The organism is Vibrio sp. 704, from assembly GCF_033339295.1.
The window spans coordinates 100,052-185,206 of record NZ_JAWOUH010000008.1 but is presented as its reverse complement, the minus strand read 5'-3'; the positions used below and the strand labels follow the sequence as shown (position 1 = coordinate 185,206).

Genomic DNA, 85,155 nt, shown 5'->3' with positions numbered 1-85,155 from the left:
TTCTTTGTGCCTTGTTTCGCTAGTACACGACCAGCAGCCCAGCCAAGCTTAAGTACGAAGTCTGGAGTGATTGGGTATTGTCCTACTTTACCGCGCACACCGTCAGTACCAAAGTAACGTCTTTCATTCGACATAAACTTTCCTTTATTATTTTTAAATATTGTTTTTCGTCATCTCAACAACTTTCATTGCTTCGATTGTCTCTTCAAAGTCATGCACGCGAATGATCTGCGCGCCTTTCATCGCGGCAATCGTAGCACAAACAACACTTGCGTTCGTACACTCTGCTGCTGGCTTGTCTAACAGTTTGAAGATCATGGATTTACGAGACATGCCAGCCAAAATAGGTAGGCCGAATTCATGAAACTTTTCAAGATGAGCAAGCATATGATAATTGTGTTCGATTGTTTTGCCAAAGCCAAACCCAGGATCGAGAATCAGTTGAGATTTATCAATCCCTGCTGCTTCACACGCCGCGATACGTTCTTCTAGAAAAGCCGACACGTCCCCCATTAAATCATCATAATGAGGGTCAACTTGCATGGTCCTAGGCTGACCTTTCATATGCATCAGACAAATTGGAAGGTTTGCTTCTGCTGCGACTTCCAGAGCACCTGGCTCTTGCAGCGAGCGGATGTCATTGATCAAATCAGCCCCAGCATCAATTGCTTGACGCATCACTTCTGCTTTACTGGTGTCAACGGAAATCCATACATCATATTTTTCACGAATGGCTTTGATTACTGGGACAACACGCCTAAGCTCTTCTTCCAAAGACACATCCGGTGCACCAGGTCTTGTCGATTCACCACCAACATCAACAATACTTACACCAGCCTTTATCATTTTATCAACTTGAGCAAGAGCAAGTTCAATTGAGTTGTATTTACCGCCATCCGAAAAGGAATCCGGTGTCACATTTAGAATGGCCATGACATGTGGACGCGAAAGGTCCAAAGATTTGTTATTTGCTGTAATCATCATCATAAACACAAAAACCCCGAGATAACTCGGGGTTTAATATTATCGATACTCTTTATTCAGAGTCTTTCTTTTCAGGCGCTTCGTTAGAAGTTGTTTCAGAAGAGCTAGGCTGTTCTGCATCTTTCGCAGTCTCCGTTGCTTCTTCTTTAACTTCTTGCTTTGCTTGAGGCTTGTCGCTGTCTTCTGGTTTGCTTGCTGAGTTATCACTCCAGCCCGCAGGCTCACGAATTTCAGCTTTGCGCTCCATTAAGTCATCAATCTGGCGAGCATCAATGGTTTCATACTTCATCAGCGCATCTTTCATCGCATGCATGATATCCATGTTCTCTTGAAGAATCTTCTTCGCACGATCGTAGTTGCGGTCAATGATCTGACGAACTTCGTCATCAATCAACTTCGCTGTATCGTCAGACACATGTTTAGTCTGAGTTACACTACGTCCTAAGAACACTTCGCCTTCATCTTCTGCATACAGCAGAGGGCCAAGCTTTTCAGAGAAACCCCATTGAGTAACCATCTTACGAGCAATATCTGTTGCGCGCTCGATATCATTAGAAGCACCGGTTGATACTTTGTCAGCACCGTAGATAAGTTCTTCTGCTAAACGACCACCGTACAAGCTAGAAATCATTGATTCTAGGTGTTGGCGAGACATACTCACGCGGTCCTGCTCTGGAAGGTACATTGTTACACCCAACGCACGACCACGTGGAATGATAGACACTTTGTACACTGGATCGTGTTCAGGAACCAAGCGACCAACAATCGCGTGACCCGCTTCGTGGTATGCGGTTGACTCTTTAACTTCCTCAGACATCACCATTGAACGGCGCTCAGCACCCATCATGATTTTGTCTTTCGCCAGTTCAAACTCAACCATAGAAACGTTGCGCTTGTTACCGCGCGCAGCAAACAGGGCTGCTTCGTTAACTAAGTTTGCTAGGTCAGCACCAGAGAAGCCTGGAGTACCACGCGCGATGAGAGAAGGCTCTACATCACCCGCTAGAGGGACCTTACGCATGTGAACTTTTAGGATCTGTTCACGGCCACGTACATCTGGAAGACCAACTACCACTTGGCGGTCAAAACGACCAGGACGCAGTAACGCAGGGTCCAACACATCAGGACGGTTAGTCGCAGCGATAACGATAATACCTTCGTTACCTTCGAAACCATCCATCTCAACGAGCATTTGGTTTAGTGTTTGTTCACGTTCATCATGACCACCACCAACACCTGCGCCACGTTGACGACCTACCGCATCGATCTCATCGATAAAGATGATACAAGGTGCGGCTTTCTTTGCTTGTTCAAACATGTCACGCACACGAGATGCACCAACACCAACGAACATCTCTACGAAATCAGAACCAGAGATAGTAAAGAATGGTACTTTCGCCTCACCGGCAATGGCTTTCGCTAGAAGCGTTTTACCCGTACCAGGAGGACCAACCATTAGAACACCCGTTGGAATCTTACCGCCCAGTTTTTGGAAGCGGCTTGGATCGCGTAGGTAGTCCACCAGTTCTTTCACGTCTTCTTTTGCTTCGTCACAACCAGCAACGTCAGCAAAAGTTGTCTTGATTTGTTCTTCGCTCATCATTCGAGCTTTGCTCTTACCAAAAGACATGGCGCCTTTACCACCGCCGCCTTGCATTTGACGCATGAAGAAAATCCATACACCAATCAGTAAGATCATTGGGAACCAAGAGATGAAGATAGTACCAAGCAAGCTTTGCTCTTCTGGAGGCGTGCCTTGTACTTTCACGTTTTGGTTAATTAGGTCATCTAGAAGCTTTTGGTCATACACTGGCATGTAAGTGACCATTTTGGCACCGCCGCCACGACGAACAAAGCTAATTTCACCGTCTTTAAAAGTTGCTTCTTGAATCTGGCCTTGGCCAACTTCCTGTACAAACGTGGTGTAATCCACGGTTCTGCCATTGCTTTCTCCAGGGCCAAAGCTCTGGAATACCGACATCAATACGACGGCGATAACAAGCCACAGAATTAAATTTTTTGCCATGTCACTCAAGGTGTAAGCCTCTCGATAACTAATTGTAATTAAAGGTAGGGTACTACAGTTCATTAACTGTAGCTATAGTGTTAACACGCTCTCAAGAGAGCAAAATGGTTAACCTTTGTAACCAGTGGCTACGACGAAGACCTCTCGAGAGCGAGCTCGCGATGAGTCTGGTTTTCTAATTTTTACGGCTTTAAACATGTCTCGGACTTCTTTCACATACTGATCGAAGCCTTCCCCTTGGAAAACCTTTACGACAAAGCTACCATTAGGCGCTAGAACTTGTCGACACATATCTAAAGCTAATTCAACTAAATACATAGCGCGAGGTTGATCAACAGAATTGTTTCCCGCGATGTTAGGCGCCATATCAGACATTACTACGTCTACCATGGAAGGTTGGATCCTTTCTAGCAAAGCTTCCAATACTGCATCATCACGAAAGTCGCCTTGTAAAAAGCTAACGCCAGCAATCGGGTCCATAGGAAGCAAGTCACACGCGATGATCTGACCACTGTCCCCTACTATCTTAGCAGCATATTGAGACCATCCGCCCGGCGCAGCCCCCAAGTCGACGACTGTCATTCCAGGCTTTAACAATTTATCTTTCGTTTGAATCTCATCGATCTTGAAATAAGCACGTGAGCGGTAGCCTTTTTTTCGGGCTTCATTCGCGTATTTATCATCAAAGTGTTCTTTCAACCAACGACCAGAACTAGCCGAATGTTTTTGTTTACTCATTTTAATCCCAACAAGGCACAAATTGGAGCTATTGTTTTAATAGGCGCTACCTATTACTCAATAAATTATAGTCTTCAGCAATAGATGGCGTTAAAATAGCTTTTTTCAACCCTTATTTTAAAGAAAATTGGCCGCGTAATGAACCTAAGCACCAAACAAAAGCAGCACCTTAAAGGCCTAGCTCACAGTTTAAAACCTGTTGTGCTAATGGGCGCAAATGGACTTACAGAAGCCGTGCTAGCAGAAATTGAAATCGCTCTTAACCATCACGAACTTATCAAAGTAAAAGTTGCTTCGGAAGATCGTGAAACAAAACAGCTAATCATCGACGCTATCGTACGTGAGACGGGCGCTGAAAAAGTTCAGACTATTGGTAAAGTGCTTGTGCTATACCGCCAGTCTGAAGAGCGTAAAATCGAAATCCCTCGTAAGTAACTCTACTTACGTTGCTGAAGAAAAAAGGTCGCCTGAGGCGACCTTTTTGCGTTTTATCAGAGTAGTAATGCTACTCCAAACGACTTAGATATATTCTACTCGGTCAATTTCGAAGTCTTTCGCGCCACCCGGAGTTTGAATAGCAACTTCATCGCCTTCCATCTTACCAATCAGGCCACGAGCAATAGGTGAGCTCACTGAAATGCGACCTGCTTTGATATCGGCTTCGTCATCACCAACGATTTGGTACGTTTTTTCTTCTTCGGTGTCGATATCAATCAAGGTTACGGTTGAACCAAAAATAACTTTACCCGTGTTATCCATCTTCGTTACATCAATAACTTGAGCAACTGACAGTTTGTATTCAATGTCACGGATTTGTGCTTCACAAATGCCCTGCTCTTCACGAGCGGCGTGATATTCAGCATTCTCTTTTAAATCACCTAGCTCACGAGCTTCAGCAATTGCCTCTGAGATCTGAGGACGTAGTTTAAGTAGACGATCGAGTTCTGCACGTAGCTTTTGCTCGCCACGTAGTGTCATTGGAACTTTTTCCATTTTATAACCTCAAGCCCAAATGGGTCTTTGGACAAAAAAAGCCCACCCTGTCATAGGACTGGGTAGTGCGCTTAAAGATGTATTTCGTTTAGTGTAAACAAACTCCCGGACGAAATCATCTTAATTCGAAAGACAGCAAGACTATGCCTTTTCGGCATAATGATATAACTCACTTTTAGAGCGGTTCTAGGGCGAATCACCTTCTCAATTTATTGAAAAACAACACTGTTCATTACACCAAAAACCTCAAAAAAGATAAAAACTAATCAATGTCAGGCCAATGTCATTGCCAATAATTTCAATCAAAAACAGTAATTTAAATAAAAACAACGCACAATTGAACAGTGTTCATCAGTGGGATTTATATCATTTTACTAACTCATACGGAAACTTTAGCAGTAAAACATGTCCAGCGAGTTGTTAGATCAATGGCTTACAAGTGCGAACTATATCGCTCAATTAGCCAATTTTGGACCAACAACTTGTGAGAGATCACCTCTCCCCCATACAACAATGATTATGGACAGCTAACTAGGACAAATAAGATGAAAAAGACTCTAATTGCTCTTTCTGTATCTGCAGCAGCTATGGCAACTGGCGTAAACGCAGCTGAACTTTACAACCAAGACGGTACTTCTCTAGAAATGGGCGGCCGTGCTGAAGCACGTCTATCTATGAAAGATGGCGACGCTCAAGACAAATCTCGCATCCGTCTAAACTTCCTTGGTAAACAAGAAATCAATGACAACCTATACGGTGTTGGTTTCTGGGAAGGTGAATTTGAGACTGCTCAAAACGGTACTGTAGACGGCGACGACAAGAGCGATCTAGAAACTCGTCTTGCTTACGCTGGTCTTGGCGGTGCTTACGGTGAGTTCGCATACGGTAAAACTGAAGGTGCACTAGGCGTTATCACTGACTTCACAGATATCATGGCTTACCACGGTAACTCTGCAGCAGACAAACTAGCTGTATCAGACCGTACAGACAACATGATGGCTTACAAAGGCCAGTTTGAAAACCTAAGCGTAAAAGCAAGCTACCGCTTCGCTGATCGTATGGAAAACAAAAACACTGGTGAGTACTACGACAACAAACAAGACGGTTACTCTCTATCTGCAATCTACGCTCTAGCTGACACTGGTCTTGAGCTAGGTGCTGGTTACGCAGATCAAGACAAAGCTAACGAGTACATGCTAGCTGCATCTTACACAATGTCTGATCTTTACTTCGCTGGTGTATTCACTGACGGCGAGAAAATGGAAGATTCAAACAACAGTAACACAGTTGATTACACTGGTTACGAGCTAGCGGGTGCTTACACTCTAGGCCAAACAGTATTTACAACATCATACAACAATGCAGAAACTAACAACGAAACTTCTGCAAACAACTTCGCTGTTGATGCTTCTTACTACTTCAAGCCTAACTTCCGTGGTTACATTTCTTACAACTTCAACCTGATTGATGCAGGTGACAAGTTTGGTTCAACTGACACGAGCAAAACAGTTGCAACTAAGATCGATGCTGAAGACGAGCTAGCTCTAGGTCTACGTTACGACTTCTAATTCCGGTCTTTGACTAGAATATCGAATGCCCGCTTTAAGCGGGCATTTTTTATACTTCATTTTAAGCAGCGCGCCTTTCTCTCGTGTCTCATTCATGAAGACATTTGAAGCATTTCTTTAGTTACCTAGCATATTGAAAGGACTTGCGTATACTCAATCACATAACTCACCTTAGAAAGTATCATTATGCGTTTACGTTGGCCCTTGCTCATATTCTCTTCATTACTTTCTGCTTTTTCACAAGCGTACCCTCATCAAGAGGTGTTGCCTGAAGGCGCCCGCATCAGTTTAGTTGCGGAAAAACTCAGTGAAAATGCTGAGCTTGACGGTGTTCATCCTACCGAACAACTGTTCCCACCAGCGAGTACATTAAAAATCGTCACCGCATTAGCCGCAAAGCTAGAACTGGGTGATAACTTCCGGTTTCGAACCAAGCTGGAAACGTCGAACTCAGATACAGTGATTTACTTTGTCGGCGACCCAACACTCCAAACCAACGACTTAAAATCACTTCTCACTCTAGCTAAGAAAAATGGCTTAAAACGGATTAACGGTGACCTATGGCTCGATAACAGCGCATTCACTGGTTATAACCGTGCGGTGGGCTGGCCGTGGGATATCTTGGGAGTTTGCTACAGCGCTCCGGCATCGACCATCACACTCAATAACAACTGTGTACAAGCCTCTATCTATACACAAAAAGATGGTGGAACGCGGGTCTACGTACCAGAGCATCAACCTATTCGTGTCACAAGTACCGTAGAAACAGTTTCTAAAACCATTAAGAAAAGTCGTCATTGTGACTTAGGTTTAGTTGCAAATCCCGATAACAACTACAAGCTAACAGGGTGCTTGGTTGAAAGAGACAAACCATTGCCACTGAAATTTGCGGTTCAAGACCCTGAGCGTTACACCAGTCAAAGGTTGGCGGCTTTGCTCAAGGAGCTCAACATTGGGGTATCGGGAAAGATTAGGGTCGGTACGGCGCCAGAAAAGCAGCGAAAGCTCATCGCAATGCATCAATCAAAAGCCTTACCAGACATTCTCGAAGATATGCTCAAAAACTCTGACAACTTAATTGCCGACACATTAACCAAAACACTTGGCGCTAAATTTTTCGTTCAGCCAGGCAGTTTTACTAACGGGACAGAAGCGATCAAGCAGATCATTTTCGCCAACACTGGTATTGATATTCGTAATGCGCGCCTAGAAGACGGCTCAGGACTTTCGCGAAATAACCGGATCTCCGCGACCAAGATGGCTGAAATGCTGCGCTATATTTGGAAGCATGAAAACGAACTCAAATTGATTGCCATCATGCCGAAATCAGGTGAATCCGGCACATTAAAGTACCGACAAAGTATGCGAAAACTTCCAATTAAAGGACAGCTGATCGCGAAAAGTGGCTCTATCTACGGGACTTACAATATGGCTGGATATGGCTTGGATAAAAATGGTCAACCTAACACCATTTTTGTTCAGTTTGTTTCAGACTACTTCCCAGAAAAACGGGACGACAACACACCTGTCATCGCCCCGATTACACATTTTGAGCAGCTTTTTTACAATGACATTGTGAACTTTAGTCAGGCAATACCTAAGAAATAGTTCACCACGTTAAAGTAAATCCACATTCCTGAAATATCGACGATAGACGCAAGAACTGGACTCACCAATACGGCTGGGTCCAACTTGCAAGCTCGTGCAATAATTGGCAACAGCCCGCCCAATGTTGTAGAAATGGTGACTTGAATGAACAGCGCAACTGCTATTGCCAGTGCGATATCGGTCAGTTCAAAGCCTCCTGTTGATTGTCCTGCACTAAATAACATAATGCGTCCAATCATCACGATAGCAATCGCTAGCGCAATAAATAGAGCGACTCGGCTCTCTTTCCACAAAACTTCTAACCATTGGCGTTTTTTTAACTCTCCAGTAGCAAGAGCACGAATCACCAAAGTTGCTGCTTGTGTTCCTGTGTTACCACCAGCAGCTGCAATCACTGGCATGTACACTGCAAGTAAAACAAGCTGACTAAGGGTGTCCTCATACTGAGCGATGATCAAGCCTGACACTATCCCTAAAAGAGCCAGCGCAATGATCCATCCAATACGCTGTTTTACATGCCCTAAAACACTAGTTGATAAATAACCATCGGGTGTATCAACTTCAGACATATGCAGACCCAGTTGGTGAGCATAATGACGTGCGCGTTTGTCATGACCTGCTTGCTCAAGTTGAGCAATAAGACTATTCACATAGCCGACAGAGCAATGCTGTAAAATACCTACAGCCTCATCAATCGGCATAACCGTAAGCAAATGGACTTGTTGCTCTTGCTCGTACTGCAAGAATGCATTGCGAGCAGCACCAATTTCTACTTCAGAAAAGTTTGGTGTTGTTTCAATAAAAGTGTTGTTCATTACCGTCATGGCGAATCTCCCGATTGGCATTGGTAACGACCATCGACAAAGCATGAAAAGCCACTCTTGCACGCTAAAAGTCAGACAACAAATAAGATGCACAGAGAAAACCAATGCGAATGCACTGTCTATTCAGAATGTATGAAGGAAATAACGAGAAGAAAATTAGAAAAGATGCCTCACCACTTAGGTAAGGCGGAGATCGCCAATACCGAAGCGGGCTATTTCGCTCCCTTAATCTTACTCACCCAACGACTGGGAGGATGGTCGGTATTGTTCATGTAAATCTCCAATAGCGCTGCCATTATTGGCAGCGCTAGTATAGTAGCAAAGTTCATCAGGTATGGAAGTTTTACTTTGCCGTTTTTGCTAAATTTTCATACAAAAAAAGCGCCCTTCGGACGCTTTCATTTGCAGTCATTATGAATTACTGAATAGTAATACGAGCAAATTTACGTTTGCCTACTTGGAACACGTAAGTACCCGCTTCTGGAGCAAATTTGCTGTCCGCAATTTTTTCACCATCAATCTTCACAGCGCCCTGCTTAACCATGCGCATCGCATCTGACGATGATGGACATAAGCCTGCTTCTTTCAACAGATTACTCACTGGGCGACCTGCGTCAAAGTCAAACTCTGGCATTTCATCAGGAATTTGGTTCTTCGCAAAACGGTTTACGAATTCTTGCTCTGCTGCATCGGCATCGGCTTCACTGTGGAAACGAGCAATAATTTCTTTTGCTAGCAATACTTTGATGTCACGAGGGTTTTTGCCCGCTTCTACATCAGCTTTGAATTGAGCAATCTCTTCCAGAGGACGGAAAGAGAGCAGCTCGTAGTAGCTCCACATTAGGTCATCAGAAATAGACATGATTTTACCAAACATTTCGCTTGGCGCTTCGCTGATACCGATGTAGTTGTTTGCTGACTTAGACATCTTCTTCTCGCCATCAAGGCCCACTAGAAGCGGCATCATCAGTACAACCTGAGGTTTTTGACCGTGAGACTTTTGCAGTTCACGACCCATTAGAAGGTTGAACTTCTGGTCTGTACCACCTAATTCAACATCCGTTTCCATTGCTACTGAGTCCCAGCCTTGTAGAAGTGGGTACATGAACTCATGAATAGCAATTGGCTGACCACCCGCGTAACGCTTTTTAAAGTCGTCACGCTCTAGCATACGAGCAACGGTTTGGTTTGCCGCAAGGCGAATCATACCTTCTGCGCCCAGTTCAGACAGCCACTCAGAGTTAAACTGAATTTTAGTCTTTGCAGGATCGAGAATTTTGAACACTTGCTCTTTGTACGTTTCAGCGTTACGCAATACGTCTTCGCGACTTAGCGGTGGACGAGTTGTGTTTTTACCTGTTGGGTCACCAACCATTGCAGTGAAGTCACCGATTAGGAACGTCACTTCATGACCTAGTTCTTGGAACAAGCGAAGCTTATTGAAAATAACCGTATGGCCTAGGTGAATGTCAGGTGCTGTTGGATCAGCGCCCAATTTAATACGTAGAGGACGGTCTTCTTTTAGTTTTGCGATTAGCTCTTCTTCTGGAATCAGCTCTTCAACACCGCGCTTAATCTCGGCTAGTGCAGCTTCAATGCTCGCCATTCTTGTTCACTCCCACAGATTTGGCAAAAATATAATAGCTGAACATATTACTTGAATAGCGATGCATTTTGAAACACGTTAGACTAGGTAGTTGTCACTTTTTCCGTTTAATTTAGCAATCAAGTACCTCATGCATTCGATTTTTGTCCGACTTCCACTCTTGCACAAAGTATTGATCGGTTTTTTTAGTGCGCTGATTATCTTCGCGCTCTTCTTTTTACCTGATCCGCAAGACCTAGACCCGCAGCAGAGCCGATTAAAAGTTGGTCAACATTATCCTGTGCCAGTTTCCCTCGAACTCAGTGCACTAAATAGTTCATCGCCTGCGGTTCCCGCCGTGCTGCGCTGGGAGACATACAAGGTAAAAAATGGCGAGAGTGCTGCCATCTTATTTAGTCGCGTAGGGCTTTCTGCTCGTCTATTACATGAACTGGTGTCATCAGACAAAGAAGTGGAAAAACAGTTAACTCGGCTTCGACCTGGTGACCGATTGCAATTTGGTTTTGACGAAAATAACAACTTGGTGCAGCTAAGAAGAACACTAAGCGCGTTCGAGACTTTTCGTATCACATTAAAAGACGGCAAGTACGTTTCTGAAGTTGATAAAAAAGAAGTCGACTTCCAGTACAACTACGCTGAAGCCACCATCAAATCAAACTTTTGGAATGCAGGAATATCTTCTGGATTAAATGGTAACCAAATCATGGAACTGGCTGGCATATTTGGTTGGGACATCGACTTTGCTTTAGATATTCGTAAAAACGACAGCTTCCGAGTACTTTACCAAGAGGAAGTGGTAGAAGGTGAAGTAATCGGCCGTGGAAAAATCATTGCTGCGATCTTTAAAAACCAAGGCGATACCTTTACCGCAATATTGGATCAGAAAAGTGGCAAGTATTACGACGAAAATGGGCGTGCAATGAAAAAAGCATTCTTACGCGCGCCGTTGGACTTCCGTCGAGTTTCGTCTAATTTCAACCCACGCCGCTTACATCCAGTGACGGGACGCGTTCGTCCTCATAGAGGCACGGACTATGCGGCACCAGTGGGCACCCCGATTTGGGCGGCTGGTGATGGCGTTGTTCAAAAATCGTCTTACAACAAATTTAATGGTAACTACGTTTTCATTAAACATAGCAATACTTACATTACCAAGTACCTGCACTTAACCAAACGTACTGTACGAGCTGGTCAACGCGTTAAGCAAGGCCAAACCATTGGTACGCTTGGCGGAACTGGCCGTGTAACTGGCCCTCACCTGCACTATGAGTTCCTTGTGAATGGTGTCCATAAAAACCCGCGCACGGTGAATTTGCCACAATCTAAATCCCTGACAGGCAAAGCGAGACAAACTTTCATGGCAAACGCGAAAATTAGCATGGACAAGCTTGAACGCTACAGCAAACTGCTAGCAATGAAGTAAGCCAGGTATTGAAAAGGGCAGCGAAGCTGCCCTTTTTGTTTTGTCGATATCATCACGATAAAGCTTACTTTTCGGAGTGATGCTCTCTCCCGAGCATAAGCAAACACGGTGTCAGAACTAACGTTAGCAAAGTCGCAAACGCCAAACCACCCGCGACAGCGGTCGCAAGCTGAGACCACCATTGAGTGCTTGGTGCGCCAAACTCCACTTTCTGATTAACTAAGTCGATGTTCATTTCTAACACCATTGGCAATAAGCCTAATATGGTGGTCACCGTCGTAAGTAAAACGGGTCTTAAACGCTGCACACCGGTACGCAAAATAGCCTCAGATTTTTCTAAGCCACGTTTACGCATCTGATTATAAGTATCGATTAAAACAATATTATTGTTTACCACGATACCAGCCAACGCAATCACTCCAATTCCCGACATAATGATGCCAAATGGCTTTTGGAAAATAAGTAACCCAGCGAAGACACCAACGGTAGAAAACAGCACTGCACTAAGGATTAAGAAAGCTTGATAAAAGCTATTAAACTGCGTAATTAAAATCAAAGCCATGACACCAAGCGCGACAATAAAAGCATTTTGCAAGAATGCTGATGAGTTTTCCTGCTCTTCATTTTGACCCCGAATCTTATATTCAATGCCTTCCGGTAAGTCGAGCTGTTCCATTCCAGCGGCAATCTTAGGTAACTCAAGCGCCAAATTGTAACCTTCCACCATATCCGCTTTAATATTGATAACTCGATGACCGTCGACCCGACGAATAGTGTCTTGCTTATGATCTGGTTTGATTTGAGCAAAATTCGTAATCGGTACCAGACCAGCTGCCGTTTTCACTCTCAGTTGATCAAATCGACCTATGTCGCGCTTATCTTGCGGATAGCGCACCAAAATATCGACTTCTTCATCCGCATCATCGGGCAAATAATCGCCTATTTTCAAGCCGTTCGTAACAAACTGGACGGTATTCCCGACTAAAGTAGCATCCGCTGCAAAGCGAGAGGCGTCATCTCGCTGGATATCAATTTGCCAATCAATCCCTTCCTTATTAGTGGTATCACTCAAGTTGGTCAGTGCAGGATTACCATCAGCCCAATGTCGTACTTTTTTGGCTGCTTCATCTAACGCACTAACACTCAAATTTCGTGATGACACTTCAATCACGAGATCATGCTCGACAGGCGGTCCTGCGTCCGGGAATTTATACTCAAGTTCAACACCATAAAAGCGGTCTGTCGTCTCTTTTAGTTCCTCAATAATGGTTTTCACTTTGCGTCGATACTGCCAATCCACAGGCGTTATTTGAATCTGGCCAATCTCGTCCCCATTATCGCTCGATCCTGTGCGCGTGTAGACACTTTCAAACTCGTCATGACCGAGCATCACCTTCTCGATTTCGCGCATAACAACATCTTTTTCGTGAATAGACAGGTCACCATAAGAACGAACTTTAACGGTAAAAAAGGCAGGGTCCACCTCAGGGAAAAACTCTGCACCCAAGCCAGCTTTGTTGTAAGTGAAGCCGACACCTGCCGCTAGCAGTATCGCGCTGAGTAAGACTTTCCATGGATGACGAATCGCTACCGACAGAGTCTGGTAATAAAGCTTGGTAATGCCAGTCGCTTTTTCAAAGTTGCCGTTATGCAGCTCCACCATTTCTCGCTGAGCTTTCTGATTGACTACTTGAGGCTTGCCAATGATCCCACCGATGACAGGAACGAACAATAAAGCCATCATCAGCGAAGCGGCCAAGGTAGCAATTAAAGTAAGTGGTAAGTACTTCATGAACTCACCAGTTATGTCTGGCCAGAAAAGTAACGGAGCAAACGCAGCCAATGTGGTTGCTGTGGATGCGGTAATAGGCCAGGCCATTCGCTTTGCTGCATCTCGATAGGCTTCTTTACGTGGCGTTCCTTCTTGCATGCGCCGATCTGCAAACTCTGTCACCACAATGGCACCATCCACCAACATGCCTACCGCCATAATTAAAGCAAACAGTACGACGATATTGACCGTCAGCCCAAATACCGATAACACCAACAACCCAGTCAAGAACGATCCTGGAATAGAAATCCCCACGAGAAGCGCGGTCCTAACCCCCAATATGGCAATAATGACGATAACTACGAGGATAATTGCGGATAAGATATTGTTTTGTAGATCACTGAGCATCAATTTGACATCGTCGGATTGATCCCAAGTATATTTAACTTGCAAATTGTCGGGCCACTCGGCGCGCTTCTGTCCCAGAGCCAGTACTTCTTTTACCAGCTCAACCGTTTCAATGATGTTTTCCCCTGCCCGTTTTTTTACGTCCAAAACGATGGCAGATTCGCCATCTAAACGAGCAAAACTTTCAGGATCGCGAAATGCACGTCGTACTGTCGCCACATCGCCAAAAGTGATCACCTCTTTGCCATTCACCTTGATCGGTAGTTCAAGCACATCTTTCAGTGAATCAAAAACCGATGGGACTTTTACCGAAAAGCGTCCATACCCAGTATCGACAAACCCCGCAGCCACAACTCGGTTATTCAAGGCAATTAAATTATAGATGTCCGCTTGATCGAGACCGTAGCTTTCCATCAATAGCGGATCGACAACTATCTCCACGATGTCTTCGCGATCTCCTGCGATTTCAACCTCAAGAACCTGACGGAAACTTTCCAAACGATCACGTAACGTTCTGGCAATCTGAACAATGGTTCGCTCTGGTACGGTGCCATAGAGCACAACGGTCAAAACAGGCTCTTCAGATGCAAACGTGACTTCGTTTACCGTCGGCTCATCACTGTCCTCTGGTAACTTTGGCTTCGCAAGATCAACCGCATCACGCACATCTGCCATCGCTTTATCAAGATCCACTCCGACACTAAATTCCAGCGTCACCGAAGCATGACCTTCTGATGCCACAGAGGTCATCTCTTTTACGCCTTCAATTGAACGCAGCTCTTGCTCTATTGGACGAACCAATAAACGCTCGGCATCGACAGGAGAAATGCCTTGATGCCCAACAGAAACGTAGATAATAGGAATGGTAATATCAGGGCTCGATTCCTTGGGGATTGTGACGTAAGTAATGACACCTGCAATTAATATCATCACCAACAATGTCAGCATAGTGCGAGCGCGAGATAACGCAGCATCAATCAGAGTGTACATAGGTGCTCCTTACTACTCATTAGCCGCTTCAATAACTACGTCATCAACTTTATTGGCCAGTACTTGATCACCATCTCGCACAAAACCTTGTCCCAGCACGATAATGTCTACACGCTCTCCTAACCCAGAGAGCCACACACCATCATCCTCGGCCTTAACGAGTTGAATTGGAACAAACTCAACATGCTCATTACGCAGTGTCTTGACACCTAAGTTACCTTCTTCATCGAGTGCTAACATGGCAGCCGTAATCTTTACTGCCAACACTTCACTCAAAGGTAGCTGTACTTCTGCGCTCATACCAGCAGGAATTCTTGCGTCTTGATTATCAATTTCGATTTCAATTGGAAATGTATTAGTAGAAGCAGAAGAAACACGTCCAATGTAGCGCACACGACCTTGATGATGCTGTTGGTTAATGGTTCTTACGTCGGCTTCTAGGCCTTCCTTAAGGTATTGTATATGCCGTTCACTGACATCGGCTTCAATCACTAAAGTATCCAAATCAATGACCGTCGCAATAGGATCGCCAATCCCGACAAAATCACCTAACTCAACAAAGTGGTGATCTACGATGCCATCAAATGGCGCTTTAACCTCAGTATTTCTTAAAGCCGTTTGCACGTTACTCAAATTCGCACGTGCATCTACCAACGCTGCTTGCGCTGTCGCAAACGCAACCTCACCTTGCAGTCCTCGACTTTTTAGCGATTTAGCTGCATTAAACTCTTTTTCTTTAACCAACAGCATCGCCTGGGCCCGTTTAAGTTGAATGCCAAGGTCGCGCTTATCGATGTTTGCGATCACTTGTCCCTGTTTGACCGCTTGGCCTTTCTTTATGTTAAGACTGACTATTTTACCTGCAACTTCGGCGCCAAGACGCGCTTGACGATTGGGCGCTGTTCGTCCATACAATTCAATGGTTTTACTGGTAGGTTCGGCAAGAAAAGTATCAAACATCACCTTTGCAAGTGGTGTCGTGTTCGTGGATGTTGAAGAGTTAGGATGATCATCTTGTGCTTTGAGTTGGCCGATGGTTAGCCATGCAACAAGAAGTAAGACGAGGATAAGAGATACTAGCCAAGGGCGCTCGACAATTCGGCGTCCAAAAGAAAGTCCAGACATATAAAGTCCTTTTTATTATTTCTCTGCATATCTGCGAGCGTGTGCTTTACGTGACATCCTTCTACATAAAGCACAGGCAGCCATTAGCTGCCTGTTAGGTGTTAATTACACACTGAACGATGCACCACAACCACATGTTGTCGTTGCATTGGGGTTATTTACGAAGAAGCGCGCTCCTTCCAACCCTTCTGTGTAGTCAACAATACCGCCAACGAGATATTGCAGACTCATAGGGTCTACAACCAGTGTTACACCACTGTTTACGATTGTCGTATCGCCTTCGTTTACATTTTCATCAAAAGTAAAGCCGTATTGGAAGCCGCTGCAGCCGCCGCCAGTAATGTATACGCGCAGTTTCAATGCTGGGTTTTCTTCTTCAGCAATCAATGCTTTAACGCGAGATGCTGCTGCGTCAGAAAAAGATAATGGTACGTTTACTTCGCTCACGAAGACCTCTCTCACTCGTGTAATGCGTCAAGCCTGAAGCAAGACGTCAAATTTGTGCTAATTGAGACGATTATCCAATACCTGACAAACTCGTTCAAGTATTCGCCGCCGATTCTTTATAACAGATGCGGATATATAAGATTACACTGCGAAACAACACATAAATTAAGCAAAACGTTTCTAACTTGATTATAGCTAGGTACAATGCGCTCCACTTGGTCCGAGCAATCAAAAGAGGATAACCCCATGACCAAATCATCAGAGCTGTATCAAAAAGCTCAGCAAACCATCCCTGGCGGTGTCAATTCACCAGTTCGTGCATTCAACGGCGTTGGCGGCTCTCCGCTATTTATCGAACGAGCAGACGGTCCACTGATTTTTGATGCCGATGGTAAAGCGTATATTGATTACGTTGGCTCTTGGGGTCCAATGATTCTTGGCCACAACCACGCGGTTATCCGCGAAGCAGTAATTGATGCAGCGCAACGCGGTCTTAGCTTCGGTGCGCCAACAGAGCTTGAAATCGCGATGGCAGAATTAGTTTCTGAGCTTGTTCCATCAATGGAGCAAATACGCATGGTAAGTTCTGGTACTGAAGCTACGATGAGCGCGATTCGCCTTGCACGTGGCTTCACCGGTCGCGACAAGATCATGAAATTTGAAGGTTGTTACCACGGCCACGCTGACAGCTTGCTAGTAAAAGCAGGTTCTGGTGCACTAACACTAGGTCAACCAAGCTCTCCTGGCGTTCCTGCAGATTTTGCTAAGCACACGCTAACAGCAACATTCAACGACCTAGATTCTGTACGCGAGCTATTTGCTGCTAACAAAGGCGAAATTGCTTGTATCATCGTTGAGCCAGTAGCAGGCAACATGAACTGTATTCCACCAGTGGAAGGCTTCCACGAAGGGCTACGTGAAATCTGTGATCAAGAAGGCACGCTACTAATTTTTGATGAAGTAATGACAGGCTTCCGTGTTGCTCTAGGCGGCGCGCAAGCACACTACAACATCAAACCCGACCTAACGACACTGGGTAAAGTGATTGGTGGCGGTATGCCAGTAGGTGCTTTCGGTGGCCGTAAAGAAGTGATGCAATACGTTGCACCTACAGGCCCAGTTTACCAAGCTGGTACCCTTTCCGGTAACCCTGTCGCAATGGCAGCAGGCTACGCATGTTTGAACCTTCTAAAAGAAGAAGGCAACGAAAAGCGCCTAGCTTCTAAAACGAAACAACTTGCTGAAGGTTTTAAGTCTCTAGCAGAAAAACACGGTATTCCGCTAGTTGTTAACCAAGTGGGCGGTATGTTCGGCTTCTTCTTCACTGACCAAGAAAAAGTAACTTGCTACGAAGACGTAACGAAGTGCGATGTAGAACGCTTCAAGCGTTTCTTCCACTTAATGCTAAAACACGGTGTCTACCTTGCGCCATCTGCGTTTGAAGCGAGCTTTACTTCACTCGCTCATGGTTCAAAAGAGATTGATGCCACACTAGAAGCTGCTGACCGCTGTTTTGCTGTTCTTGCAGAAGAAGCGAAGTAATCGCTAAAAACGGCGATAACGCATTTAGAAAAGGACCGTAACGGTCCTTTTTTATTGCCAATTCAAAATAACCAATATCGCTAATACCCCAACGACAATGCCAAACCACGGTATTCGCTTAGCTTTTTTCTCGGTTTGACACTTTTTATCACCGTTGCAACAACCCATAGCTCATCTCTTGATTGATAACCGACTGATTTGTAGTCATTATAGCAAGGTACATCGCCCTGCTCTAATTCGGCATTGTCATAAGCTTGAAAGAGTTAAGAGTGCAAAGTAATAAAGGTTACATGCCATCATTGAAGGCATAAACCGTAAACGTCACCTGTAAGTTGGACTAATACCATGCCAAATAATGTAAAAATAACGTCGAGTCACCGAGTACTAATGGTTGCTTTACTCGCCGCTGCTTTTGCTTGCTACTTATTGGTTGAGCCATATATCAATTCAATTGTGATGGCTTTTATCATTTCTTTGCTCATGTTTCCGATACACGAATGGTTTGAGCAGAAAATTCCCAAGCACCCCAATATGGCGGCACTGCTGTCATGTGTCGTCTTGACGTTTATTATTGTTATCCCGCTTTTATTTGTGTTTGCCGCCATTGTTCAGCAAGGCTCTGTTTTCTCACAAAATACATATAATTGGGTTACCAATGGTGGCATCCAAGATATATTCCAACATCCTTTCGTTATCAAAGGCTTATCGATTGTTAATGAGTACTTACCTTTTGATAAAATCGAGCCCAAAGCCATTGCTGAGAAAATTGGTCAATTTGCCACATCGTTTGGCTCTAACTTAGTCGCTATCAGCGCAAAGATTTTAGGAGACGCAACCAACTTCCTAATGAACTTCTTCCTAATGCTGTTTGTGCTGTTTTTTCTGCTTCGTGACCACGACAAAATTATCTCTGCGATTCGTCATATCCTGCCACTCTCACGTAGCCAAGAAGACCGCATATTGACAGAGATAGAGCAAGTTTCTAAATCAGCCGTAATGGGCTCATTCATGACAGCGATTGCTCAAGGTCTGGCTGGCGGTATCGGTATGTGGCTCGCCGGCTTCCCTGGGTTATTTTGGGGAACAATGATGGGCTTTGCATCATTCATTCCAGTGGTAGGAACCGCACTAATCTGGATTCCTGCAGCAGCGTACTTGTTCTTAACAGGCGATATGACTTGGGCTATCTTCTTGACGGTGTGGAGTGTAGTTGTCGTTGGCTCTATAGATAACCTATTGCGTCCGTTGCTAATGCAAGGCAGCGCCGGCATGAATACCCTTATGATTTTCTTCTCATTACTGGGTGGTCTGCATCTGTTTGGTTTGATTGGTCTTATCTACGGCCCACTTATTTTTGCCGTGACCATGGTACTGTTTAATATCTACGAGGAAGAATTCAAAGACTTCCTTAACCAACAAGACAACAGCTAGTCACCGCTTAATCACTTCAAGCTTGGGGCAGATTGTGCGAAAATCTGCCCCAAATTATTTCTGATGAACCAAATTTATGTCTGCTTATATCGCTCCTAGCCAAATAGCTCAGCGCCAACTTGAATACTTCAACGGAAAACACGTTTTAGTCGCTGGTGAAGTTGAAGACCTATTTCCTCTTGAGTTAGTGGCTCATTGTGAGTCTGTTGAAGTGTTTACTTCCAACTATAGCTACTACCGCCAAATTCAAACCTCTGACAAAGTGAAAAGTCATTTTGGCTCTGTGTTTGATGTTGAAACAAAAGCAGACATGGTCCTTTTATACTGGCCAAAAGCAAAAGCCGAAGCAGAATACTTGCTGGCGATGTTGATGGCGAAACTGGGCATTAACACCGAAATCGTCATCGTTGGTGAAAACCGCTCCGGCATCAAGAGCATCGAGAAGATGTTCCAAGAATACGGCCCTGTGAACAAGTACGACTCTGCTCGTCGCTGCTCATTTTACTGGGGTAATTGCCTCAATGAACCAAAACCTTTCAACCAAGCAGATTGGTTTAAGTCTTACACTGTTACACTCGGTGAGCAGTCGCTAGCGGTTAAGAGCCTACCTGGCGTATTCAGCCATGGCGAGTTCGACTTAGGTAGCCGATTGCTGCTTGAAGCCTTACCTAAGCTGTCGGGCAAAGTGCTCGACTTTGGTTGTGGTGCAGGTGTACTCGGTGCGTTTATGGCGAAAGCGAATCCAGAGATCGCGATTGAGATGTGTGACATTAATGCTTATGCGATCACTTCTAGCCAAGCCACATTAGAAGCGAATGGTTTATCCGGACGCGTATTTGCATCAGATATATACTCGGATACCGCAAAAGACTACCGCTTTATCGTCAGCAACCCGCCATTCCACAGTGGTCTAGACACAAATTACAACGCAGCGGAAACCTTGTTGGGTCAGGCACCACAATATTTAACCAAAGACGGCGAAATGGTGATTGTCGCGAATAGTTTCTTAAAATACCCACCAATTATCGAGCGGGCGTTTAATAATTGCGAGACGCTAAATAAGACCAATAAATTTTCTATCTACTACGCGAAAAAATCATAACTTCCCCCCGCGCGGGCACAAACCTGCGCGATTTTTTCTCATAAATTCAACACTCATAAGAAAAACTGCGTCACCCTGCACGCTTTACAACTAACTTTCTTGTCAAAGAAAAAAAACTCGTTAATTTTGTTAATTCTATCTAGTTGAACATCTTATCCGTTTTTAACGAGAACCTCGGCAGCGAAGTATGTTTTAGAACTGCCCATTATGAGTTGTAATCTTATCCATGTTTAAATTCTACAAAAAACAGAAATTTAAGCGCCTTCAGAGTACACTGATGACCGCATTTCTGGTGCTCAGTATCACACCTCTTACCATTACTGCGATCTTTTTCTTGCAGTCCCACAGTAAAGATCTGCAAGAACAAAGCACCTCGCACTTACTGTCTGTTCGAGATACAAAACAGCAGCAAATCATCGACTACTTTGAGGCACGAGAAACCGAAGTCATGGGCTTTGTGCGCTCAGAGTTGGCTTACGCCAGTGGTGGCCGATTCTACGGTCTCGTCAATGCTTTTAGTCGTTTAGGCAATGATATTGAAGAGTCTCGTAAAAACGCCCAACAGCGCTACATCGAGGGCAGCGGAGACCAAATCAAAACCTCAACGTTACCCGAGTCATCCAACTATGTAGGAAGTGAACGTTACCGGCTTTTACATAAACGCTATCATTGGGCCTACTTAGAGCTCCTCAAGCGCTCTGATTTTAATGACATTTTGCTGGTCGACATCAATGGTAACGTCACCTACTCGATCAACAAAGACGATAACTACGGAACGAACTTGTTATCAGGCCCCTACAAAGACTCGGCACTTGGCAAAACTTTCAAGCGTCTCGCCGATGATGTGACTGAACGTCGAAAAGTAAACGAAGACTACACTCCTGTGATTGTGTCTGACTTCGAGCTGGAAGGGGGGAAATCAGTCGCTTGGCTAGGTGCACCAATTGTTCAGCAAGGTTATCTACACAGCTATGCCATGTTCCGCTTGCCAAATAATGGCATCACTAAGTTAGCCGCAGACGCCAACCGAGAGTCATCAATTAACACCTTGCTGGTTGGAAATGATCACCAACCTCGCACAATTAACACGAAACAAGACGATATTAAGAACAGTTTAGAAGTGATCGATAAAGCACTCTCTGGTGCATTTGGTGTCGGCACTTACACAAACGGTTTAGGTGAAGAGATCATCGCGGCTTATGCACCGATTGAAACTCGTGGTGTGATTTGGGCGCTCGTCGTACAGTTACCAGAAAACGAAGCTTTCGCTCGTATCCATCAACTCGAAAAACTATTCGTTATCGCTATGTTGATCGCCATTATCCTTGTGGTGATCGCTTCTCACTATTTATCAAACTTTATCACTTCTCCGTTGCTGAAATTGACTTGGGTTGCCGAAAAGGTCTCTGCAGGTGATCTTGATGACACGTCTTTTAATACTGTTCGTAAAGATGAAATTGGTCGGCTTGCGTTAAGCTTTGAACGAATGCAACGCTCTATTCGAGAGAAGATTCAAACCATTAAGAAGCAAAATGAAGAACTAGAAAGCAACATACAGATCATTCAAAAACAGAATGAAGAACTGCAATTGGCCGATAAATTAAAAGATGAATTCTTAGCCACGACTTCTCATGAACTTCGTACACCGTTACACGGCATGGTCGGGATTGCTGAAACCTTAGCGTCCGGCGCCAATGGCGCGATCCCCGCTAGCCAGAAATATCAGCTTGATATCATCATTAAAAGTGGTCAGCGTCTCGCTAATCTAGTCGATGACTTGTTGGATTATCATAAAATGCGTTATGGAAGCATGGATATCCAGAAATCAGCAGTGAGTTTGGGCAGTGCAACACGATTGGTTTTAGAGCTTTCTAGCCATTTACTTGGAAGTAAAACCATCCGCATCATCAACCAAGTCCCAGCGGATTTAAAAGCAGTGTCAGCTGACCCGCAACGCCTTGAACAAGTGCTATATAACCTGATTGGCAATGCGATTAAATACACCTCAGAAGGTAAAATTGTTATCTCCGCTAATGTGGTAGATGATCATGTACGCGTACAAGTCGTGGATACTGGACAAGGAATTCCCGCAGAACAACTTGAGCATATTTTTGAACCACTTATCCAAGCAGGGCAAGACGCGAGCCGTTATCGTCAAGGTGCAGGGCTTGGGCTCTCCATTAGCCGGCAATTGATCGAATTAATGGGAGGCTCGTTATACGTCAGTAGCCAACCAATGGTCGGAACTACCTTCAGTTTCACTTTACCGCTCGCCAGTGAAGAAGAAATCCAAGCAACCCAGACTCTAGCTGCGCACGGGCACTTCCAAATTCCTGAAGTTAATGTAGAGAACCGCGAAGACTTATCACTTCCAGAGAACCCAGACGGCCCGTTACTGTATGTTGCTGACGATGAACCAGTAAACTTACGCGTGCTTGAAAGCTTTTTACGTTTAGAGGGCTATCGTGTGCGTACCGTCTCCGATGGGCCAGAAACGTTAGCACTCGTCGAGCAAGAGAAGCCGGAACTTCTGTTATTGGATATCATGATGCCAGGCATGAGCGGCTACCAAGTTTGTAGTGAACTACGTGAAACCTATGATCATGCCGAGTTGCCAATCATTATGCTCACCGCACTCAGTCAAACAGAAGATCGTGTAAGAGGTTTTGAAGCAGGAGCCAACGACTATTTATCGAAACCATTTAATAAACAAGAGTTGGCGGCACGTATCCAAGCGCATTTAACGGCAAGTAAAGCAGAAATGCGCCATATGGAAAACAAAGTGCTAGAGTCTGAACTTAGACAGCGAGCAGTCGTTGAAGCAAGCTTACTTGAGACTCAAGGTCGTCTGTTGGAACAGCTAGAATCGGCTCCTGAAGCTATCATCTGTCTACGTGAAGACAAGCGTATTCGCTTTGCTAACGAAGCTGCTTGTAAGCTATTCAAGCGCAGCTTAGAACAGCTAAAGCGCTCATCTGCTGATGAGCTGATTGCCCCTAAATATCTAACCGTCAAACAACCTCATTACTGTGGCAAGATTGATATCTATATTGAAGATATTCGTCAGAACATCGAAGCAGACATTCTTAAGCTCCCTGAAGGTTCAGGGTTAGATATCATGTACATCTTTAATGTCGGCGGTGGAGCCAGTGCCGCTCGCATACATAATCTAGAAACCGCCGTAGAAGTGCTTTCAAGTTATGCATTTGATGGTGACAAAGACCAATTACAAAAGCTAAAAGAGCTTGGCGGAGAATTTACGCGCCTTGCAGACAAAGCGCTCGGTAATAAAAAAGACAAGCAAGAACTTATGCGAGAAGTTCTAGTAGACGCAATGACACATGCTTTAGAGTATTGGGAATCTGTAACGGGTGAAAGTAAGTTCGCATTTGCAGAGCAAAGTGGCTTGTGGCGCGTTTATCTAGACCGTAGTACTTTGCAAACACGCACTTTAGATAAATACATGCGTATAGAAACATTACCCAAAACACCACGTTGGAGAACGGTGCTAAGCTCGATAGAGTTCATTCTCGAACACTGCAAAGAACAGAGCCCCGAGAGAGCATACATAGAAGCACAACGAGATAAACTACAGCGACTATTGACCAGCTAATATTTATCAAAAAACTAGCCCAGCGTGCATGCTGGGCTTTTTTGTTATTCGAGTATTCCCTTCCTAGAGATAAAAGAGACCGCCTCTTCCTACCCCGTTAACATATTTCCAATAACGAACATTTGGTTAGACAACGCTATCTATTGTTGGTCTTCAAAACGTACGACCTTATCCATTTAACTTGTCTTAACTAGGTAAGTTCGAGCAACCGAAAAACTTCATTCATACAATAAAAAAAGGACAACAAACGGAAGAAAACTGTCGATAAAAAAGGCCATTTTTCAGATAACAAGCGGATTTTGACGAACTATTGATAGAGATTGCGAACTTAATCACAACAGAACGGCAGATTAATTTTTAGCTGATTAATTAACACCATTTCTGCATGTGAGCGAGATCTCCGAACCTAGAAACCAAGCAAGAAACGTATATTTAAAAAGGACCAACAGGTTAGTAATCACCAACATTCATTATTAACAAGGATATAAACTGCGACGCATATCAACGTTTATTTTTTGGCCCAATGCTGGTTAAAATTAGCCAAAATAACGTTTATAACGGAGAGCTCAGAGATTTTAACGTTTTTAACGGGAATCAAGTTTGATTATTTTATGGATAAGGTGTTTTCTTACTCCTGCCTAAGGCCTACAGGCCACTCTTGGCGAAACTCAATGTTGTAATGAGTAAGGCATGTACAAGAGGTAGGTCTTAGAGAGTGTTTATCAATTGATGACATTCAATTCCATTTAGTGAAATGAAAGCAAATAGTAAGGAACAGCTATGCTTGCCAATATTAAAAAAACAGCACTAGCAACAGCAATTATTGCAACGGCTACTACAGGTTTTGCATCGGTAGCTACTGCGGCTGAACGCAGTGAACTGACTATCCACCCTAAAGAGTTTACAACTTTCGTTCGTAACTTTAACCCTTTCTTGGGTGCAACTAACCTGCACACAACAACCGACTTTATTTACGAGCCGCTCGTTGTTTTTAACGAAATGCACGGTAATACGCCTGTATTTCGTCTAGCAGAAAACTTTACCATGGCTGATGACCTGATGAGCGTAACCTTCGATATCCGTAAGGGCGTAAAATGGTCTGATGGCAAAGCGTTTACCGCTGATGATGTTGTTTACTCTTTCAACCTAGTTAAAGAGAAGCCAGAGCTAGACCAATCTGGTATCAACTCTTGGGTGACTGGCGTAGAAAAAGTTAACGACTACCAAGTTAAATTCCGTCTAAGCGAAGCAAACTCAAACGTTCCTTACGAAATTGCGAAAGTACCCGTCGTACCTAAGCACGTATGGAGCAAAGTAAAAGATCCAGCAACATTCACAAACGAAAATCCAGTAGGCAGTGGTCCATTTACCGAAATCGACACTTTCACACCGCAGCTATATATCCAGTGTGAGAACCCGAATTATTGGGATGCAGACAACCTAGATGTAGACTGTCTGCGTGTGCCGCAAATCGCGAACAACGACCAATTCTTGGGCAAAATCGTTAACGGCGAAATGGACTGGACGTCTTCATTCGTACCAGACATCGACCGTACGTACGCTGCAGCAAGTCCGAATCACCACTACTGGTACCCACCAGCGGGTACTCAAGCATTTGTAGTGAACTTCAAAAACCCAGACGCTGCGAAAAACGAAGCGCTAACTAACGTTGACTTCCGTCGTGCGTTCTCTATGGCGCTAGACCGTCAAACTATTATTGATATCGCTTTCTACGGCGGCGGTACAGTGAACGACTTCGCATCTGGCCTTGGCTACGCATTCGAAGCTTGGTCTGATGAAGAGACGCACAACAAGTACAAAGGCTACAACACATACAACGCGGAAGGTGCGAAAAAGCTTCTAGCTAAAGCTGGCTTCAAAGATGTAAACAAAGATGGCTTTGTGGATACACCATCTGGCAAGTCTTTCGAGCTTCTAATTCAATCACCAAACGGTTGGACTGACTTCAACAACACAGTACAACTAGCCGTTGAGCAACTAGCAGAAGTGGGCATTAAAGCTCGTGCTCGTACACCGGACTTCTCGGTATACAACCAAGCAATGCTAGAAGGTACTTACGACGTTGCTTACACCAACTACTTCCACGGTGCAGATCCACACTTGTACTGGGATAGTGGCTACAACTCGAAGCTACAAGCTGGTGACGGCATGCCTCGCTTTGCAATGCACTTCTACAAGAACGATAAGCTAGACGGTCTTCTTAACAGCTTCTACAAGACAGCAGATAAGCAAGAACAGCTAGAGATCGCTCATGGCATTCAGAAGATCATTGCTCAGGACCAAGTAACTATTCCTGTGCTATCTGGCGCGTACATGTACCAATACAACACAACTCGCTTCACTGGTTGGTGGAACGAAGAAAACCCTAAGGGCCGTCCAAACATTTGGGCAGGTATCCCAGAGCGTCTACTTCACGTACTGGACCTAAAACCAGTTAAATAAGTAGAAGTTCATTTCAAGCGGCATACATCCCGTGTGCCGCCTATAAAAATCCCTTGTTAACGAAACCAATATGTGGCGCTCGTCGTCAGGGGATTTTTCGCTCTAAATTTCGCTAGGAGCGACCTGAAACCAGAAACAGGGAAAAAATCTGGGTGAGTAAGGTGTGAGTTATGGGTTATTTTTTAAGACGTTTGTCGTTCTATCTTGTCGCGCTCTTAGTTGCAGCGACGTTAAACTTTATTATTCCGCGAGCAATGCCTGGTGACCCAGTTACCATGATGTTTGCTAATGCTTCAGTACAGGTGACTCCAGAACGAATCGCAGCAATGAAAGAACTGCTCGGTTTCGTTGATGGGCCAATTTACATTCAGTACTTCTCGTACATTAAAAACATTCTAAGTTGGGAATTGGGCACCTCAATCCAGTTCTACCCACTTTCAGTTAATTCTTTACTAGGTAGTGCATTTGGCTGGTCACTATTTCTAGCTGGTACTGCGGTTGTACTTTCTTTCTCCATCGCTTCTGTCCTTGGTATTTTTGCCGCCTGGAAGCGCGGTAGTAAGTACGATGCATTCGTAACGCCTGGCACATTGATCATTCAAGCTATTCCACAAATGGTTATCGCAATGTTAGCGCTGTTTACCTTTGCGATTGGCCTGAAATGGTTCCCATCTGGCTATGCTTACACGCCAGGTACTATTCCTGATTGGACAAGCTGGGAGTTCATCAAGAACGTGGGTTACCACGCTGTACTACCTCTATTCTGTGCAACCATCGTTCAAATTGGTGGCTTCCTAGTTAACATGCGTAACAACATGATCAACCTTCTCGCCGAAGACTACATCACGATGGCTAAAGGTAAAGGGCTGAGTGAAAACCGCGTCGTCTTTAATTACGCCGCACGTAACGCACTACTTCCAAGTGTTACCGCACTGTCTATGTCTTTGGGTATGGCCATTGGTGGTCAATTGATCATCGAGATGATTTTCAACTACCCAGGTTTAGGCACCGTGCTACTTAACGCAATTCACGCTCGTGACTACCAAGTACTTCAAGGTCAGTTAATTATCATGACGATGTTCATGCTGTGCTTCAACTTAATGGCTGACATGCTGTACATGATTCTAGACCCTCGCCTACGTACGGGAGGCAAATAATCATGAAAGAACTATTCAAACTTATTTTAGGTAACGCATTCGCTCGAATCGGTCTTGGTATTGTTACCGTATTCGTATTCGTTGCGATCGCCGCTCCTTTACTTACAAAGCATGCGCCAGACAAGCGAACCGGTAACCCACACGAATACCCAAGCTTTGTTGTAAAACAGGCACAAAACAATCCTGATGGTTGGGTCGCTAAAAACCTAGCAGACGATCGTCGTACGCTGATTATGTCTAAAAAGGCCGACCACGTATTAGGTACTAGCCGAATGGGTCGCGATATCTGGTCGCAAGTGGCTTACGGTGCACGAGTATCACTGGGTGTAGGCTTTGGCGCTGGCATCATCGTGTGCTTCTTAGCAACAGTCATTGGTATATCGGCAGGTTACTTCGGCGGCAAAGTGGATGACGTATTGAGTGCCGCGATGAACATCATGTTAGTAATTCCGCAGTATCCATTGCTATTCGTGTTGGCGGCCTTTATCGGTGAAGCAGGCCCACTCACCATTGCCTTGATTATCGCTGGTACTTCTTGGGCATGGGGTGCACGTGTTGTCCGCTCTCAAACTATGGCACTACGCGAGAAAGAGTTCGTTAAAGCTGCCGAAGTATTGGGAGAGTCTTCATTCCGCATCATCTTCGTTGAGATTTTACCAAACCTTATCCCAATTGTCGGTGCGAGCTTCATTGGCTCAGTAATGCTGGCGATCAACACTGAAGCGGTCATTTCGTTCCTAGGTTTGGGTGATGCCAACACGATCAGTTGGGGCATCATGCTTTACAACGTGCAAACCTCATCAGCCATGCTGATTGGCGCATGGTGGGAAGTACTAGCACCTTGTATTGCCCTAACACTACTGGTTACTGGTCTTGCTCTGTTGAACTTTGCCGTTGACGAAATTGCGAACCCTCAACTTCGTTCTCACAAAGGCATGAAACGCTGGAAAAAACTAGCTGCAAAAGACAAGAAAGAACGTGAGCCTGAACTGGCACCACAAAATGCACTATGGAGCGGAGATAAATAATCATGACTGCACCACTAATTTCCATCCGTAACCTATGCGTAGACTACATCACAGACGCGGGCGATGTCCGCGCCTGTAACAACGTGAGCTTCGACATTGCACCAGGTGAAGTATTCGGTCTGGCTGGTGAATCTGGCTGTGGTAAATCCACTGTTGCCTTCTCACTAATGCGCCTTCATAAGCCGCCAGCGTTTATCACAGGTGGTGAGGTTATCTTCAACGGTGAAGATATCCTTCAGTACAGCGATGATCGCATGCAAGCGTTCCGCTGGAGTGAAATGTCGATGGTATTCCAGAGTGCGATGAACGCTTTGAACCCTGTTCTAACCATGGAAGAGCAGTTCTGTGACGTCATCATGCGTCATACCAATATGACTCGCGCTCAAGCAAAAACACGCGCTGAAGGTCTGCTGGAAATCGTTGATATCCACCCTAGCCGATTGAGTGATTACCCGCACCAGTTCTCTGGTGGTATGCGTCAACGTCTAGTAATCGCAATCGCTTTGGCTCTGAACCCAAAAATGATCATCATGGACGAACCGACTACCGCATTGGATGTAGTGGTTCAACGTGAAATTCTACAAAAAATTTACGCGCTTAAAGAAGAGTTTGGTTTCTCAATTCTATTCATCACACATGACTTGTCATTGATGGTCGAGTTCTCGGATCGTATCGGCATCATGTACTCAGGTGAGTTGATTGAAGTCGCGCCTTCTAAGCAAATTCTGGAAAGTCCTTACCACCCTTACACCAAAGGTTTGGGTAGCTCTTTCCCTCCACTAACTGGACCAAAGACCAAATTGACTGGTATTCCAGGTAACCCGTTGAACTTGCTAGAAGTTCCACAAGGCTGCCGCTTCCAAGCTCGTTGCGATCGCGTACATGAAGCATGTACACGTGTACCAACCCAATTACGTCAAATTGAACCAGGTCGCCTCTCAAATTGCCATTTGTACGGCGACACCATTGCTCAAGCTAAGGTTTAACAACAAAAAAACGCTAGCTAAGAACAAAAATTACACTGGAGAGAATTATGAGCAAACAATTCGGCGAACTGCTGATTGAGGGTAAAAATGTCGTTAAGGACTTCCCTTTAAACAGTAACTCAATCAAACAATCTAAGATGCGCGCAATCAACGACGTCTCTTTCAAAATGTACAAGAGCCGCGGCTTGTCAGTGGTAGGTGAATCTGGTTCAGGTAAGTCTACTACTGCAAAAATGATTGCAAAAATGTACGCACCAACCGATGGCATCATTGAATACAAAGGTCGTGATATCCAAGACATCACCTCTCGTCACGATTTAATGACCTACCGTGAAGGTGTACAAATGGTGTGGCAAGACCCATTCGGCTCGCTAAACCCAACACACAACATTTTCCACCATATTGCGCGCCCGCTGCTGATTCATAAGAAAGTAGCACCGGGCAACAAGAAAGAACTGGAAGAGCGTGTGTACGACCTACTTGAACAAGTTGGTCTTATTCCACCAAAAGAAACGGCGCAAAAGTTCCCGCACCAGCTATCTGGCGGTCAGCGTCAACGTGTAAACCTAGCTCGTAACATCGCAGTTGGTGCAGAAGTGGTATTGGCGGATGAGCCAACATCGATGCTCGATGTATCAATCCGTGCCGGTGTTCTGAACTTGATGGAAGAGATGAAGTTCGAGAAACAAATGTCTCTGCTTTACATCACTCACGACATCGCAACAGCGCGTTACATTGCTGAAGATCTCGCGGTCATGTACGTAGGTCACATGGTTGAATGGGGCGATACTGAAGAAATCATTCACGATCCTCAACACCCATATACGCAACTGTTGGTATCTGCGGTTCCAGATCCATCGAAGTCTATTCACGAGAAACTGAAAGGCAACAAAGGGGAAATCCCACTTTGGACACCAGAATCTGTCGGCTGTCCATTTGCTGGACGTTGTGTACACGCTACCGACAAATGTCGCGAACGACTACCGGGCGTCACTCAACTGTCCGACAACCACTTTGTCCGCTGTTACTTATTTGAAGATTAATCATAACGAGGGTCAGGTTCAGCCTGGCCCATTCCTGTTTTTATCGTTTCCCGGAGACATTGAATGCTGCTACTGACTAACCACATTGGTTATGAACGTCTGGGCCCAAAGAAAGCCATTATCCAGACCGAACAACCACACTTGTCTTCTTACACTGCTCAATTGATTTGTGCCACTAGCGAGCAAACCGTGGCAACTTTTGCGGTTGAAGAACAAGGTAAAGTGGCGAACTGGCATCAGGGCTATTTCTACCTCATCGACTTTTCCTCTTTCACAACGTCAGGTGACTATTTCTTGCAAGTAGAAGATACGCGCTCTTCCTCTTTCATCGTTGGCGAACACATTCTGTTGGATCAAACTTTGTCAGATGTGATCCACTACTTCAAATCGCAACGTTGCGGCGGGATCTTCGATCAACAAGATCGACAACTTCCAGTACTAAACTCCAATAAAAAGGTTGATGTACACGGCGGCTGGTACGACGCATCAGGAGACGTTAGCAAGTATTTAAGTCACCTTTCATACGCGAATTATTTGAATCCTCAACAAACCCCAATGGTGGTTTGGAACATCCTAAAAGGGGTTTCATTGCTTGAAGGAAGCGAAGACATTGCAGCTTTCACACGTACACGTCTGATTGAAGAAGCCCTGTTCGGTGCAGACTTTCTTGTGCGTATGCAAAACGAAAAAGGCTTTTTCTACATGACGGTCTTTGACAAGTGGAGCAAAGATACTGCGCAACGCGAGATTTGCGCGTACGAAACTCAACTTGGTCACAAATTTGACGACTATCAAGCAGGCTTTCGACAAGGTGGCGGTGTCGCCATTGCAGCGCTAGCGGCAGCATCGCGTTTAAGTGTTCACGGTGAATACGATCAACAAAAATACCGCAACGCTGCCGAAAATGGTTACTGGCACTTAAAAGAGCACAATACGCAGTACCTCAATGATGGGGAAGAAAACATTATCGACGAATACTGTGCGCTACTGGCTTGTGTAGAACTGTTTAAAGCAACCAAAGAAACTCGCTACTTGGAAGAGAGCCGTTTGTGGGCGCAACGTTTAGTTGCACGCCAAATGAGCGACGAGCAGATTCAACACTTTTGGTCAGCAAACCAAGACGGCAGCCGTCCATATTTTCACGCAGCCGAAGCTGGTCTACCAGTTATTGCCCTATGCGAATATCTATCAATTGAAGACGACTCAGCACGAGCGGAATCGGTAAAACGTATCGTCAACCTAGCGTGTGAGTTTGAGATCACAATATCGAATAAAGTGATCAACCCATTCGGTTACCCTCGCCAATATGTTAAAGGCGTAAATGAGTCAAAACGCGAGGCATTTTTTGTCGCACACAACAATGAATCTGGCTATTGGTGGCAAGGCGAGAATGCTCGACTGGGCTCACTCGCGACCATGGCGTACCTTGCTCAACCGCATATAGCGTCGCAAGAAGTACAGCAACAACTTTCTGTGTTTGCTCAAGATGCATTGAACTGGATTGTAGGCTTAAACCCATACGACATGTGCATGCTAGATGGCCATGGTCGTAACAACCCTGATTACCTCCCTCAATATGGTTTCTTCAACGCAAAAGGTGGCGTGTGTAACGGAATCACTGGCGGCTTTGAAGACGAGGAAGACATTGCATTTAACCCACCAGCACAAAAAGAAGACGTGTTACAAAACTGGCGCTGGGGCGAACAGTGGATCCCGCATGGCGCTTGGTACTTACTCGCGATAATGAGTCAAGCTCAGCATGTTTCTCAGTTGGCGACCTCTAAAAATATGAAGGAAGAATAATCATGGGAATGTATTTTGTCGGTATCGATGGTGGCGGCACGTCATGTCGAGCCAGGATTAAAGATTCACAAGGTAATTTTCTTGGCGAGGCCAAAAGCGGCAGTGCCAACATCATGCTAGGTGCTGAAATAGCAATGGCTTCGATTCTTGAATCCATCACTTCGGCTACCGAGCAAGGCGGTCTGACACAACAAGATTTCGCGTCGATGCACGTCGGCTTAGCCCTTGCTGGCGCAGAGCACAAAGCATCTTGGCAAGCCTTCATGTCTCTTCCTCATCCATTTGCCAGTATGACTCTGAATACCGATGCCTACGGTGCGTGCGTTGGTGCGCACAATGGCGAAGATGGCGCAATCATGATTGCGGGAACCGGTTCTTGTGGCATCTACCTTAACGGATTGGAGCAACACGTTGTCGGTGGTCGTGAGTTCCCTATTTCGGATCAAGGTGGCGGCGCAGTGATGGGGCTACGCCTAGTTCAGCAAGTTTTGTTAGCTGAAGATGGCATCAGAGAAAAAACGCCCCTAGCACAACACGTTATGACGCATTTCGAAAATGAGGTCGACAACGTGGTGGCGTGGTCAAAACAGGCGCTTCCTCGTGATTATGGGCAGTTTTCTCCGGCTATTTTCCAACATGCGGAACAAGGCGATGCACTGGCCATTGAAATGCTGAAGCAAACCGCAGCGGATATAGAAATGTTTCTCGTGGCATTAAACAAGCGCGGCGCAACACGTATTTGTTTAATGGGCAGCATAGCTGAACGCATTGTACGTTGGCTTTCACCACCAGTTCAGCAATGGATTGTTGAGCCACAGTTTGACGCGATTGAAGGCGCAATTATGTTTGCTGGCAAACCAGAACATAACCTTTACTCGCTCAGTGCGGCGTAGGAGTAGATATGGAATATCGTGTTGATCTCGTAGTCCTTTCTGAGCAGAAACAAAACTGCCGCTTTGGCCTCACCTTTCATAACTTGAGCGACCAAGACCTAAACAGCTGGAGCTTAACTTTCGCTTTCGATCGTTACATTCTTCCAGACAGCGTTTCAAATGGTCAACTGACTCAAATTGGTAGTTTTTGCACACTTAAACCAGAAGGGGTGGTACTGGCTGCCAACCATCACTATTACTGTGAATTCAGTATTGGTTCGAACCCATTCCGTTATTACTCGGATGGCTTTAACGAAGCGATGATCAACTTTGTCGTTGATGGAAACCCACAGCGCGCACAAGTGGATGTCACGCCTATCGTATTAGCTTCACCATACCGTGAACGCAGTGAGATTCCGGCAAGTTTAACCCATGCACAGCCCTTGCTGCCAAAACCAAACCATATTGAGGTCAGCGATCACTATTTTAGCTTTGATCATCATGCTGGCGTCGCGGTTTATTCAAGCCTGGCCAATTCAGCTAAAGAATGGCTACTTGAAGAGCTTAAGCGCATTCACCAATTTGAGTTCGCATCAGACAATGGCAGTCAGATCATCTTCAAAGGCAACCCAACCTTGGATGAAGGCGCTTACAAACTGAAAGTAGCCGAAGAGTCAATCAAAATTGAAGCAGGATCTTCGTCTGGTTTTACCCATGCTTGTGCAACGTTATTACAACTAGTCAAAGTTGGCGATCAACCTAACTCAATGGAAGTAGTTTGCTGTTCAATCAAGGACAGGCCACGCTTTCGTTACCGCGGTATGATGCTCGATTGTGCTCGTCATTTTCACTCCGTTGAGCAAGTCAAACGCTTGATCAACCAACTGGCTCATTACAAGTTCAATACGTTCCATTGGCATCTTACCGACGATGAGGGTTGGCGAATTGAAATCAAATCACTGCCTCAACTGACCGATATTGGTGCTTGGCGCGGATTGGATGAGATCAATGAACCACAGTACACGCACTTTGATGAACGTTACGGCGGCTTCTACACGCAAGAAGACATCAAAGACGTTATCGAATTTGCATCGCAACGCGGCATCACCATCATTCCTGAAATTGATGTACCTGGTCATTGCCGAGCCGCCATCAAGTCGTTACCACACCTATTGGTAGAAGCGGAAGATACCACCGAATACCGCAGTATTCAGCATTACAACGACAACGTCATTAACCCTGCTCTGCCGGGGAGTTATGAATTTATCGACAAAGTGCTAGAAGAAGTCTCTGCACTTTTTCCTGCGCCTTACGTTCATATTGGTGCCGACGAAGTACCTAACGGCGTATGGTCAAAAAGCCCAGCATGCCAAGCACTAATGGAACAACTGGGTTACAGCGACTACAAAGATTTGCAAGGACACTTCTTACGTTATGCCGAAGACAAACTTCGTAAATTGGGCAAACGCATGCTGGGCTGGGAAGAAGCTCAACACGGCGACAAAGTCAGTAAAGATACGGTGATCTACTCATGGCTAAGCGAAGAAGCGGCCTTGAACTGTGCTCGCCAAGGCTTTGATGTGGTGCTGCAACCAGCACAAACCACTTACCTAGATATGACCCAAGACTACGCACCTGAAGAACCGGGCGTGGACTGGGCAAACCCACTGCCACTAGAAAAAGCTTACAACTACGAGCCGCTCGCTGAAGTGCCTGCTGACGACCCAATACGTAAGCGCATTTGGGGCATTCAAACAGCATTATGGTGCGAAATTATCAATAACCAACCTCGCATGGACTACATGATCTTCCCTCGTTTAACTGCAATGGCAGAAGCATGTTGGACAGACAAACAACACCGAGATTGGACCGACTATTTATCACGCTTGAAAGGCCATCTACCTCTGCTTGATTTGCAGGGAGTGAATTACCGTAAACCGTGGAAGTAATACAAAACTGATGTCGAAACATCACGCTTGAAGAGTTTTTAAATTTTGGCTGCTGATGCAGCTTCGTAAAAAGGAAAGACACAAATGAAATACGGCTATTTCGATAACGAGAATCGCGAATACGTCATCACTCGCCCTGACGTACCAGCACCATGGACCAACTACCTAGGTACTGAGAAGTTCTGTACGGTTATCTCGCACAACGCGGGTGGCTACTCGTTCTACAACTCTCCAGAATACAACCGTGTTACTAAATTCCGTCCAAATGCGACATTCGATCGCCCAGGACACTACGTTTACTTGCGTGATGATGAGACAGGTGATTACTGGTCAATCTCTTGGCAACCAGTTGCGAAGAGCCTAGACGAAGCAAACTACGAAGTTCGTCACGGCTTGTCTTACTCTAAGTTCAAATGTGAATACAGCGGTATTACCGCAACAAAAACTCTGTTCGTGCCAAAAGGCGAAGACGCTGAAATCTGGGATGTAGTGATTAAAAACACCTCTGACAAACCACGTACGATCAGTGCATTCTCATTTGTTGAGTTCTCATTCAGCCACATTCAATCTGATAACCAAAATCATCAGATGTCTCTGTACTCGGCAGGTACGGCTTACAACGAAGGCGTGATCGAGTACGACCTGTACTACAACACCAACGATTTCGAAGGCTTCTACTACCTAGCTTCAACATTTGCCCCAGATTCATACGACGGCCAACGTGACAGCTTCCTAGGCCTATACCGTGACGAAGCAAACCCGTTAGCGGTAGAACAAGGTAAGTGTTTCAATACAGCGCAAACTTGTTACAACCACTGTGGCTCTTTGCATAAGCAATTTACTATTCAGCCGGGTGAAGAAGTTCGCTTTGCTTACATTCTCGGTATCGGTAAAGGCAACGGAGAGCGTCTGCGTGCTAAGTACCAAGACCTTGCAGAAGTCGACAACGCATTTGCGGGTATCAAAGCACACTGGGATGAGCGTTGTGGCAAGTTCCAAGTGAAATCACCAAACGAAGGTCTAGATACCATGATCAACGCTTGGACGTTATACCAAGCGGAAACGTGTGTGGTGTGGTCTCGCTTTGCTTCATTCATCGAGGTGGGAGGCCGTACTGGTCTTGGTTACCGCGATACAGCGCAAGATGCAATCTCAGTTCCTCACGCTAACCCAGCAATGACGCGCAAACGTATCGTTGACCTACTGCGCGGCCAAGTAAAAGCGGGCTACGGTCTACACCTATTCGATCCAGATTGGTTTGATCCAGAAAAAGCGGATGTTAAACCATCTAAATCTCCAACCGTAGTTCCAACACCTTCTGATGAAGACAAAATTCACGGCATCGAAGACACCTGTTCTGATGATCACCTATGGCTAGTTCCAACCATCTGTAAGTACGTGATGGAAACCGGTGAGCACAGCTTCTTCGACGAAGTGATCCCTTACGCCGACGGTGGCGATGCAACGGTTTATGACCACATGAAAGCCGCGCTAGACTTCTCGGCTGAATACGTAGGTCAAACCGGTATCTGTAAAGGTCTGCGTGCAGACTGGAACGACTGTCTGAACCTAGGTGGCGGCGAATCTTCAATGGTGTCGTTCCTACATTTCTGGGCACTGCAGGAGTTCATCGACCTAGCGAAATACCTAGGTAAGGAAGCCGACGTTGAAAAATACACCGAGATGGCAGCAAACGTGCGTGAAGCGTGTGAAACACACCTTTGGGACGAAGAAGGCGGCTGGTATATCCGTGGTCTAACGAAAAACGGCGAAAAGATCGGTACAGCGCAACAAAAAGAAGGTCGTGTACACCTAGAGTCAAACACACTTGCGGTACTTTCTGGTGCGGTATCTCAAGAGCGCGGCGAAAAAGCGATGGACGCTGTCGATGAGAACCTATTCTCTGAATACGGCCTCCACCTAAACTCACCATCTTTTGCAACACCGAATGATGATATCGGCTTCGTAACTCGTGTTTACCAAGGCGTAAAAGAGAACGGTGCGATATTCTCGCATCCAAACCCATGGGCTTGGGTAGCTGAAGCGAAACTGGGTCGTGGTGATCGTGCAATGAAGTTCTACGATGCGCTAAACCCATACAACCAGAACGACATCATCGAAAAACGTATCGCAGAACCGTACTCCTATGTGCAGTTCATCATGGGTCGTGACCACCAAGACCACGGTCGTGCAAACCACCCATGGTTAACAGGTACATCTGGCTGGGCTTACTTCGCTGTTACCAACTTTATCCTTGGTGTGCGTACAGGCTTCGATGGCCTAACTATCGATCCATGTATCCCAACGAACTGGCCTGGTTTCGAAGTGACTCGTCAATGGCTAGGTGCAACGTACAACATCAAAGTCGTTAACCCAGACTTAGTAAGCAAAGGCGTTAAGTCGATTACTGTGAACGGTGAAGCAGTGAATGGTGCCTCTGTACCAGTTCAAGCGGAAGGTTCAGTAAACGAAGTTATCGTTACTCTAGGTTAATCATCTTTTGAGGGAGAGCTTTTCCCCTTTTGATTTATCCGATGCACTTGAGTTTGATGTGTGCATCGGTTCGCTAGCAAAGATTTAAGAGGCGGTGGGATGCCGCTCTTATCGAGGATCGAATCATGATCAAATTTGGTACAGGCGGTTGGCGTGCATTTATCGGTGAGGAGTTCACCAAAGATAATGTACGTTTGGTCGCTCAAGCAGTTGCAAACATCACGAATAACGAATCGGTTGCTGATCGCGGTTTTGTGATTGGCTATGACCGTCGTTTTCTTTCCGATAAAGCAGGTCGTTGGTTCGCTGAAGTTCTAGCAGCAAACGGCATTGTGGTTAGCTTTATCGACAAATTTGTCCCAACACCTATCGTAATGTTTAAAGCGAAAGAAATGGGCTGCGCATACTCGGCATGTATTACCGCATCACACAACCCTGCCGATTACAACGGCATTAAAGTCTTCATTGAAGGCGGTCGTGACGCAGATGAAATCATCACCCAAAAAATCGAATCACAAATAGACGCGCTCACTGCGCACGATGTAAAAAGCGTCGACTTTGAACAAGCGGTTGAAGATAAGCTGATTGAAATCATCAATCCGATGAACGAATTCGTTGACTCAATCATCGACTTTATCGACATCGAAGCGATCAAGAAGGCGAATTTACGTGTTTTGATCGACCCAATGTTTGGTGTCGCGAAAAACGCACTGCAAACCGTATTAATCAACGGCCGCTGTGACGTTGATGTGATTAACGATGGCAAAAACCCAGATTTCGGTGGGTTAATGCCTTCGCCAAGCGCTGCAACACTCTACCGTTTGATGCACCTAGTGAAAGAGCAAGGTTACGATATTGGCATCGGTACTGATGGCGATGCGGACCGTCTTGGTATTATCGACGAAAAAGGTAACTTCATTCATCCAAATGAAGTGCTACTGCTGCTTTACTACTACCTACTTGAATACAAAGGCTGGAAAGGCTCCGTGGTACGTAACATCGCAACCACCCACCTTCTCGATAAAGTCGCCGAAGATCATGGCGAGAAATGCTTTGAGGTTCCTGTAGGCTTTAAGCACATCAGCTCCCAAATGGAAGCGGATGACTCACTGATTGGCGGGGAAAGCTCTGGTGGCCTAACCATTCGCGGCCACATCAAAGGTAAAGACGGCGTATTCGCATCAAGCCTATTGGTAGAAATGATTTCAGTAACCGGCAAGAAGCTGTCTGAGTTGCTGGATGAAATCTACGGCAAGTACGGCTATGCCTACATGGCAGAAGGCGATTGCAAGTTCAAACCAGCGCAAAAAGACGTACTGTTCAACAAGATTTATGTTGAAAAGCAGTTGCCTGAGTTCGAGTTTGAAATCGAAAAAGTCAGCTATGAAGATGGTGCGAAAGTCTACTTCAAGAACGGCGGTTGGATCATCGCTCGCTTCTCTGGCACTGAGCCACTGCTACGAATTTTTGCAGAGATGCAAGATAAGGACACTGCGGAACGTGTTCTTCAACAGTTTAAAGACTTCTTGTCTTTATAACTGAACCTTGTGCCCGCTTCGAGCACTATGATGAGAGTCAACGCTGTCTGAAAAGGCGCTCATCAACAGGAGAAGAGCACTTGCCCGGCTCCACAGCCGGGCTTTTTTATTGTATGTTGGGAAGTCGTAAACGAGATAGAAAAGATACTCAGGAGCGTTAAGCAAATGCCAGGACGCCTTGCGTTTCAATTTTCACCGCGACGGACTCACCTATATTTAATGCTTGCGAAGCTGTAGCTAACAAACGGTCACCATTCGCGTTAATCACATAACGGCAGTGATCACCCATAAAATGCTGTTCCAATACGGTTACCGAACTATCTTCATCGGATTGAATTTGCACATGCTGCGGTCTTAGCAGTAAAGAGCACTCCGCCTGTACTGGAATATCTTGTTGAGCCGTGGCTTCAACCACGCCCAAGTGGGTTTCATATTCTGAATTCGAAACCCGTTTAGCAGCAAGGTAACTGCCACCACCTAAGAAATCAGCGACAAATTTACTTGAAGGCTGGTAGTAAAGCTCAGATGCTGTGCCATATTGCTCGATGACTCCATTGTTCATCACTGCCATTTTATCGGCGAAAGCAAAAGCCTCTTCACGGCTATGCGTAACAAAAATGGCAGTCACACCTTGGGCCTTAAAAATCTTACGGATCTCACTTATCAACTCATGGCGAACTTGCGTATCAATATTAGAAAACGGTTCATCAAGTAACAATAAGTCTGGGCTGTAAGCTAATGAGCGAGCAATCGCAACACGCTGCTGCTGTCCACCAGACAATTGATGAGGATAACGATCGCCATAACCTTGAAGATGCACGAGTTCTAACATCTCTTGAACTTTGGCATTTTTCTCTTTTGTCGAGCACTGCTTTAAGCCAAAGGCAATGTTTTGCTCCACCGTCAAGTGAGGAAAAAGTGCGTAATCTTGGAAAATCATCCCGATATTACGCTGTTCTGGCGGCAACCAGTTTTCCCCATCATCAATTGTGACGCAATTTAGACTCATTTCGCCTGACGTTAACGGCAATAATCCCGCAACGGCCTTTAATAGTGTTGTTTTCCCACAGCCACTGGCTCCTAGCAAACAGACAATCTGCCCTTGTTCTACCTCAAGAGACAATGATTCGAGTACAGTTTGATCGTCATATTGGCACGTTAGGTTTTTAATTGATAATGCACAGCTCATCAGTGATTTTGCTCCAGTGAACGGTTAACAACAACAAGCGGGATCAACCCAACAAGAACCAACAGAACCGCTGGCAAAGCGGCCAATTCTAAATGCTCATCCGAGGCGAAGTTATAAACGTATGTGGCTAGTGTTTCAAAGTTAAACGGACGAAGTAACAAAGCCGCATTAAGCTCTTTCATCGACTCGATAAACACTAATAAAGCCGCAATCAGTGCACCGCGCTTAACCAGCGGAAAGTGCACGCGCCACAGCATGGCATTGGGCTTACAACCCATAGTGCGCGATGCCATATCTAACGACGGAGAAATTTTATTTAAATTACTTTCGATACTACCAATCGCTACCGCGGAAAAGCGCACAACCATGGCAAATACTAGTGCGAACATGGAACCAGAAAAGATAAGTCCCGGCCTTCCCCACTCCATGGCTTTAGCAACATCGTTGACACGATGATCCATAAACAGCACAGCGACCATCACACCGATGGCTAGTACCGTTCCTGGTACTGCATAGCCCATAGAAGAAAGACGCATAAATGCCAAGCTTTCTCGTTTACCACTGACTCGATGGGTAAAGTTAACGATCAGTGCGACAGCAACACCAATAATCGCAGCAATAACAGACACAACTAAGCTATTCCATGCGTATTCACGAAACTCTGAGGTCCAACTCTGCGCAAAATAAGTGATCGCATAATCAATCAGCTGTAGTAGCGGCAAAATAAAAGCGACTGAAACCAAGCCCCAACACCAAACCAGTGCGGTCCACTTTTTCCAGCCCGTCAACTCGTAACGAAAATCTTCGTGACTGTTAAATTGGCTTTGAAAAAGCTTTTGTTTACGGCGGCTGTATCGTTCGGCACTAAGAAGCAGTACTACAATGACGAGCATCATGGCAGAAATCTTGGCTGCCGCATTAAGATTAGAGTACCCCAACCAAGTATCGTAGACCGCTGTGGTTAACGTATTCACCGCGAAGTAACTTACCGTACCAAAGTCACCGATGGTCTCCATTGCGACCAATGATAAACCTACTGCGATAGAGGGTCTTACTAACGGCATCGAGATGCGCCAAAAGCTTTCCCATGGAGAGCACTTGAGCAAACGCGCGCTTTGCAATAAAGAGACATTTTGCTCCATAAACGCAGCCCGGCACAATAAATACACGTAAGGATACAACACCAAAGCCAACACAAAGGTCGCACCAGGCAACGTACGAATGTCAGGGAACCAATACTCGCCAGGTCCCCATCCGGTTACATCACGCAAAAAGATCTGAATCGGGCCTGCAAAATCAAACCAATCAGTAAAAATATAACCAATGATATAACCTGGCATTGCAAGAGGTAGCACCAATGCCCACTGCAACCATTTTTCGGTCGGCAGTTTACACATGGCCATTATCCAAGCGCTTGGAATACCAAGAATTAAGGACAGCACCATTACGCCAACAGTTAGCGCAACCGTGTTAAAAATATAAGTCGGCATGACCGTTGCCATTAAATGAGCAAACAAATCATCCGTTTCACCAATTGCGGTGTAGAAGATCGCTAAGATCGGCAAAACCAGTAGCAGAGTTATTACCCCACTACTGGTTTGCCATAAAGAGTGTTTATCTTTCATCGCCTAATTACTGCAAGGCTGTATGAAATACAAATGCTGTTGCAAATACATCTCATATCCTTTAATCAAATGGGGGTACTGTTATACCCCCACAAGGAATTAAAGGTCAAATTTCACTTCATCTAATAGCTTAATTGCCGCTTCGTGGTTGGCTGCAATATCGTCTAGAGAAAGCTTGTCTGCTTTAAAGTCACCCCAAGATTCCACAAGCTCAGAACGCTTCACGCCTTCTTTAACTGGGTACTCGTAGTTAACTTCTGCGTACATTTGCTGCGCTTTGTCACCCGTTAGGAATTCCATTAGCTTCACAGCATTGTCTTTGTTTGGAGAGTACTTAGCCATCGCCATACCAGAGATATTCACGTGAGTGCCTGTAGTCTCTTGGTTAGGGAAGTTGATGTAAACTGCATCAGCCCAAGCTTTTTGCTCTTTGTCGTTAACCATTTTACCTAGGTAGTAGCTGTTACCTAGAGAAACATCACATAGGCCTTCTTTGATCGCTTTAACTTGTGCACGATCGTTGCCTTGTGGTTTGCGAGCAAGGTTTGCTTTCACGCCTTCTAACCACTCTTTGGTTTCTGCTTCGCCATTGTGAGCAATCATTGCTGAAACTAGAGAAACGTTGTACGGGTGCTTACCGCTACGAGTACAAATTTTACCTTTGAACTCTGGCTTAGCTAAGTCTGCGTAGTTGAAATCTGCGCCTAGTTTACCTACGCGATCACGTGATGAATAAACGCTACGAGAACGTAGAGTTAGAGCAAACCACTCATTCTCTTTATCTTGGTATTGAGCAGGTACGTTTTCTTCAATGATTTTGCTATCGACTTTCTGAACTAAACCTTTGTTTGTCAGTTCAGCTAGACGGCTGATGTCTGTCGTAAGAATAACGTCAGCAGGGCTGTACTCACCTTCTTGAGCTAGCTTTTCTGCTAAGCCTTTTTTAGCAAATTTTACGTTTACTTTGATACCAGTTTCTTTAGTGAACTCATTGAACATAGGTTCAACTAGGAAAGGTTGACGGTAAGAGTAGACGTTCACTTCTTCAGCAGCCATTGCTGTTGGAGCTAGAGTAGCGCAAGTTAGTGCTGAAAGAGTTAGCAGTTTTTTCATTGTTTAATCCTTTACCATGCTAATGATAACGTTTATCAGTTGCGTTATTATATGTATGTTCAATAAGAAGACAATGACGAATATTAAAAAACCTGCTCATCGGAGCAGGTTTTATTGTGTTAAGTGTGTAACCATTTATTACAAGCTAATGATTATTTCACCGTAACAAACTCTGGGTAAGCACCAACACCACAATCATGCATGTCCATACCTTCCATTTCTTCATCTTCTGTAACGCGAATCCCAACGGTCGCTTTCAAGATTGCCCACACAACTAGGCTAGCACCAAATACCCAAGCAAAGATAACTACGGCACCTAAAAGCTGTGCACCAAACGTTGCATCACCGTTGCTCAGTGGCACTACCATTAGGCCGAAGAAACCACACACACCGTGAACTGAGATAGCACCTACTGGATCGTCAATTTTAAGTTTATCTAGAGCAATGATACTGAATACTACTAGTGCACCCGACACCGCACCAATCGCAACCGCGTACAGTGGTGATGGCGATAGAGGGTCTGCAGTGATGGCAACCAAGCCAGCTAGCGCGCCATTGAGGATCATCGTTAAATCGGCTTTACCCCAAGTAGTTTTACAAACGAATAGCGCCGCAATTGCACCAGCAGCCGCTGCTGCGTTAGTGTTTAGAAAGATCTGACCTACCGCTGTAGCATTCTCAAAATCTGAAACCATCAACTGAGAACCACCGTTAAATCCAAACCAGCCAAACCAAAGGATAAAAGTACCCAACGTTGCCAAAGGCATGTTAGAACCTGGAATCGGATAGATTTCACCATTTTTACCGTACTTACCCTTACGCGCGCCAAGCAGTAACACACCAGCAAGAGCAGCAGAAGCACCTGCCATATGTACGATACCAGACCCCGCAAAGTCACTAAATCCAGCTTCTGCTAGGAAGCCTCCACCCCATGTCCAGTAACCTTCCATTGGATAGATAAACGCAGTTAAAATCGCAGAGAAAATCAAGAAAGACCAAAGCTTCATGCGCTCAGCTACCGCACCAGAAACGACGGACATAGCAGTTGCAACGAAGACAACTTGGAAGAAGAAGTCAGACTCTAAAGAGTGGTCGGCCCCTTCACCTTGAGTACCAATTAGCGTACCAAATGAAGGTAACCAGCCTCCTTCTCCATTATCGACATACATGATGTTATAACCGACAATCAGAAACATCGTGCATGCGATGGCGTACAAACAGATGTTCTTCGTAAGAATTTCTGTTGTGTTTTTAGAGCGCACAAGGCCAGCCTCTAGCATCGCAAAGCCTGCTGCCATCCACATTACCAACGCACCGGAAATGAGGAAGAAAAAGGTGTCAAGTGCGTAACGTAACTCGGTTACTGTTGTTGTTAATTCCATAATAAGTATCTCCAATCCTTTGAATTCTTAAAGTGCTTCTGCGTCCATTTCGCCAGTTCGGATACGCACCGCTTGGTTCAGATCGTAAACAAAAATTTTACCGTCGCCGATTTTTCCGGTTTGCGCAGCTTTTGTAATTGCTTCAACAACGCGATCTACATTGTCTGCGTGAGTCGCGATTTCAATTTTCACCTTTGGTAGAAAATCGACTTGATACTCTGCACCGCGATACAATTCCGTGTGACCTTTTTGACGACCGAACCCTTTAACTTCTGATACTGTCATCCCTTCGATACCGACATCAGCCAATGCTTCTCGTACATCGTCTAATTTAAACGGCTTAATAATGGCATTGATTATTTTCATTGAGTTATCTCCGAAGCTTTCATCCTGAAACACTTCTTATAATCCAATCTACGTGCCAAGTTTTTAAGTTATTGAATAATAAAAACTAACCTCAATTTACATATCTATAAACAAAAAGGGCGCACCATATCGGTGCGCCCTTTTCACAAATTTAAAGCAACGGCAGAGAAGTTACCCAAAACTGTGCATTAAATGTTCAAAAAGTCTTTCCACTGTTCGATAAGTGCCATGAAATCCTCTATCCCACAACTTGCTGTACTTTCTGCATTGTAGAAGTCGAACTCACTTTCCATCTCGACATCATATTCATGGGCTAATGCGTTTTCTTGTACAAGAACTTCGTCGCCCTGAATCATCAAGCTAATTTCCGTGCCTGTTAGGTTATGCTCCTGAGAAGGCGCTAAAAATGACCGCTCAATTAGCTTTTCAACCTGTGCAGTCTTCATCGGATCTTTGCCAATTTCTTCTTGCAACCAGCGCCCTACAATCTCATGTCCCATGCTACATTTTACGTAGTACTCGCCCATCAACGTGTTACGAATGAATTCAAATTCCACCGAGATTGCCTCTTTCGTATCAATTTGGTGCGAGTATAGCGAATTGCTCCCATAAAAAAAGCACCTCATGTGAGGTGCTTTTGAATTGTGCATTTCTGATTATGCCGGTTCTTGGAAGATCACTTCGTCCGCTTTCTTGGTGTATTGATCCATTTTATGGAAGTTCAAGTAGCGGTACGTATCCGTTGCCGTAGCGTCGATTTGCTTCGCGTATTCTAGGTATTCTTCTTTGGTTGGAATCTTACCTAGAATTGCACCTACTGCAGCTAGCTCAGCTGACGACAGGTAAACATTCGCACCAGTACCCAGACGGTTCGGGAAGTTACGCGTTGAAGTCGACATTACTGTTGATTTATCTGCAACACGCGCTTGGTTACCCATACAAAGTGAACACCCTGGCGTTTCAATACGCACCCCTGCACGTCCGAAGATACCGTAGTAGCCTTCTTCAATCAGTTGGTCTTTATCCATTTTTGTTGGTGGCGCTACCCAAAGGCGCGTTGCTAACTGGCCATTGAACTTATCAAGCAATTTACCTGCTGCGCGGAAGTGACCGATGTTCGTCATACAAGAACCGATGAACACTTCATCAATCGCTGTGCCTTGTACTTCAGACAACAAACGAGCGTCATCTGGATCATTCGGTGCACATAGTACTGGCTCATTGATTTCAGCCATATCGATTTCAATCACATGTGCGTATTCAGCGTCTTTATCTGCTTGCATCAGCTCAGGGTTTGCTAGCCACTCTTGCATTGCAGTAATGCGGCGCTCGATAGTACGGCGATCACCGTAACCTTCAGAGATCATCCACTTCAGCATCACGATGTTAGAGTTTAAGTACTCTTCGATCGACTCTTGAGACAATTTCACAGTACAACCTGCCGCCGAACGCTCTGCAGATGCATCAGAAAGCTCAAATGCTTGCTCAACCGTTAGCGTTTCTAAGCCTTCAATCTCAAGGATACGGCCAGAAAATTCGTTGATCTTGCCCGCTTTTTCTACCGTTAGTAGCCCTTGCTGAATCGCGTAGTAAGGGATGGCATGAACAAGATCACGCAGTGTAATACCCGGTTGCATTTCACCTTTAAAACGAACCAAGATTGACTCTGGCATGTCTAGCGGCATAACGCCTGTCGCAGCTGCAAAGGCAACCAAGCCCGAGCCAGCTGGGAATGAAATACCCAGAGGGAAACGAGTATGTGAGTCACCACCCGTACCGACAGTATCCGGTAGTAGCATACGGTTCAGCCATGAGTGGATAATACCGTCACCAGGACGAAGAGATACACCACCGCGGTTCATAATAAAGTCCGGAAGTGTATGGTGAGTGTTAACGTCTACTGGTTTTGGATAAGCCGATGTGTGACAGAAAGACTGCATGACAAGATCAGCAGAGAAGCCGAGACACGCCAAGTCTTTAAGTTCATCACGAGTCATAGGGCCAGTAGTATCTTGCGAGCCTACTGTCGTCATCTTCGGCTCACAGTAGGTTCCAGGACGGATGCCTTCTACGCCACATGCTTTACCAACCATTTTCTGTGCAAGCGTGTAACCCTTGCCAGAATCTGCGATTTCACCAGGTTTACGGAATACATCCGAAGGCTCAAGACCTAGCGATTGACGCGCTTTGTCTGTCAAACCACGACCGATGATCAATGGGATACGACCACCAGCACGAACTTCATCAATCAGTACTTCTGTTTTTAGCGAGAACTCAGCTAGAACCTCACCAGTTTCGTGGTTGCAAACTTTACCTTCATATGGGTAAACATCGATAACATCGCCCATGTTGAGCTTAGTTACGTCAACTTCGATTGGTAGTGCGCCAGCATCTTCCATTGTGTTAAAGAAGATAGGGGCAATTTTGCCACCAAGCACATACCCACCAGCTCGTTTGTTTGGAACGTAAGGGATATCATCACCCATAAACCAAAGCACTGAGTTTGTTGCCGATTTACGTGAAGAGCCAGTACCAACAACATCACCAACGTAAACCAATTGATGACCTTTGTCTTTTAACTCTTCAATTTGCTTGATCGGGCCAATAGTACCCGGTTGATCAGGGTTTATTCCTTCACGCTCGTTTTTAAGCATCGCCAGTGCGTGTACTGGAATATCAGGGCGAGACCAAGCGTCAGGTGCAGGTGAAAGGTCATCCGTGTTCGTTTCACCTGTTACTTTAAATACGGTTAGAGTGACTTTTTCTTCAAGCTTAGGCTTAGAAAGGAACCACTCAGCATCAGCCCATGATTGAAGTACTTTCTGTGCATGCGCATTGCCAGCTTTCGCTTTCTCTTCTACGTCATAGAAAGCATCAAACATCAGCAGCGTATGAGACAGCGCTTTTACTGCGATCTCTGCCAGTGCTTCATCATCCAATAGCTCAACTAGCGGTTCGATGTTGTAACCACCTTGCATAGTGCCTAGCAGTTCAGCCGCTTTTTCACGACTCACTAATGGTGATTTAACTTCACCTTTTGCTACTGCTGTTAGGAAACCCGCTTTTACATAAGCAGCTTCATCAACACCTGGAGGGATACGGTTTTCAAGTAGGTCAAGAATGACTTCTTCTTCACCTTGCGGGGGATTTTTCAGAAGTTCTACAAGTCCAGCAACTTGTTCTGCGTCTAGCGGTTTAGGAACAACTCCTTCAGCAGCACGCTCTTCGACGTGTTTACGGTAGGCTTCAAGCACGACTTTTTCCTCTCATTGCGGTTCCTCCTCTATTATTACTATTGTTAAAGTAAAGGAGTGAACATCCTTGGAAACTTGGCTCTCCATTGCCCTTGTTTTCATTCAATTATGATTGAGAAACAGCGCCGTAGAGGCCAAACTGTGGGCAAAATAATAGCAAATTTAACCTTAAATTAAAATCTTATCATTTTGACCAACATAGCAACTTACGACTAAAGTTCTGCTAATTTTGACCAAATATGCCAAGTTTTTGCTTTCTCATACCCGGTTAATTAAACGATGTTCCTACGATCAAATACACAGCATCCAAATCTTGCTCGGTACGACCGTATGCCAACATTATTGGTCCTATTGGTGAGTCAACACCAAAGAAGATGGAACCAGCATTGTAAAGCGGCGCTTCGTTTAGTTTCAGATCATTATCAGACCAAACACCGCCATATTCGACCGATGCGCCCAGGTAGACTGGAGCTTCAAACAATCCGAAATCATTATCAAACCACTTATATCGGTACACCAAACTGCTGAAAAATAAGTTCTGTCCGATCAGGCTATTTCTTGGGATTCCCGATAGGCTTAAGAAGCCGCCCAACTCTCTGGGATCAAGCGGTAAAGATGAGTTTTTACTCTCTACAAAACTATATTCAGCATGTCCGACTAAAGTATGACGCTGATGACTCACTGCACCTTTAAATCGTGCAGAGATTTCATAAACGGTATCTTCAATAATTTTGTCAGTTTCTAAAAGGCTAACGCCCTGAGGACTTTGATCATGAGACACTAAATATTCGAGATCGACTAAAAGCCCACGAGTCGGAAATGCGAAATCATCAAGTGTGTCTAGGCGATAATTGGCAAACAGACCACGACGTTCAAAATCCAATTTACCAGCAGAAGCCAAAGTAGAAAGCTCAATATCTCCGGTAGAGTAGCGAGCGCCAAATCGAAGTTCTTGCCACAATGTGGGTTGGATACCTATCGCTAACTCTGTTGTAAAATCATCGTAAGTGACCGGAAAAAAGTCATTTACTGACTCTAAATCTGGTGCTTGAGGCTCTGTTAAAGGTAAGTTTCGGCTCTCACTGCCATAGGAAATTCGCCCCGATACAAAAAGTTCTTGGCTAGATAAAACAGGGGAATACAACTCAGCTTCAATCAGCTTATCCGTGCCCATTTCTACGTTGAACGCCAACTCCGCGCCATGAGAGTTCAAGTTGGTAAAGTTGGTCGATATTCCTATGCCGTACTGGCTATCTGTATCGAAGTCATCTTCAAGAAAAAATCGGAAGTTGAGATAATTAGGCCCCCACGACTTCTCGTTAACATCAAAAACCAACAATGTCTCACCATCCACCTCTTCAAAGTGATAAGTGATGAGCTCGAACCGATCTAACGCGTAGAGGTTTTCAACGGCTTTCTCAATTTCGGCCGTTGAAATACGACGTCCGGTTTCTAATTCAATACGATTCGTCAACAACACATCGCTGTAGTGCGTGTTATTAACAATCACTATGTCATCAACCACACGCTGATCGCCATAAATCAAAGTTTTACGAACTTCTTGTTTGCGATCGATGTATTTTTGATAGTCCGCGTTGGACAAGCGTAACTCTTTCAGCTTGTCTTTTAATTGCTTGGTAATATCGTACCCAGCTTGAAAAGCCCAAGGCATTTTGTCGAACTCGACGGTTTCCATGGTGCCCACATTGGGACGAATATAGATATCTTGAGGTTCAAGCTCGTCCACTTGCTGTTGTGTACTACGACGAACGAGATAGTTAGAGAGTTGGTCCGCGACAGTAAACAGCCCCGTAAATTCATCTTCGGTTTTGTAATCGGTGCTAATATCGACGGCAATAACGACATCAGCCCCCATGGCGCGAGCCACATCGACAGGCATGTTATTGACGACGCCGCCATCAACAAGCATATGGCCATTGAGCTTATAAGGAGGAAGCGCTCCTGGTACAGACATGCTAGCCATCATTGCATCAACAAGGTAACCATTGCCCAGTACGACTTCTTCTAGGGCAAGAATATCTGTCGCAACAGAACGATAGGGAATGGCAAGATCATCAAAAGAATCGAATCGCCCTAAGTTCCCTGTAGTCTCACGCAATACTCGCAACATGTTCTGGCCTTGCACCACACCCGTTGGTGCTCGTACCTCACCGAATCTTAAGCCGAGGTCGGTATTAATTTGATAGCGGTCTTCATACTCTTTGTCACGAACTCTACGTTGGCTACGGTCAACACGATCTCGATAACCGCTGCCCCAATCGACGGTGTAGATAAAACTCTCGATTTCATCAGCACTCATCCCCGTGGCATAAAGCCCACCCACATAGGCGCCCATACTGGTACCGGTCACAATATCCACAGGAATCTGCATTTCTTCCAATGCTTTTAAAACTCCAATGTGTGCCGCCCCTTTCGCTCCGCCACCAGCGAGCACAACCGCCACCTTTGGTCGAGGTTCCAAGTCATCCGTTTTTGTTAGAGAGTTTGCGAGGGAAACAGAAGGAGTGATCATCAAAAAGGTACTAACCCAAAGCGCAAAGTTGCGAACCGATGGGCTTGATAACAGCTTTTTGAACATTCACTTCTTCCTTTATTGAATATCTGATCAAGTAGGGCGTGCTAGCAGTACTGTACTAACACGCCCTAATATGTACTAAGAATTAATCAGATAAACAAGCTAATGTTGTTGATTTGGCGATGCTACCAATCAAATATGCTATTTAACCAGTTTGATTTCTTCTCACACTGTTGCTTTATCTGACCGGTTTTATCCCAAACCGGCAGTTTGTAATCACTACGGCAGTTCATTTCTAAACCTCCATCAGATGTAGGCTTGAACCCTAATGTGGTGATTTCTCTTGGCCATGGGAGCTCTAAACGCTCAGGAATACGCTGCTTCAAGTACTCTGCGTATACTCGTAATGCACCACTCGACCCCGTTAGATTCACGGGTTTATTATCGTCGCGGCCTAGCCAAATTGTCGTCACCTCACGACCATCAACACCGACAAACCAACTATCGCGGTTATCATTACTGGTACCCGTTTTTCCTGCCAATGCAGCCCAACCAAACTGGCTTTGTAAGAAGCGGCCAGTGCCTTGAGCAACCCCTTGTTTCATCGCGTAGGTCGTTAGCCATGCTGCTTGTTCATCCACGGCTCTTGATGAACGAGGCAAGGATTGATACAGCACATTACCTTCCATATCCATGACTGAGCGCAGAGCGGTCAGTTTTGCACGCTTACCTGAATTCGTCAGAGTCTGATACATCTGTGCGACTTCGAATGGCGTCAAAGAAAACGAACCCAAAAACATCGAAGGCACTGGGCGAATTTCGTCTTTGTTCACGCCCAAACGCTCTAAAGTATTGGAGACTTCAGGAATGCCAAGTGCCATACCTAAGCGCACGGTTGGTACGTTAAGTGATTTCGCTAAAGCAATGTAAAGTGGCACATCACCACGATATTTTCTATCGTAGTTGCGCGGCGTCCACACGTTACCTTTACTGCTCTTCAGACTTAACGGCGTGTCGTGTAGCGTCGTGCCTAGGTTGTATTTATCCGGTTGTTCTAGAGCCGTTAAGTAAATCGCTGGTTTCACTAAAGAACCAATCGGACGACTGGCATTGAGCGCGCGGTTAAAGCCTTCATAACCGACACGTTTACCACCTACCATCGCACGGATTTCACCACTATGGCGATCAACGGCCACAGCTGCGGCTTCTAACTCTTTACCACCCCGTTTAGCTAGTTCTGGGATCTTTTTCGCGATAGCTTGTTCCATTTTGCTTTGCGATACTGGGTCCAGAGACGTAAATACGCGCAGTCCGGTCTCTGCCTTAAATCGCTCCCCAACTTTTTCTTTTAATTCAATACTCAATTGTTGGAAATAAGCTGGCTGACGGCTCGCAATACGTGGCTTGCTTTGCGTATCGAGTGGACGACTTACAGCTTGTTCATACTGCTCTGAAGTCAACATGTTTTGCTGCATTAACAGGCGCAGAACGAGATCACGACGCTCTTTCGTTCTCTCAGGGTAACGAATTGGGTTGTAGTAAGACGGTCCTTTTACCATCCCAACTAACATCGCCAATTGATCGATTCGCAACTCCTGAATTGGCTGCCCAAAATAATAACGCGACGCCAAGCCAAACCCGTGGATCGCTTCACCTCCACTTTGACCTAGGTACACTTCGTTTAGGTAGGCTTCTAAGATACGATCTTTGCTGTAACGGTAATCCAAAATTAGCGCGATATACGCTTCTCGAACTTTACGCCACAGTGTTTTATCACGAGTCAAAAACAGGTTTTTTGCCAATTGCTGAGTCAGCGTACTACCACCTTGAACAGTACGACCCGCCTTAATGTTCGCAACCAATGCACGTGCAATCGCGAGCGGTGACACCCCGTCATGTTGATAAAAATCCCGGTCTTCGGTCGCAAGCAGTGCATCCACCAAAATTTCAGGGAACTGATCACGACGTAAGAAAAGGCGCTGTTCATCACGGTCTTTCTCCAGCATGCCCAACATCTTCGGTTCTAGGCGCAAGTAACCAAGGTCTCCTCGAGATTCTAAAGACTGAATACGTTGCAAGCCGGAATCAGAGAAATGCAGCATAATGTGACGATCCGGCTCGGGACCATCGGCAAACTCGAATGGACGACGAATCAATTCAATCCGAGTGGAAGAAGAGGAATATTCGCCTGGGTAACGAGGTTGACTCACTTTACGGTAATTCAACACATCTAGCTCGTTGCGCAGTTCTTGGATGGTGATATTCTCACCAGGGCTTAGATTCAAGATACGGGCATAAACCACCGTTGGCAGCTCAAACAGCTGACCTTCAAAGCGTTCTTTCACCACACTATCTAAGTAAATCCCAACAAACAGCAAAACAGCGGCAAGTGCAACGCCAGCTTTCCAGCTAAACGACCACAGAACTTTCAACCACGAACGTTTCTCGTTAGTCGGCTTTTTACTCGGCGTACGTCGAGTCTGTTTTGCGGTTCCTTTATTGGTTGTACTTTTCTTCGCTGGCGCTTTTTTCGCGCTAGGCTTCTTGCTGTCAGTCATTATTCAATTGTCTTTTTGTTTTCGTTGTTGCTACATGATTGGCAGGATCATCTGGCCAAACGTGTTTTGGGTAGCGCCCTTTCATCTCTTTTTGAACGTCTTTGTAGCTTCCGTTCCAGAAAGCCGCCAAGTCCGACGTTACTTGCAATGGACGTTGTGCCGGTGAAAGCAGTTCAAGCACCAAACGCTTGCGGCCAAGAGCTACCGTTGGGGAACCACTCTCCCCAAATACTTCTTGCATACGCACCGATAATATCGGCTCGTGGCCATATTGGTAACGGATACGCTTCTTTGAACCTGTGGGTAGTTGGTAATGCTCAGGTAACCATTCATCCAGTTGTTGATTGAGTGGCCAACCTAATAGAGCATTAAGCGCTTCGACCAAGTTTATCTTGCTCAGGTCTTTAACCGAGCTGACAGACGTCATGTATGGTTCTAACCACTCCTCTAATGAATCCAGCAAACTGGCTTCATCAAACACTGGCCATGACTGCTCAGGTAACCATTCCACCGCACAACGAATCCGAGCCAACAAGCTCTCCGCTGCCGGTGTCCAGTTTAGACTCTGTAAGCCCTGGCGGCGGACATACGTGAGTAAAGCTTGTGTCATTTTTTCTTTGCCCGGGCTTGGCAACGGCTCGCGTTCAACGACCAGCAGACCGAGTTTTGTTTGTCGCTCAGCTATTAGACGGCCTCTTTTTTCATCCCAGTCCACTACTTCTTCAGACGAAAATAGCGTATCAAAGGTCGTTCGCAATATATTGACATCCAATTCACATGCCGAATGAATTTGACTTGAATTAGAATGAGAACGCATTAAGTCAACGGCAACCAAATACTCACAGCCACCTAGCATGTCTTCCTGATGACATTCTGCACCATGACCATTAGCCAAAGTAAATCGCCCAAATTGATTTGTGCGCTGCTGCGCAATGCGATCTGGAAATGCCAAACTTAACACCAGCGGTAATGCATCTTCATCCACGCCTTTCAGGTCAAATACCGTATCCAATTTGTACGCCAGAGATTGAGCACGCTTGAACAACATCGACTTTTTTGGATGAGTACCAACAAGCCAACGATGCAAGCTATGAGCGATATTGGTAACATTTCTCTCTGGCTCTTCAATCAGTGCGACCGCCGCCAAAGCAGCATTTAACATCTTATCACTGTAAGATAGCGCTTTAATTAGCATCGCAGCCGCACGAGGCTCAACGCCTAGTTCATGCGCCTGTTTTCCTTCGGACGTTAATTGCCCTTTTTCCGTCAGTAGTCCCAATGACACCAATAGCTGCTTCGCTTGTTCCAATGACGCATTAGCGGGAACATCAAGCCACTTTAGATCGTGGATATCACCCGTTCCCCAAAAGGCAAGCTCCATAACTAAACTAGCCAAATCGGAATGCAAAATTTCGGGTAGGGGAACCAGCGGTTGCTGCTTGAACTGGCTTTCAGAATAAAGACGAACACAAATGCCCTCTTCTATTCGTCCCGCTCGTCCTGCACGCTGAATCGCTGAAGACTGTACAATGCGTGTTTGCTCTAAGCGTGTTAAACCGTTTTTCAAATCAAAGCGGGCAATACGCTCTAACCCAGAATCAACCACGAGGCGAATGCCTTCAATCGTTAGTGAAGTTTCTGCAATGTTGGTCGCTAGAACGACTTTACGCTTACCTTGTTCTGCTGGCGTAATCGCTTTTTGTTGATCTGCAAAACTCAGTTGACCATAAAGTGGGCATATGTCGATATCATCCGCTAAATGAGACAACCGCTCTTCAACTTGTTTTATGGCACCAACACCCGGCAGGAAAGCCAACAAAGATCCGGACTCTTTGTTCATAAGACTTTCTATTGTTTTTGCCATACTCGTAGGTAAATGCTCGTTCACACCTAACGGCTGGTAGCGCATTGCCACATCAAAGCTGCGCCCTTCAGATTCAATGTAACTGGCTTCCGGCAACAACGATTGTAATGCTTGTTGGTCAAGCGTTGCCGACATTACCACCAGCTTGAGATCGTCTCGCAATGCCTCTTGAACTTCTAAACTGAATGCCAAAGCGGTATCGGCATGAATGCTGCGTTCATGAAACTCATCAAAGATCAGTAGATCAACCCCATCCAGTTCAGGGTCAGTTTGGATCATCCTGGTCATGATCCCTTCGGTCACGATCTCCAGCTGCGTTGCAGAACTTACCTTTGCCTCGCCACGAACTCGATAACCCACGCGTTGACCAACTTGTTCTCCCAATTGCTCAGCAAGATAACGGGCAATGTTACGCGCCGCGAGTCGTCTTGGCTCAAGCATGATGATTTTTCCAGCAACCGAATGATTTAAGAGTAACTGCAAAGGGAAGTAAGTCGACTTACCGGCACCAGGCGCCGCTTTTAAGATCACTTGATGTTGATTTTTGACCGCCGTCAGCAACTCAGGCATCACGGCTTCAATCGGCAATTGTGACAAAGAAAATACCTTATGGTGTAATGGTGGCTACATTGTACATAAAAAATTTTTTGTCTAAATAAGCAAATGCATTTCACACCCGCTTTAGAGTCCGCCACTCTACTCAAACGTTATAAACGCTTTCTTGCCGATATCGAGCTCGATACTGGTGAAATCCGTACAATCCACTGCGCAAATACAGGTGCAATGACGGGTTGTGCTACGCCCGGAAACAAGGTTTGGTTTTCTACTTCCGACAACCCGAAACGAAAATACCCCAATAGTTGGGAGTTGAGTGAAACCGAACAAGGCCACCGTATTTGTATCAATACCGCGCGCGCCAATCAATTAGCCGTAGAGGCTATTGAAAATAATGTCATTTCAGAGCTTTGTGGTTATGACACACTTCAAACTGAGGTGAAATACGGCAATGAAAATAGCCGAATTGATATCTTGCTCAGCGCAGACGACAAGCCAAAGTGCTATATAGAAGTGAAAAGCGTCACTCTTCTTGATGAGACCGACTCTACTGGACAAGGATACTTCCCAGATGCGGTCACGACTCGGGGACAAAAACACCTGAGAGAGCTCACAGAAATGGCACAAAATGGAAGTAGAGCCATACTTTTATTCACTGTTTTACATTCAGGTATTGAAAAAGTATCCGCGGCGCACCATATAGACGCGAAATATTCACTATTACTCAAACAAGCACAAGACGCTGGAGTGGAAGTTCTCTGCTACAAAGCTGAACTGAGCGATACTGGAATGAAGCTGATTTCCGCTATTGATTTTATCAATTAAGAGAAAAAATGATGTCGTCTTCACATTGACGATAACTTTGCGATTCAGTATTTGCTTGCACCGCCTCTTTTTGCTATAGATACCCGCCTTAAATTGACTGCGTAGCAGTTGACTAGGTGTAAGTAGGAGATGCTGTATGCCAGAATCAAAGAAGAAAACGATAGGCATCCTAGCCATTGCCGGCGTGGAGCCATATCAGGAAAAACCTGGTGAAGAGTACATGTCACCAGAGCAGGTTGAACACTTTACGAAAATCTTAACAGCTTGGCGCGACCAGCTAAGAGCTGAAGTGGATCGTACTGTTCACCACATGCAGGACGAAGCAGCAAACTTCCCAGATCCAGTTGACCGCGCCTCTCAAGAGGAAGAGTTCAGCCTAGAACTGCGTAACCGTGACCGCGAACGCCGTTTGATCAAGAAGATTGAAAAGACTTTGGATAAAATCAAAGAAGACGATTTTGGCTTCTGTGAGTCTTGTGGCGTAGAGATTGGCGTTCGCCGTCTTGAAGCACGTCCAACCGCTGACCTTTGTATTGACTGTAAAACACTTGCAGAAATCAAAGAGAAGCAAATGCAAGGTTAATCACCCAGCATTATGATTGTTGAAGGGAGCTCAGGCTCCCTTTTTGTTTTGGCTATCTTCGCACCCTATTTGTTTACTAAATTCGAGATACACGCATGACACGCTATGTAGGTCGATTCGCCCCATCTCCTTCTGGTCCACTGCATTTTGGTTCACTGATTGCCGCTCTTGGCAGTTATTTTCAAGCGAAAGCACAAAACGGAGCTTGGTTAGTACGTATTGAGGACTTAGACCCACCAAGAGAAATGCCAGGTGCAGCGCAACTTATCCTAGAGGCACTCAAGGCCTATCAGCTGCATTGGGATGGAGAAGTGGTATACCAGAGCGAACGTCACGACCTTTACCAAGCTCAAATAAACAAATGGCTCGAAAATGGGGAAGCCTATTATTGCCAATGTACTCGTAAGCAAATTAAAGAGCATGGCGGTTTTTATCCTGGCACTTGCCGCGATAAAAACTTGAAAGACGGCGCGATTCGCCTAAAAATGACCAAGCCTGTCGCTCATTTCCTCGACCAAAAACGGGGAACCATTACTATTCCAGAGCAACTCGTTAATGAAGATTTCATTATTAAACGTCGAGATGGATTATTTGCTTATAATCTTGCGGTAGTATTGGACGACATCGACCAAGGCGTCACAGAAGTCGTGCGAGGTGCAGACTTAATCGAGCCGACAGGGCGTCAAATTAGCCTGTACCAAATACTTGGTCAGCCTGAAGTTAGCTACTTGCATTTACCATTGGCGATGGACAACAACGGCAATAAATTGTCGAAACAAAATCACGCGACGGCTATTGATATAGATACACCAAAACCTACTCTATTGCGCGCCATGACATTTTTAGGTTTCGAGATACCTGAAACCGTAAGGGCGGCCAACATAGAAGATATTCTTCGTTGGGGCTGCGAAAACTGGCGCTTGGAACAGCTTCCAGCAGAGATCGAGATCACACCGTGATTCTCAAATGGCATTGTGTAGGCTATCATTAGCCGCAAATTAGGCCCTAGAGGCGTATAAAACTAACCAAAGCAAGATTGGATTAAACCCAGTTATTGCCAGATGCACATGAATACAAACGACTATACACCAAGCGAACCTGCCACAATTCCAGAGCTCGCTCTCAATGTAATAACTCGTGAAGAGCACAACATTTCGCGTAAGCAGATCAGTGATAATGCGCTGAAGGTACTGTACCGCCTAAATGGTGCTGGTTTCGATGCTTTTCTTGTGGGTGGCGGGGTTCGAGACTTACTGCTTGGACAAAAACCAAAAGATTTTGACATTGCGACCAACGCAACGCCGGAACAGATCAAACAGCTATTTCGTAACTGCCGTTTGATTGGTCGCCGCTTCCGCTTGGCTCATATTATGTTTGGCCGAGATATCATTGAGGTTGCGACATTCCGTGGTCACCACCAAGAGCAAAAGAATAAGAGCATTTCTCAGCAATCAAAAGAGGGTATGCTGCTGCGTGACAACGTCTACGGCACCATCGATGAAGATGCTGAGCGCCGTGATTTCACGATTAACTCGATGTACTACAACATCGCAGATTACTCGATTCACGACTACGCACGTGGTATTGAAGATTTAGAAGATCGCCTAATTCGACTGATTGGTGATCCAGAAACACGCTACCGTGAAGACCCTGTGCGCATGCTGCGTGCGGTTCGTTTCGCGGTAAAACTAGACTTTGATATTGAAGAAGACACCGCAGCGCCAATCGAACACATGGCACCGTTGCTCGGTGACATTCCGTCAGCGCGTCTTTTTGAAGAGTCACTCAAATTATTGCAATCCGGTCATGGCTTAGAAACCTACCACCTACTGCGTGAGTACAACCTATTCCAGCAACTATTCCCGACGATTGCAGCGCACTTTACAGAAGATTACTCCTCTCACACTGAGCAGATGTTGGATCTTGTCCTAGATTCTACCGACATGCGCATCGAAGATGGGAAACGCATCAATCCAGCATTTATGTTTGCTGCAATGCTGTGGTACCCACTGTGTGCGAAAGCCGATGAACTGATGGAAGAGCGCAACTTAGGCCATTACGACGCCATTATGGAAGCGAGCAACATCATTCTTGACGAGCAAGTTCGCACAATTGCCATTCCAAGACGCCACACCGCAACCATTCGCGAGATTTGGCAGTTACAGCTTCGTCTTCCACGACGTAACGGTAAACGTGCATTCCGTCTTATGGAGCTCAATAAATTTAGAGCTGGCTTTGATTTTCTTGAAATGCGCGGTGAAATTGAAGGTGGTGACACTCAGAAGCTTGCCAAGTGGTGGGAAACTTTTCAAAATGCAGGCCGAGAAATGCGTCAAGCAATGGCTGCCGACTTAGACGGTCAATCACCGAAAACAGGCCAGCGCCGCCGTAAAACTTATCGCAAGAAAAAGAGTAAGCCCAAATCATGATTACAGCGTACATTGCGGTAGGCAGTAACTTGGCTGATCCTATCAGCCAAGCGAAGCAAGCGATTGAAGCATTAAAAACGCTGCCTAAATCAGAGTTTGTTCAAGCTTCTTCGCTATACAGCAGCACGCCAATGGGGCCACAAAACCAACCGGATTACATCAATGCGGTTGTGTCTATTAACACCAGTTTGACGCCTATTGAATTGCTCAATTGCACACAAGCTATAGAGCAAGAACAAGGGCGTGTCCGTAAAGACGAACGCTGGGGACCAAGAACCTTGGACCTTGACATTGTGCTTTATGGCAATGAGGTGATTAATTCCGAGAGGCTGATCGTTCCTCATTATGGAATGAAAGAGCGTGAATTCGTACTCTACCCTCTTGCGGAAATTGCACCAAGTTTACAACTCCCTGATGGGACCGAGGTCTCTAAACTACTGGAACAAGTAGATAGAAACGGCCTCAGTATCTGGCAGTCATAGCCAACTCCTAGTAAGGATAAAACCATGAAAAAAATGACCATCAACGACCTAATCAAGTGGAAGCAAGAAGGTCGTAAATTTGCTACTTCAACCGCTTATGATGCGAGCTTTGCCCAACTGTTTGAAAGCCAAGAAATGCCAGTACTTCTTGTCGGTGATTCTCTAGGTATGGTTTTGCAAGGTCACAACGATACTCTACCAGTAACGGTCGATGATATCGCTTACCATACTCGTTGCGTACGCGCTGGTAGCCCAAATTGTTTGTTGATGGCAGACATGCCATTCATGAGCTACACCACGCCAGAGCAAGCTTGCGAAAATGCGGCTAAACTGATGCGTGCTGGTGCCAATATGGTAAAAATTGAAGGTGGTGACTGGCTTGTCGACACGGTGAAAATGCTCACTGAACGATCAGTTCCAGTTTGTGCTCATCTTGGTTTAACTCCTCAAGCTGTTAATATTTTTGGTGGTTACAAAATCCAAGGTCGCGATCAAGAAAAAGCAGACCGCATGGTAAAAGACGCATTAGCGCTGCAAGAAGCAGGCGCTCAAATCGTCTTACTAGAATGCGTACCAGCTGAGCTTGCTGAACGTATTACGCAAGTGCTTGACGTTCCTGTTATCGGTATTGGTGCAGGTAACGTAACAGATGGTCAGATTCTCGTAATGCATGATATGTTTGGTATTTCTGCCAACTACATGCCGAAATTCTCCAAAAACTTTCTTTCTGAAACAGGTGATATGCGCAAAGCCGTTACTAAATACATTGAAGATGTAGCCAACGGTGTATTCCCAGACGACGCTCATACCATTGCCTAGAGGATAAATGCATGCAAACTTTTGCGGAAATCTCAGCAGTTCGTGAACAACTTAAAACCTTTAAACGTGAAGGTCGTAAAGTGGCGTTTGTCCCTACCATGGGCAACCTTCACGAAGGCCACTTAACTTTAGTGCGTAAAGCACGCGAATACGCTGATATCGTTGTCGTAAGCATCTTTGTTAATCCGATGCAGTTTGATCGTGCAGACGATTTAAATAATTACCCACGCACGCTAGAGGAAGACTTAAGCAAGTTAACCTCTGAAGGGGTCGATGTGGTATTTACGCCAACACCAGAAGTTATCTACCCAGAAGGTCTGGATAAGCAAACCTTCGTCGATGTCCCTGGCCTATCAACAATTCTCGAAGGCGCGTCTCGACCAGGTCATTTCCGTGGCGTGACGACGATTGTGAATAAGCTGTTTAACATCGTACAACCGGATGTCGCGTGCTTCGGCGAGAAGGACTTCCAACAACTTGCTGTTATCCGCAAGATGGTTGATGACCTAGCAATGGACATTGAAATCATCGGTGTACCAACCGTACGTGAAATGGACGGTTTAGCAATGAGTTCACGCAATGGCTTGCTTACGCTGGACGAGCGCCAACGTGCTCCTGTACTTGCTCGTACAATGCGTTGGATCAGTAGTGCCATTCGCGGTGGCCGCGATGACTACGCATCGATCATCGAAGATGCAAGCGACCAACTTCGAGCTGCAGGTCTGCACCCTGATGAGATCTTCATTCGTGATGCTCGTACATTACAAGTGATCACACCAGAAACGACACAAGCTGTCATTCTGATGTCTGCGTTCCTAGGCAAAGCTCGTCTTATCGATAACCAAACGGTAGATATGGTTGTCGAAGCGAAGGAAGAAGCTGAATCTAACAATACAAACTCAGAGAACGCAGAGTAAGCTCTGAGCCATAAAAGTAAAAAGGTCGACTCTTAGTCGACCTTTTTTATACTCTACGTATAGACGCAATCTAACCCTTCAGGGCGAGTTTTAAACCGCTTGTGCAGCCACATCCACGCTGGAATATCACGTTTTATCATTTTCTCAAGCTCTTGGTTCAAGATGCTTGCCGCTTTAACCGCATTACGTCTCTCGAAACGCTCGCTAATGTCTTTTCCAATGTACAGCGTGTAATGGTGATTTTTACTCACTGTAACGCCAGATATAACCGCGCACTTTGTTGCATCAATGAGAACACTAGACCCGACGGTACTCGCCGCTTGTTCAACAGCAAAAAACGGCGCAAAAACAGAATGGCTAACGCCATAATCATGGTCGGGCAAATACCAAAGTCGATGACCATTCTTCAGAACTTTGAGCATTGATTTCACGTCTTTTCGATCAATCATTTGATGTCCAAAACGAGTTCGACCTCGATGTTGAATAAACTCATAAGCAGGATTCGAATTTGGGCGATAAACGCCATAACCTTGGGCAAACTGGCTAAAAATACGAGCGGTTATCTCCAAGTTTAAATGGTGACTGCACACCACCAACACACCACGTCCATTCTTTTCCTCAGCGAGTAAACGATCTTTTCCAACAATAGAGGTTATCCGACGTATCCGCCAATCTGGCCAAAACCAGGCGATACCAGTTTCGATGATCGCCATTCCAGTATATTGAAAGTTTTTTCGTACTACGTCCTTACATTGCCAATCCGTAAAATCAGGGAAACACAGCTGGAGATTACGCAGAGCGATCTTGTGTCGGCGCTTCATTACATGCATCGCAATACAGCCGATGCTTCTACCTAAGATTCGCAATACTACGTATGGCAGTACATTAACAAGAATCGCTAAAGATCCAAATGCCAGCCATACAGACCAATATTTGGGCTTAAGTAACTGATAGGAGAAAGGCGGCGGCGGGACAATATTCATAGGATCACTCATTTATTACAAATGATTGAAACCTACCATGATAAAAACCGAAAAATTGTATGGGTATGTATTGTTATGCACGCGAAAGAGCAGCGTGAATCGCCGCTCTTTGCTTTATGAGAATGGCTTAGCTTCTTAGCCCAATCCCTTTGGTTACTAGATAATGCGCAATGGCATACAGTGCAACAACAAACACTGCAAGTACACTAAATGAAGTGACAATGCCCACATCCGAGACACCTAAAAAGCCGTAGCGGAACGCATTCACCATGTAGACGATTGGGTTGATCTTAGAAACACCTTGCCAAAATTCAGGCAGCAGACTGATCGAATAAAAGACTCCTCCCAAGTAAGTTAAAGGAGTCAATACAAACGTAGGGATGATCGAAATATCATCAAACGTTTTTGCGTAAACCGCATTGATCAAGCCACCGAGAGCAAATACAACCGACGTCATGAAGACAGTCGCGACAATAATGCCCCAGTGCTCCACTTGCAAATCAACGAACAAAAGTGACACACAAGTAACAATTGCACCGACCAACAAACCTCGAGTCACGCCGCCCATCACATAGCCAGCAATAATCACATAGTTTGGTACCGGTGCCACCAGCAGTTCTTCAATATTCTTCTGTAGCTTTGCACTAAAGAATGACGACGCCACGTTCGAGTATGAGTTAGTGATCACCGACATCATGATCAAACCTGGAACAATGTACTCCATGTAACTAAAGCCGCTCATCTCACCAATTCGAGAGCCAATAAGATTGCCGAAAATGATGAAGTACAACGTCATCGTAATGGCTGGCGGCACTAAGGTTTGCACCCAAATACGTGTAAAACGAGTGACTTCTTTGCTCAGCAAGCTGCGAAATGCCGTCCAATATAAACCGTACATTTAATTACTCCCCTCTCTTACAATGCTGACAAACAACTCTTCAAGTCGGTTGGCTTTGTTACGCATTGAGAGAACTTTAATGCCATGCTCTGTTAACTGACTGAATACCGAATTCAATCCTTGGCTCTTATCTAGTTCTATCTCTAAAGAGCCATCAACAATACTTTGTCGATTAACACCTTCAAGCTCAGGCACCTCGACTTCTGACTCAATATCCAAGATAAATGTCTCGACGCTTAGCTTACCTAGTAACGCCTTCATGGTGGTATTTTCAATCAGCTCACCACGATTAATAATGCCGATATTTCGACACAGCATCTCCGCTTCTTCTAGGTAGTGTGTCGTTAAAATAATCGTAATTCCTTGCTCTTGGTTGATCTCTTTCAGAAACCCCCACATTGAGCGGCGTAGTTCAATATCCACTCCAGCCGTTGGTTCATCTAAAATGAGTAATTGCGGCTCGTGCATCAAAGCTCTTGCGATCATTAAACGACGCTTCATCCCACCGGATAGGTTACGAGCACGCTCTTGGCGTTTTTCCCATAAATCCAATTTTTTCAGGTATTTTTCTGCTCTTTCTTTGGCTAACACTTTAGACACACCGTAATAGCCAGCTTGCTGCATCACAATTTGCTCAACGGTTTCAAACTGGTTGAAGTTGAACTCTTGTGGCACCAAGCCTAAATTCTGCTTGGCCAATTCGAGGTCGGTATCAATGTCATAACCGAAAACTTTCGTCGTTCCGGAGGTTTTATTCACTAAGGAGGAAATGATGCCAATCGTGGTCGATTTTCCTGCACCATTGGGACCCAGAAGCGCGTAGAAGTCACCCTTTTTCACTTGGAGACTTATACCTTTTAACGCCTCAAAGCCACCTGCATACGTCTTGCGCAGTTGTTCAATTTCTAATGCGTACATAAGGTCTTGATTGCCGTTTGTTTGTGATTACTAATACCGACTCATATTTAGCAGCGGTTTACTACAAAATCGCCTTGGGTATCGTATTGGAGGTCCATCAGTTTATCGTTGAATAACGATGATTACAAATAAACCTTTCGATAATATTGGAAATATAACCCTTACCTCGTAAAGGTTATCTCTGAGTAAGACAAAATAGAGCATAAAAAAACGCAACAGGACACTGTTGCGTTTTTAACTGTCAGAATGATTACGCCGTTATGCGCTGATACTGGTCTGCCTCAACATGTGCCACCGCCGCATTCAATGCTTCGTAACGGAATTGGTACATATTTTCATCAGGCACAAGGTCAATCACATGGAATTTCTCTAGCTGTTCTCGTGTTCGCTCATTCGGGCATAATAAATACACGGCACAATTGGCATCGAGAGCATCCTTAATCGCATTCTCTAACGCCAAACCGACGGTCACATCAATCATTGGTACATCCGTAAGATCGAGAATCATCACGTCATAGTCCGAAATACTAGAGTGCTGACGTGAAATGGCTTTAGAAACACTAAAGATCATCGGACCGGAAAGATAAAAGAACAGCACTTTTCCATTCGCACGATCCAACAAACCACGCTCGCTGTCAGTCAACGGCACATCATCTTCATCCGCGTCGCTGATCGCTTTTACTTGTCGTGCCTGCTCTCGGCTCAAACGCTCGATGATGATAATGTTCGAGATAAAGACGCCTAAACCCACCGCAACGATAAGATCAACGAATACTGTAAGCAGCATAACGCCATACATCACCGCCATTCCGGAAAAGCTTACCTTATGTGCCCTCTGAATAAAGCTCCAGTCTAGGATGTTAAAGCCAACATACACCGCAATGCCTGCTAACACAGCCATCGGGATTGGCTCTGTTAGCCCACCAGCAACCAGTACAACCAACGCCAACATTAGTGCGCGAATCACACCAGATAATGGCGAACGAGCCCCAACTTGGATATTCGTTACCGTCCCCATGGTAGCTCCCGCCCCCGGCAGCGCACCAAACAAGCCAGAGATCATGTTAGCTAACCCTTGACCTCGCAGCTCTTTATCTGAGTCGTGTTCTTTACGAGTTAATGAGTCACCGATAACCGCCGTTAACAAAGTATCAATACAACCTAACGTGCCGAGCACTAATGCATCAATGACCATCTCGACAAACATATCTGTGTCAATATAAGGGGCGACGAGAGAAGGTAACCCAGCAGGAATTTCACCGATACGACGAATATCTTCTATATCAAAGAGAATCACAGACAATAACGTTACCGCGACCAATGCCACGAGCTGTGCAGGAACGTATTTACGATATTGCTTAGGGAAGAAAAAAAGAATCCCCAAAGTCAGTAGTCCCAAAAACAACTCACTGAATTTAAGGTTAGAAATAGTCTCCGGCAAAGCAGATAACGTTCCGAGTACTCCCCCTGAAGGCGCAGCATGCCCCATCAAAGGCGATAACTGCAGAATGATAAGAATCACACCAATGCCAGACATAAACCCGGAAATAACGCTGTAAGGCATCAAGGTAACGTATTTACCCAGTTTTAACGTCCCCAATAGGATTTGGAACGCGCCAGCCATCATGACAACCGTGAAAGTCATAGCCATGCCCGTTTCTGGGTATTTCGCCATCATACTGGTTAATACTGCGGTCATGATTACCGTCATTGGCCCTGTCGGTTCTGATATTAACGTATTAGAACCACCAAATAACGAGGCAAACAAACCGACCATTATTGCTCCCCAAAGGCCGGCCTCAGCACCGGCTCCGGATGCAACACCAAACGCTAACGCCAGAGGGAGAGAGATAATCGCCGTGGTTACCCCGCCAAATACATCCCCTTTGAAATTGATATCTTCAAAACGACTACCGAACACTGCTGATTTTCCCTGCATTCAATTTTAAAAAGTAAAATATCACTACTTTAACGAGCTAGGCGAAAATTTAAACCATAAATAGATTAAGGCTAAATTCACACCACAAATAGTTTCACCAGATTTTACTTTTTTCTTAATGAAAACTAGTCAGATGAGTCCTATCTGACGAATATTTAACGAGATCGAAATTGTAACATTGTGTATAGTTACAACACTGATCGCTTGCATGTGCACACAAACAGCGGCAGCGATTTTGTCTTTTAAGGGAAGTAGTTTGCAAAATGCCGGAAATAAAACAGTTATTTGAAAACAATTCGAAATGGTCTCAAGAGATCAAATCTGATCGACCTGAATACTTCGCAAAACTCGCTGAGGGGCAAAAGCCTGATTTTCTTTGGATTGGCTGCTCTGATAGCCGCGTCCCTGCCGAGCGACTAACCGGACTATACTCAGGTGAACTCTTTGTTCATCGGAATGTTGCAAACCAAGTTATCCATACTGATCTCAACTGTCTATCCGTCGTCCAGTACGCCGTAGACGTTCTTAAGGTTAAACACATCATTGTCTGTGGACACTATGGATGTGGTGGCGTAAATGCAGCCATTGATAACCCTAAGCTAGGTCTTATTAATAATTGGCTGTTACATATCAGAGATATCTATTTCAAACACCGCACTTACCTAGATCAAATGCCGCAACAAGATCGAGCGGATAAACTAGGCGAGCTTAATGTTGCAGAGCAAGTGTACAACTTGGGTAACTCAACCATCCTGCAAAACGCTTGGGAGCGTGGACAAGATGTTGAAATTCATGGTGTGGTATACGGAATTGAAGATGGTCGCTTAGAGTACTTAGGCATTCGTTCTAACTCTAAGGAAACCGTAGAAGCGTCTTACCAGAAAGCTCTTTCGACGATTCTAAATACAGATAACAAGCTGCTTTGTCGCTAAGTCATATCTAAAAGTTGAACAAAAAACGCCCATCTTAGATGGGCGTTTTTTTATATTTTTAATGCTGCTCTCAATGATTATTCTTGAGGTACAACTTTACCGATGTATGGTAAGTGGCGGTATTTCTGCGCGTAATCAATACCCACACCAACGACAAACTCATCTGGGATTTCGAAACCAATCCAATCCACAGGAACATTCACTTCACGACGAGATGGTTTATCTAGGAGCGTACAAATCGCGATAGACTTCGGCTCACGTAGCGAAAGAATCTCACGGATTTTATTTAGTGTGTTACCAGTGTCAATGATGTCTTCAACAAGCAGAATATCTTTACCTTTGATGTCATCATCCAAATCTTTCAAGATACGAACGTCACGTGAGCTTTCCATCGTATTGCCGTAGCTTGACGCAGTCATAAAATCAACTTGGTGAGTCAGTTCGATAGCACGTGCCAAGTCTGCCATAAATACAAATGAGCCACGCAATAAGCCTACCAACACAAGATCTTCACTACCTTGATAACGCTCTGTAATTTGTTTGCCTAATTCACGAACTCGCTCCTGAACTTCTTGCTCAGAAATCATGACTTCTATTGTATGTTTCATACTGTGCTCAATCTAAATTTGTGGGTTGAGGTAAGTCGCACGCAAACGATCACCTAATCTTACGGCGTGTAGTGTATCACCACGTTCATTGGGTTGAAAGTCACATCCTGTTGCCAAAAAATCTTGGAAGAAGGTCTTAGTTTTATAAAGTTCATAGCTAAATTTATCAATAATAATGACATTACTGTATATAAATTGTTCTACAGATGTTGACCTTGTTCATATGCACCATTACACTCATCACTGCTTTAAGCAACTATTAAAATAATCAATTAGGGGGTTACCCCCAATATCAACTCAAATGGCAAGGAAAATGGATATGGACTCAATTGCAAAGAGACCTAGAACTAGGCTTTCTCCAATTAAGCGTAAGCAACAGCTAATGGAAATCGCATTGGAAGTATTTGCGCGCCGCGGCATCGGTCGTGGTGGTCACGCAGATATCGCAGAAATTGCTCAAGTTTCTGTGGCGACTGTTTTTAACTACTTCCCTACACGCGAAGACTTGGTGGATGAAGTTCTCAATCACGTCGTACGTCAGTTCTCAAACTTCCTATCGGATAACATAGACCTAGACTTACATGCACGTGAAAACATCGCCAATATTACGAATGCGATGATCGAGCTTGTCAGCCAAGACTGTCACTGGCTAAAAGTATGGTTCGAGTGGAGTGCGTCAACACGTGACGAAGTATGGCCATTGTTTGTTTCAACTAACCGTACTAACCAGTTGCTGGTACAAAACATGTTCATTAAAGCAATTGAACGTGGCGAAGTGTGTGACCAGCACGATTCAGAACACTTGGCAAACCTGTTCCACGGTATTTGTTACTCACTGTTTGTCCAAGCGAACCGCGCTAAAGGTGAAGCGGAGCTGAAACACCTAGTGAATTCATACTTAGATATGCTTTGCATTTACAACCGTGAACACTAAAGCTTAGCTCGTAATATATGTCAGCCCACCGTTTGGTGGGTTTTTTATTGTCAGCTAAGCACACATTTATATTCCTATATAACAAGCATAAAAAAACCGCTGCAATGCAGCGGCTTCTATCATTCAGTCAGAAAAAGCTTACTTCTTCTTAACTGCTTTTTTGTTTGGCAGGTCAGTGATTGAACCTTCAAATACTTCAGCAGCTAGACCTACAGACTCGTGTAGAGTTGGGTGAGCGTGGATAGTCAGAGCGATATCTTCTGCATCACAGCCCATCTCAATTGCAAGGCCGATTTCACCAAGTAGTTCACCACCGTTAGTACCAACGATAGCACCACCGATTACGCGGTGAGTTTCTTTGTCGAAGATTAGCTTAGTCATACCGTCTGCACAGTCAGATGCGATTGCGCGACCTGATGCTGCCCATGGGAATGTTGCTACTTCGTACTTGATGCCTTCTTCTTTCGCTTCTTTTTCAGTCTTACCAACCCAAGCCACTTCTGGCTCAGTGTACGCAATTGAAGGAATAACTTTAGGGTCGAAGTAGTGCTTCTTACCAGAGATAACTTCAGCAGCTACGTGACCTTCATGCACACCTTTGTGAGCAAGCATTGGTTGACCAACGATATCACCGATCGCGAAGATGTGAGGAACGTTAGTACGCATTTGCTTATCAACGTTGATGAAGCCGCGCTCGTCAATTTCTAGACCCGCTTTTTCACCGTCGATTAGCTTACCATTTGGTACACGACCGATAGCAACTAGAACCGCATCGTAACGCTCAGCTTCAGCTGGCGCTTTCTTGCCTTCCATTGAAACGTAGATACCGTCTTCTTTTGCTTCAACTGCTGTTACTTTCGTTTCTAGCATTAGCTTGAACTTGTCTTTGATACGCTTAGTAAATACTTTCACGATATCTTTGTCTGCTGCAGGAATTACCTGGTCAAACATTTCAACAACTTCAACTTTAGAACCTAGAGAGTGGTAAACCGTACCCATTTCTAGACCGATGATACCACCGCCCATGATAAGCAGTTTTTCTGGCACTTCTTTTAGTTCAAGAGCGTCAGTAGAGTCCCAAATACGTGGGTCTTCATGCGGGATAAATGGCAGTTTGATTGGACGAGAACCAGCCGCAACGATTGCGTTGTCAAAGTTAACAACTGTTGGCTCACCTTCGCCTTCTACAAGGATAGAGTTAGGGCCAGTGAACTTACCGTAACCGTTAACTACTGTTACGTTACGCATCTTAGCCATACCGCTTAGGCCGCCAGTTAGTTGGTTAACAACTTTTTCTTTCCAGATGCGGATTTTGCTAATGTCTGTTTGAGGCTCACCGAACACAACGCCGTGGTCAGCCATCGCTTTCGCTTCTTCAATTACTTTAGAAACGTGAAGCAGTGCTTTAGATGGGATACAACCCACGTTCAGACATACACCGCCAAGCGTGCTGTAACGTTCAACTAGTACAGTTTCAAGACCTAAGTCCGCACAACGGAATGCAGCGGAGTAACCAGCAGGACCAGAACCAAGTACAACAACTTGGGCTTTAATTTCTTTGCTCATTTTGACCTCTTGTAGTCATTATCCCTAACAGGCTGAGTGGGTATCGATTTTTTATGTTTAAGAGAGATTTGTTTTAAACAGTTATTTTCAGACCGCTAACAGTTTACAGAGATGTTAATGGTGTGAAAAGTAAATCAATTTAGCCTGTGAGCTAGACAACAATTCGATTGTGAAAACCCTGAACGAAGCAAGGCTGATAACCAAATTGTCGGTAATTATGATTAGCAGAGGCGGCTAAGTTGCCGCCTCTCATTCATCTAATTTCTATTACAGAACTAGACGACGAATGTCAGATAGACATGAGTTTAGGTAAGTGATGAAGCGCGCACCTTCAGCACCATCGATCACACGGTGGTCGTATGATAGAGACAGTGGAAGTTGTAGACGCGGTTCGAACTCTTTACCGTTCCATACCGGTTTCATTTCTGACTTAGACACACCTAGGATACCAACTTCTGGTGCGTTTACGATTGGAGTAAACGCTGTACCGCCGATACCGCCTAGGCTAGAGATAGTGAAACAGCCACCTTGCATGTCAGCCGCAGTTAGCTTACCAGCACGTGCTTTCTTAGAAACCGCCATTAGCTCTTCAGATAGCTCGTAGATGCCTTTCTTGTTCACGTCTTTAAATACAGGAACAACTAGACCGTTTGGTGTATCTACCGCGATACCAACATTCACGTATTTCTTCAGAATTAGGCTCTCACCGTCTTCTGATAGAGAAGAGTTGAACGCTGGGAACGCTTCAAGCGCTTTAGCTACCGCTTTCATGATGAACACAAGTGGTGTGATCTTCATGCCAGTGTCTTTCTTCGCTTCAATCGCGTTTTGCTCTTTACGGAATGCTTCAAGAGCCGTGATGTCTGCGTTATCCCACTGTGTAACGTGCGGGATCATTACCCAGTTACGGTGTAGGTTTGCGCCAGAGATCTTCTTAATGCGAGATAGCGGTTGAACTTCTGTCTCACCAAACTTGCTGAAGTCCACTTTTGGCCATGGTAGTAGACCAAGAGCCGCGCCGTCGCCTTTGCCAGATGCTGCTGCACCTGCGCCAGACTCAAGACGCTTAAGTGCATCTTTCACGTAAGCTTGAACGTCTTCTTTTAGGATACGGCTCTTACGACCAGAACCTTTAACCTTAGAAAGATTAACGCCAAATTCACGCGCTAGACGACGAACAACTGGAGACGCGTGAGCGTACTCATCGTTTTCTTTGAAATCGCCAGTCGCTGCTGGAGCTGCTTCCGCTGGAGCTTCTGCTTTAGGAGCCGGAGCTGCAGGTGCTGCCGCTTGAGCTGGAGCTGCTGCAGGAGCAGGTGCTGCACCCGCCACTTCGAATACCATGATGAGTGAGCCAGTAGACACTTTGTCGCCAGCTGCAATCTTGATTTCTTTAACTGTGCCAGCGAATGGTGCAGGAACTTCCATAGAAGCTTTGTCACCTTCAACAGTGATTAGAGATTGCTCTTCTTCCACTGTGTCGCCAACCGCAACCATGATCTCAGTAACTTCAACTTCGTCGCCGCCGATATCTGGAACGTTCACTTCTTTTGCCGCAGACGCTGCTGGAGCTGCTGCCGCAGGAGCTTCAGCTGCCGCTGGTGCTGCTGGAGCGCCTGAACCTGCTGTTTCGAATACCATGATAAGTGAGCCAGTCGATACTTTATCGCCTGCTGCAACTTTGATCTCTTTTAGAGTACCTGCGAATGGCGCTGGAACTTCCATAGAAGCTTTGTCGCCTTCAACAGTTAGAAGAGATTGCTCTTCTTCGATGCTGTCGCCAACGGCAACCATGATTTCAGTAACTTCTACTTCATCACCACCGATGTCTGGTACGTGAACTTCTTTTAGTTCTGCCGCTGCTGCTGGAGCTGGAGCTGCTGCTGGAGCTGCTTCTGCCGCAGGAGCAGGTGCAGCGTCAGCTGCACCCTCGGCTTCGAAAATCATGATTAGAGAACCAGTAGAAACCTTGTCGCCTTCTGCAACTTTGATTTCTTTAACGATACCCGCTTGAGAAGCAGGAACTTCCATAGAAGCTTTATCGCCTTCAACTGTGATCAGAGATTGCTCTTCTTCAACCTTGTCGCCAACGCTTACAAGAATCTCAGTAACTTCAACCTCATCCGCACCGATGTCTGGTACATTAATTTCGATTGCCATTTCTTATCTACCTTCTTAATTAAGCGTATAGCGGGTTTGTTTTCTCTGTGTCGATGTCGAATTTCTTAATTGCTTCTGCAACTACAGATTTCTCAACTTCGCCACGTTTCGCTAGTTCAGTTAGCGCTGCTACTACTACGTAACCTGCGTTCACTTCGAAGTGACGACGTAGGTTTTCACGGCTGTCTGAACGACCGAAGCCATCAGTACCAAGAACTTTGAAAGACTCAGCAGGAATGTATGCACGAACCTGCTCTGCGTAGTTCTTCATGTAGTCAGTTGCTGCGATAGCAGGTTCAGTACCCATTACTGTTTGGATGTAAGGTACTTTCGCTTCCGCTTCTGGGTGAAGCATGTTGAAACGCTCTGCATCTTGGCCATCGCGAGTTAGTTCGTTGAATGACGTTACCGAGTAAACATCAGAAGCAACACCGTAATCTTCGCTTAGGATTTGAGCTGCTTTACGTACTTCATTCATGATAGTACCAGAGCTCATTAGCTGAACTTTCGCTTTGTCGCCCGTGTAAGTTTCTAGCTTGTAGATACCTTTACGGATGCCTTCTTCAGCGCCTTCTGGCATTGCTGGCATTGCGTAGTTTTCGTTCATTAGCGTTAGGTAGTAGAACACGTTTTCTTGTTCTGGACCGTACATGCGACGGATACCGTCTTGCATGATTACTGCTACTTCGTACGCGAATGTTGGGTCGTAAGAAATACAGTTAGGAACCGTACCCGCCAAAATGTGCGAGTGGCCGTCTTCGTGCTGTAGACCTTCACCGTTCAACGTTGTACGACCCGCAGTTGCACCTAGTAGGAAACCACGTGCTTGTTGGTCACCAGCCATCCACGCCATGTCGCCAACACGTTGGAAGCCGAACATTGAGTAGTAGATGTAGAACGGGATCATTGGTAGGTCGTTTGTCGAGTATGAAGTCGCAGCAGCAACCCATGAAGACATAGCACCTAGCTCGTTGATACCTTCTTGTAGAACCTGACCTGAAGTCGCTTCTTTGTAGTAAGAAACAACGCCACGGTCTTCTGGTGTGTAAGTTTGACCGTGCGGGTTGTAGATACCGATTTGACGGAACAGACCTTCCATACCGAATGTACGTGCTTCGTCAGCAATGATAGGAACGATGTTCTTACCAATGTTCTTGTTCTTAAGTAGAACGTTTAGTGCACGTACGAATGCCATAGTAGAAGAGATATCACGCTTCTGTTCTTCTAGTAGTGGCTTGAATTCTTCTAGCTCAGGAACGATGAATTCTTGAGTGAATTTTGGTAGACGCTGTGGCGTGTAGCCGTGTAGCGCTTTACGACGAGCGTGTAGGTATTCGTACTCTTTTGAACCTTCTTCAAGTTTCAGGTACGGAAGTTCTTTCACTGCTTCGTCAGTTAGGATGTCTTGAAGACCTAGACGGTCACGTAGGTGTAGTACGTGAGTCATGTCCATCTTCTTAACTTGGTGCGCGATGTTCTTACCTTCAGCCGCTTCACCCATGCCGTAACCTTTAACAGTCTTAGCTAGGATTACTGTTGGACGACCTTTAGTTTCTGCCGCGTTTTTGTATGCCGCGTATAGCTTAGAAGACTCGTGACCACCACGCTTAAGTGCGAAGATTTCGTCATCAGTCATGTCAGCAACAAGTGCAGCTGTCTCTGGGTACTTACCAAAGAAGTGCTCACGTACGTACGCGCCGTCTTTTGATTTGAATGTTTGGTAGTCGCCGTCGATCGTTTCATTCATAAGCTGCAGAAGCTTACCAGTCGTATCTTTAGCTAGTAGTGAATCCCAGTTGTTACCCCAGATTACCTTCACTACGTTCCAACCAGCACCTTTGAACAGACCTTCAAGTTCTTGAATGATCTTACCGTTACCCATTACAGGGCCATCTAGACGCTGTAGGTTACAGTTGATTAGGAAGCATAGGTTGTCTAGTTTCTCACGCGCAGCGAAAGAGATCGCACCACGTGATTCTGGCTCATCCATCTCACCGTCACCTAGGAACGCGTAAACGCGCTGCTCTGAAGTATCTTTAAGACCACGGCCTTCTAGGTACTTAAGGAAACGAGCTTGGTAGATAGAAGCGATTGGACCTAGGCCCATCGATACTGTCGGGAACTGCCAGAATTCAGGCATCAGTTTAGGGTGCGGGTATGAAGGAATACCTTTGCCGTCTACTTCTTGACGGAAGTTGTCTAGCTGCTCTTCAGTTAGACGACCTTCAACGAATGCACGTGAGTAGATACCTGGTGAAATGTGACCTTGGTAGTAAACTAGGTCGCCACCATCCTTCTCGTTTGGTGCACGGAAGAAGTGGTTGAAACATGTCTCGTAGAACGCAGCAGAAGACTGGAAAGACGCCATGTGGCCGCCTAGCTCTAGGTCTTTCTTAGATGCACGTAGAACGATCATGATAGCGTTCCAACGAATAATTGAGCGAATACGACGCTCAAGTGTTGTGTCACCTGGGTATGCTGGTTCTTGGTCTGCAGGAATCGTGTTGATGTAGTTAGTTGTGATACCTGTTGGCATATCAACACCGTCTAGACGTGCTTTATCTAGAACTTGCTCTAATAGGAATTGAGCACGCTCTAGACCTTCTTCACGTACAACTGACTCAAGCGCTTGTAGCCATTCTTGAGTTTCCAGTGCATCTACGTCATGCTTCATATCAGACATGGCGATCTATCCTTCTGTTGGTTGGATCTACTTATTTAAGTAACGCTCTTACGAGTCATTACCCTGCTGAATTCGACGTAGAGAACGCTCTCGTCGAGACTCTTCTCGAGTCAAATCCAACAATGTTTCTTCGATGTAAGCCAAGTGCGAGTGGGACATTTCTCGCGCCTTTTCAGGCTGACCAGAAACAATCGCATCCACGATATTGGCTCGGTGTTTACTGACTTTCTCGACCGCTTCTGGGCGGCGACGTAGTAATTTAAAATTTTGTAGAATATTTTGCTCAAGCAAAGGTGCTAAGCTTCGAACAATGTGCAACAAAACCACGTTGTGCGCGGCTTCTGTCAAAGCGATCAAAAATTGCATTACTTCCGCAGATTCAGCTTCGATATCGTTGTTTGCTTGCTCTTGGCTAATGCGCTCAAGGCAACCTTGAATACGCGCAAAATCTTCTTCGGTACCACGTAAAGCTGCAAAGTAGGCTGAAATTCCTTCCATCGCATGACGAGACTCAAGCACATCAAGCTGGGTTTCAGAATGACTAGACAACAAATTCAACAAGGGATCTGAAAAGCTCTTCCAGATATTCTCACTTACGAATGTTCCGCCACCTTGGCGACGAGTCAACAAACGCTTCGCTTCCAAGCGTTGAATGGCTTCTCGGACTGAAGGACGAGACACATCGAACTGTTTTGCCAGTTCACGCTCTGGAGGCAGTTGTTGCCCCGGAGACAATGTTCCTTCCACTATCAACCTTTCTAACTCTTGTTCTATAACATCAGAGAGTTTTGGCTGACGAATCCTTTGATAAGCCATAATTTATTGTTCTTCTACTCTTGCAGGTAATTGGTAATACCAATTTTAAGTTGGTGCAGAAATTAACATAATTAAAACGCCACTGTCCAGCCGAAAATTGACCTAAATCATAGAACGAGCTTACTTCCAACACTCTGATAACAATCGACTGTTAAAACAGCAATAGAATTGGTATGACCAATTACATAAAGCATACAAATGGGAAGTCGACGTGCTAGCAGTTTTGGAAAAGAAATACAGAAAATGACAAAATTATCAGTCTATTTATTCACCAAAACGGCATGTACGAGCGTAAAAATGTAGTTAACTTTTAACAATCATTAATATTTCTGGTATCAAAAAAAGGCATACCTGATCGTATGCCTTATTTATTTCGCTTTTTTGAATTTACACTTTCGCTACAAATCAACGCTGTATAAGCAGTCTATATTTCACCCAATCAAAGCTTAGACCAGGATCGCTTTTTCTCAAGGGCGCAATATATTGATGACCGGTAATTCGTGGCGGGGTGATTTGAGGATAAGACTGCATAATCACTTCAGTGATCTCTGCAAGTGATTGATATTGCGCTTCTGTATAGGCAGTAAATTCTGTCCCTTCAAGCTCGATACCAATGGAATAGTCATTACAACGCTCCCTGCCCGCGAAACTGGATTGACCGGCATGCCATGCTCTATCGAGAAAAGAAACAAATTGAACAACCTCGCCGTTTCTTTTAATCAAGCAATGTGCAGAAACGCCCATTTTGTGAATAACTTCAAAAAATGGATGTTCATTTGGGTCTAGCTTGCCAGTGAAGAAGTCCTCTATATATGGTCCACCAAACTGCCCAGGAGGCAAACTGATGTTATGTACCACCAGCAGAGAGATGTCGTTTACATCAGAGCGTGCATCAAAAAATGGTGACGGAACATGCTTTGCCTGTGTCAGCCAGCCATTCTCGATAATTGGGCGCATATCAACCTCTCTACTTTTCAAATTAACTGCTGAAATTATTGACACCGGAGAGTATCATTCGTTGCCATCTCCCTTTCAAGACAAGATTTGCGATGAAGAACACACACAACATTCAAGAACGCCTAGAATACCTTAAACAACAACTCCCTTTAGAGATCACTCGCTCTGTCGCTGATACCTTAAAAGAAGATCTAGGTGGCAGTGTCGACGCAGATAACGACATTACTGCATCTTTGATCCCTGCCGATGCGGTTAATACCGCAACGATTATTACTCGTGAGCATGGTGTGTTCTGTGGTCAAGCATGGGCTGATGAAGTTTTTAAACAGCTCGGTGGCAAGGTCAGCATTGAATGGCACGTAAAGGACGGCGATAAAGTCGAACCTAACCAAACCCTTTGCACGCTGACAGGCCCTGCTCGTGACTTGTTGACTGGTGAGCGTAACGCAATGAACTTCATCCAAACGCTGTCTGGCTGCGCAACAGTTACCGCAGAGTACGCTGAAAAAATCGCGCATACTGAGTGTCGTCTACTCGACACACGCAAAACCATTCCTGGTCTGCGTAGCGCACTAAAATACGCCGTGACGTGTGGTGGTGGCTTTAACCATCGCATCGGCGTGTTCGACGCTTACCTCATTAAAGAAAACCACATTATTGCTTGTGGTGGCATCACTCAAGCCATCCAAAAAGCGAAAGAGCTTAACCCAGGCAAACCGGTAGAAGTCGAAACGGAAAGCTTAGAAGAGTTGAAACAAGCGATAGAGGCTGGTGCCGACATCATCATGCTCGATAACTTCACAAAAGAAATGATGCGTGAAGCCGTAGCGATTAACGCAGGTCGTGCCGCTTTAGAGAACTCCGGCAACATTACGCTAGAGACCATCGCAGAATACGCAGAAACCGGTGTCGATTACATTTCGGTAGGCGCGTTGACTAAGCATCTAAAAGCGATGGATCTTTCGATGCGCTTCAAATAATAAAAGCAACACAATCTCAATTACTTCAACTAACTCAGTGAGTTGTGAGTAACTCATCATTTAAAAGGGCCAATTGGCCCTTTCTTTTTATCCACTAAAAAAAATAGTACTACTCGCAAAACTCTGCATGCGATATGCAACTTTTCACCAAAGAGTTTTATCTCACTCGAGAGCCCATCTCTTCCCCATTTTCAACCCACTTTAACTCTCCATAATCTTTCGCTAATGCAAGAGCATTATTAATTTTTAGGAAAGGGTTAAAAATGAAAAACAGTAAACAAAAAAAACAACAGGGTTTTACTCTGATTGAATTAATGATTGTGGTGGCGATTATTGGAGTGTTATCAGCAGTCGCAATCCCTGCATATAAAAGTTATGTGACAAAAAGCGAATTGGCCTCTGGCGCAACTACAGTTAGAAACCTTCTAACAAACATTGATATGTACCAACAGGAAAATGGGACATATGTAGGAATGACACTACCTAAAGTTGGCGCATCTACAACTATGAGCGGACTTGGAGACTTAGCACTAGCTAATTTAACGGTGAGCTCAGCAGATGCTACTTTCACATTTGATAACTCTTCAGTAAACACCGCCGTTATAACGTACAGTAAATCGTCTTCAGGCTGGACATGTTTAATTACTCCAAACAGTGCAACAGCAATTACCGCAGAAACTCGACCAAAAGGCTGCTGATAACATAAATGTTAACAAATCTCTCAACAATTCTTCGCCAAAAAGGGTTACTGACCTTTTCCCAAGAAGAATCGTTAATAGAGCAAATCAAAGCTTCTGGCATTTCGATGCCAGAGGCTTTACTCAGTTCTGGATTATTTACATCAAGCGAACTCGCTGAGCACTTAAGTTCTCTCTTTGGTTTAAATCAGCCCGAGTTATCTCAGTACGAGTATGCTTCGCTTTGTCAGCAACTTGGCCTTAGGGAATTAATCACGCGGCATAACGCACTCCCACTCCAGCGTACGTCTTCAACGTTATTATTAGCGGTTGCCGACCCCACCAACCAACAAGCAGAAGATGATTTTCGCTTTGCCACTGGTTTACAGGTTGAATTGGTCTTGGGGGATTTTAGTCAACTCAGCGCGGCAATTCGACGCTTGTATGGTCGTTCATTGAGTCATGAGAAGTCCGGGTTAAAAGAGATCAACCAAGAAGAGTTAGCCAACCTAGTTGACGTGGGCGCAGATGAAATCGACAACATTGAAGACTTGAGCCAAGATGAGTCTCCTGTTAGCCGTTACATCAACCAAATTCTATTGGACGCTGTGCGCAAAGGCGCATCCGATATCCACTTTGAGCCTTATGAAAAGATGTACCGCGTGCGCCTGCGCTGTGATGGCATCTTAATTGAAACACAGCAGCCACCAAGCCACTTGAGTCGCCGCTTATCCGCTCGTATCAAAATCCTCTCTAAGCTTGATATTGCAGAGCGACGTTTACCACAAGATGGGCGTATTAAGCTCAAGTTGAATCAAGACACCGCAATTGATATGCGTGTATCCACGCTACCTACTCTATTCGGAGAGAAAATTGTACTACGACTGCTCGACAGCAGCTCTGCGTCACTGGATATCGACAAGCTTGGTTATAGCGAACAACAAAAACAATTGTACTTGGATGCGCTGCGTCGCCCACAAGGCATGATTCTGATGACAGGCCCAACTGGGAGCGGGAAAACCGTTTCTCTGTACACTGGGCTGAGTATTCTCAATAAACCAGAAATCAACATTTCCACGGCAGAAGACCCAGTAGAAATTAACTTATCGGGCATTAACCAAGTTCAAGTTCAGCCTAAGATTGGTTTTGGTTTTGCCGAAGCCCTGCGCTCTTTTCTTCGTCAAGACCCCGATGTGGTCATGGTCGGTGAGATTCGTGACTTAGACACTGCGGAAATCGCCATAAAAGCATCGCAAACCGGTCACTTAGTACTTTCAACCTTGCATACCAATTCTGCGGCTGAAACGGTTATTCGTTTATCAAACATGGGCGTAGAAAGCTTTAACTTGGCCTCATCTCTTAGTTTGATTATTGCCCAGCGCTTAGCCCGTAAACTGTGCTCGCACTGCAAACAATCACAAGAGCTTACCGTTCAGCTACAACATCTCGGAATTCAAGCAAGCGACAACATTTTTAAAGCCAATCCCGATGGATGCAATGAGTGTACCCATGGTTATTCTGGCCGAACGGGGATTTATGAAGTGATGCGCTTTGATGAATTTCTTTCCGAAGCGCTTATTAAAGGCGCGTCGGTACATGAACTAGAAAAACTCGCCATCGCAAATGGTATGAGCACGTTACAAATGTCGGGCATAGAAAAACTCAAACAAGGGATCACAAGTTTTAGTGAACTACAGCGCGTACTTTATTTTTAATCCTTTAATCAGCAGTCACCTCTATGAAAACCACTACACCACAACTTAAAAACTTCCGCTGGAAAGGCATCAACAGTTCAGGCAAAAAGACGTCTGGACAAACTCTCGCGATGACAGAAATTGAAGTACGCGAGCGTCTAGACGCACAGCACATCAAGATCAAGAAGTTAAAGAAAAGCAGTATTTCGTTTCTCACTAAACTCAGCCATCGCGTGAAAGCCAGAGACATCACGGTGTTTACCCGTCAGATTTCGACGATGTTGATAACCGGTGTGCCCTTAGTTCAGGCTTTAAAATTGGTTTCAGAAAATCATAAAAAAGCAGAGATGAAATCCATTTTGATGAGCGTGACACGCGCCGTTGAAGCGGGGACGCCCATGTCAAAAGCCATGCGCACTGCAAGTGAACACTTTGACCCACTCTATACCGATCTTATCGCCACAGGTGAGCAATCCGGTAACTTAGCAGAAGTGTTCGAGCGCTTAGCCACCTACCGAGAAAAAAATGAACAACTCCGTGCGAAAGTGATCAAAGCACTGATTTACCCAGCCATGGTAGTGCTAGTAGCGTTAGGCGTGTCGTTTATCATGCTCACCAAAGTCATTCCCGAGTTTGAAAAAATGTTTGTTGGTTTTGGTGCTGACTTACCTTGGTTTACGAGGCAAGTATTAGATCTTTCCGCCTGGACACAAAACTGGAGTCCGTTTATCGCACTAGGCTCCATTAGTTTATTCATCTCGGCGAGAATCCTCTCTAAGCGTTCAGATTCTTTTCGCTTAACGCTCAATCGATCTGTGCTTAAATTTCCTGTCCTTGGGCCTGTATTATCAAAAGCAGCGATCGCCAAATTTAGTCGAACACTCGCCACAAGCTTTACAGCGGGCATTCCAATTCTAACCAGTTTAAAAACTACATCAAAAACATCAGGAAACTTGCACTATCAACTCGCCATAGAAGAAGTTTACCGTGATACCGCCGCAGGTATGCCAATGTATGTAGCCATGCGCAACTGTAATGTGTTCCCTGAATTGGTGTTACAAATGGTTATGATCGGTGAAGAGTCTGGTCGACTTGACGATATGCTCAATAAAGTTGCAACAATCTACGAGTTTGAAGTCGACAACACCGTCGACAACCTTAGTAAAATTCTAGAGCCACTAATTATCGTTTTTTTAGGTATCGTTGTTGGCGGATTAGTGACAGCAATGTACTTGCCAATCTTTAACTTAATGAGTGTATTGGGCTAGAATGAGCTGTTAACTCCTTTAAAACAGCATCTTGCTGATTTCACTCATCGCTCAAGAGACAAATATGGAAGTATTCCAGTACTACCCTTGGCTATTCGTTGTGTTTGCCACCATCTTCGGTCTTATCGTGGGTAGCTTCCTCAATGTGGTTATTTATCGACTACCTAAAATCATGGAACTAGAATGGCGACGCGAATGTGCCGAGTCATTTCCTGAATACAAAATAGAACCTCCTAAAGAAGTGCTGACCTTGAGCGTCCCACGCTCCTCCTGCCAGAAATGCGCAACACCGATACGTATTCGCGACAACATTCCTGTGATTAGCTGGCTGCTTTTAAAAGGCAAATGTCACAACTGTCAGACAACCATTAGCACACGCTATCCACTGATTGAACTGCTCACTGCATTCTGCTCAGGCTTTGTCGCTTACCACTTTGGTTTTAGTTACTTTACCGTTGCACTACTCTTTTTCACTTTTATCTTAATCGCTGCAACATTTATCGATCTCGATACTATGTTGTTACCTGACCAATTAACATTACCATTAACTTGGGCTGGCATTGCCTTAGCATTAGTCGAAATAAGTCCTGCTACTCTACAAGATTCTGTCATTGGTGCTATTGCTGGTTACCTATGTCTCTGGTCCGTTTACTGGGGCTTTAAGCTACTTACTGGTAAAGAAGGAATGGGATATGGTGATTTTAAACTACTAGCAGCACTAGGGGCTTGGCTAGGTTGGCAGTCACTGCCGATGATCATTCTACTTTCTTCTGTGGTTGGCATCGTATTTGGCATCATTCAACTACGCTTGCAAAAGCAGGGAATTGAAAAAGCTTTCCCTTTCGGTCCTTACTTAGCAATTGCTGGTTGGATAAGCTTAATTTGGGGCGAGCAAATTTTAAACTGGTACTTTACTTCAGTTCTAGGAGTGTAAATGGCTTTGGTTATTGGTTTAACAGGCGGTATCGCTAGTGGAAAAACAACCGTCGCGAATCTGTTCAAACAACAATTTAAAATCGATATCGTCGATGCCGACATTGTAGCAAGAGAAGTTGTCGAGCCAGGTACTCCCGGCCTAAACGCGATTATTGAACACTTTGGTCACGATATCGTTCGTGAAGACCAAACTTTAGATCGCGCAAAGCTGAGAGAAAAAATCTTTTCGAATTCAGATGAAAAAGCATGGCTCAACGCACTGTTGCACCCGATAATTCGTGAAAAGATGATCGAAGATTTGCAGCAAGTCACTTCAGAGTATGCGTTACTTGTGGTGCCGTTGCTCGTAGAAAACAAGCTAGATAGTTTGTGTGATCGCGTTCTTGTCGTCGATGTAGAACCGAATACACAGATATCTCGCACGATGAAACGAGACAATGTGAGTGAAGATCAAGTTCGCGCCATCCTTGCCTCTCAAGCATCAAGAGAGCAAAGGCTCGCGCTTGCAGACGATGTGGTTAAGAATAATCCAAGTGACCCTGATCTTTTGCTTCAAATCACAGATTTGCACGAAAAGTACCTAGCCATGTGTAAGAAAAATCTGCGAAAATAGGAACGAAACTCACAAAGGCTTATGTCGATGACCACGCACAAATTTGAACATCCGTTAAATGAGAAAACTCGTATTTATCTAAGAGTGGAGTCTCTGCTGCGTCAGGCTCACTTGGCCTCTGGGTTTAGCGAAAATCATCAGTATCAACTGTTTTTCCGTGCGTTATTCGATATGGTTGAGATCTTCGAACAAATCCAACTGAAAAGTGAACTGGCTAAAGATCTTGAGAAGCAGCGGCTGTCGTACCGCCATTGGCTCAATGTTGATGGTGTCGATCAAGACGCATTAAATACCCTACTACAAGAGATAGATGTCGTTCATAGCCAACTAATGGGTGCTGAACGTTTTGGCCAAGCATTAAAAGAAGATCGCTTCCTAAGCTCTATCCGTCAACGCTTTAATCTACCGGGTGGTTCATGCTGTTTTGATCTGCCAGCATTACACTACTGGCTTCATCTACCTATTGAACGTAAAAAGCGTGATGCACAACAGTGGCAAGCAAGCTTAAAGCCCTTATCTGATGCGCTTTCGTTATGGTTAAAGCTCACTAGAGAGACAGGACATTTCAAAGCTCAAATCGGTCGTGTAGGTTTCTTCCAAAGTGACGCTGATGAAGCCAACATTCTAAGACTTCACATCCCAATGGAATATGGCGTGTATCCTATGATTTCAGGCCATAAAAACCGCTTTGCGATCAAGTTCATGTCGTTTGAAAACGGTCAAGCGTGCACACAAGATATTGAATTTGAACTTGCTGTGTGCAGCTAAGACGACACTACGCCTCGCCTCCATAATCTAAAATTCAACGCTTTATTGCGCTTATATTTGATAAAATTTCGTAGCAGCAATAGCGCGTTGAATAAGCCATCTTTAATTCGTTTAGGTATACTACCCTTTAACACCAATTAGTAATGGGACGCTCAACTATGTCTAAAGTTACCATCGTTCAATGTCCACAATGTGGCGCCGACGTAGAATGGGGAGAACAAAGTCCTCATCGCCCTTTCTGCAGTAAACAATGCCAAATGATTGATTTTGGTGAATGGGCAGATGAAGAAAACACCATCCCAGGCGCACCCGATATGTCCGATAGTGATGGCTGGTCTGAAGACCAGTATTAAATTGAGACCTAGGGTAAAGGAATACCCTAGGTTCCTTCTTGGGGAACCTGAATCACGCTCCGTCGTCGCTGTCCAGAATGACGAATTTGAACCTCGGTGCTATATAATCTTTGACCATCATTTTCCGTCATTCCGAGGAGCCATAGCGACATCAGGAATCTACTCACAGTAAGGATGAAGCTAACAACTTAAACACTTGCATGCTCGACTAGTAGATTCTGAATCACGCTCCTTCGTCGCTGTCCAGAATGACGAATTTTAACCACGGTACTCTATAATCTTTGACCATCATTTCCTGTCATTCCGAGGAGCCATAGCGGCATCAGGAATCTACGCATAGCAAGGATGAAGCTAACAACGTAAACAATTGCATGCTCGACTAGTAGATTCTGAATCACGCTCCTTCGTCGCTGTCCAGAATGACGAATTTTAACCACGGTACTC

65 protein-coding genes are annotated in these 85,155 nt (G+C 45.1%); 35 read left to right on the top strand and 30 right to left on the bottom strand.

All coding sequences use genetic code 11. The features are described from left to right. The 4 genes from R7R24_RS13635 to rlmE form a co-directional block, all read right to left on the bottom strand. A partial coding sequence (locus R7R24_RS13635) for a hypothetical protein (RefSeq protein ID WP_318119515.1) occupies nt 1-134 on the bottom strand: 134 nt, incomplete at its 3' end. Between the two features lie 19 nt (nt 135-153). Further along, entirely contained in the window at nt 154-984 is an 831-nt protein-coding gene (folP, locus tag R7R24_RS13630; protein WP_017820419.1) for a dihydropteroate synthase, read from the bottom strand. Nucleotides 985-1,036: 52 nt separating this feature from the next. Next, entirely contained in the window at nt 1,037-3,010 is a 1,974-nt protein-coding gene (gene ftsH, locus R7R24_RS13625) for an ATP-dependent zinc metalloprotease FtsH (RefSeq protein ID WP_017635895.1), read from the bottom strand. A 108-nt stretch (nt 3,011-3,118) separates the two neighbouring features. Next, nucleotides 3,119-3,748, bottom strand: a complete 630-nt coding sequence (gene rlmE, locus R7R24_RS13620; RefSeq protein ID WP_005388985.1) for a 23S rRNA (uridine(2552)-2'-O)-methyltransferase RlmE — start codon at nt 3,746-3,748, stop codon at nt 3,119-3,121. 138 nt (nt 3,749-3,886) lie between these two features. On the opposite strand from rlmE, the gene yhbY reads away from it, so the two are divergent. Beyond that, entirely contained in the window at nt 3,887-4,183 is a 297-nt protein-coding gene (yhbY, locus tag R7R24_RS13615; RefSeq protein WP_005380066.1) for a ribosome assembly RNA-binding protein YhbY, read from the top strand. Between the two features lie 84 nt (nt 4,184-4,267). Here yhbY and greA read toward each other — a convergent pair whose 3' ends face one another. After that, nucleotides 4,268-4,741 carry a transcription elongation factor GreA gene (gene greA, locus R7R24_RS13610; RefSeq protein ID WP_054579094.1) on the bottom strand — a complete coding sequence of 158 codons (474 nt, stop codon included), beginning with the start codon at nt 4,739-4,741 and terminating at the stop codon, nt 4,268-4,270. A gap of 545 nt (nt 4,742-5,286) precedes the next feature. On the opposite strand from greA, the gene R7R24_RS13605 reads away from it, so the two are divergent. Together R7R24_RS13605 and dacB are read left to right on the top strand one after the other, a co-directional pair. Next, nucleotides 5,287-6,309, top strand: coding sequence for a porin (locus R7R24_RS13605; RefSeq protein WP_005380064.1), 1,023 nt, complete (start codon nt 5,287-5,289; stop codon nt 6,307-6,309). Nucleotides 6,310-6,495: 186 nt separating this feature from the next. After that, entirely contained in the window at nt 6,496-7,917 is a 1,422-nt protein-coding gene (gene dacB, locus R7R24_RS13600) for a serine-type D-Ala-D-Ala carboxypeptidase (protein WP_017635897.1), read from the top strand. Here dacB and R7R24_RS13595 read toward each other — a convergent pair. Both R7R24_RS13595 and tyrS read right to left on the bottom strand, forming a co-directional pair. Next, nucleotides 7,896-8,741: a magnesium transporter gene (locus tag R7R24_RS13595; protein ID WP_005380062.1), complete on the bottom strand. Its 846-nt coding sequence runs from the start codon at nt 8,739-8,741 to the stop codon at nt 7,896-7,898. The two genes, dacB and R7R24_RS13595, sit on opposite strands and share 22 nt — an antisense overlap. Before the next feature lie 418 nt (nt 8,742-9,159). After that, complete coding sequence (gene tyrS / locus R7R24_RS13590) at nt 9,160-10,347, bottom strand: tyrosine--tRNA ligase (protein WP_017820416.1); 1,188 nt, start codon at nt 10,345-10,347, stop codon at nt 9,160-9,162. A gap of 130 nt (nt 10,348-10,477) precedes the next feature. Between tyrS and R7R24_RS13585 the strand changes: the two genes are divergently transcribed. Continuing rightward, nucleotides 10,478-11,770: a peptidoglycan DD-metalloendopeptidase family protein gene (locus R7R24_RS13585; protein ID WP_054579093.1), complete on the top strand. Its 1,293-nt coding sequence runs from the start codon at nt 10,478-10,480 to the stop codon at nt 11,768-11,770. A gap of 64 nt (nt 11,771-11,834) precedes the next feature. Here R7R24_RS13585 and vmeK read toward each other — a convergent pair whose 3' ends face one another. From vmeK to erpA, 3 genes are all read right to left on the bottom strand, one after another. After that, the gene (gene vmeK / locus R7R24_RS13580) at nt 11,835-14,939 is read right to left on the bottom strand and encodes a multidrug efflux RND transporter permease subunit VmeK (RefSeq protein WP_054579092.1); all 3,105 of its coding nucleotides are present in this window, start codon (nt 14,937-14,939) and stop codon (nt 11,835-11,837) included. Between the two features lie 12 nt (nt 14,940-14,951). Continuing rightward, entirely contained in the window at nt 14,952-16,064 is a 1,113-nt protein-coding gene (locus R7R24_RS13575; RefSeq protein ID WP_054579091.1) for an efflux RND transporter periplasmic adaptor subunit, read from the bottom strand. Nucleotides 16,065-16,169: 105 nt separating this feature from the next. After that, the gene (gene erpA, locus R7R24_RS13570) at nt 16,170-16,511 is read right to left on the bottom strand and encodes an iron-sulfur cluster insertion protein ErpA (RefSeq protein ID WP_005380031.1); all 342 of its coding nucleotides are present in this window, start codon (nt 16,509-16,511) and stop codon (nt 16,170-16,172) included. 246 nt (nt 16,512-16,757) lie between these two features. Between erpA and hemL the strand changes: the two genes are divergently transcribed. From hemL to R7R24_RS13500, 14 genes are all read left to right on the top strand, one after another. Next, complete coding sequence (hemL, locus tag R7R24_RS13565) at nt 16,758-18,053, top strand: glutamate-1-semialdehyde 2,1-aminomutase (RefSeq protein WP_054579090.1); 1,296 nt, start codon at nt 16,758-16,760, stop codon at nt 18,051-18,053. Nucleotides 18,054-18,398: 345 nt separating this feature from the next. Further along, nucleotides 18,399-19,484: an AI-2E family transporter gene (locus R7R24_RS13560; protein WP_025768201.1), complete on the top strand. Its 1,086-nt coding sequence runs from the start codon at nt 18,399-18,401 to the stop codon at nt 19,482-19,484. Nucleotides 19,485-19,560: 76 nt separating this feature from the next. Beyond that, nucleotides 19,561-20,586: a 16S rRNA (guanine(1207)-N(2))-methyltransferase RsmC gene (gene rsmC, locus R7R24_RS13555; protein WP_033905578.1), complete on the top strand. Its 1,026-nt coding sequence runs from the start codon at nt 19,561-19,563 to the stop codon at nt 20,584-20,586. A 226-nt stretch (nt 20,587-20,812) separates the two neighbouring features. Beyond that, nucleotides 20,813-24,199 carry a response regulator gene (locus tag R7R24_RS13550; protein ID WP_054579089.1) on the top strand — a complete coding sequence of 1,129 codons (3,387 nt, stop codon included), beginning with the start codon at nt 20,813-20,815 and terminating at the stop codon, nt 24,197-24,199. Nucleotides 24,200-24,979: 780 nt separating this feature from the next. Continuing rightward, on the top strand, nt 24,980-26,662 hold the full coding sequence (locus R7R24_RS13545; RefSeq protein ID WP_005380037.1) for an ABC transporter substrate-binding protein: 1,683 nt from the start codon (nt 24,980-24,982) through the stop codon (nt 26,660-26,662). A gap of 170 nt (nt 26,663-26,832) precedes the next feature. Further along, on the top strand, nt 26,833-27,819 hold the full coding sequence (locus tag R7R24_RS13540) for an ABC transporter permease (RefSeq protein WP_005380038.1): 987 nt from the start codon (nt 26,833-26,835) through the stop codon (nt 27,817-27,819). Nucleotides 27,820-27,821: 2 nt separating this feature from the next. Next, the gene (locus R7R24_RS13535; RefSeq protein WP_054730004.1) at nt 27,822-28,847 is read left to right on the top strand and encodes an ABC transporter permease; all 1,026 of its coding nucleotides are present in this window, start codon (nt 27,822-27,824) and stop codon (nt 28,845-28,847) included. A 2-nt stretch (nt 28,848-28,849) separates the two neighbouring features. Beyond that, complete coding sequence (locus tag R7R24_RS13530) at nt 28,850-29,833, top strand: ABC transporter ATP-binding protein (RefSeq protein ID WP_005386550.1); 984 nt, start codon at nt 28,850-28,852, stop codon at nt 29,831-29,833. Between the two features lie 47 nt (nt 29,834-29,880). Beyond that, complete coding sequence (locus R7R24_RS13525; protein ID WP_005380041.1) at nt 29,881-30,876, top strand: ABC transporter ATP-binding protein; 996 nt, start codon at nt 29,881-29,883, stop codon at nt 30,874-30,876. Between the two features lie 63 nt (nt 30,877-30,939). Continuing rightward, nucleotides 30,940-32,679 carry a glycoside hydrolase family 9 protein gene (locus R7R24_RS13520; RefSeq protein WP_053349851.1) on the top strand — a complete coding sequence of 580 codons (1,740 nt, stop codon included), beginning with the start codon at nt 30,940-30,942 and terminating at the stop codon, nt 32,677-32,679. A gap of 2 nt (nt 32,680-32,681) precedes the next feature. Then, the gene (locus R7R24_RS13515) at nt 32,682-33,572 is read left to right on the top strand and encodes an N-acetylglucosamine kinase (RefSeq protein ID WP_005380046.1); all 891 of its coding nucleotides are present in this window, start codon (nt 32,682-32,684) and stop codon (nt 33,570-33,572) included. Between the two features lie 8 nt (nt 33,573-33,580). Further along, a complete protein-coding gene (locus tag R7R24_RS13510; RefSeq protein ID WP_054579084.1) occupies nt 33,581-35,500 on the top strand; it encodes a beta-N-acetylhexosaminidase in 1,920 nt (639 codons plus the stop codon). An 84-nt stretch (nt 35,501-35,584) separates the two neighbouring features. Continuing rightward, entirely contained in the window at nt 35,585-37,993 is a 2,409-nt protein-coding gene (locus R7R24_RS13505) for a GH36-type glycosyl hydrolase domain-containing protein (RefSeq protein WP_054579083.1), read from the top strand. 125 nt (nt 37,994-38,118) lie between these two features. Further along, nucleotides 38,119-39,531 (top strand): phosphoglucomutase/phosphomannomutase family protein, encoded by a 1,413-nt coding sequence (locus R7R24_RS13500; protein ID WP_025768194.1) that lies wholly within the window; start codon nt 38,119-38,121, stop codon nt 39,529-39,531. A 157-nt stretch (nt 39,532-39,688) separates the two neighbouring features. On the opposite strand, the gene R7R24_RS13495 is transcribed toward R7R24_RS13500, so the two are convergent. The 10 genes from R7R24_RS13495 to hrpB all read right to left on the bottom strand — a co-directional run bounded on the left by R7R24_RS13495 (nt 39,689) and on the right by hrpB (nt 56,015). After that, entirely contained in the window at nt 39,689-40,720 is a 1,032-nt protein-coding gene (locus R7R24_RS13495) for an ABC transporter ATP-binding protein (RefSeq protein WP_005380055.1), read from the bottom strand. Continuing rightward, on the bottom strand, nt 40,720-42,345 hold the full coding sequence (locus tag R7R24_RS13490) for an ABC transporter permease (RefSeq protein WP_054579082.1): 1,626 nt from the start codon (nt 42,343-42,345) through the stop codon (nt 40,720-40,722). Before R7R24_RS13490 ends, R7R24_RS13495 begins: the two co-directional genes overlap by 1 nt. Nucleotides 42,346-42,444: 99 nt before the next feature. After that, nucleotides 42,445-43,458, bottom strand: coding sequence for a Fe(3+) ABC transporter substrate-binding protein (locus tag R7R24_RS13485; RefSeq protein WP_005386566.1), 1,014 nt, complete (start codon nt 43,456-43,458; stop codon nt 42,445-42,447). A gap of 152 nt (nt 43,459-43,610) precedes the next feature. After that, the gene (locus tag R7R24_RS13480; RefSeq protein WP_005386568.1) at nt 43,611-44,840 is read right to left on the bottom strand and encodes an ammonium transporter; all 1,230 of its coding nucleotides are present in this window, start codon (nt 44,838-44,840) and stop codon (nt 43,611-43,613) included. A 27-nt stretch (nt 44,841-44,867) separates the two neighbouring features. Continuing rightward, nucleotides 44,868-45,206 carry a P-II family nitrogen regulator gene (locus R7R24_RS13475; RefSeq protein ID WP_005386570.1) on the bottom strand — a complete coding sequence of 113 codons (339 nt, stop codon included), beginning with the start codon at nt 45,204-45,206 and terminating at the stop codon, nt 44,868-44,870. Between the two features lie 188 nt (nt 45,207-45,394). Next, nucleotides 45,395-45,763: a YacL family protein gene (locus R7R24_RS13470; protein ID WP_206946767.1), complete on the bottom strand. Its 369-nt coding sequence runs from the start codon at nt 45,761-45,763 to the stop codon at nt 45,395-45,397. A gap of 99 nt (nt 45,764-45,862) precedes the next feature. After that, a complete protein-coding gene (acnB, locus tag R7R24_RS13465; protein WP_005380009.1) occupies nt 45,863-48,460 on the bottom strand; it encodes a bifunctional aconitate hydratase 2/2-methylisocitrate dehydratase in 2,598 nt (865 codons plus the stop codon). 268 nt (nt 48,461-48,728) lie between these two features. Beyond that, the gene (locus tag R7R24_RS13460) at nt 48,729-51,059 is read right to left on the bottom strand and encodes a patatin-like phospholipase family protein (RefSeq protein WP_047102650.1); all 2,331 of its coding nucleotides are present in this window, start codon (nt 51,057-51,059) and stop codon (nt 48,729-48,731) included. A gap of 122 nt (nt 51,060-51,181) precedes the next feature. Then, nucleotides 51,182-53,554 (bottom strand): penicillin-binding protein 1B, encoded by a 2,373-nt coding sequence (mrcB, locus tag R7R24_RS13455; protein WP_005380020.1) that lies wholly within the window; start codon nt 53,552-53,554, stop codon nt 51,182-51,184. After that, nucleotides 53,547-56,015: an ATP-dependent helicase HrpB gene (hrpB, locus tag R7R24_RS13450; RefSeq protein ID WP_318119514.1), complete on the bottom strand. Its 2,469-nt coding sequence runs from the start codon at nt 56,013-56,015 to the stop codon at nt 53,547-53,549. The genes mrcB and hrpB overlap by 8 nt, the downstream gene beginning before the upstream one ends. A gap of 66 nt (nt 56,016-56,081) precedes the next feature. On the opposite strand from hrpB, the gene sfsA reads away from it, so the two are divergent. From sfsA to panC, 7 genes are all read left to right on the top strand, one after another. Next, nucleotides 56,082-56,798: a DNA/RNA nuclease SfsA gene (sfsA, locus tag R7R24_RS13445; protein ID WP_017635909.1), complete on the top strand. Its 717-nt coding sequence runs from the start codon at nt 56,082-56,084 to the stop codon at nt 56,796-56,798. A gap of 136 nt (nt 56,799-56,934) precedes the next feature. After that, nucleotides 56,935-57,381: an RNA polymerase-binding protein DksA gene (gene dksA / locus R7R24_RS13440; RefSeq protein WP_005386584.1), complete on the top strand. Its 447-nt coding sequence runs from the start codon at nt 56,935-56,937 to the stop codon at nt 57,379-57,381. A gap of 95 nt (nt 57,382-57,476) precedes the next feature. Continuing rightward, on the top strand, nt 57,477-58,340 hold the full coding sequence (gene gluQRS, locus R7R24_RS13435; protein ID WP_005386586.1) for a tRNA glutamyl-Q(34) synthetase GluQRS: 864 nt from the start codon (nt 57,477-57,479) through the stop codon (nt 58,338-58,340). A 102-nt stretch (nt 58,341-58,442) separates the two neighbouring features. Then, nucleotides 58,443-59,810 carry a polynucleotide adenylyltransferase PcnB gene (gene pcnB, locus R7R24_RS13430; RefSeq protein ID WP_005386589.1) on the top strand — a complete coding sequence of 456 codons (1,368 nt, stop codon included), beginning with the start codon at nt 58,443-58,445 and terminating at the stop codon, nt 59,808-59,810. Beyond that, nucleotides 59,807-60,292 (top strand): 2-amino-4-hydroxy-6-hydroxymethyldihydropteridine diphosphokinase, encoded by a 486-nt coding sequence (gene folK, locus R7R24_RS13425; protein WP_054579080.1) that lies wholly within the window; start codon nt 59,807-59,809, stop codon nt 60,290-60,292. Before pcnB ends, folK begins: the two co-directional genes overlap by 4 nt. A gap of 24 nt (nt 60,293-60,316) precedes the next feature. Next, complete coding sequence (gene panB, locus R7R24_RS13420; RefSeq protein WP_054579079.1) at nt 60,317-61,111, top strand: 3-methyl-2-oxobutanoate hydroxymethyltransferase; 795 nt, start codon at nt 60,317-60,319, stop codon at nt 61,109-61,111. Nucleotides 61,112-61,122: 11 nt separating this feature from the next. Next, complete coding sequence (gene panC / locus R7R24_RS13415) at nt 61,123-62,028, top strand: pantoate--beta-alanine ligase (protein WP_053304121.1); 906 nt, start codon at nt 61,123-61,125, stop codon at nt 62,026-62,028. 53 nt (nt 62,029-62,081) lie between these two features. On the opposite strand, the gene R7R24_RS13410 is transcribed toward panC, so the two are convergent. The 4 genes from R7R24_RS13410 to R7R24_RS13395 all read right to left on the bottom strand — a co-directional run bounded on the left by R7R24_RS13410 (nt 62,082) and on the right by R7R24_RS13395 (nt 66,748). Then, nucleotides 62,082-63,011 carry a Kdo(2)-lipid IV(A) acyltransferase gene (locus R7R24_RS13410; protein ID WP_053304122.1) on the bottom strand — a complete coding sequence of 310 codons (930 nt, stop codon included), beginning with the start codon at nt 63,009-63,011 and terminating at the stop codon, nt 62,082-62,084. 127 nt (nt 63,012-63,138) lie between these two features. Next, the gene (locus R7R24_RS13405; RefSeq protein ID WP_005386598.1) at nt 63,139-63,909 is read right to left on the bottom strand and encodes an ABC transporter permease; all 771 of its coding nucleotides are present in this window, start codon (nt 63,907-63,909) and stop codon (nt 63,139-63,141) included. Further along, nucleotides 63,910-64,827 (bottom strand): ABC transporter ATP-binding protein, encoded by a 918-nt coding sequence (locus R7R24_RS13400; RefSeq protein WP_005380000.1) that lies wholly within the window; start codon nt 64,825-64,827, stop codon nt 63,910-63,912. It lies immediately after the preceding gene. Nucleotides 64,828-65,077: 250 nt separating this feature from the next. Then, nucleotides 65,078-66,748 carry a SulP family inorganic anion transporter gene (locus tag R7R24_RS13395; RefSeq protein WP_054579101.1) on the bottom strand — a complete coding sequence of 557 codons (1,671 nt, stop codon included), beginning with the start codon at nt 66,746-66,748 and terminating at the stop codon, nt 65,078-65,080. A gap of 281 nt (nt 66,749-67,029) precedes the next feature. Here R7R24_RS13395 and can point away from each other — a divergent pair, with 281 nt between their 5' ends. Next, nucleotides 67,030-67,698, top strand: a complete 669-nt coding sequence (gene can / locus R7R24_RS13390; protein ID WP_005379996.1) for a carbonate dehydratase — start codon at nt 67,030-67,032, stop codon at nt 67,696-67,698. Nucleotides 67,699-67,775: 77 nt separating this feature from the next. On the opposite strand, the gene hpt is transcribed toward can, so the two are convergent. After that, a complete protein-coding gene (gene hpt / locus R7R24_RS13385; RefSeq protein ID WP_005379995.1) occupies nt 67,776-68,306 on the bottom strand; it encodes a hypoxanthine phosphoribosyltransferase in 531 nt (176 codons plus the stop codon). A 319-nt stretch (nt 68,307-68,625) separates the two neighbouring features. Between hpt and opaR the strand changes: the two genes are divergently transcribed. Further along, nucleotides 68,626-69,240 (top strand): transcriptional regulator OpaR, encoded by a 615-nt coding sequence (opaR, locus tag R7R24_RS13380; protein ID WP_005379994.1) that lies wholly within the window; start codon nt 68,626-68,628, stop codon nt 69,238-69,240. Nucleotides 69,241-69,378: 138 nt separating this feature from the next. Here the strand turns inward: opaR and lpdA are convergent, their stop codons facing one another. The 5 genes from lpdA to ampD all read right to left on the bottom strand — a co-directional run bounded on the left by lpdA (nt 69,379) and on the right by ampD (nt 77,422). Then, nucleotides 69,379-70,806 carry a dihydrolipoyl dehydrogenase gene (gene lpdA, locus R7R24_RS13375; protein ID WP_005379993.1) on the bottom strand — a complete coding sequence of 476 codons (1,428 nt, stop codon included), beginning with the start codon at nt 70,804-70,806 and terminating at the stop codon, nt 69,379-69,381. A 267-nt stretch (nt 70,807-71,073) separates the two neighbouring features. After that, nucleotides 71,074-72,966 carry a pyruvate dehydrogenase complex dihydrolipoyllysine-residue acetyltransferase gene (gene aceF / locus R7R24_RS13370; RefSeq protein ID WP_318119513.1) on the bottom strand — a complete coding sequence of 631 codons (1,893 nt, stop codon included), beginning with the start codon at nt 72,964-72,966 and terminating at the stop codon, nt 71,074-71,076. 19 nt (nt 72,967-72,985) lie between these two features. Then, a complete protein-coding gene (gene aceE / locus R7R24_RS13365) occupies nt 72,986-75,649 on the bottom strand; it encodes a pyruvate dehydrogenase (acetyl-transferring), homodimeric type (RefSeq protein WP_005386612.1) in 2,664 nt (887 codons plus the stop codon). 48 nt (nt 75,650-75,697) lie between these two features. Next, nucleotides 75,698-76,465, bottom strand: a complete 768-nt coding sequence (gene pdhR, locus R7R24_RS13360) for a pyruvate dehydrogenase complex transcriptional repressor PdhR (protein ID WP_005379989.1) — start codon at nt 76,463-76,465, stop codon at nt 75,698-75,700. 405 nt (nt 76,466-76,870) lie between these two features. Beyond that, complete coding sequence (gene ampD, locus R7R24_RS13355) at nt 76,871-77,422, bottom strand: 1,6-anhydro-N-acetylmuramyl-L-alanine amidase AmpD (protein WP_005386614.1); 552 nt, start codon at nt 77,420-77,422, stop codon at nt 76,871-76,873. 92 nt (nt 77,423-77,514) lie between these two features. On the opposite strand from ampD, the gene nadC reads away from it, so the two are divergent. From nadC to yacG, 8 genes are all read left to right on the top strand, one after another. Then, nucleotides 77,515-78,402, top strand: a complete 888-nt coding sequence (nadC, locus tag R7R24_RS13350) for a carboxylating nicotinate-nucleotide diphosphorylase (RefSeq protein ID WP_005379983.1) — start codon at nt 77,515-77,517, stop codon at nt 78,400-78,402. A 263-nt stretch (nt 78,403-78,665) separates the two neighbouring features. Beyond that, complete coding sequence (locus R7R24_RS13345; RefSeq protein ID WP_054579077.1) at nt 78,666-79,100, top strand: type IV pilin protein; 435 nt, start codon at nt 78,666-78,668, stop codon at nt 79,098-79,100. Nucleotides 79,101-79,108: 8 nt separating this feature from the next. Beyond that, nucleotides 79,109-80,794, top strand: a complete 1,686-nt coding sequence (gene pilB, locus R7R24_RS13340; protein WP_054579076.1) for a type IV-A pilus assembly ATPase PilB — start codon at nt 79,109-79,111, stop codon at nt 80,792-80,794. A gap of 23 nt (nt 80,795-80,817) precedes the next feature. Beyond that, nucleotides 80,818-82,041, top strand: a complete 1,224-nt coding sequence (locus tag R7R24_RS13335) for a type II secretion system F family protein (protein WP_005379974.1) — start codon at nt 80,818-80,820, stop codon at nt 82,039-82,041. Between the two features lie 64 nt (nt 82,042-82,105). Further along, entirely contained in the window at nt 82,106-82,975 is an 870-nt protein-coding gene (locus R7R24_RS13330; protein WP_054579075.1) for a prepilin peptidase, read from the top strand. Next, complete coding sequence (gene coaE / locus R7R24_RS13325; protein ID WP_017635920.1) at nt 82,976-83,590, top strand: dephospho-CoA kinase; 615 nt, start codon at nt 82,976-82,978, stop codon at nt 83,588-83,590. It abuts the gene before it with no gap. Between the two features lie 27 nt (nt 83,591-83,617). After that, nucleotides 83,618-84,358: a cell division protein ZapD gene (gene zapD, locus R7R24_RS13320; RefSeq protein ID WP_054579074.1), complete on the top strand. Its 741-nt coding sequence runs from the start codon at nt 83,618-83,620 to the stop codon at nt 84,356-84,358. Between the two features lie 158 nt (nt 84,359-84,516). Beyond that, the gene (gene yacG, locus R7R24_RS13315; RefSeq protein ID WP_017635922.1) at nt 84,517-84,711 is read left to right on the top strand and encodes a DNA gyrase inhibitor YacG; all 195 of its coding nucleotides are present in this window, start codon (nt 84,517-84,519) and stop codon (nt 84,709-84,711) included. The last annotated feature ends 444 nt before the right edge of the window (nt 84,712-85,155 follow it).

Excerpts from the sequence above, each read along its gene's own strand:
- vmeK (WP_054579092.1), bottom strand. The coding sequence starts at position 14,939 with ATGTACACTCTGATTGATGCTGCGTTATCTCGCGCTCGCACTATGCTG.
- R7R24_RS13405 (WP_005386598.1), bottom strand. The coding sequence starts at position 63,909 with ATGTACGGTTTATATTGGACGGCATTTCGCAGCTTGCTGAGCAAAGAA.
- R7R24_RS13460 (WP_047102650.1), bottom strand. The coding sequence starts at position 51,059 with ATGTTCAAAAAGCTGTTATCAAGCCCATCGGTTCGCAACTTTGCGCTT.
- yhbY (WP_005380066.1), top strand. The coding sequence starts at position 3,887 with ATGAACCTAAGCACCAAACAAAAGCAGCACCTTAAAGGCCTAGCTCAC.
- greA (WP_054579094.1), bottom strand. The coding sequence starts at position 4,741 with ATGGAAAAAGTTCCAATGACACTACGTGGCGAGCAAAAGCTACGTGCA.
- R7R24_RS13485 (WP_005386566.1), bottom strand. The coding sequence starts at position 43,458 with ATGAAAAAACTGCTAACTCTTTCAGCACTAACTTGCGCTACTCTAGCT.
- rsmC (WP_033905578.1), top strand. The coding sequence starts at position 19,561 with ATGTCTGCTTATATCGCTCCTAGCCAAATAGCTCAGCGCCAACTTGAA.
- R7R24_RS13400 (WP_005380000.1), bottom strand. The coding sequence starts at position 64,827 with ATGTACGCATTAGAAATTGAACAACTGCGCAAGACGTATGCAGGTGGC.
- lpdA (WP_005379993.1), bottom strand. The coding sequence starts at position 70,806 with ATGAGCAAAGAAATTAAAGCCCAAGTTGTTGTACTTGGTTCTGGTCCT.
- R7R24_RS13345 (WP_054579077.1), top strand. The coding sequence starts at position 78,666 with ATGAAAAACAGTAAACAAAAAAAACAACAGGGTTTTACTCTGATTGAA.
- yacG (WP_017635922.1), top strand. The coding sequence starts at position 84,517 with ATGTCTAAAGTTACCATCGTTCAATGTCCACAATGTGGCGCCGACGTA.
- ftsH (WP_017635895.1), bottom strand. The coding sequence starts at position 3,010 with ATGGCAAAAAATTTAATTCTGTGGCTTGTTATCGCCGTCGTATTGATG.
- folK (WP_054579080.1), top strand. The coding sequence starts at position 59,807 with ATGATTACAGCGTACATTGCGGTAGGCAGTAACTTGGCTGATCCTATC.
- mrcB (WP_005380020.1), bottom strand. The coding sequence starts at position 53,554 with ATGACTGACAGCAAGAAGCCTAGCGCGAAAAAAGCGCCAGCGAAGAAA.
- nadC (WP_005379983.1), top strand. The coding sequence starts at position 77,515 with ATGAAGAACACACACAACATTCAAGAACGCCTAGAATACCTTAAACAA.
- R7R24_RS13540 (WP_005380038.1), top strand. The coding sequence starts at position 26,833 with ATGGGTTATTTTTTAAGACGTTTGTCGTTCTATCTTGTCGCGCTCTTA.
- dksA (WP_005386584.1), top strand. The coding sequence starts at position 56,935 with ATGCCAGAATCAAAGAAGAAAACGATAGGCATCCTAGCCATTGCCGGC.
- R7R24_RS13595 (WP_005380062.1), bottom strand. The coding sequence starts at position 8,741 with ATGACGGTAATGAACAACACTTTTATTGAAACAACACCAAACTTTTCT.
- rlmE (WP_005388985.1), bottom strand. The coding sequence starts at position 3,748 with ATGAGTAAACAAAAACATTCGGCTAGTTCTGGTCGTTGGTTGAAAGAA.
- pilB (WP_054579076.1), top strand. The coding sequence starts at position 79,109 with ATGTTAACAAATCTCTCAACAATTCTTCGCCAAAAAGGGTTACTGACC.
- zapD (WP_054579074.1), top strand. The coding sequence starts at position 83,618 with ATGACCACGCACAAATTTGAACATCCGTTAAATGAGAAAACTCGTATT.
- sfsA (WP_017635909.1), top strand. The coding sequence starts at position 56,082 with ATGCATTTCACACCCGCTTTAGAGTCCGCCACTCTACTCAAACGTTAT.
- pcnB (WP_005386589.1), top strand. The coding sequence starts at position 58,443 with ATGCACATGAATACAAACGACTATACACCAAGCGAACCTGCCACAATT.
- R7R24_RS13495 (WP_005380055.1), bottom strand. The coding sequence starts at position 40,720 with ATGAGCTGTGCATTATCAATTAAAAACCTAACGTGCCAATATGACGAT.
- R7R24_RS13410 (WP_053304122.1), bottom strand. The coding sequence starts at position 63,011 with ATGAATATTGTCCCGCCGCCGCCTTTCTCCTATCAGTTACTTAAGCCC.
- R7R24_RS13520 (WP_053349851.1), top strand. The coding sequence starts at position 30,940 with ATGCTGCTACTGACTAACCACATTGGTTATGAACGTCTGGGCCCAAAG.
- R7R24_RS13475 (WP_005386570.1), bottom strand. The coding sequence starts at position 45,206 with ATGAAAATAATCAATGCCATTATTAAGCCGTTTAAATTAGACGATGTA.
- panC (WP_053304121.1), top strand. The coding sequence starts at position 61,123 with ATGCAAACTTTTGCGGAAATCTCAGCAGTTCGTGAACAACTTAAAACC.
- coaE (WP_017635920.1), top strand. The coding sequence starts at position 82,976 with ATGGCTTTGGTTATTGGTTTAACAGGCGGTATCGCTAGTGGAAAAACA.
- opaR (WP_005379994.1), top strand. The coding sequence starts at position 68,626 with ATGGACTCAATTGCAAAGAGACCTAGAACTAGGCTTTCTCCAATTAAG.
- R7R24_RS13545 (WP_005380037.1), top strand. The coding sequence starts at position 24,980 with ATGCTTGCCAATATTAAAAAAACAGCACTAGCAACAGCAATTATTGCA.
- R7R24_RS13575 (WP_054579091.1), bottom strand. The coding sequence starts at position 16,064 with ATGTCTGGACTTTCTTTTGGACGCCGAATTGTCGAGCGCCCTTGGCTA.
- aceF (WP_318119513.1), bottom strand. The coding sequence starts at position 72,966 with ATGGCAATCGAAATTAATGTACCAGACATCGGTGCGGATGAGGTTGAA.
- R7R24_RS13480 (WP_005386568.1), bottom strand. The coding sequence starts at position 44,840 with ATGGAATTAACAACAACAGTAACCGAGTTACGTTACGCACTTGACACC.
- R7R24_RS13515 (WP_005380046.1), top strand. The coding sequence starts at position 32,682 with ATGGGAATGTATTTTGTCGGTATCGATGGTGGCGGCACGTCATGTCGA.
- aceE (WP_005386612.1), bottom strand. The coding sequence starts at position 75,649 with ATGTCTGATATGAAGCATGACGTAGATGCACTGGAAACTCAAGAATGG.
- hemL (WP_054579090.1), top strand. The coding sequence starts at position 16,758 with ATGACCAAATCATCAGAGCTGTATCAAAAAGCTCAGCAAACCATCCCT.
- R7R24_RS13535 (WP_054730004.1), top strand. The coding sequence starts at position 27,822 with ATGAAAGAACTATTCAAACTTATTTTAGGTAACGCATTCGCTCGAATC.
- R7R24_RS13525 (WP_005380041.1), top strand. The coding sequence starts at position 29,881 with ATGAGCAAACAATTCGGCGAACTGCTGATTGAGGGTAAAAATGTCGTT.
- R7R24_RS13335 (WP_005379974.1), top strand. The coding sequence starts at position 80,818 with ATGAAAACCACTACACCACAACTTAAAAACTTCCGCTGGAAAGGCATC.
- gluQRS (WP_005386586.1), top strand. The coding sequence starts at position 57,477 with ATGACACGCTATGTAGGTCGATTCGCCCCATCTCCTTCTGGTCCACTG.
- pdhR (WP_005379989.1), bottom strand. The coding sequence starts at position 76,465 with ATGGCTTATCAAAGGATTCGTCAGCCAAAACTCTCTGATGTTATAGAA.
- tyrS (WP_017820416.1), bottom strand. The coding sequence starts at position 10,347 with ATGGCGAGCATTGAAGCTGCACTAGCCGAGATTAAGCGCGGTGTTGAA.
- R7R24_RS13550 (WP_054579089.1), top strand. The coding sequence starts at position 20,813 with ATGTTTAAATTCTACAAAAAACAGAAATTTAAGCGCCTTCAGAGTACA.
- can (WP_005379996.1), top strand. The coding sequence starts at position 67,030 with ATGCCGGAAATAAAACAGTTATTTGAAAACAATTCGAAATGGTCTCAA.
- R7R24_RS13490 (WP_054579082.1), bottom strand. The coding sequence starts at position 42,345 with ATGAAAGATAAACACTCTTTATGGCAAACCAGTAGTGGGGTAATAACT.
- dacB (WP_017635897.1), top strand. The coding sequence starts at position 6,496 with ATGCGTTTACGTTGGCCCTTGCTCATATTCTCTTCATTACTTTCTGCT.
- R7R24_RS13605 (WP_005380064.1), top strand. The coding sequence starts at position 5,287 with ATGAAAAAGACTCTAATTGCTCTTTCTGTATCTGCAGCAGCTATGGCA.
- ampD (WP_005386614.1), bottom strand. The coding sequence starts at position 77,422 with ATGCGCCCAATTATCGAGAATGGCTGGCTGACACAGGCAAAGCATGTT.
- panB (WP_054579079.1), top strand. The coding sequence starts at position 60,317 with ATGAAAAAAATGACCATCAACGACCTAATCAAGTGGAAGCAAGAAGGT.
- R7R24_RS13530 (WP_005386550.1), top strand. The coding sequence starts at position 28,850 with ATGACTGCACCACTAATTTCCATCCGTAACCTATGCGTAGACTACATC.
- R7R24_RS13560 (WP_025768201.1), top strand. The coding sequence starts at position 18,399 with ATGCCAAATAATGTAAAAATAACGTCGAGTCACCGAGTACTAATGGTT.
- R7R24_RS13505 (WP_054579083.1), top strand. The coding sequence starts at position 35,585 with ATGAAATACGGCTATTTCGATAACGAGAATCGCGAATACGTCATCACT.
- R7R24_RS13585 (WP_054579093.1), top strand. The coding sequence starts at position 10,478 with ATGCATTCGATTTTTGTCCGACTTCCACTCTTGCACAAAGTATTGATC.
- R7R24_RS13510 (WP_054579084.1), top strand. The coding sequence starts at position 33,581 with ATGGAATATCGTGTTGATCTCGTAGTCCTTTCTGAGCAGAAACAAAAC.
- folP (WP_017820419.1), bottom strand. The coding sequence starts at position 984 with ATGATGATTACAGCAAATAACAAATCTTTGGACCTTTCGCGTCCACAT.
- hpt (WP_005379995.1), bottom strand. The coding sequence starts at position 68,306 with ATGAAACATACAATAGAAGTCATGATTTCTGAGCAAGAAGTTCAGGAG.
- R7R24_RS13500 (WP_025768194.1), top strand. The coding sequence starts at position 38,119 with ATGATCAAATTTGGTACAGGCGGTTGGCGTGCATTTATCGGTGAGGAG.
- R7R24_RS13330 (WP_054579075.1), top strand. The coding sequence starts at position 82,106 with ATGGAAGTATTCCAGTACTACCCTTGGCTATTCGTTGTGTTTGCCACC.